At 64.3% G+C, this 113,383-nt stretch carries 103 protein-coding genes and 2 pseudogenes (2 of these 105 cut by a window edge); 57 read left to right on the forward strand and 48 right to left on the reverse strand.

Annotated features, from left to right (window positions below; all coding sequences use genetic code 11):
* The 3 genes from lepB to C7G41_RS05745 all read right to left on the reverse strand — a co-directional run.
* Window positions 1-100, reverse strand: the start of a protein-coding gene (gene lepB, locus C7G41_RS05735; RefSeq protein ID WP_106941663.1) for a signal peptidase I. Its footprint begins 677 nt before the window's first position; 100 of the gene's 777 nt are visible here — the first part of the coding sequence; its start codon is at window positions 98-100; its stop codon lies off the left edge, out of view.
* Window positions 97-1,524 (reverse strand): metalloprotease TldD, encoded by a 1,428-nt coding sequence (gene tldD, locus C7G41_RS05740; protein ID WP_026233924.1) that lies wholly within the window; start codon window positions 1,522-1,524, stop codon window positions 97-99. The genes lepB and tldD overlap by 4 nt, the downstream gene beginning before the upstream one ends.
* Before the next feature lie 118 nt (window positions 1,525-1,642).
* Entirely contained in the window at window positions 1,643-2,188 is a 546-nt protein-coding gene (locus C7G41_RS05745; protein WP_026233923.1) for an invasion associated locus B family protein, read from the reverse strand.
* 448 nt (window positions 2,189-2,636) lie between these two features.
* Here C7G41_RS05745 and coxB point away from each other — a divergent pair, with 448 nt between their 5' ends.
* The 9 genes from coxB (at window position 2,637) to C7G41_RS05790 (ending at window position 9,722) form a co-directional block, all read left to right on the forward strand.
* Window positions 2,637-3,476: a cytochrome c oxidase subunit II gene (gene coxB / locus C7G41_RS05750; protein ID WP_106941665.1), complete on the forward strand. Its 840-nt coding sequence runs from the start codon at window positions 2,637-2,639 to the stop codon at window positions 3,474-3,476.
* An 87-nt stretch (window positions 3,477-3,563) separates the two neighbouring features.
* On the forward strand, window positions 3,564-5,189 hold the full coding sequence (gene ctaD / locus C7G41_RS05755) for a cytochrome c oxidase subunit I (RefSeq protein WP_106941666.1): 1,626 nt from the start codon (window positions 3,564-3,566) through the stop codon (window positions 5,187-5,189).
* A 60-nt stretch (window positions 5,190-5,249) separates the two neighbouring features.
* Window positions 5,250-6,194: a heme o synthase gene (locus C7G41_RS05760; protein WP_106941667.1), complete on the forward strand. Its 945-nt coding sequence runs from the start codon at window positions 5,250-5,252 to the stop codon at window positions 6,192-6,194.
* Window positions 6,191-6,367: a hypothetical protein gene (locus tag C7G41_RS05765; RefSeq protein WP_026233922.1), complete on the forward strand. Its 177-nt coding sequence runs from the start codon at window positions 6,191-6,193 to the stop codon at window positions 6,365-6,367. The genes C7G41_RS05760 and C7G41_RS05765 overlap by 4 nt, the downstream gene beginning before the upstream one ends.
* Window positions 6,368-6,372: 5 nt before the next feature.
* Window positions 6,373-7,023 (forward strand): cytochrome c oxidase assembly protein, encoded by a 651-nt coding sequence (locus tag C7G41_RS05770; protein ID WP_106941668.1) that lies wholly within the window; start codon window positions 6,373-6,375, stop codon window positions 7,021-7,023.
* Between the two features lie 78 nt (window positions 7,024-7,101).
* Complete coding sequence (locus tag C7G41_RS05775) at window positions 7,102-7,998, forward strand: cytochrome c oxidase subunit 3 (RefSeq protein WP_007599437.1); 897 nt, start codon at window positions 7,102-7,104, stop codon at window positions 7,996-7,998.
* Window positions 7,999-8,091: 93 nt separating this feature from the next.
* Window positions 8,092-8,493: a DUF983 domain-containing protein gene (locus C7G41_RS05780; protein WP_106941669.1), complete on the forward strand. Its 402-nt coding sequence runs from the start codon at window positions 8,092-8,094 to the stop codon at window positions 8,491-8,493.
* On the forward strand, window positions 8,490-9,251 hold the full coding sequence (locus C7G41_RS05785) for an SURF1 family protein (protein WP_106941670.1): 762 nt from the start codon (window positions 8,490-8,492) through the stop codon (window positions 9,249-9,251). The genes C7G41_RS05780 and C7G41_RS05785 overlap by 4 nt, the downstream gene beginning before the upstream one ends.
* Window positions 9,252-9,356: 105 nt before the next feature.
* On the forward strand, window positions 9,357-9,722 hold the full coding sequence (locus C7G41_RS05790; RefSeq protein WP_106941671.1) for a nuclear transport factor 2 family protein: 366 nt from the start codon (window positions 9,357-9,359) through the stop codon (window positions 9,720-9,722).
* Here the strand turns inward: C7G41_RS05790 and C7G41_RS05795 are convergent.
* Window positions 9,719-11,059 (reverse strand): histidine kinase, encoded by a 1,341-nt coding sequence (locus C7G41_RS05795; protein WP_106941672.1) that lies wholly within the window; start codon window positions 11,057-11,059, stop codon window positions 9,719-9,721. The genes C7G41_RS05790 and C7G41_RS05795 overlap by 4 nt on opposite strands.
* An 85-nt stretch (window positions 11,060-11,144) precedes the next feature.
* Here C7G41_RS05795 and C7G41_RS05800 point away from each other — a divergent pair, with 85 nt between their 5' ends.
* The 5 genes from C7G41_RS05800 to C7G41_RS05820 all read left to right on the forward strand — a co-directional run bounded on the left by C7G41_RS05800 (window position 11,145) and on the right by C7G41_RS05820 (window position 16,456).
* Window positions 11,145-11,789: a response regulator transcription factor gene (locus C7G41_RS05800; protein ID WP_008541266.1), complete on the forward strand. Its 645-nt coding sequence runs from the start codon at window positions 11,145-11,147 to the stop codon at window positions 11,787-11,789.
* A 555-nt stretch (window positions 11,790-12,344) separates the two neighbouring features.
* A complete protein-coding gene (gene thrC / locus C7G41_RS05805) occupies window positions 12,345-13,763 on the forward strand; it encodes a threonine synthase (protein ID WP_199198205.1) in 1,419 nt (472 codons plus the stop codon).
* Window positions 13,760-15,049, forward strand: coding sequence for a pitrilysin family protein (locus C7G41_RS05810; RefSeq protein ID WP_106941673.1), 1,290 nt, complete (start codon window positions 13,760-13,762; stop codon window positions 15,047-15,049). The genes thrC and C7G41_RS05810 overlap by 4 nt, the downstream gene beginning before the upstream one ends.
* Window positions 15,050-15,088: 39 nt before the next feature.
* Window positions 15,089-15,676: a GNAT family N-acetyltransferase gene (locus C7G41_RS05815; RefSeq protein WP_007599447.1), complete on the forward strand. Its 588-nt coding sequence runs from the start codon at window positions 15,089-15,091 to the stop codon at window positions 15,674-15,676.
* A 123-nt stretch (window positions 15,677-15,799) separates the two neighbouring features.
* Complete coding sequence (locus tag C7G41_RS05820; protein WP_106941674.1) at window positions 15,800-16,456, forward strand: hypothetical protein; 657 nt, start codon at window positions 15,800-15,802, stop codon at window positions 16,454-16,456.
* Window positions 16,457-16,651: 195 nt separating this feature from the next.
* On the opposite strand, the gene C7G41_RS05825 is transcribed toward C7G41_RS05820, so the two are convergent.
* The 5 genes from C7G41_RS05825 to C7G41_RS05845 all read right to left on the reverse strand — a co-directional run bounded on the left by C7G41_RS05825 (window position 16,652) and on the right by C7G41_RS05845 (window position 19,289).
* Complete coding sequence (locus C7G41_RS05825) at window positions 16,652-17,137, reverse strand: ATP F0F1 synthase subunit B (RefSeq protein WP_106941675.1); 486 nt, start codon at window positions 17,135-17,137, stop codon at window positions 16,652-16,654.
* A gap of 5 nt (window positions 17,138-17,142) precedes the next feature.
* Window positions 17,143-17,706 (reverse strand): F0F1 ATP synthase subunit B', encoded by a 564-nt coding sequence (locus C7G41_RS05830; RefSeq protein WP_106941676.1) that lies wholly within the window; start codon window positions 17,704-17,706, stop codon window positions 17,143-17,145.
* Between the two features lie 60 nt (window positions 17,707-17,766).
* On the reverse strand, window positions 17,767-17,997 hold the full coding sequence (locus tag C7G41_RS05835) for a F0F1 ATP synthase subunit C (RefSeq protein ID WP_007599451.1): 231 nt from the start codon (window positions 17,995-17,997) through the stop codon (window positions 17,767-17,769).
* Between the two features lie 53 nt (window positions 17,998-18,050).
* Complete coding sequence (locus C7G41_RS05840; protein WP_007599455.1) at window positions 18,051-18,800, reverse strand: F0F1 ATP synthase subunit A; 750 nt, start codon at window positions 18,798-18,800, stop codon at window positions 18,051-18,053.
* Window positions 18,801-18,914: 114 nt separating this feature from the next.
* Window positions 18,915-19,289, reverse strand: a complete 375-nt coding sequence (locus C7G41_RS05845) for an AtpZ/AtpI family protein (protein WP_007599457.1) — start codon at window positions 19,287-19,289, stop codon at window positions 18,915-18,917.
* A gap of 391 nt (window positions 19,290-19,680) precedes the next feature.
* Here C7G41_RS05845 and C7G41_RS05850 point away from each other — a divergent pair, with 391 nt between their 5' ends.
* Both C7G41_RS05850 and C7G41_RS05855 read left to right on the forward strand, forming a co-directional pair.
* Window positions 19,681-20,217 (forward strand): hypothetical protein, encoded by a 537-nt coding sequence (locus C7G41_RS05850; protein ID WP_106941677.1) that lies wholly within the window; start codon window positions 19,681-19,683, stop codon window positions 20,215-20,217.
* A 39-nt stretch (window positions 20,218-20,256) separates the two neighbouring features.
* On the forward strand, window positions 20,257-20,736 hold the full coding sequence (locus C7G41_RS05855) for a secondary thiamine-phosphate synthase enzyme YjbQ (protein WP_199198206.1): 480 nt from the start codon (window positions 20,257-20,259) through the stop codon (window positions 20,734-20,736).
* A gap of 126 nt (window positions 20,737-20,862) precedes the next feature.
* On the opposite strand, the gene C7G41_RS05860 is transcribed toward C7G41_RS05855, so the two are convergent.
* The gene (locus tag C7G41_RS05860; protein WP_199198207.1) at window positions 20,863-22,488 is read right to left on the reverse strand and encodes an MFS transporter; all 1,626 of its coding nucleotides are present in this window, start codon (window positions 22,486-22,488) and stop codon (window positions 20,863-20,865) included.
* A gap of 336 nt (window positions 22,489-22,824) precedes the next feature.
* Between C7G41_RS05860 and C7G41_RS05865 the strand changes: the two genes are divergently transcribed.
* A complete protein-coding gene (locus tag C7G41_RS05865) occupies window positions 22,825-23,496 on the forward strand; it encodes a response regulator transcription factor (RefSeq protein WP_106941680.1) in 672 nt (223 codons plus the stop codon).
* 1,037 nt (window positions 23,497-24,533) lie between these two features.
* On the opposite strand, the gene C7G41_RS05875 is transcribed toward C7G41_RS05865, so the two are convergent.
* Window positions 24,534-27,374 carry a winged helix-turn-helix domain-containing protein gene (locus C7G41_RS05875; RefSeq protein ID WP_106941682.1) on the reverse strand — a complete coding sequence of 947 codons (2,841 nt, stop codon included), beginning with the start codon at window positions 27,372-27,374 and terminating at the stop codon, window positions 24,534-24,536.
* A 199-nt stretch (window positions 27,375-27,573) separates the two neighbouring features.
* Here C7G41_RS05875 and C7G41_RS05880 point away from each other — a divergent pair, with 199 nt between their 5' ends.
* The 3 genes from C7G41_RS05880 (at window position 27,574) to C7G41_RS05890 (ending at window position 29,687) form a co-directional block, all read left to right on the forward strand.
* Window positions 27,574-27,993, forward strand: coding sequence for an organic hydroperoxide resistance protein (locus C7G41_RS05880; protein WP_106942170.1), 420 nt, complete (start codon window positions 27,574-27,576; stop codon window positions 27,991-27,993).
* A gap of 37 nt (window positions 27,994-28,030) precedes the next feature.
* On the forward strand, window positions 28,031-29,062 hold the full coding sequence (locus C7G41_RS05885; RefSeq protein ID WP_106941683.1) for an alpha/beta fold hydrolase: 1,032 nt from the start codon (window positions 28,031-28,033) through the stop codon (window positions 29,060-29,062).
* Window positions 29,063-29,183: 121 nt separating this feature from the next.
* Window positions 29,184-29,687 carry a cytochrome P460 family protein gene (locus C7G41_RS05890; protein ID WP_106941684.1) on the forward strand — a complete coding sequence of 168 codons (504 nt, stop codon included), beginning with the start codon at window positions 29,184-29,186 and terminating at the stop codon, window positions 29,685-29,687.
* Between the two features lie 10 nt (window positions 29,688-29,697).
* On the opposite strand, the gene C7G41_RS05895 is transcribed toward C7G41_RS05890, so the two are convergent.
* The 6 genes from C7G41_RS05895 to C7G41_RS05920 all read right to left on the reverse strand — a co-directional run bounded on the left by C7G41_RS05895 (window position 29,698) and on the right by C7G41_RS05920 (window position 39,675).
* Window positions 29,698-33,207 (reverse strand): PAS domain-containing hybrid sensor histidine kinase/response regulator, encoded by a 3,510-nt coding sequence (locus C7G41_RS05895; RefSeq protein ID WP_106941685.1) that lies wholly within the window; start codon window positions 33,205-33,207, stop codon window positions 29,698-29,700.
* A 291-nt stretch (window positions 33,208-33,498) separates the two neighbouring features.
* Window positions 33,499-34,728: a 5-aminolevulinate synthase gene (gene hemA / locus C7G41_RS05900; RefSeq protein WP_106941686.1), complete on the reverse strand. Its 1,230-nt coding sequence runs from the start codon at window positions 34,726-34,728 to the stop codon at window positions 33,499-33,501.
* A 201-nt stretch (window positions 34,729-34,929) separates the two neighbouring features.
* Complete coding sequence (locus C7G41_RS05905; protein ID WP_106941687.1) at window positions 34,930-35,991, reverse strand: MBL fold metallo-hydrolase; 1,062 nt, start codon at window positions 35,989-35,991, stop codon at window positions 34,930-34,932.
* 95 nt (window positions 35,992-36,086) lie between these two features.
* A complete protein-coding gene (locus tag C7G41_RS05910; protein ID WP_106941688.1) occupies window positions 36,087-38,240 on the reverse strand; it encodes a methyl-accepting chemotaxis protein in 2,154 nt (717 codons plus the stop codon).
* A 165-nt stretch (window positions 38,241-38,405) separates the two neighbouring features.
* Window positions 38,406-39,131: an outer membrane protein gene (locus tag C7G41_RS05915; protein ID WP_106941689.1), complete on the reverse strand. Its 726-nt coding sequence runs from the start codon at window positions 39,129-39,131 to the stop codon at window positions 38,406-38,408.
* Window positions 39,132-39,354: 223 nt separating this feature from the next.
* A complete protein-coding gene (locus C7G41_RS05920; protein ID WP_106941690.1) occupies window positions 39,355-39,675 on the reverse strand; it encodes a hypothetical protein in 321 nt (106 codons plus the stop codon).
* A gap of 133 nt (window positions 39,676-39,808) precedes the next feature.
* Here C7G41_RS05920 and C7G41_RS05925 point away from each other — a divergent pair, with 133 nt between their 5' ends.
* Window positions 39,809-40,156: a hypothetical protein gene (locus C7G41_RS05925; RefSeq protein WP_106941691.1), complete on the forward strand. Its 348-nt coding sequence runs from the start codon at window positions 39,809-39,811 to the stop codon at window positions 40,154-40,156.
* 120 nt (window positions 40,157-40,276) lie between these two features.
* Window positions 40,277-40,567: a hypothetical protein gene (locus C7G41_RS05930; RefSeq protein ID WP_199198209.1), complete on the forward strand. Its 291-nt coding sequence runs from the start codon at window positions 40,277-40,279 to the stop codon at window positions 40,565-40,567.
* 103 nt (window positions 40,568-40,670) lie between these two features.
* Here the strand turns inward: C7G41_RS05930 and C7G41_RS05935 are convergent, their stop codons facing one another.
* Both C7G41_RS05935 and C7G41_RS37670 read right to left on the reverse strand, forming a co-directional pair.
* Window positions 40,671-40,880: a hypothetical protein gene (locus tag C7G41_RS05935; protein WP_106941692.1), complete on the reverse strand. Its 210-nt coding sequence runs from the start codon at window positions 40,878-40,880 to the stop codon at window positions 40,671-40,673.
* Entirely contained in the window at window positions 40,877-41,041 is a 165-nt protein-coding gene (locus C7G41_RS37670; protein ID WP_199198210.1) for a hypothetical protein, read from the reverse strand. The genes C7G41_RS05935 and C7G41_RS37670 overlap by 4 nt, the downstream gene beginning before the upstream one ends.
* A 343-nt stretch (window positions 41,042-41,384) precedes the next feature.
* On the opposite strand from C7G41_RS37670, the gene C7G41_RS38985 reads away from it, so the two are divergent.
* Window positions 41,385-41,654: a hypothetical protein gene (locus C7G41_RS38985; protein WP_106941693.1), complete on the forward strand. Its 270-nt coding sequence runs from the start codon at window positions 41,385-41,387 to the stop codon at window positions 41,652-41,654.
* A 15-nt stretch (window positions 41,655-41,669) separates the two neighbouring features.
* Here C7G41_RS38985 and C7G41_RS05945 read toward each other — a convergent pair whose 3' ends face one another.
* The 5 genes from C7G41_RS05945 to C7G41_RS05970 all read right to left on the reverse strand — a co-directional run bounded on the left by C7G41_RS05945 (window position 41,670) and on the right by C7G41_RS05970 (window position 47,379).
* A complete protein-coding gene (locus C7G41_RS05945; protein ID WP_199198211.1) occupies window positions 41,670-43,289 on the reverse strand; it encodes an ABC transporter ATP-binding protein in 1,620 nt (539 codons plus the stop codon).
* A gap of 2 nt (window positions 43,290-43,291) precedes the next feature.
* Window positions 43,292-44,131 (reverse strand): ABC transporter permease, encoded by an 840-nt coding sequence (locus C7G41_RS05950; protein ID WP_146159751.1) that lies wholly within the window; start codon window positions 44,129-44,131, stop codon window positions 43,292-43,294.
* Window positions 44,128-45,099 (reverse strand): ABC transporter permease, encoded by a 972-nt coding sequence (locus C7G41_RS05955; protein WP_106941695.1) that lies wholly within the window; start codon window positions 45,097-45,099, stop codon window positions 44,128-44,130. The genes C7G41_RS05950 and C7G41_RS05955 overlap by 4 nt, the downstream gene beginning before the upstream one ends.
* Window positions 45,100-45,298: 199 nt before the next feature.
* Entirely contained in the window at window positions 45,299-46,849 is a 1,551-nt protein-coding gene (locus C7G41_RS05965) for an ABC transporter substrate-binding protein (protein ID WP_106941696.1), read from the reverse strand.
* Between the two features lie 218 nt (window positions 46,850-47,067).
* Window positions 47,068-47,379, reverse strand: a complete 312-nt coding sequence (locus tag C7G41_RS05970) for a hypothetical protein (protein ID WP_106941697.1) — start codon at window positions 47,377-47,379, stop codon at window positions 47,068-47,070.
* 174 nt (window positions 47,380-47,553) lie between these two features.
* On the opposite strand from C7G41_RS05970, the gene irr reads away from it, so the two are divergent.
* The gene (gene irr / locus C7G41_RS05975; protein ID WP_106941698.1) at window positions 47,554-48,036 is read left to right on the forward strand and encodes a Fur family transcriptional regulator Irr; all 483 of its coding nucleotides are present in this window, start codon (window positions 47,554-47,556) and stop codon (window positions 48,034-48,036) included.
* Window positions 48,037-48,043: 7 nt separating this feature from the next.
* On the opposite strand, the gene C7G41_RS05980 is transcribed toward irr, so the two are convergent.
* Window positions 48,044-49,594 (reverse strand): winged helix-turn-helix domain-containing tetratricopeptide repeat protein, encoded by a 1,551-nt coding sequence (locus C7G41_RS05980; RefSeq protein WP_106941699.1) that lies wholly within the window; start codon window positions 49,592-49,594, stop codon window positions 48,044-48,046.
* 134 nt (window positions 49,595-49,728) lie between these two features.
* On the opposite strand from C7G41_RS05980, the gene mddA reads away from it, so the two are divergent.
* The gene (gene mddA, locus C7G41_RS05985) at window positions 49,729-50,514 is read left to right on the forward strand and encodes a methanethiol S-methyltransferase (RefSeq protein WP_106942172.1); all 786 of its coding nucleotides are present in this window, start codon (window positions 49,729-49,731) and stop codon (window positions 50,512-50,514) included.
* 206 nt (window positions 50,515-50,720) lie between these two features.
* Window positions 50,721-51,143: a GFA family protein gene (locus C7G41_RS05990; RefSeq protein WP_106941700.1), complete on the forward strand. Its 423-nt coding sequence runs from the start codon at window positions 50,721-50,723 to the stop codon at window positions 51,141-51,143.
* A 44-nt stretch (window positions 51,144-51,187) separates the two neighbouring features.
* Here C7G41_RS05990 and C7G41_RS05995 read toward each other — a convergent pair whose 3' ends face one another.
* The gene (locus C7G41_RS05995; RefSeq protein WP_106941701.1) at window positions 51,188-52,747 is read right to left on the reverse strand and encodes a winged helix-turn-helix domain-containing protein; all 1,560 of its coding nucleotides are present in this window, start codon (window positions 52,745-52,747) and stop codon (window positions 51,188-51,190) included.
* A gap of 461 nt (window positions 52,748-53,208) precedes the next feature.
* Between C7G41_RS05995 and pcaB the strand changes: the two genes are divergently transcribed.
* Window positions 53,209-54,570, forward strand: coding sequence for a 3-carboxy-cis,cis-muconate cycloisomerase (gene pcaB, locus C7G41_RS06000; protein WP_106941702.1), 1,362 nt, complete (start codon window positions 53,209-53,211; stop codon window positions 54,568-54,570).
* Between the two features lie 112 nt (window positions 54,571-54,682).
* Window positions 54,683-55,939 carry an aminopeptidase gene (locus tag C7G41_RS06005; RefSeq protein ID WP_106941703.1) on the forward strand — a complete coding sequence of 419 codons (1,257 nt, stop codon included), beginning with the start codon at window positions 54,683-54,685 and terminating at the stop codon, window positions 55,937-55,939.
* Here the strand turns inward: C7G41_RS06005 and C7G41_RS37675 are convergent, their stop codons facing one another.
* Window positions 55,940-56,233, reverse strand: a complete 294-nt coding sequence (locus C7G41_RS37675; RefSeq protein ID WP_199198212.1) for a hypothetical protein — start codon at window positions 56,231-56,233, stop codon at window positions 55,940-55,942.
* Between the two features lie 233 nt (window positions 56,234-56,466).
* Between C7G41_RS37675 and C7G41_RS06015 the strand changes: the two genes are divergently transcribed.
* On the forward strand, window positions 56,467-56,922 hold the full coding sequence (locus C7G41_RS06015; RefSeq protein WP_199198213.1) for a cupin domain-containing protein: 456 nt from the start codon (window positions 56,467-56,469) through the stop codon (window positions 56,920-56,922).
* A gap of 96 nt (window positions 56,923-57,018) precedes the next feature.
* On the opposite strand, the gene C7G41_RS06020 is transcribed toward C7G41_RS06015, so the two are convergent.
* The 5 genes from C7G41_RS06020 to C7G41_RS06040 all read right to left on the reverse strand — a co-directional run bounded on the left by C7G41_RS06020 (window position 57,019) and on the right by C7G41_RS06040 (window position 61,966).
* Window positions 57,019-58,068 carry an amidohydrolase gene (locus C7G41_RS06020; protein ID WP_106941705.1) on the reverse strand — a complete coding sequence of 350 codons (1,050 nt, stop codon included), beginning with the start codon at window positions 58,066-58,068 and terminating at the stop codon, window positions 57,019-57,021.
* A 117-nt stretch (window positions 58,069-58,185) separates the two neighbouring features.
* Entirely contained in the window at window positions 58,186-58,707 is a 522-nt protein-coding gene (locus C7G41_RS06025) for a hypothetical protein (RefSeq protein ID WP_199198214.1), read from the reverse strand.
* 65 nt (window positions 58,708-58,772) lie between these two features.
* Window positions 58,773-59,585, reverse strand: a complete 813-nt coding sequence (locus C7G41_RS06030; RefSeq protein ID WP_106941707.1) for an MBL fold metallo-hydrolase — start codon at window positions 59,583-59,585, stop codon at window positions 58,773-58,775.
* Window positions 59,586-59,690: 105 nt separating this feature from the next.
* The gene (locus C7G41_RS06035; RefSeq protein ID WP_106941708.1) at window positions 59,691-61,220 is read right to left on the reverse strand and encodes a permease; all 1,530 of its coding nucleotides are present in this window, start codon (window positions 61,218-61,220) and stop codon (window positions 59,691-59,693) included.
* Window positions 61,217-61,966, reverse strand: a complete 750-nt coding sequence (locus C7G41_RS06040) for an ABC transporter ATP-binding protein (RefSeq protein WP_199198260.1) — start codon at window positions 61,964-61,966, stop codon at window positions 61,217-61,219. The genes C7G41_RS06035 and C7G41_RS06040 overlap by 4 nt, the downstream gene beginning before the upstream one ends.
* Window positions 61,967-62,229: 263 nt before the next feature.
* On the opposite strand from C7G41_RS06040, the gene C7G41_RS06045 reads away from it, so the two are divergent.
* From C7G41_RS06045 to C7G41_RS06070, 6 genes are all read left to right on the forward strand, one after another.
* Window positions 62,230-63,105: a branched-chain amino acid ABC transporter permease gene (locus tag C7G41_RS06045; RefSeq protein WP_106941710.1), complete on the forward strand. Its 876-nt coding sequence runs from the start codon at window positions 62,230-62,232 to the stop codon at window positions 63,103-63,105.
* 4 nt (window positions 63,106-63,109) lie between these two features.
* On the forward strand, window positions 63,110-64,261 hold the full coding sequence (locus tag C7G41_RS06050) for a branched-chain amino acid ABC transporter permease (protein ID WP_106941711.1): 1,152 nt from the start codon (window positions 63,110-63,112) through the stop codon (window positions 64,259-64,261).
* The gene (locus C7G41_RS06055; protein WP_106941712.1) at window positions 64,258-65,016 is read left to right on the forward strand and encodes an ABC transporter ATP-binding protein; all 759 of its coding nucleotides are present in this window, start codon (window positions 64,258-64,260) and stop codon (window positions 65,014-65,016) included. Before C7G41_RS06050 ends, C7G41_RS06055 begins: the two co-directional genes overlap by 4 nt.
* A gap of 4 nt (window positions 65,017-65,020) precedes the next feature.
* On the forward strand, window positions 65,021-65,809 hold the full coding sequence (locus tag C7G41_RS06060) for an ABC transporter ATP-binding protein (RefSeq protein ID WP_106941713.1): 789 nt from the start codon (window positions 65,021-65,023) through the stop codon (window positions 65,807-65,809).
* Between the two features lie 167 nt (window positions 65,810-65,976).
* Window positions 65,977-67,815: a long-chain fatty acid--CoA ligase gene (locus tag C7G41_RS06065; protein WP_106941714.1), complete on the forward strand. Its 1,839-nt coding sequence runs from the start codon at window positions 65,977-65,979 to the stop codon at window positions 67,813-67,815.
* An 81-nt stretch (window positions 67,816-67,896) separates the two neighbouring features.
* Window positions 67,897-69,096: an ABC transporter substrate-binding protein gene (locus tag C7G41_RS06070; RefSeq protein ID WP_106941715.1), complete on the forward strand. Its 1,200-nt coding sequence runs from the start codon at window positions 67,897-67,899 to the stop codon at window positions 69,094-69,096.
* A 197-nt stretch (window positions 69,097-69,293) separates the two neighbouring features.
* On the opposite strand, the pseudogene C7G41_RS38725 reads toward C7G41_RS06070, so the two are convergent.
* A pseudogene (locus C7G41_RS38725) lies at window positions 69,294-69,854 on the reverse strand (hypothetical protein); the annotation flags it as partial.
* Between C7G41_RS38725 and C7G41_RS38190 the strand changes: the two are divergent.
* The 3 genes and pseudogenes from C7G41_RS38190 to C7G41_RS06090 form a co-directional block, all read left to right on the forward strand.
* Window positions 69,855-70,139: pseudogene (locus tag C7G41_RS38190) on the forward strand (hypothetical protein); the annotation flags it as partial.
* Entirely contained in the window at window positions 70,060-74,472 is a 4,413-nt protein-coding gene (locus C7G41_RS06085) for a VCBS domain-containing protein (RefSeq protein ID WP_106941717.1), read from the forward strand. The pseudogene C7G41_RS38190 and the gene C7G41_RS06085, both read left to right, overlap by 80 nt.
* A gap of 151 nt (window positions 74,473-74,623) precedes the next feature.
* Entirely contained in the window at window positions 74,624-76,855 is a 2,232-nt protein-coding gene (locus C7G41_RS06090) for a CHASE2 domain-containing protein (RefSeq protein WP_106941718.1), read from the forward strand.
* Window positions 76,856-77,052: 197 nt separating this feature from the next.
* Here the strand turns inward: C7G41_RS06090 and C7G41_RS06095 are convergent, their stop codons facing one another.
* Entirely contained in the window at window positions 77,053-78,648 is a 1,596-nt protein-coding gene (locus tag C7G41_RS06095; protein ID WP_106941719.1) for an ABC transporter substrate-binding protein, read from the reverse strand.
* 210 nt (window positions 78,649-78,858) lie between these two features.
* On the opposite strand from C7G41_RS06095, the gene C7G41_RS06100 reads away from it, so the two are divergent.
* The 13 genes from C7G41_RS06100 to C7G41_RS06165 all read left to right on the forward strand — a co-directional run bounded on the left by C7G41_RS06100 (window position 78,859) and on the right by C7G41_RS06165 (window position 93,754).
* Entirely contained in the window at window positions 78,859-80,511 is a 1,653-nt protein-coding gene (locus C7G41_RS06100) for an ABC transporter substrate-binding protein (protein WP_106941720.1), read from the forward strand.
* 196 nt (window positions 80,512-80,707) lie between these two features.
* Complete coding sequence (locus C7G41_RS06105; protein WP_007599552.1) at window positions 80,708-81,661, forward strand: ABC transporter permease; 954 nt, start codon at window positions 80,708-80,710, stop codon at window positions 81,659-81,661.
* A gap of 208 nt (window positions 81,662-81,869) precedes the next feature.
* Window positions 81,870-82,772: an ABC transporter permease gene (locus C7G41_RS06115; RefSeq protein ID WP_106941721.1), complete on the forward strand. Its 903-nt coding sequence runs from the start codon at window positions 81,870-81,872 to the stop codon at window positions 82,770-82,772.
* A gap of 2 nt (window positions 82,773-82,774) precedes the next feature.
* Window positions 82,775-83,836: an ABC transporter ATP-binding protein gene (locus tag C7G41_RS06120; RefSeq protein ID WP_199198215.1), complete on the forward strand. Its 1,062-nt coding sequence runs from the start codon at window positions 82,775-82,777 to the stop codon at window positions 83,834-83,836.
* Entirely contained in the window at window positions 83,833-84,030 is a 198-nt protein-coding gene (locus C7G41_RS06125) for a hypothetical protein (RefSeq protein ID WP_106941722.1), read from the forward strand. Before C7G41_RS06120 ends, C7G41_RS06125 begins: the two co-directional genes overlap by 4 nt.
* The gene (locus tag C7G41_RS06130; RefSeq protein ID WP_106941723.1) at window positions 84,027-85,442 is read left to right on the forward strand and encodes an amidase; all 1,416 of its coding nucleotides are present in this window, start codon (window positions 84,027-84,029) and stop codon (window positions 85,440-85,442) included. The genes C7G41_RS06125 and C7G41_RS06130 overlap by 4 nt, the downstream gene beginning before the upstream one ends.
* A complete protein-coding gene (locus tag C7G41_RS06135; protein WP_106941724.1) occupies window positions 85,439-86,416 on the forward strand; it encodes an ABC transporter ATP-binding protein in 978 nt (325 codons plus the stop codon). The genes C7G41_RS06130 and C7G41_RS06135 overlap by 4 nt, the downstream gene beginning before the upstream one ends.
* Window positions 86,417-86,512: 96 nt before the next feature.
* Window positions 86,513-86,782 (forward strand): GlsB/YeaQ/YmgE family stress response membrane protein, encoded by a 270-nt coding sequence (locus C7G41_RS06140; protein ID WP_007605178.1) that lies wholly within the window; start codon window positions 86,513-86,515, stop codon window positions 86,780-86,782.
* A 260-nt stretch (window positions 86,783-87,042) separates the two neighbouring features.
* Window positions 87,043-88,788, forward strand: a complete 1,746-nt coding sequence (locus C7G41_RS06145; protein ID WP_106941725.1) for a type I secretion system permease/ATPase — start codon at window positions 87,043-87,045, stop codon at window positions 88,786-88,788.
* Entirely contained in the window at window positions 88,785-90,119 is a 1,335-nt protein-coding gene (locus C7G41_RS06150) for an HlyD family type I secretion periplasmic adaptor subunit (protein ID WP_106941726.1), read from the forward strand. Before C7G41_RS06145 ends, C7G41_RS06150 begins: the two co-directional genes overlap by 4 nt.
* A gap of 179 nt (window positions 90,120-90,298) precedes the next feature.
* Window positions 90,299-91,777, forward strand: coding sequence for an AMP nucleosidase (locus C7G41_RS06155; RefSeq protein WP_106941727.1), 1,479 nt, complete (start codon window positions 90,299-90,301; stop codon window positions 91,775-91,777).
* 78 nt (window positions 91,778-91,855) lie between these two features.
* Window positions 91,856-92,131: a DUF1488 family protein gene (locus C7G41_RS06160; protein ID WP_026233404.1), complete on the forward strand. Its 276-nt coding sequence runs from the start codon at window positions 91,856-91,858 to the stop codon at window positions 92,129-92,131.
* Between the two features lie 243 nt (window positions 92,132-92,374).
* Complete coding sequence (locus tag C7G41_RS06165; RefSeq protein ID WP_106941728.1) at window positions 92,375-93,754, forward strand: hypothetical protein; 1,380 nt, start codon at window positions 92,375-92,377, stop codon at window positions 93,752-93,754.
* 21 nt (window positions 93,755-93,775) lie between these two features.
* Here C7G41_RS06165 and C7G41_RS06170 read toward each other — a convergent pair whose 3' ends face one another.
* Together C7G41_RS06170 and C7G41_RS06175 are read right to left on the reverse strand one after the other, a co-directional pair.
* Entirely contained in the window at window positions 93,776-94,864 is a 1,089-nt protein-coding gene (locus tag C7G41_RS06170; protein WP_027515339.1) for a Zn-dependent alcohol dehydrogenase, read from the reverse strand.
* 43 nt (window positions 94,865-94,907) lie between these two features.
* Window positions 94,908-96,692, reverse strand: coding sequence for an acyl-CoA dehydrogenase family protein (locus tag C7G41_RS06175; RefSeq protein ID WP_106942174.1), 1,785 nt, complete (start codon window positions 96,690-96,692; stop codon window positions 94,908-94,910).
* 230 nt (window positions 96,693-96,922) lie between these two features.
* On the opposite strand from C7G41_RS06175, the gene C7G41_RS06180 reads away from it, so the two are divergent.
* Both C7G41_RS06180 and C7G41_RS06185 read left to right on the forward strand, forming a co-directional pair.
* Complete coding sequence (locus tag C7G41_RS06180) at window positions 96,923-97,624, forward strand: SDR family NAD(P)-dependent oxidoreductase (protein WP_106941729.1); 702 nt, start codon at window positions 96,923-96,925, stop codon at window positions 97,622-97,624.
* Between the two features lie 123 nt (window positions 97,625-97,747).
* Complete coding sequence (locus tag C7G41_RS06185; RefSeq protein ID WP_106941730.1) at window positions 97,748-98,578, forward strand: enoyl-CoA hydratase; 831 nt, start codon at window positions 97,748-97,750, stop codon at window positions 98,576-98,578.
* Window positions 98,579-98,720: 142 nt separating this feature from the next.
* Here C7G41_RS06185 and C7G41_RS06190 read toward each other — a convergent pair whose 3' ends face one another.
* Window positions 98,721-99,344, reverse strand: coding sequence for a GNAT family N-acetyltransferase (locus C7G41_RS06190; RefSeq protein ID WP_106941731.1), 624 nt, complete (start codon window positions 99,342-99,344; stop codon window positions 98,721-98,723).
* A gap of 79 nt (window positions 99,345-99,423) precedes the next feature.
* Window positions 99,424-99,627, reverse strand: a complete 204-nt coding sequence (locus C7G41_RS06195) for a DUF1127 domain-containing protein (RefSeq protein ID WP_106941732.1) — start codon at window positions 99,625-99,627, stop codon at window positions 99,424-99,426.
* A gap of 110 nt (window positions 99,628-99,737) precedes the next feature.
* Here C7G41_RS06195 and C7G41_RS06200 point away from each other — a divergent pair, with 110 nt between their 5' ends.
* The gene (locus tag C7G41_RS06200; RefSeq protein ID WP_106941733.1) at window positions 99,738-100,637 is read left to right on the forward strand and encodes a transcriptional regulator GcvA; all 900 of its coding nucleotides are present in this window, start codon (window positions 99,738-99,740) and stop codon (window positions 100,635-100,637) included.
* Between the two features lie 142 nt (window positions 100,638-100,779).
* Window positions 100,780-102,111, forward strand: a complete 1,332-nt coding sequence (locus C7G41_RS06205; RefSeq protein ID WP_106941734.1) for an MFS transporter — start codon at window positions 100,780-100,782, stop codon at window positions 102,109-102,111.
* A 74-nt stretch (window positions 102,112-102,185) separates the two neighbouring features.
* Here the strand turns inward: C7G41_RS06205 and C7G41_RS06210 are convergent, their stop codons facing one another.
* Genes C7G41_RS06210 through C7G41_RS06220 form a run of 3 tightly spaced genes read right to left on the reverse strand, consistent with a single transcriptional unit; the run spans window position 102,186 to window position 104,789 of the window.
* Entirely contained in the window at window positions 102,186-102,599 is a 414-nt protein-coding gene (locus tag C7G41_RS06210; RefSeq protein ID WP_106941735.1) for a Rieske (2Fe-2S) protein, read from the reverse strand.
* Window positions 102,599-103,708: an amidohydrolase family protein gene (locus C7G41_RS06215; RefSeq protein ID WP_106941736.1), complete on the reverse strand. Its 1,110-nt coding sequence runs from the start codon at window positions 103,706-103,708 to the stop codon at window positions 102,599-102,601. The genes C7G41_RS06210 and C7G41_RS06215 overlap by 1 nt, the downstream gene beginning before the upstream one ends.
* A 22-nt stretch (window positions 103,709-103,730) precedes the next feature.
* Complete coding sequence (locus tag C7G41_RS06220) at window positions 103,731-104,789, reverse strand: amidohydrolase family protein (RefSeq protein WP_106941737.1); 1,059 nt, start codon at window positions 104,787-104,789, stop codon at window positions 103,731-103,733.
* 168 nt (window positions 104,790-104,957) lie between these two features.
* Here C7G41_RS06220 and C7G41_RS06225 point away from each other — a divergent pair, with 168 nt between their 5' ends.
* Window positions 104,958-105,440: a CinA family protein gene (locus tag C7G41_RS06225; protein ID WP_106941738.1), complete on the forward strand. Its 483-nt coding sequence runs from the start codon at window positions 104,958-104,960 to the stop codon at window positions 105,438-105,440.
* A gap of 143 nt (window positions 105,441-105,583) precedes the next feature.
* Here the strand turns inward: C7G41_RS06225 and C7G41_RS06230 are convergent, their stop codons facing one another.
* The 7 genes from C7G41_RS06230 to C7G41_RS06260 all read right to left on the reverse strand — a co-directional run bounded on the left by C7G41_RS06230 (window position 105,584) and on the right by C7G41_RS06260 (window position 113,187).
* Entirely contained in the window at window positions 105,584-107,056 is a 1,473-nt protein-coding gene (locus C7G41_RS06230; protein ID WP_106941739.1) for an amidase, read from the reverse strand.
* A gap of 228 nt (window positions 107,057-107,284) precedes the next feature.
* On the reverse strand, window positions 107,285-108,256 hold the full coding sequence (gene mbfA, locus C7G41_RS06235; protein WP_106941740.1) for an iron exporter MbfA: 972 nt from the start codon (window positions 108,254-108,256) through the stop codon (window positions 107,285-107,287).
* Between the two features lie 60 nt (window positions 108,257-108,316).
* Entirely contained in the window at window positions 108,317-109,468 is a 1,152-nt protein-coding gene (locus C7G41_RS06240; protein ID WP_199198216.1) for an alpha/beta fold hydrolase, read from the reverse strand.
* Between the two features lie 131 nt (window positions 109,469-109,599).
* Window positions 109,600-110,469, reverse strand: coding sequence for an MBL fold metallo-hydrolase (locus C7G41_RS06245; RefSeq protein WP_106941742.1), 870 nt, complete (start codon window positions 110,467-110,469; stop codon window positions 109,600-109,602).
* Between the two features lie 14 nt (window positions 110,470-110,483).
* Window positions 110,484-111,095 (reverse strand): glutathione S-transferase family protein, encoded by a 612-nt coding sequence (locus tag C7G41_RS06250; protein ID WP_106941743.1) that lies wholly within the window; start codon window positions 111,093-111,095, stop codon window positions 110,484-110,486.
* Between the two features lie 143 nt (window positions 111,096-111,238).
* The gene (locus C7G41_RS06255; protein WP_106941744.1) at window positions 111,239-112,081 is read right to left on the reverse strand and encodes a fumarylacetoacetate hydrolase family protein; all 843 of its coding nucleotides are present in this window, start codon (window positions 112,079-112,081) and stop codon (window positions 111,239-111,241) included.
* A gap of 257 nt (window positions 112,082-112,338) precedes the next feature.
* Complete coding sequence (locus C7G41_RS06260) at window positions 112,339-113,187, reverse strand: MBL fold metallo-hydrolase (RefSeq protein ID WP_199198217.1); 849 nt, start codon at window positions 113,185-113,187, stop codon at window positions 112,339-112,341.
* Between the two features lie 136 nt (window positions 113,188-113,323).
* On the opposite strand from C7G41_RS06260, the gene C7G41_RS06265 reads away from it, so the two are divergent.
* On the forward strand, window positions 113,324-113,383 hold the start of the coding sequence (locus C7G41_RS06265) for a DUF3775 domain-containing protein (protein ID WP_106941746.1). The gene runs 417 nt beyond the window's last position; the window shows 60 of its 477 coding nt (coding positions 1-60); it begins with the start codon at window positions 113,324-113,326; its stop codon lies beyond the right edge, outside the window.

Here is a 113,383-nt window from a genome sequence, read left to right on the forward strand (position 1 = left end):
CGATGAACACCGCGGCCACGATGCCGGCGAGCTGTACGAGCTGGCCGGCCCAGCCGCTGCTCTTCCGCTTGGTGGTGACAGTTATCTTCTCGACGCTCATCCGCCTGTTCCACCCACGGTAATGCGTTCCATCAACAGCGACGGCTGGCCGACGCCGACCGGCACGCCCTGACCGTTCTTGCCGCAGGTGCCGATGCCGGTATCGAGCGCGAGGTCGTTGCCGATCATGCGGATGCGATGCAGGTCGGTCGGCCCGTTGCCGATCAGCATGGCGCCCTTCAGGGGCGCACCGATCTTGCCGTTCTCGATCTTGTAGGCTTCGGTGCACTGAAACACGTACTTGCCCGAGGTGATGTCGACCTGGCCGCCGCCGAAATTCGCGGCGAAGACGCCATTCTTCACCGAGGCGAGGATCTCGGCCGGATCGCGGTCGCCCGCGAGCATGTAGGTGTTGGTCATGCGCGGCATCGGCACATGGGCATAGCCCTGGCGGCGGCCGTTGCCGGTCGGCTTCATGTTCATCAGGCGCGCGTTCTGACGGTCCTGCATGTAGCCGACCAGGACGCCGTCCTCGATCAGCACGGTGCGGTTGGTCGGCGTGCCCTCGTCGTCGATCGACAGCGAGCCGCGGCGCGAGGCAATGGTGCCGTCGTCGACCACGGTGACGCCCTTGGCTGCGACCTGCTGCCCCATCAGGCCGGCAAACGCGGACGTCTTCTTGCGGTTGAAGTCGCCTTCGAGGCCATGGCCGACCGCCTCATGCAGCATCACGCCGGGCCAGCCGGCCCCGAGCACGACGTCCATCTCGCCGGCGGGGGCGGGAATCGATTCCAGATTGACCAGGGCCTCGCGCAGCGCGCCGTCGGCGGCGTCGCGCCAGTTCTTACTTTCGATGAATTCGGCGTAGCCGGCGCGGCCGCCATAACCCTTGCTGCCGCTCTCCTGGCGGTCGCCCTGACCGGCCACGACGGAGACGTTGACCCGCACGAGCGGGCGGATGTCGCGATAGCTCTCGCCGTCGGGCCGCAGGATCTCCACCACCTGCCAGGTCGCGCCCAGGCTGACGCTGACCTGCCGCACCCGCGGATCCTTGTCGCGCAGATAGGCGTCGATCTCGGCGAGCAGCTTGACCTTGGTCTCGAAGCCGGGGGCATCGAGCGGATTGTCGTCACTATAAAGCCGCACGTTGGTATGCGCCGGAGGCGCGGCGAAACTGCCGGAATAACCACCGCGGACGGCCGCGACCGCGTCGGCGGCGCGAATCAGCGCCGGCAGCGACACGTCGGAGGAATGCGCGTAGCCGACGGCGTCGTCCTTGACGGCGCGGAGGCCAAAACCCTGCGAGGTGTCGTAGGTCGCCTGCTTCAGCCGTCCATTGTCGAACATCAGCGCTTCGGTCTGGCTGTATTCGAGGAACAATTCGCCGTCGTCGGCACCGGCAAGCCCGCGCGCGAGCTCGTTGCGAACCTGGTCGCGGTCGAGATTGGCGCGGTCGAGCAGGGAGGTTGTGGCAGGGTTGGTCATGCGTCCGTCCATTATCGGGGGATGTGAGGCAAGATAATGGTTTCCCGGCAGTTCCGCGAGGGCGCCAAGTCTCACATTACGGAAACAATAGGATTCGCGGGTCTAACCGCCCTTCACCCTACGGCAGCTTGTCATATCCCTCGCCGAGCCCGTTCAGGCTGAGCGGGAAGCCGATGCCTTCTTCCGGGGTCTCGAAGATGATGAAGGTCGCGGTCTTGGCGGTGCGGAGCTGGCCGAGCAGCTTGTCGTCCATGACGACCTCGGCGACGCAGCCATTGGGCAGGCAGCGGACAAAGCCGGCACGGCCGACATCCTGGTTGTCGAGCTTGAGGCCGAGGCCGGAGGGCAGGAGAACGCCGAGGGGGGCGACCACCCGCATCAGGCGGCTCTTCTGGTCGGCGGTCTTGAGAACGATCACGGTCAGGCCGGCGTTGGAGCGGTCTTCGGCCACCACGCTCTGGATCAGGGCACATTGCTCGGACTGGGCGCCCGGCGGGGTGTCGCAGCGGATCTGCCAGTCGCCATGGACGGAGCGCACCGCACCCTGCGCATGGGCGAGGCCCGGAAGCGCCAGGACGACGACCGCCGCCAGCAGGGCAGCCAGCATCGTGAGGCTGCCAGCCTGGCTTTTAGCTCGCCTTGCCATGGATCTCGAAAACCCCATCGGGTCGGTCCCTCTGCTCGCCTGGGTCACTCGCGCCGGGCGGACTGATACGGGAATGACGGCGTCTTGAAGGCGATTCGCAACCAAATTCCACGCCGCCACGGCCGCCGTCGCCCGCACGAATCAGGTTCCTGTGCGGCTGTCTGCCAGTGCCTACCGCGGGCAATTCCGCTGTCAAGCCGCAGCATCCCGGGAAATGGTATTTTTGTCTGATGTTACTAGGAAATATCTTGCGGGTGATGGCAGACAGACGAGGCTCAAGACTGCATTGCGATAGATCAAGAATTATGGTTTGAGAGGCTTGATTTCGGCGTTCTAGCGATCTGGCCCCAATTCCTCTTAGAGGTATTCTTGCGCGGCGGTTTGTCAGACGGGGGGATCGAATAAAGCGTTTCCCGAAAATAGGGGAATGCACTTGGGGTGATTTCGTTAGGGGAGCGCGAACGGCATGAAGATGTCGATGGGCCCGGTGGGCCGGCACTTGCTGGGATTGGCCGTGGCGGGTCTGACGCTGGCGACGGGCGGTGCGGCATTTGCCGAGCTCGGGCAACCGGCTGCGTGGGAGTGGACGCTTCAGCAGTCCGCTTCCCCTGTGATGGATAACATCGTCTGGTTCCACAATTTCCTGTTCGTGCTGATCACGCTGATCACGCTGTTCGTTCTGGCGCTGCTCGTGATCGTGGTCGTGAAGTTCAACGCGAGTGCCAATCCGGTGCCGTCGCGGACCACGCACAACACGCTGATCGAGGTCGCGTGGACGCTCGTTCCGGTGCTGATTCTGGTTGGTATCTCGGTGCCGTCGTTTCGCCTGCTGTTCCTCGAGCTCGACGTGCCGAAGGCGGATCTGACCATCAAGGCGACCGGCAAGCAGTGGTACTGGTCCTACGCCTACCCGGATAACGGCAAGTTCGAGTTCGACTCGCTGATGGCCCAGGACAAGCAGCCCCGTCTGCTCGGCGTCGACAACGAGATGGTGGTGCCCGTCAACAAGGTGGTCCGGGTTCAGGTGACCGGGGCCGACGTGATTCATGCCTTTGCTCTGCCGGCCTTCGGCGTCAAGATCGACGCCATTCCGGGCCGGCTCAACGAGACCTGGTTCAAGGCCACCAAGACCGGCATGTTCTACGGCCAGTGCTCGGAATTGTGCGGCAAGGACCACGCCTTCATGCCGATCGCCATCCGCGTCGTGAGCGACCAGGAGTTCGCCTCGTGGGTCGAGACGGCGAAGAAGAAATATGCGAGCGGCGGCACCAACACCTACGCCTCCACGGCCGGCCAGACGCAGTGAGCGCCGGGCGAAGGGTTCGAGGAAGCTGAAAGCGACATAAGGCGGGACCTCCAGAGGTCCGATCGGGACGCAAGGCAGGATTAGAAAATGGCAACGAGCGCAGCGGCACACGGCGATCACGCGCAAGACCACGGACATGACGAGCACGCCCATCCGACCGGATGGCGGCGCTACGTCTATTCGACCAACCACAAGGACATCGGCACGATGTACCTGATCTTCGCGGTCATCGCCGGCGTCATCGGCGCCGCGATGTCGATCGCGATCCGTGCCGAGCTGATGTATCCGGGCGTGCAGATCTTCCACGAGACGCACACCTACAATGTGTTCGTGACCTCGCACGGCCTGATCATGATCTTCTTCATGGTCATGCCCGCGATGATCGGCGGCTTCGGCAACTGGTTCGTGCCGCTGATGATCGGCGCGCCCGACATGGCGTTCCCGCGCATGAACAACATCTCGTTCTGGCTGCTGCCGGCGTCCTTCGCGCTGCTGCTGATGTCGACCTTCGTCGAGGGCGAGCCGGGTGCCAACGGTGTCGGTGCCGGCTGGACCATGTACGTGCCGCTGTCGAGCTCGGGCCATCCGGGCCCGGCCGTCGACTTCGCGATCCTGTCGCTGCATCTGGCGGGCGCTTCGTCGATCCTCGGTGCCATCAACTTCATCACCACCATCTTCAACATGCGCGCGCCGGGCATGACCCTGCACAAGATGCCGCTGTTCGTGTGGTCGATCCTGGTGACGGTGTTCCTGCTGCTGTTGTCGCTGCCGGTGCTCGCCGGTGCGATCACGATGCTGCTCACCGACCGCAATTTCGGCACGACGTTCTTCAACCCCGAAGGCGGCGGCGATCCCGTGCTGTTCCAGCATCTGTTCTGGTTCTTCGGTCACCCCGAAGTGTACATCCTGATCCTGCCCGCCTTCGGCATGGTCAGCCAGATCGTCTCGACCTTCTCGCGCAAGCCCGTGTTCGGCTATCTCGGCATGGCCTACGCCATGGTCGCGATCGGCGGCATCGGCTTCGTGGTGTGGGCGCACCATATGTACACGGTGGGCATGTCCTCGGCGACACAGGCCTATTTCGTCGCCGCCACGATGGTCATCGCGGTCCCGACCGGCGTGAAGATCTTCTCGTGGATCGCCACGATGTGGGGCGGCTCGATCGAGTTCCGTGCGCCGATGATCTGGGCGGTGGGATTCATCTTCCTGTTCACCGTCGGCGGCGTCACCGGCGTGGTGCTGGCGAATGCCGGCGTCGACCGCGTGCTCCAGGAGACCTACTACGTCGTCGCGCACTTCCACTACGTGCTGTCGCTCGGTGCGGTGTTCGGGATCTTCGCCGGCTGGTACTACTGGTTCCCGAAGATGTCGGGCTACATGTACAATGAGACGCTGGCGAAGGCGCACTTCTGGGTCACCTTCATCGGCGTGAACCTGGTGTTCTTCCCACAGCACTTCCTCGGTCTCTCGGGCATGCCGCGCCGCTATGTCGATTATCCCGACGCGTTCGCGGGCTGGAACCTGGTCTCGTCGGTCGGCTCCTACATCTCCGGCTTCGGCGTGCTGATCTTCCTCTATTGCGTGATCGACGCCTTCGCCAAGAAGGTACCGGCTGGCGACAATCCGTGGGGTGCAGGTGCGACTACGCTGGAATGGACGCTGCCCTCGCCCCCGCCCTTCCACCAGTTCGAAGTGCTGCCCCGCGTGCAGTAAGCCAATGCTCGCGGCGCCCGTGACGGGCGCCGCAGCTCGACAACGAAGCGAGTCAGTCTAGTGTCCGTCCTCGACCACAACGCCATCGACATCAATCCCCGCATCTCCGAAGCGGAGGTTGGCGATTACATCGCGCTCCTGAAGCCGCGGGTGATGTCGCTGGTGATCTTCACCGCGCTCGTCGGAATGGCGATGGCGCCCGGGCATTTCCACCCGGTGCTGGCCTTCACCTCGCTGCTCTGCATCGCCGTCGGCGCCGGCGCGTCCGGGGCGCTCAACATGGCGCTCGAAGCCGACATCGACGCCAAGATGTCGCGCACCGCGAACCGGCCGATTCCGCGCGGCCGCATCACCCGCCCCGAGGCGATGACCTTCGGCATGACGCTCGCCTTCTTCTCGGTGATGACGCTCGGCATTCTGGTCAACTGGATCGCGGGCGCGCTGCTCGCCTTCACCATCTTCTTCTACGTCGTGATCTACACGATCGGCCTGAAGCGCTGGACCGCGCAGAACATCGTGATCGGCGGTGCCGCCGGCGCGCTGCCGCCGGTGGTGGCCTGGGCCGCGGTCACGGGCACGGTCGACGTCGAGCCGCTGCTGCTGTTCGCCATCATCTTCTTCTGGACGCCGCCGCACTTCTGGGCGCTGGCGCTGTTCCGCTCCGACGATTACGCGCGCGCCGGCATTCCGATGCTGCCCAACGTCGCTGGCCCCGACGCGACGCGGCTTCAGATCCTGCTCTACACCATCGTGCTGATCGCGGTCGCGGCTGCGCCCTGGGCGCTCGGCTATTTCGACGCCATCTACGGCATCGTCTCGCTGATCCTCGGCGCCGGCATGCTGGGGTTCGCCGTCAACGTCTATGTCCGCCGCGAGCGCAGCCAATCGCTGCGGGCGACCCGCAAGCTGTTTGCGTTCTCCATCCTTTATCTGTTCGCGCTGTTTGCGACCTTGCTGGCCGAGGTCGTGTTCCGGGCGCTTGCGCCGATGGTAGGGGGCGCATGATCACAGGGATGGCCGACAAACCCGAGATAGATGGAATCGTCCTCACCGAGGCGCAGAAGAAGAGCCGTCGTCAGCGCTCGATCGCAATCGCACTCGCGCTCGGCGTGCTCGTGGTGCTGTTCTTCGCCGTGACCATGGTCAAGGGACCGGCCGTACTCGTCCGGCCGATGTAGGAAACATGGATCAGAAGCCGACCATATCGCGGGACCAGAGCCGGACGGCACCCAAGGGGCGCAGACCTTCCAGGGGGCTTGGCCGCGACGTGGTGGTCGCCTCGATCTGTGGCGGCGTGGTCGCGTTTATGGTCGGCGCCTCCTACGCGGCGGTGCCGTTCTACAACTGGTTCTGCCGCGCCACCGGCTTCAACGGCACGACCCAGGTCGCGACCTCGGCGCCGGCGAGCGGCCCGATCGCACGGAAGATCGCGGTGCGCTTCGATTCCAACGTCGCGCCCGGCCTGCCCTGGAAGTTCGAGCCCGAGCAGAGCGAGATCGAGGTCAATATCGGCCAGGTCGTGACTGTCTTTTACACGGTGACCAACCAGGCCGCGCGGACCACCGCGGGCCAGGCCGCCTACAATGTCGCGCCGCTGACGGTCGGATCCTATTTCCAGAAGATCAACTGCTTCTGCTTCACCGAGCAGACCATGGCGCCCGGCGAGAAGCGCGAGATGCCGGTCGTGTTCTACGTCGATCCGTCGATCGCCGACGACCACGAGAACGACGGTCTCAACACAATCACGCTGTCCTACACGTTCTATCCGGTGAAGGATCCGGTAGTGAAGCCGCTCGCGGCCAGCGAAGACGACAAACGCAAGGGAAATCTCTGATCTCCGGGCTCACGCGCCGGGGTTGGAAATAAGGGGATAAGTGCCTGACAGGCACGGGATTGAGGAGCGAGACCGCAAATGGCAACGGCGCACACCAAGCATCACGACTACCATCTGGTCGATCCCTCGCCATGGCCCGTCGTCGGCTCCATCTCCGCCTTCATCATGGCGGTCGGCGCGATCACCTGGATGCACCACATGTTCTCGGCTGCGCCGATCATCTTCGGTGTCGGCACCGTCGGCGTGCTCTACACCATGGCGAGCTGGTGGGGCGACGTGATCAGGGAAGCCCAGTACAAGGGCGACCACACCCGCGTCGTGCAGCTGCATCACCGCTACGGCATGATCCTGTTCATCGCCTCGGAGGTGATGTTCTTCGTCGCCTGGTTCTGGGCCTATTTCAACGCGGCGCTCTTCCCGGCCGATGCCGTCCACGCCACCCGCGATGCGGTGTTCGGCTGTGGTCTCGGGACCGCGGCCGGCGCCTGCGCCGTGCCGGGCACCTGGCCGCCGCACGGCATCGAGACCTTCGATCCCTGGCATCTGCCGCTTCTGAACACGCTGATCCTGCTCACCTCCGGCACCACGGTGACCTGGGCCCACCATGCGCTGCTCGAGAACGATCGCCAGGGCCTGAAGTACGGCCTGATCCTCACCGTCGTGCTCGGCGCGCTCTTCACCTGCGTGCAGGCCTATGAGTACAGCCACGCGGCATTCTCCTTCGGCGGCAACGTCTACGGCGCGACCTTCTTCATGGCGACCGGCTTCCACGGCTTCCATGTGCTGGTCGGCACCATCTTCCTGCTGGTGTGCCTGTTCCGCGCCTATGCCGGCCACTTCACGCCGACCCAGCATCTCGGCTTCGAGTTCGCCGCCTGGTACTGGCACTTCGTCGACGTGGTCTGGCTGTTCCTGTTCCTCTGCATCTATGTCTGGGGACACGGCGCCGAGACCATGGCCCACGGCGCGCACTGAACAGCGTCGGATCGATCAGAAGGGCGGCCGCAAGGCCGCCCTTTCGCTTTTCTGCCGCTGGAGGTTGGCGGAACCGTGCTAGAGTCCGCCATCATGAACAACACCAGCGACGCCCCCGAGCCCGAGACGACCGTGCTGCAGAGCGCGTTGCGCGGCATCGCCTGCAAATGCCCACGCTGCGGCCAGGGCAAGCTCTATGCAGGATTCCTGACGCTTGCGCCGTCCTGCGACCGTTGCGGCCTCGACTACGCCTTCATCGATTCCGGTGACGGTCCGGCGATCTTCATCATCATGCTGGCCGGCGCGATCGTGGTCGGCTGCGCGCTCGTCGTCGAGGTCAAGTACCAGCCGCCGTACTGGCTGCACGCGGTGCTGTGGCTGCCGCTGATCCTCGCGACCACCCTGCTGCCCTTGCGCACGATGAAGTCGCTGCTGATCGCGCTGCAATTCCACCATAAGGCGGCGCCGGGCCGGCTGGTCGACCGCACGAAATGAACGAGACCGCGCGCAAGCCCCGCGTGGCCGGCTTCGCGCTGTTCACGCTCTTCCTGACCGCGGTCTGTGTCGTGCTCGGTGTCTGGCAATTGCAGCGCCGCCTCGCCAAGCACGAGCTGATCGCCGCACTCACCGAGCGTCTCGCGGAGGCACCGGTCGCCCTGCCGCCGCCGGCACGATGGGCCGCGCTAAGTCCCGCGCGCGACGAATTCCGCCGTGTCAGCTTTACCGCGACCTACGCGCAATTGCCCGACGCAATGGTCTATTCCCCCGGATCCGCCGTGCGCAAGGACGCTTCAAGCCCCGGCACCTGGGCATTCCTGCCGGCACGGCTGCCGAGCGGCGAGACGGTGGTGATCGATGCCGGCTTCGTCGAAAACACCATGCAGGATCGCAGCGTTGAGGATCGCGCGGTCAAGAAGCTCGTCACGGGGCAGGTGGTCTCCTTCACCGGCTATCTGCGCTTCCCCGAGGCACCTGGCTGGTTGACCCCGGCGGAGAACCGCGACAAGCGGCTGTGGTTCGTGCGCGATCACGCGGCGATCGCGAGCACGCTGGGCTGGGGCGCGGTTGCGCCGTTCTATGTCGACCTCGAGCAGCCCGTGCCCGAGAACGGCATCCCGCGGCCGGGGCCGCTCGACGTGCATCTCAAGGACGATCACCTGCAATACGCCATCACCTGGTTCACGCTTGCGGGCGCGGTGCTCATCGCCTTCGCCGTGTGGGCGAGAGGGCGGCGGCAGGGCCGAACTCCGTAGATTCCGCGAGGGAACCCGGTATCGCCCGGGGTTTACCATTCAGCGCACATTCACGAGTGTGATCCTAAGCCGCCAGTCATTTTCCGCGGCAGACAGGATTGCAGCGTGAGCGATTTCGACCAGATGGGAATTGTCGTCGACTGGGTGGATGCCTGCAGGAAGGGCGACCTCGCGACGCTCCTCGACCTCTATGCGGACGACGCTCAGGTCGAATGCACGTGTAACGGCACGCAGCGCTATCGCGGCCGGAGCGAGCTCGAAGCCTATTGGCAGCCCCGGCTCAGCGCTTTCGCGTCGGCCGGTTTCGGGCTGGAGGAAATCCATCCTGCGCCCCATGGCGTCGATCTCGAATATTCCGTCGCCGGCGCGCTGCGCATCCGCGCCTCGTTTTGTTTCAGCCCCGACGGCAAGATCCGCACCACGCTGTGCGAGCCGGCGCGACAGCACGCGCAGCTTGGCTGTGCTTGCTAATCGTTGATGAGCGCCTCGCGTGCCGGTGCGGCGGGAAGGCGGCAGCGCACGTAGGTCCTGTCGTCCACGCGCAGCAATGACAGCGATCCGCTGAGCGCGCGCACGCGCTCATGCATGCCGGTCAAGCCGCGGCCGAACACATTGCCTTCGGGAAAACCGCCGCCGTCGTCGGAAATCTCGATGACGACCGTCTCGCCGGCGAATGTCGCCTGCACATGGGCGTTGCTGGCGCCGGCATGACGCAGCACGTTGGTCAGCGCCTCCTGAATCACGCGATAGACCGTCTGAGCCAGCGGCCCGTCGATCGCGTTGAGATCCGGATCGATCGTGTCCGTCAGGCCGATGGACGGCGCCTGCTTGCGAAAATTCCGGAGCAGCGTCTGCACGCTGGTCTCCAGACCCAATTCCTCGATGTAGAGCGGTCGCAATCGGTCGAGGATGCGGCGGTTGGTCTGCTGGAGCGCCTCGACCGATTGCAACACATCCTGTGCCGAACTGCCGGGATTTCCTGCCGGGGGCGAGGCGTCGGCCAACGCGATCGTGCCGGCGCGGATGCTGAACAGCAGCGGACCGAGTTCGTCGTGCAGTTCGCGCGCGAGATCGCGCCGCTCGTCGTCCTGGAGCGACACTAGGCGGTGCAGCAGGTCGCGATTGTCCTGGCTCAATTGCACCAGCGTTTCGGCCAGCGCGTTGGCCTCCTCGCAGCTTTGCCGGATTTCCGGCGGTCCTCCGACCGGGATCGGCGTGGCGTAGTCGCCGCGCCGCATCCGCGTGAGCCCTTCGCCGAGATATTGCAGCGGGCGCAGGGCCGATCCCGCGAAAACATAGGCAATAGTGCCGGTGAGCACCATCAGCACGGCAACGAGGATGGTCAGCGCGAGAAAGCCGATCCACTTCTCGAACAGGTCGGCCGACAGGTCCGGCCGGAAGACGAGGTCGCCGACACGCTGGCCGTCGATCGTCACCGGAGCTGCCGCGTCCATGTCCGGAATGGTGAGCAGCTCGACAAACCATTGCGGTACGCCATGCGGTTTGCGCAGGTCGTCCCTCGCTGAGGACGCGGGACCCGTCTCCACGGCACGGAATTGGATATCAGAGGAAGTGTCCAAAGAATGGACAAAGGCGTCGAGCGTCTGCCGCGGATTGTTCGAGGTGCGCAGGGTGTTGTTGAGCGCGGCGGCAACGGTCTGGATCGAACGCCGCCCCGGCTCGTTCTCGTCCGCCAATTGGTCGGTCGCGAAGATGTGGAGCAGCACGCCGCTCATGATCAGCGCGGCGAGGAAGCTGATGCCCAGCGGCAGAAACAGTTGGGTCCTGAACGAGAAGTGTTGCCACATTAGGTCAATTCTAACGCGCGTCGGTCGGATTTGCTCTTTCCATTTGTTCCCGGCGGTTTATGAGTCGAAAAACTAGAGAGTTACAATGCAAGATACTGCCAAGCCGGCGACCCGTGTCCTGATTGTCGACGACCATCCCGTGGTACTGTCCGGTTGCCGCACCCTGTTCGCTTCCGACCATTCGATCCGGATCGACGAGGCGACCGACGCCAAATCCGGGCATCGCGCCTATGTCAGCAAGCGGCCCGACGTCACTGTAATCGACATCAGCCTGCCTGACGTCTCCGGCTTTGAACTGATGCGACGCATTCGCAAGGACGATCCCGACGCCAAGATCATCATGTTCAGCATGAACGACGATCCGGCCTTCGTGGTGCGGGCGGTCGAGCTCGGGGCGCAGGGCTACGTCTCCAAGGGCGACGATCCCCGGATCCTGCTCAAGGCGGTGCGCAAAGTCGTTGCGGGCGACAATTTCATCTCACCGCAGCTCGCAGAAGCCGTGACGTTTTCCGGCGCGGCGATCAAGGCCAATCCCGCCTCGCAGATGACGCCGCGGGAGCTCGAGATTCTCCGCCTGCTGGGGCGAGGCGACAAGATCGTCGAGGTCGCCGAGGCGCTCGGTATCTCCTACAAGACCGTCGCCAACACCACGTCCCTGCTCAAGCAGAAGCTCGGTGCCAAGAACCATTCCGACCTGATCCGGATCGCGGTGGAAATCGGGATGAACTGACGCCCCGGGGCGCCGAACCGGCTGCTCCAGGATGCTGTCGGTTCGGCGGGCGGACCGGTCTCGGCGCACAGCCGGGCAATGCATGGATAGCGCCGACACCATCCGCCGACATAATGGGCCCAGCCGTCTATCGTTCCCGAACCTCCGGCCATTCGGGAAATAATGGCAATGCGTGACGAGAGATTGCGCGCCAACGTTTGCCGGCGCCGAAACGTGTCGGGAAAAACAGGAACATTTTCTCGCGCATCCCGTTTTGACCCTTGACGATTTCATGACAGGCGACGAAAGCTTGCGCGAATAGTTTTAGCGGGGTCGGCGACCCCAGAGGCAAACCGGTCTGCACACAACGACAGACCTTCCAAGAGAGGGCTGCGGCATTGCCGCAGCCCTTTTCGTTGGCAGCCTTTCTCAGTGGATCGCCTCAGTTGCGAAGCGGTTTCCTGATGCCGCAAAACACTTTATGGTGGCTCAAAGCCTCTGGCTGTTAACAAGTAATTTCGTAAAATCAAAGGCTTGCGGACCGAGCTCAGGCTTGGCCGGCCTTTGGAGGGCAGTTTGACTCGTTATATCTCGACCCGGGGCGAGGCCCCCGAACTCGGCTTCTGCGACGTGATGCTGACCGGGCTCGCCCGCGACGGCGGCCTGTATGTGCCGGCCACCTGGCCGCAACTCTCGACTGACGCCATCGCCGGCTTCTTTGGTCGTCCCTATTGGGAGGTCGCGGTCGAGGTGATCCGTCCCTTCGTCGGCGGCGAGATCTCGGACGCCGAGCTCGGCCGCATGGCGAACGAGGCCTATGCCACCTTCCGCCATCCGGCGGTGGTGCCGTTGCGCCAGATGGCGCCGCACCAGTTCGTGCTGGAGCTGTTCCACGGTCCGACGCTCGCCTTCAAGGACGTGGCGATGCAGCTGATCTCGCGGCTGATGGACCATGTGCTCGCCAAGCGCGGCCAGCGCACCACCATCGTGGTCGCGACCTCGGGTGACACCGGCGGTGCTGCGGTCGACGCGTTCGCAGGGCTCGAAAATGTCGATCTCATCGTGCTGTTCCCGCATGGCCGCATCTCCGAGGTGCAGCGGCGGATGATGACGACGACGGGGGCGGCCAACGTCCATGCGCTCGCCGTCGAGGGCAATTTCGACGATTGCCAGGCCCTCGTGAAGGCGATGTTCAACAACCATCGCTTCCGCGATGCAACGTCGCTGTCCGGCGTTAATTCCATCAATTGGGCGCGCATCGTCGCCCAAGTGGTCTACTACTTCACCTCCGCCGTTGCCGCCGGAGCACCCGCGCGCGCGGTGGACTTCGTCGTGCCGACCGGCAATTTCGGCGACATCTTTGCCGGCTATGTCGCCAAGCGCATGGGTCTTCCGGTGCGGACCCTCGGCATCGCCGCCAACGTCAACGACATCCTGGCGCGCACGCTGAAGACCGGGATCTACGAGGTGCGCGAGGTCCACGCGACGGCGTCGCCGTCGATGGACATCCAGATCTCCTCGAATTTCGAGCGGCTGCTGTTCGAGGCCGGCGGGCGCGATGCTGCCGGCGTGCGCCGTCTGATGGATTCGCTGAAGCAGTCGGGCCGCTTCGTGCTGCCCGATTCGACGCTGGCCGCGATCCGCGAGGAATTCGACGCAGGCCGGGCCGACGAGACCGAGACCGCGGCCGCGATCCGCGCCGCCTGGCGCGAGGCGGGCGAACTGGTCGACCCCCACACCGCGGTCGCGCTTGCGGTCGCCGACCGCGACACCACAGACACGACGGTTCCCAGCATCGTGCTGTCGACCGCCCATCCGGCCAAATTCCCCGATGCGGTCGAAGCTGCCTGCGGCCAGCGGCCGCAACTGCCGGCCTGGCTCGATGGTCTGATGACCAAATCCGAACACATGAAGGTGATGAAGAACGACCAGGCCGAGGTCGAGCGGTTCGTGCTGTCGGTCAGCCGCGCCGCGAAACAGGGAGTTGCCGGATGAGCGTCGAAATTTCCAAGCTTGCGTCCGGCCTGACTGTCGTCACCGACAAGATGCCCCATCTCGAGACCGCGGCGCTCGGCGTCTGGGCCGGCGTCGGCGGGCGCGACGAGAAGCCCAACGAGCACGGCATCTCGCATCTCCTGGAACATATGGCGTTCAAGGGTACGACGAAGCGCTCCTCGCGCGAGATCGTCGAGGAGATCGAGGCAGTCGGCGGCGACCTCAATGCCGGCACCTCGACCGAGACTACGTCCTATTATGCGCGGGTGCTGAAGGCCGACGTGCCGCTAGCGCTCGACGTGCTCGCTGACATCCTGGCCAACCCGGCCTTCGAGCCCGACGAGCTCGAGCGCGAGAAGAACGTCATCGTGCAGGAGATCGGCGCGGCGCAGGACACGCCTGACGACGTCGTGTTCGAGCATCTCAACGAGCTCTGCTATCCCGACCAGCCGATGGGCCGCTCGCTGCTCGGCACCGCGAAGACCTTGCGTGCCTTCAGCCGCGACTCGCTGCGCGACTATCTGTCGACGCATTACCGCGGGCCCGACATGGTGGTGGCGGCAGCCGGGGCGGTCGATCACAAGCAGGTGGTCGCCGAGGTCGAGCAGCGCTTCGCCAGTTTTGAGGGGACAGCGGGGCCCAAGCCGCAGTCCGCACAGTTCGGCAAGGGCGGCACCAAGGTGGTGCATCGCGAGCTCGAGCAGGCGCATCTGACGCTGGCGCTGGAGGGCGTGCCGCAGACCGATCTGTCGCTGTTCTCGCTCCAGGTCTTCACCAACATCCTCGGCGGCGGGATGTCGTCGCGGCTGTTCCAGGAGGTGCGCGAGAAGCGCGGCCTCTGTTACTCGATCTACTCGTTCCACGCCCCCTATACCGATACCGGCTTCTTCGGCCTCTACACCGGCACCGATCCGGCCGATGCGCCTGAGATGATGGAGGTCGTGGTCGACATCATGAATGATTCGGTCGAGACCCTGACCGAGGTCGAGATCGCGCGGGCCAAGGCGCAGATGAAGGCGGGGCTGCTGATGGCGCTGGAGAGCTGTTCGTCCCGCGCCGAGCAGCTCGCCCGCCACGTGCTGGCCTATGGCCGGCCCCAGACCGCCGAGGAGCTGGTGGCCCGGATCGACGCCGTCAGCGTCGAATCCACCCGTGATGCGGCGCGTGCGCTGCTTTCGCGCAGCCGCCCTGCGGTTGTCGCATTGGGCAGTGGCAGGGGTCTGGACACGGCGGTGTCTTTTGCGGAAGGATTGACCCGGGCACGCGCCAAGGCGCGGCTGCATTAGGAGCCGCGCACGGGTTGATCCGCCCCGGGAAGCATCACCATGGCCCTCTTTCGCCTGCCATCCAGTGGACCCGCCGCTCTCGCGCCGCGCGGCAACGGCCTGTTACTACGCGCGCCGCAGATGTCGGACTTCCTGCAGTGGGCCCATCTGCGCGAGTCCAGCCGCGATTACCTGACGCCCTGGGAGCCGATCTGGCCCTCGGACGATCTCACCCGCTCCGGTTTCCGCCGTCGCCTGCGCCGCTATTCCGAGGACATCGCCGCGGACCGGTCCTATCCCTTTCTGATCTTCCGGGAGCTCGACGGCGCCATGGTCGGCGGCATCACGCTCGCCAATGTCCGCCGCGGCATCGTCCAGGCCGGCACCATCGGCTATTGGGTCGGCAAGCCCCACGCCCAGCGGGGCTACATGACGGCCGCGCTGCGGGTGCTGCTGCCGACGCTGTTCGGCGAGCTCAATCTGCACCGGGTCGAGGCCGCCTGCATCCCGACCAATGCGCCCTCGATCCGGGTGCTGGAGAAGTGCGGTTTCTCCCGCGAGGGGCTGGCGCGCCGCTATCTCTGCATCAACGGGGTCTGGCAGGACCATTTGCTGTTCGGCCTGCTGCACGAGGATTTCCGCGGCTGAGTCCGTTCATTGATGCGGCCAAAGTCTCCTTGTTTGCTTGCCTTGGGTTCGCCGGTTTTGACGATATAACGGCGCAAGCCGGCCGGTGATCGGCCGGGATGTCGTCATGGAGTATGGGCGTTGATGGTGCAGGAGCTTCGGTCATCGCGGACTGCGTTGCGGCGGGGGGCAGCGGTCGCGCTGGCGTTGTCAGTTGCGCTCGTCTCCGTCTCGCCGGTCGCGGCGCAGTCGCTGACCGATCGATTCAAGGGCCTGTTCGGCGGCAAGTCGGACGAGCCGGCCCAACCCAAGTCGGCGCCTGCGCCCGGCCAGCCGGCGGCCGATGACGATCTCGATTGCCCGCAGGTCACGGTGCGTGCCGGAGCCTCCACCTATGCGGTCGGTGCCACCGGCAAGCCGGCCGTCGGCAACGAGATCCGCTTTCAGGCCACCATCACCAAGATGGCCCGCGAATGCACCCGCAACGGCGGCGATATCACGGCCCGGATCGGCATCCAGGGCCGCGTCATCGCCGGTCCCGCCGGCGCGCCTGCGACCGTCGAGGTGCCGCTGCGCGTCGCCGTGGTGCACGGCGGCATCGGCGAGAAGGTGATCGCTTCCAAGGCCTACCGGACCACGGTCGGAATGTCGGAGGGCGGCAGCGTGCCGTTCACCTTCGTGGCCGAGGATCTGGTCTATCCGATGCCTTCGGCCAAGGACGCCGATAGCTACATCTTCTATGTCGGCTTCGATCCTCAGGCGCTGTCGCCCGAGCCGAAGGCGCGGGCGAAGAAGAAGTAGCCACGATACTCGTCATGCCCCGCGAAGGCGGGGCATCCAGTACGCCGCGGCTTCTCGATTGATCAGGGCTGTCTCTGGAATACTGGATCGCCCGCCTTCGCGGGCGATGACATCAGATTTGCCGATGCAGTGACCGCCAAACAAAAAAGCCGGCGCTCATCGCGCCGGCTTTTTGATGAGTAAAGGCGAGGCCCCTCAGTTCAGCTTCTGCCTGACTTCGGTGATGCCCTTGGCGAGCAGATCGTCGGCGACCTGGCCTCTGACCGACTGCGACAGGATCGTGGAGGCGGCCTGGACGGCGGCTTCCGCGGCTGCGGCGCGAACATCGGCCACCGCCTGGGCCTCGGCGAGCGCGATCTTGCCCTCCGCGGTCTTGGTGCGGCGAGCGACGAAATCTTCCACCTTGGCCTTGGCCTCGATTGCGATGCGCTCGGCTTCGCTCCTCGCGTTGGCGATGATGTCGGCAGCCTCGCGTTCGGCCGAGGCGGTGCGCGCCTTGTAGTCGGCGAGCACCTTGGCGGCTTCCTGCTTGAGGCGCGTCGCGTCGTCGAGCTCGGCCTTGATGCGCTCGGCGCGATGGTCGAGCGCAATCATGGCCTTCTTGAAGACCCCGAGATAGCCGAACACGACCATCAGGATCACGAAGGCGATGGCGACCCAGGTTTCAGGATCGAAGAACATATCGATTAACCCTTCAAGGACGCATCAACGGCGGCATTGACCAGCGCCGCGTCCGGAACCACGCCGGTGAGCTGCTGCACGATCGTGCCTGCCGCATCGGCCGCGATGCCGCGGACGTTGCTCATGGCGGTCGCACGGGTCGAGGCGATGGTCTTCTCCGCCTCGGCGAGCTTGGCCGCCAGTTGCTCTTCCAGCGCCTTGCGCTCGGCGTCCGCCTGCGCATTCGCCTTGTCGCGGGATTCGTTGCCGATGGCCTGCGCGCGCGAGCGTGCCGAAGCAAGCTCGCTTTCATAGGCCTTCAGCGCCGCTTCGGACTGGTCCTTCAGCTTCTGCGCTTCGGCGAGGTCGCCCTCGATCTTGTTCTGACGCGCCTCGATCGCCCCGCCGACGCGCGGCAGAGCGAGCTTGGACACGATCACGTAAAGCGCGACGAAGAAGATCGCGAGCGACACCAGCTGTGAAGCGTAGGTGCTGCTCTCGAACGGCGGAAAACCGCCACCGTGACCGCCTTCGGCCCCGGTGTGGGCGCCCGCCGCCGGACCTTTTGCGCCGCCATGACTTTCAGCCATGGATTACTCCTGTTGCTGTCATGCGCGTCGCTTCGGTTGAAGCGGCGCGAAGAATCGTCCTCAGAGCGGAACGAACAGCAGCAGCAGCGCGATCAGCAGCGAGAAAATGCCGAGCGCTTCGGTCACGGCGAAGCCGAAGATCAGATTGCCGAACTGGCCCTGAGCGGCCGAGGGGTTGCGAACGGCTGCGGCGAGGTAGTTGCCGAAGATCACGCCGACGCCGACGCCCGCGCCGCCCATGCCGATGCATGCGATGCCCGCGCCGATAAGTTTTGCTGCTGCCGGATCCATTTTAGACTCCTTGGAAGAAAGATTGGGTTTTGGGTGGAAATTCCCCGGACCGCTCAGTGTCCCGGATGAATGGCGTCGTTGAGGTAGATGCAGGTCAGGATCGCAAACACATAGGCTTGCAGGAACGCGACCAGAATCTCGAGAGCGTACAGCGCGACCGTGAGCGCCAGCGGCAGCACGCCGCCGACCCAGCCAAGGGCGCCGAGCGAGAAGCCGAGCATGGCGACGAAGCCCGCGAACACCTTCAGCGCGATGTGGCCGGCCAGCATGTTGGCGAACAGACGGACGCTGTGGGAGACCGGCCGCAGGAAGAACGACAGGATCTCGATGAACATCACCAGCGGCAGGATGTAGCCGGGGACGCCGTGGGGCACGAAGATCGAGAAGAATTTCAGGCCGTTCTTGGCAATGCCGTAGATCAGGACCGTGAAGAAGACCAGCAGCGCGAGCGCCGCGGTGACGATCAGATGGCTCGAGATCGTGAAGGTGTAGGGGATGATGCCGACCAGGTTCGAAACGCAGATGAACATGAACAGCGAGAAGATCAGCGGGAAGAACTTCATGCCTTCCGAGCCGGCCGTCGAGCGGATGGTCGAGGCCACGAACTCGTAGGAGATCTCGGCGACCGACTGCAGGCGCCCGGGAACCAGCTGCGTGCCGCTGGCGAGCATCAGGATCGAGATGATCGCGACCGCCACCAGCATGTAGAGCGACGAATTGGTGAAGGCGATCGTGTGGTTGCCGATATGGCCCAGGGTGAAGAGAGGCTCGATGTTGAACTGGTGGATCGGATCGATTTTCATCAGCGCGGCATCTCTTGGTCTGCCGGGCGATGCCGGCGGGTCTCGGTGTGCCGGTCGGGCCCGGCCCGTACCGGCACGAGCCGGCACGATCATTCCTCTCCTGGTGTGGATCGCTTAGGAACCACCGCGCCTGTTTTGACCCGCGCCTGCCGTTCTCACCACGTTCACCACGCCGGCTACGAAGCCCAGCAGCAGGAACACGATAAATCCGAAAGGCGACGTCGACAGCAAGCGGTCGAAACCCCAGCCAATCCCCGCTCCGACAACGACCCCGGCGACCAACTCGGAGGATAACCGGAAACCAAGCGCCATCGCCGAGGCTCTGGCCGCTCTGTCTTCACCGTCACCTGCGGGTTGCTCGGTCTTGACGTGGCGGCCGCGAAATTCGGACAACCGCTGATCAAGATTTCCGAGCCGATCGGAAAGCGCAGCTTCCTCGGGCGATCTATCGCGATCTCCATTCTCGCCGTGTCCCGTGCCCTGTGTCATGCAACGAAGACCCGAAACGCCGCGGCTGAATGGAAATTGCGCCCGCCACCCTCAAAAGCCGCGCGGACCATACTGATGGCCCATAATCAAGTCAAGCCAAGTCACGATTGCGTCCATTCCCGTTATGTATCTGATTTATTTGGAAATATCGGCGCGAGCGGCGGCGCTGCGCACAGCGTGACGCCGCACCGCAGCAGGTCTCCGCTTGATCGGCGGACGCAGTCACCATTTCGCTCGGCTGCCGGGATCAAAGCGGGCGCCGCGATCGTTCATGTCAAAGGCGCGTTTTGGGCGGCGGATCGCCTCGCCCGGGTGTAGAATTTGCGAGAAGTGCCACCTTTATGAGCGCCAACCTTGGAAGTGCTGCCGGCGCGTCGTGGCGGAGAACGCGATGAGACCAACGAATTCATCCACAGCCTCATGGATTGCGGCGGCGGCGTTCGCCGCGGCGATGGCGGTCGGCGCCGGCTGCCTTGCCGCGCAATCCGCGCCCGACAGCGAAAACGGCCGCTACAGCATGACCCCCATCCCCGAGGGCGTGCTGCGGCTCGACAGCCGCACCGGCACGGTGTCGACCTGCACCCGCAGCGGCGCCGGCTGGGCCTGCTACGCGGTGCCCGATGAACGTACCGCGCTCGATGCCGAGATCGGCAGGCTCCAGGCCGAAGTCGAGACGCTGAAGGGACGGCTCGCGGCGGGACCGACCGTGTCGGGCAAGATCGACGAGGCGCTGCCGAAATCCGACCCGTTCAAGAAGGCGGAGCCGCAAGCACGAGAACCAAAGTCCGCCGAGGGTGACCGCAGGATCGAGATCCCGCTGCCGAGCGACCAGGACGTCGATCGGGTGATGTCGTTCCTGGAAAAGGCCTGGCGTCGGCTGATCGACATGGCCAACCGCGTACAGAAGGACGTGTCGGGGAAGATTTGAGCGCGCATCAGGCCAAGACGAGGTTACGAGAGACATTTGATGACATCAGGCAAATCCGTAAACCGCTCAGCACCATCGACGGTGCAGGCCACCACCGTCGCATCGTCGCTGCTCACCGTGCAGACCTCAGGCTGCGGCTTCATCGACCTCACGACCGAAGCTGCGAAGTTCATCGAGGACGTTCATGCGCGGGACGGCGCGCTGACGCTGTTTATCCGCCACACCTCTGCGTCGCTGACCATCCAGGAGAATGCCGATCCTTCCGTGCTCGTCGATCTCACGACGGTGCTGGCGCGGCTCGCGCCGGACGATGAAGATGCAGGCTGGACTCACGACACCGAAGGGCCGGACGATATGCCGGCGCACATCAAAACCATGCTGACAGGGACCTCGTTGCAGGTACCAGTCCTGGGTGGCGCGCTTGCGCTGGGCACCTGGCAGGCGATCTATCTGATCGAGCATCGCACCCGCCCGCACCGGCGCGAAATCGTGCTGCAATTCATGGGCGGCAATCGGTAGAGCCTTTTCGAGCGAAGCGGATACCGGTTCGCGCAAGGAAAACGCGCCAAGCCAAAGAATCTGGAAATCAAAACAAAACCGGCCGCGGAGACCGCGGCCGGTTGGTGTTGTCGATCGGTGCGTCGATCAGGTCGACTTGATGTCGACGTCCTTGGTCTCCGGCAGGAAGAACAAGCCGATCACGACGGTAATCGATGCGAAGATGACCGGATACCAGAGGCCCGCATAGATATCGCCCGTCGAGGCCACGATGGCGAAGGCGGTCGCCGGCAAGAGGCCACCGAACCAGCCGTTACCGATGTGGTAGGGCAGCGACATCGATGTGTAGCGGATGCGGGTCGGGAACAATTCGACCAGCATTGCGGCGATCGGGCCGTAGACCATGGTGACGAACAGCACCAGGACGAACAGCAGTCCGATGACCGCGGCCACCTGCGGACGGAAGATGTCGAACGGGTGCGCCATCTTCACGATGGTCGCATCGCCGGGCTTCGGATAGCCGGCTGCCTGCACGGCGGCGAGGACTGCAGGATTGCCATCCTTGGCGTTGGCGTAGGCAACTTCCTTGCCGCCGACCATCACCTTCACGCCGGAGCCGGCCGCGCCTGGCGTGGTCGAGTACTTGACCGACGACTGCGCCAGGTAGGCACGGGCGGTGTCGCAAGGCGAGGTGAAGACGCGGGTGCCGACCGGGTTGAACAGGTCGCCGCAACCTGCGGGATCCGCCACCACGTCGACCTTGACCGTCTCGATCGCCTTTTCCAGCGCCGGGTTGGCGTTGGTGGTGATCATCTTGAAGATCGGGAAGAAGGTCAGCGCCGCGATCAGACAGCCGCCGAGGATGATCGGCTTGCGGCCGATCTTGTCGGAGAGCATGCCGAACACGATGAAGAAGCCGGTCCCGAGCAGGAGCGACCAGGCGATCAGCAGGTTGGCAGTGTAGCCGTCGACCTTGAGGATCGATTGCAGGAAGAACAGCGCGTAGAACTGGCCGGTGTACCAGACCACGCCCTGGCCCATCACGCCGCCGAGCAGCGCCAGCAGCACGAGCTTGCCGTTCTGCCAGTTGCCGAAGGCTTCCGTCAGCGGGGCCTTCGAGCTCTTCCCCTCGTCCTTCATCTTCTGGAAGATGGGGGATTCGTTGAGGCGAAGCCGAATCCAGACCGAGACGCCGAGCAGCAGCACGGAGACCAGGAACGGAATGCGCCAGCCCCAGGCCGCGAAGTCGGGTTCGCCGAGCGCGGAGCGCGTGAACAGGATCACCAGCAGCGACAGGAACAGGCCGAGTGTCGCCGTGGTCTGGATGAAGGAGGTGTAGTAGCCGCGCTTGCCGTTCGGAGCATGCTCCGCGACATAGGTCGCTGCACCGCCATACTCACCGCCGAGCGCCAGGCCCTGGGCGAGACGCAAGGCGATCAGGATGATCGGGGCCGCGATGCCGATGGTCGCCGCATTGGGCAGCAGGCCGACGATGAAGGTCGACAGACCCATGATCAGGATGGTGACGAGGAAGGTGTATTTGCGGCCGACGATGTCGCCGACACGGCCGAACACGATCGCGCCGAACGGGCGCACCAGGAAGCCCGCCGCGAAGGCCAGCAGCGCGAAGATGTCGCGGGTTGCCGGCGGATAGGCCGAGAAGAACTGCGCGCCGATGATGCCGGCCAGCGAACCGTAGAGATAGAAGTCGTACCACTCGAAGACGGTACCGAGCGAGGAGGCGAGAATGACGAACCGTTCGTCCTTCGTCATCCCTCCCGCGCCTGCTTGAGACACAGCCATTGTCGACATGTTGAGTCGCTCCCCGAAAAATCGTTTCCTCGCGCCCTGGATGTCCGGTCATGCCGGATCAACCCTTGCCCCCAAGGTAACATTGGCGTGAAACCCGCCCCAATACGACTTTCGGCCTTTCGCACTGACGCTCACCTGACGCCGCGCGCCTTATCCGGCAACATAGTGCCGGCCTGTGGATTAACCCCGTTCCCGCAAAGGGATAATGTCCGCTTGCATGCCACGGCTGGTCGGGAAAGAATTGACCAAGGCCCCGCGCCGGCCTACTGGCCCGGTGCGATTGCCAGCAAGAGAACGATGAACCCTCTCTCCACCCATCTCGTCATTGCCGATGACCACCCATTGTTCCGCGCCGCGCTGCGGCAGGCGGTGGCGGGCGTCCTGAGCTCGGCCAGGATCGACGAGGCTGGATCGTTCGAGGATCTGACCAAGCTCTTGGAACAGACCTCCGACGTCGACCTGATCCTGCTCGACCTCTCGATGCCCGGGATCTCCGGCTTTTCAGGCCTGATCTATCTGCGCGCGCAATATCCGGCGATCCCGGTGGTGATCGTCTCCGCTTCCGACGACAGCGCCACGATCCGCCGCTCGCTCGATTTCGGCGCTTCCGGTTTCATTCCGAAGCGATTCGGCGTCGAGACGCTGCGCGACGCCATTCTCAAGGTGATGGAAGGCGAGGTCTGGGTTCCCGCCGACACCGATCTGTCGGCCGTCGCCGATCCCGACATGACGCGACTGCGCGATCGGCTGGTGACGCTGACGCCGCAGCAGGTCCGGGTCCTGATGATGCTGTCGGAGGGGTTGCTCAACAAGCAGATCGCCTATGAGCTCGGCGTCTCCGAGGCCACCATCAAGGCGCACGTCTCGGCGATCCTGCAAAAGCTCGGCGTCGAAAGCCGGACCCAAGCCGTGATCGCCGCCGCAAAGATCGCCGGTGGCCAGTGGAGGCAGGGCACCCCAACGGGGTGAGCCTGTAACGGGCACCGTAGCCCGTAGCCCGGATGGAGCGCAGCGCAATCCGGGATCGCTCGCGCGGCATTCGACACAGTCCCGGATTACGCTAACGCTCCATCCGGGCTACGGGACTGGCCCTGTGTCGCCCCTCTGTCAATCGGATCACGCAAAATATTCCACTTTACCGAAATTCGGTTTTCGCGTATGTGTCGCCCATCCCGGCTCATCCTTGAGGGGCGATCTTGTGGTCGTCACGTTCGCGAGCCGGGCTTGCGGTGGACGCGGCAGCGTTCGGGTACGAGAGGCCAAGGGCAGGGCGGATTGCTCTCCGTGAGCCCAAGGCTTCGTGCCGACGAGCGGCGCTGCTAGGCCTCGTCTCGCCTGTAAGTTTCCGGCTCCGTCGACAGGGCTGGAAAAACTGCGGCGAAATGGCGAGCCGTGCGTACGGCAAAACCGTGTGGTCCTGGCCGTCGTTGCTACGGTCAAGCTCTGGCAGATGCGGCATCTGCGTCAACCGGCGCGGTGCCGGTGAATTTCGCGAAGGCGAGGGAGGCCAGAACGAACTCGGCTCCCGGGAGAGCACGGCATAAGCCGTCCAACCATCGCGCAGGGAAGGCCGAGTGATCGGCGCCACCTGTATGCTGCTGTGCGGTTTCCTTGCGCTACATCTTCGCGCAGCGGACCGCGGGTGCGAGGTCAGCACCCGGCCTTCCCTGCGCCCTCTTGGACAAGAGGGTGAAGTAACGAAGCAAAGCTCGGGCGAAACGCGCCGCGAGGCTGCGATGGCATGTCTGCAACCATACAATCGGTGTCATCGCCCGGCTTGGCCGGGCGATCCAGTACTCCAGAGAAGGCCGTGATTGAGCCGAGAAGCCACAGCGTACTGGATTCCCCGCCTTCGCGGGGAATGACAGTGGTGCTTGGAGAACGATGCTGCCCCTTGCTCCGTCGCTGCGCTCGCAATGACGATGTGGAGAGAGTGTGCGCCACACTCCGCTTTCGTGCCCCGGACGCAAGAGCGTTGCAACGCGCCCGGGACACGAGACGCCGCATCATAATGTTTGCAACAACTTGTCGGCGGCCCTGATATCCGCCGTCTCCGAACCCTGGGCGAAGCCTTCATACGCCAATTGAAGCCACCGCTTCGCTTCTTCGCGCCGGCCGCGTTCGGCAAGGAGCCCCGCGAGGTCGGTCGCAGCCCGCAGCTCCCAGGCCTTCGCGCCTGTGCGCCGACTCAATTCCAGTGATTGGAGGAAGTAGGCTTCTGCCTGATCAGCGTCGGGCTGGGGCCTCGCCAGGAGAACCCTTCCCTTCATGCGCAGCAGCTCGGGCATGTACAGATGATCGCCGCCTTGCTCGACGAGGCGGATCGCGTCGTCGATCAGGCGCGCGCTCCGCTCGATCTGCCCAAGCGCCATCAAGCCCTGAACAAGCGCGATGTTGAACGTCGTGGTGAGCAGCTCGTAGCCGGCATCGTGGAGCTCACGCAGACACGCCTCGATCGTCTCGACGCCATCGGCGGCATCGCCGCGCCGGATCGCCAGTTCGCCTTTGACGCCGCGGCCGACCGCAAGATAGGGGCCCATGGAGCGCGATTCGGCATGGGCGATGAAGCGGTCGATGTTCTCTTCCGCGGCATCGAGGTCTCCGCTCCAGAGATCAATCGAGACCGCCCAGATCAGCGCAATGCAGAGCGTGATCGGATGGTCCATCTGCGCGGCCTCGACGACCGTCTGCCGGGCCAGTTGCAGCGCATCCGCGGGGCGGCCCTCCAACCAAAACTCGCGCGCGAGCGAGATGCCGGCCCGGTTGCGGTGATCGAAGCCATAGACGGTGCTGATTCGTTGCGTGCCCGGCCCATGCCAGGCGGCCTCCAGCATCGCCAACGCGTCGCGATGCTCGCCGGCAAGATGCAAGGAGACACCGAGGAGCGAATGGGCGAGGGCGAGGGAGGCGGCATCGCCGAGTGTCCCGGCGACCGTGAGGCTTTGCTGCGCATAGCCGAGCGCGGCGTCGAACTGTCCCATCCGCTCGTGGAAGATATGCATGCGCCCGAGCAGCTGGAGCTGGTTCGGCGCGTCGCCGCGCGCCTCGGCGATCGCAAGGCTTCGGCTCAAAGCGGCAAGCGCCGCTTTGCTGCCGCCGCGCGTGAACATCAAGGTCAGTCCGAGCGCGGCCTGGATGTGCATTTCCTCGGCGCCGCCGCGCGAGGAGGGATCGATCGCAAGCAGCGCCCGTTCAGACCAGCGTCGGCACTCGACCAGCAACGACATCGCGAGAAAAATTGGCGCTGCAGCTGCGGCCAGTGCAATGCCGATGCTGGCATCGCCGTCCGTCCCAAAACACCAGTCCAGCGCCGCGCGCACGTTGTGAAGCGCGGAGAAGTGGATCGCGCGCTCGTCGGCGCTCGGCACCGTGGCCCATGTCGTGCCGGCCTGCTCCAGCCATTGCCGGTAATAGGTCGCGTGGCGGGCGGCGAGCGCCGCGTCATCAGGCTCGATCTCGAGCAGATAGGCGCGCGTCGTGTCGAGCAGACGGTAACGCATCATGGCGCCGATCGGCCGCGCCGCGACCATCGACTTGGCCACCAGGCCGTCGATGGCGTCGAACAGGCGGGAGCGGTCGACACGTTCGTCCGGTACGATCTCGAGTGCGGCGTCGATGGTGAAGTGACCGGCGAAAACCGCGAGCCTGCGCAGCACGAGGCGTTCGATGTCGGACAAGAGCCCGTAGCTCCATGCCAGCGTCGCCTGCAACGTCTTCTGTCGCGGCGGCGCCGTGCGCTGGCCCTGCCAGAGCAGATTGAGGCGCTCGGCGAGCAGTGCCGCGGTCTGCTCCAGGCCGTAGGCTTCGACACGGCCGGCGGCGAGTTCGATCGCCAGCGCCATGCCGTCGAGCTTGCGGCAGATCCCGGCAACGATCGCGGCATTGGCATCGTCGAGCGCGATCTGCGCGCCGCCGGCCGTGGCACGTTCGAGGAAGAGTTGAAGTGCCGGATAAGTCTGCGCCGCGGCTGCCGTCAGCCCGGGATTGTCGGGCGGAACCGCGAGTGGCGCCAGCCGATAGACCTGCTCGCCTTCGACCCGCAGGGCTTCGCGGCTCATCGCCAGGATATGGACATGCGGTGCGGCGTGGAAGATCTCGGCGGCCAGCGGGGCTGCGGCTGCGATGACGTGCTCGCAATTGTCGAGGATCAGCAGCATCCGCTTGTCCCGGAGATGCGCGAGCAGCGCAGGCAGGGGATCGTCGGTCTGGGCCGGCATGCCCAGCATCAGCAGGATCGAGGTGATCACGAGATCGGGATCACTCAGCGCGGCAAGATCGACGAAATGTGCGGCGTCGGAAAATGTCGCGAGCAGATCGTGAGCAATCGCAACCGCAACGGCAGTTTTGCCGACGCCGCCCGGGCCGGCGATCGTGACGAAGCGCGAGCCGATGAGCCTGTCGGAGACAGCGGCGACCGCATCGTCGCGCCCGACCATCCGTTGCAGCCGGTTCGGCAGTTTGACGGGCGGCAATTCCGTTCGCGCGGCGGTGCGCCGCTCTGCCGGGATACTCACCTGCGAGATCGGCGCCACGAAGCAATAGCCGCGGCCGGAGAGCGTGGTGATGTAGCGGGCACCGTCCTTGCCGTCGCCAAGGACCTTACGGAGCGCCGCAACGTGAAAGCGCAGATTGGCGTCCTCGACCGTCATGCCGGGCCACACCAGCGCCATCAGATCATACTTGCTGACGACCTGGTTCGGCCGCGACATCAGCGCGAGCAACGTGTCGAAAGCCTTTGCACCGAGCGGCAGCGCGACGCCGTCGCGCATCACAAGTCTTTCATTTGGCGTTACGGTGAATGGCCCAAACGAGAGGGTTCCCGTTGCGGTGCCGGCCGGCTCGGTCATGGCGGAATCCTGATCCTTTCGAACGGACCGGATAGCCAGATGATCGCAATCCGGCAAGGCCGTCCGCCGCGTCGCGATCAGAACGCAAATGCAGGTCCTGTGAGGCCCGCGCGCCGAGACCTCACAACTTCTCACAACTCCCAACGGGTATGTCGCGGCAGCCGCTGCTAGTCAGTTGTGCGACGGCAAGGAGACCTTCATGACCCAAGCGGCAAAGTTGCTTTACACGGCCCGGACCCGCACCAGCGGCGGGCGACAGGACGGCATATCGCGCAGTTCCGACGGCCGCCTGGATGTCAAGCTATCGCCGCCGGGCGGCACCGGCATCGGCACCAATCCCGAGCAATTGTTTGCGGCCGGCTGGTCGGCCTGCTTCGAGGGCGCGATGGAGATCGCGGCCCGCAAGCGGAAGATCGAGCTCCCCAGGAAATGCTCGATCGATGCGGAGATCGACCTCGTGCTCGACGAGGGCGCCTATTCGCTCAGGGCACGCCTCGATGTCAGCCTGCCCGGCCTCGATCACGAGATCGCGCGCGGGATCGTCGATGAGGCTCATCAGACCTGTCCCTATTCCAAGGCCGTCCGCGGCAACATCGACGTCACGGTCGCGCTGATCTGACGGCACCACCTCCAACCATCAACAAGGTAGCAGCATCATGAAACAGCTCATTGACCAGCACCGGCGCCAGTTTTTCGGCGTCGCCGCGGGAACTGTCGCCGCCGGCCTCGGCGTGATCGGCCTCGCCCGCGCCGAATCGGAAGCGTCGCGCCCGGCCGCAACGAACGCGTCGTTCGGCGCGATCAAGCAGATCGATGCCGGCGTCCTCAACGTTGGCTACGCGGAGGCCGGTCCCGCGAACGGTCCCGTCGCGATCCTGCTGCACGGCTGGCCTTACGACATTCACGCCTTCGTCGACGTCACGCCGATCCTGGCAAAGGCCGGCTATCGCGTCATCATCCCTTATCTGCGCGGCTACGGTTCGACCCACTTTCTCTCCGCCGAGACGCCGCGCAACGGGGAGCCCGCGGCAATGGCCGTCGACATCATCGCGCTGATGGATAAACTCGAGATCAAGAAAGCGGTCGTCGCCGGCTTCGACTGGGGCGCGCGTACCGCCGACATCATCGCCGCGCTGTGGCCGGAGCGCTGTCGTGCGCTGGTGTCGGTCAGCGGCTATCTGATCTCCAGCCAGGCCGCAGGCAACGCGCCGCTGCCGCCGTCGGCCGAGCTGCTATGGTGGTACCAGTTCTATTTCTCGACCGAGCGCGGCCGCGCCGGATACGAGAAGTACACGCATGATTTTGCCAAGCTGATCTGGAAGTTGGCTTCGCCGCAGTGGAAGTTCGACGACGCCACCTTCGACCGCAGCGCGGCGGCGCTGGACAACAAGGACCACGTCGCGATCACGATCCACAATTACCGCTGGCGGCTCGGGCTCGCCCAGGGCGAAGCGAAATACGAGGACCTCGAAAAGAAGCTCGCGGCGGCTCCGGTCATCGACGTGCCGACGATCACGATGGAAGGCGACGCCAACGGCGCGCCGCATCCCGATCCAAGTGCCTATGCCAAGAAGTTCTCGGGCTGGTACGACTATCGCCTGATCACCGGCGGCATCGGCCACAATCTGCCGCAGGAAGCACCGCAAGCCTTTGCCAAGGCCGTCATCGACGCCGACGGCGGTGCCTGAGGATTTTGGCAGCACCTCGGTCCGGCAAGGCCGGGCCCAGGCCTAATATGCGATCGCAGCTCAGCGAGGCGTCATGACGACAATGAAATCTGAAAAGTCAAAATTTCCATCCTCAACGACGATGATCGTGCTGGCCGCGCTCCTGCTCGTCGCCGTCCTGACCTGCGTGCCGTATCTGGTCACGATCGCTTTCGCGCAAGGCCCGGCGGATGCCTCGCCGATCTTCGGCGTCACTGTCCCGGAGGGCTACAAGCAGTGGCAGCTGATCGCGCCGGCCGAGGAGGCGGCTCCCCTGGACGAGCTGCGTGCCGTCGTCGGCAACAGCACCGCGATCGATGCCTATCTAGGCGGCAAGCTTCCGTTCCCGGACGGGACAATTCTGGTCAAGCGCGCCTGGAAGCGGAAACAATCGCCCGAATTTGCGTCCGCGACGATTCCCGGTGAGGCCACCACCGTCCAGGTGATGGTCAAGGATTCCAAAAAATATGCCTCGACCGGCGGCTGGGGATTTGGTCGCTTCGTCAACGGTAAGCCGGTCGACGAGGCCCAGCATCGCACCTGCTTCGCCTGCCACGAAGCCCGTGTGAAAAGTCGCGATTACGTGTTTACGAGGCTCGCGCCCTGAGTGCGGAGGTTTACTCCGCCGCCACCATCTGCTGCGTGCGCCACTGGCCGAGCAGGGCACGGAGCGAAGCCGGCTTGACCGGCTTGTTGAGCACCGCGACCTTTTCGTCGCGGGCCGCCATTTGCACGGCGGGGCTGCGGTCGGCGGTGATCAGAATCGCGGGGATGCCGTCACCGAAGCGGCGGCGGATGTCGCGGATCGCGGCGATGCCGTTGCCGCGGTCGAGGTGATAATCGACCAGCAGGCCGGTCACGCGGCGGCCGGCAGTTTCGATCGCGGCGATCGCGCCCTCGGGATCGGCGACTGCGATCACCTCGGCGTCCCAGGCCTTCAGCAGCGTGCGCATGCCGTCGAGGATCGCGGCGTCGTTCTCGATGCAGACGATCAGGGTACCCGAGATCGAGGTGCGCGCGAGCGGGGTCGCGCTGGTCACAGCCGCGGTGTGGGTGATCGCCTTCGCCGTCGGCACCGTCACGGAAAACACCGAGCCGCCGCCGACATTGGAATCGATGGCGATGCCATGGTTGAGCACGCGTGCCAACCGCTCGACGATCGACAGGCCAAGGCCGAGGCCGCGGGCGATCCGCGCGCCCTGCTCGAGGCGGTGGAATTCCTTGAAGATCTCGCCGCGCTTGACCGTCGGGATGCCGACGCCGGTGTCGTAGACGCAGATCTTGAGCGAGGCGCCGCGGCGGCGGCAGCCGACCAGCACGCGCCCGCGCGGGGTATATTTGATCGCGTTGGAGATCAGGTTCTGGAGCAGCCGCCGCAGCAGGAGACGATCCGACTCGACGGGCAGCGAGCACGGCACGAAGACGAGCGCCAGATTCTTGGCGCGCGCGACCGGCGCGAACTCGATTTCCAGCGAGCGCATCAGATCGGCCATCTTGAAGCTCGAGATCGAGGTCGTCATCGCGCCGGCGTCGAGCCTGGAGATGTCGAGCAGCGCGCCGAGGATCTCCTCGATCGCCTGGAGCGATTCGTCGATGTTCTCGACCAGCCGCGTCTCCTCGCCGCTGTGCTGACGCTCGACCAGGCTCGTGACATAGAGCCGCGCCGCGTTCAGCGGCTGGAGAATGTCGTGGCTGGCGGCGGCGAGAAAGCGCGTCTTGGAGATGCTGGCGTCTTCGGCCGCGCTCTTGGCCAGCGCCAGCTCGGAATTCAGCCGGGTCAGCTCCTCGGTGCGGTCGCGCACCCGCTTCTCCAGCGTCGCATTGGCGCGCTCCAGCGCTTCGGCCGCCTCGAACGTCGGCGTGACGTCGGTGAAGGTGATGACGAAGCCGCCGCCCGGCATGCGGTTGGTCAAGATCTCGATCACCATGTGGCGGTCGGGCAGGCGCTCGAGATAAGGCTCGCCGTCGGTGGTGTAGGCCGCCAGTCGGCGCTCCAGCATGGCCTCGCGCTCGATCGGATCGGTCGGCTCGCTCACGCCCATGAATTCCAGGATTTCACGCAACGGCGTGCCGAACTGGATGAAATGCGGGGGAACGTTGAGGAGATCGCCGAACTGCCGGTTGGAGCAGATCAGTTGCAGATCGGCATCGAACACCGCGATGCCCTGGCGCACATGGTTGAGCGCGGTCTGCAGGATCTCGCGGTTGAAATGAAGCGCCGCATGGGAATCGTCGAGCAGCTTGAGCGCGGCCTTCGCCGACACCGTCCGCTTGCGCAGCAGCAGCGACATCACGAGACGCGAGGAGGCCGCCCCGATCGAGGAGGCGATCAGGTGCTCGGCGTGCTGCAGCAGCTCGAAATCGGCGGGCGCCCCGGACTCCAGCCGCACATTGCGCCGCGCGGAGAATGCCTCGAACGAATGCCGCGCGCGGTCAGGCCCGAGATATTGCGCCACGGTGGTCTGGATGTCCTGCACCGTGACGGTGGTGCGCCAGCGGCGGAAGTTCGGGGAGATCGGCGCGAGCGTGTTGGGAACGAACAGATCGGCCTGCACCAGCTCGATCGACGACGGTTGGCGCGCCAGCGACAGCAGCACGTAGGTGAGGATGTTGAGCGACAGCGACCAGACCACGCCGTGCATCAGCGGCGGCAAATCGGCGCCGAACAGCGCCTGCGGCCGCAGCGCCTCGATCCCGAACGGGCCGTGCTGGAGCAGCAGGATGCCCGCCGTCGAAGTATCCATGAAGCTCGGGATGAACAGCGTGTAGAGCCACACCGCGAAGCCGACCAGCATGCCGCCGATCGCGCCGCGCGCGGTCGCGCGCCGCCACAGCAGTCCGCCGAAGAAGCTGGGTGCAAGCTGGGCGATGGCGGCAAAGGAGAGCAGGCCGATCGCCGCGAGCTGGGTGTTGCCGAGCGCGCGGTAGTAGAAATACGCCATCACCATGATGGCGAAGATCGCGAGCCGGCGCGAGCGCAACAGGAAGTCGCTGAAATCGGCGCCGCCGGTGCGCCCCTCGGGCCGTCGTTGCAGAACCAGGGGCACCACGAGATCGTTCGAGACCATGATGGAGAGCGCGACACATTCGACGATCACCATCGCGGTCGCCGCCGACAGGCCGCCGACGAAGACGGCGACACTGAGCAGATCCGCGCCGCCCGCCATCGGCAGCGCCAGCACGTACATATCCGGATCGGCGGCGCCGAACGGGAAGCTGACGAGGCCGGCGAATGCGATCGGGATGACGAACAGATTGATGGCGACGAGATAGAGCGGGAACAGCCAGCGCGCGCGGCCGACCTCGGCGTCCGAGGAATTCTCCACCACGCTGACGTGGAACTGGCGTGGCAGCAGCATGATCGCGCACAGCGACAGCAGCGTCATGGTCAGGAAGTTGCCGATCGACGGCGAATAGTTGATGACGCGCACCGCCTCCGGTGTCTTCATCGCGCGCTCGATCAGTTCGTGCGGCGAGAACATCCAGAACGTGACGAAGATGCCCGCGGCGAGGAAGGCGACCAGCTTGATGATGGATTCGGTCGCGACCGCGAGCATCAGGCCGTGCTGATGCTCGGTGGCGTCCGTCTGCCGCGTGCCGAACAGAACCGCGAAGGCCGCCATCGCCAGCGTCACCATCAGCGCCACGTCGCCGACGATCGGGATGTGGGAGAAGGCCTGGTCTTCGCTCAGGATGGTTTCGAGCGAGGAGGCGACCGCCTTGAGCTGGAGCGCGATGTAGGGCACCGAGCCGATGATCGCGATCAGCGCGACGGTTGCCGCCACCGCCTGGCTCTTGCCGTAGCGCGCGCCGATGAAGTCGGCGATCGAGGTGATGTTATTGGCCTTCGCGAGCTGGATCACGCGGCGGAGGACGCCGGCTCCGAGCCCGATCATCAGGATCGGGCCGACATAGATCGCGAGGAAGTCGGTGGAGGTGCGGGTGGCGAAGCCGACCGAGCCGAAGAAAGTCCAGGAGGTGCAGTAGATCGCCAGCGACAGCGGGTAGATCAGCCCCGAGGCGCGGCCGCGCCCGGCCGGCGAACGGCGGTCGCCATGGCTCGCCACCAGGAACAGAAAACCGATATAGCCGAAGGCGGCGGCGATCACGCCCCAATCGTGCAGCATGGCGAGCGTGCTTCTCCCATGGCGCGGTAGCGCCCGATCTTCCTAAGGCGCGCCGGCCGCGCCCGATCTCATTTTCCCTGTAAATCTAGCGCGTTGCACGAGTGGAGGCGACAGCCAAATGCCGGGGCCGGGCGGGAACTGGGGTTGTCGTTAAGCGGAGAGACCTACGTCGTCCTGGCGAAAGCCAGGACCCATAACCACAGGACATGGTTATGAGCGCCCAAGTGGCCACAGCGAACTGTAACAATTCACAGTCGGGGTAATGGGTCCTGGCATTCGCCAGGACGACCGCTACTCCGCCGCCAGCGACTTCTCGCGCAGCGGCAGACCCAGGCGGTCCCACACCTGCAGCAGGGCTTCGGCGAGCTGATCGATCAGGCCGTCGTCGTGATAGGGCGAGGGCGTGATGCGCAGGCGTTCGGAGCCCTTGGCGACCGTCGGATAGTTGATCGGCTGGATGTAGATGCCGTGCTGTTCGAGCAAGAGGTCGGAAGCCTGCTTGCACTTTTCGGCATCGCCGATGAACAGCGGGACGATGTGGGTGTCGCTCGACATCACCGGCAGGCCGGCGGCGTTGAGGATCGCCTTGACCCGGGCGGCACGGTCCTGGTGACGCTCGCGCTCCCAGCTCGACGTCTTGAGATGCTTGATCGCGGCGGTCGCCGCCGAGCAGATCGCCGGCGGCAGCGCGGTGGTGAAGATGAAGCCCGGCGCATAAGAGCGCACGGCGTCGATGATCTGACCGTTGGCGGCGATGTAGCCACCGAGGCAGCCGAACGCCTTGGCGAGCGTGCCTTCGAGAATGTCGATGCGATGCATCACGCCGTCGCGCTCGGCGATGCCGCCGCCGCGCGGGCCGTACATGCCCACCGCATGGACCTCGTCGACATAGGTCATCGCGCCGTACTTCTCGGCGAGGTCGCAGATCTTGGCGAGCGGGGCGATGTCGCCGTCCATCGAATAAAGGCTCTCGCAGGCGATCAGCTTGGGCCGGCTCGGGCCCGCAGCCTGCAACAGCGCTTCGAGATCGGCGACGTCGTTGTGGCGGAACACGACCCGCTCGCAGCCGGACTGGCGGATGCCCTCGATCATCGAATTGTGGTTCAGCTCGTCCGACAGGATCAGGCAGTTCGGAATGAGCTTTGCGATGGTCGCGATGCCGGTCTGGTTCGAGACGTAGCCGGACGTGAAGAGCAGCGAGGCTTCCTTGCCGTGCAGATCGGCGAGCTCGGCCTCGAGCTGCACCAGCGGATGATGCGTGCCGGCGATGTTGCGGGTGCCGCCGGCGCCGGTACCGACGCGGGTCGCGGTCTCGACCATCGCGCCTACCACCTTCGGGTGCTGGCCCATGCCGAGATAATCGTTGGAGCACCAGATCACGACGTCGCGCTTGCCCTTGGGCGAGTGCCAGAGCGCATGCGGGAACCGGCCGGCGATGCGCTCGAGATCGGCGAACACGCGGTAGCGCCGCTCGGCGTGGAGACGATCAAGGGCGGAATTGAAGAACTGGGCGTAATCCATCGTCAAACCTGCAGCGGAACCGACCAAAGACCCGCATATCCTTAGAGCTTTTCCAGCTCCAATGTCTATGCGCTATCCCACATTTGGCCATGAGGGACATCTGGGCAAAATGCCCTATCGTGCGATTTGAAACTTGATCCGGATCAAGTTCGCGCGAGGCGTAATGTTGCTCTGCACCATCCGCTGAAGTGAAGGCCGCGCTCAGGTCGTCCTGAACTGCAACACGCCGTCTTTCATTTCCGCCGTCAGCCGGCCTTCCACGATCATGTAGTTGACGTGGGCGACAAGTTCGCCAGCGGCGAAACCCATCTGGTGTTCGTCCAGCACGTGCTTGTTGAACACCACGGGTACCAATGCGCGCGAGGTCTGCGGCACCTCGCGGCAGGCTTCCGCGATCAGGCTGCAGCGTTCCTCGTGGTGATCGGCGAGCTGCTTGATGCGGGTCTTCAGCCCGTAGAACGGCACGCCGTGGCCGGGTAGTACCAGCACGTCATAGGGGAGAGTCGTGGTGAGGCTGGCGAGCGAGGCCAGATATTCGCCGAGCGAATTCTGGTCGGGCTCGACCGCCCACACGCTGACGTTCGGCGAGATCTTGCTCAGCACCTGGTCGGCCGAGAGGAACAGCTTGTCGTCGGCGCAATACAGCATCACCTGGTCGAGCGCATGACCGCCGCCGGTGATCACCTTGAAGCGGCGCGTGCCGATCACGACGTCGTCGCCATGCGAGATGCGGCGGTAGGACGGCGGCAGCACCGAAACGCGCTTGAGATAGTCCTGGCCGCGGCCGAGCAGTTTTTCGGTGAGCGACTCGTCCATGCCGTGGCGGCGGAAGAACAGCCGCTGCGCCTCCTGCCGCTCCTCGGTGCCGCGGTTCTGGTGATAGACCGATTGCAGATATTCGACCTGCGACATCACCAGCGGGCACTTGAACCGCTCGACGATCCACCCGGCCAGACCGACATGATCGGGATGGGAATGGGTCACGATCAGGCGCGTGATGTTGACGCCCTTCAGCGGCCCGTCGAACAGCTTAGTCCAGGCTTCGATCGTCTCCTCATTGCCGAAGCCGGTGTCCACGATGGCATAGCCGTCGCCGTCGGCGAGCAGGTAGATGTTCACGTGGTTGAGGCGGAACGGCAGCTTCAGCCGCGCCCACAACACGCCCGGCTTCACCTCGACGACCTGTTCGGGGCCGGGATGCTGTTCCCAGGGATAGCGCAGCGCGTCGGCGGAGGACTGCACGGTGTCGGTTTTCGTGTTCATGCCACCGGATTAAACCCACTAGCTGCGGCGCGCCAGCCGAAAAAGAACGCTGGCGCGGCCCGCATAGCGGTCATTCCGGGCTACGGAACGGCGGCCTACGCCGCCCGCATGTTGTTGAGGAACGCGTCGATCTCTCCGCGCAGCATGTCGGCTTCGCGACGGAGCGCGTCGGAGGCGCCGAGCACTTCGTTCGCCGCTGCGCCGGCTTCCGCCGAAGCAGTGGAGACGCCGACGATGTTGCTGGAGACCTCGCTGGTGCCGCCGGCCGCATGCTGGATGTTGCGGGCGATCTCGCGTGTCGCCGCGCCCTGTTCCTCGACCGCGGCGGCGATCGTCGTGGTGACGTCGTTGATCTCGCCGATGATCCGGCCGATGCCCTGGATGGCGCAGACCGCCGAAGTCGTCACCGACTGCATGCTGGCGATCTGGCTGCGGATCTCCTCCGTCGCCTTGGCGGTCTGGCTCGCGAGGCTCTTCACCTCGGAGGCGACCACCGCGAAACCGCGGCCGGCTTCGCCCGCGCGCGCCGCCTCGATGGTGGCGTTGAGCGCCAGCAGATTGGTCTGCGAGGCGATGGTCTGGATCAGGTCGACCACGACGCTGATACGACTCGCGCTGTCGGCGAGGCTCTGCACCGTGGCGTCGGTTGCGCCGGCTTCGTCGACCGCCTTCCTGGCGATCGCGGCCGAGGTGACGACCTGCTTGCTGATCTCCTCGATTGAGGACGAGAGCTGCTCGGTGCCTGACGACACGGTCTGCACGTTGACCGAGGTCTCCTCGGCTGCGGAGGCAACCGCGTTCACCAGCGCATTGGACTGGTCTGCCGTGTTCGACATGCTCTGCGCGGTCGATTGCATCGAATTGGCCGACTGCGCGAGATTGTCGAGCGCGGAGCGGACCGCGCCTTCGAATTCCGCAATCTTCGCCTCCATCTGCGCCGCACGCTCGGCCTTGGCGACGCGATCCCTGTCCTGCTCGCTCGCAAGCGCCCGGGCTTCGATCATGCTGTCGCGGAACACCGTCAGCGTTTCCTTCATCGCGCCGATCTCGTCGTTCTGCCGGGAGCGGACGATCTCGGTGTCGAGGTCGCCGGCCGAGAGCAGCTGCATGGCGCGTTGAAGCTCGCGAATGCGGCGCAGGATGTTGCGGCCGACGTAGAGCCAGACGAACAGCGCCGAGCCGACCAGCATCAGTGCGCCCAGTGCCAGCATCGCGGTGGTCGCGAGCGAGATCTCCTGCCGCGCCTGGAAGGTCGACGCATTGGTCTCCTTCTGCACACCCTCGACCAGCTGCTGCACGCTGATGCCGAGGCCGACGTTGAGCTTGCGGGTCTCGTCCAGAATGGTCTGGCCGTAGTCGATGGCGTCGAGCTCCTTCTGGCGGATCTTGAACACGCCGGACTTGCCCTCACCGAAGGCGAACAGCTTTTGCACGGTGTCGCGCACCGCTTGCATCGAGGCCATGTTCGGCAGGTCCTCGAGATTCGACTTGACGCGGTCGCGCGTCGCCTTGAACTCCTTCTCGATCGCCTCCAGCGTATCGCTGTTGTTGGCCGACAGCGCCGCCATCATGTCGGCGGCCATCAGATTGCCGTTGGCGGAGATGGTCGCGACCTGGGAGACGGTGCGAGCGGCTTCGGTGGCATCGTCGGCGGAAACTTCCGCCGCGCCGAGGATCGCGTTCAGGCGTGTCTGCGCATCCAGCATGGCAGGACCGGCCGCGCCGACGAAGGTGAGCTGCGCCTTGCGGAGCGCTTCATACTGCTTGTCATGCAGCGCGCCGGCATCGAGCCGCTCGCGCGCCGCCGACACCAGGCTCTGGGTCGCCTCGTCGATGCTCTTGGCGGTGTCGCGCAACGCGGTTGCGATCTGCTTGTCGGCGCCGAGCTCGATGATCTCGCCGAGCTTGGCCATGGCGAGCTGCTGGATCTCCTGCACCTTCTTGGTGCGTTCGTTCAGCGCCTCGTCGGACGGCGACGCCAGGAGGCCCGGCCCCTGCGCCGCGAGCGTTGCGCTTTGCGATGCGAGTTGAAGGCTGGCGGAGAGGCGCGGGATGTCGCGACCGCTCAGGTCCATCATGGTGCTGCCGAGATGGTTGAAGACGAAGCCGGCGCCGGCTGCAATCACGAGGCCCATGCCCGCGATCACCGCGAAGGCCGTGAACAGGCTGCCGCGCACGCCCCATGCCGGCATTTTGAAACGAGGCCGGATACGACCAAGCAAACGGCCAAGGCCCAGACGGATCGCCATCGAAATTCCCCCACGCGTGATCTTTATGTTTTCGCCGAGGAGTATCCTTGGGGCAGGTTAAAAAATCGCAAGTTGCTCAATCGGTTGCGTGCATTCCGCAGAGCGAAAGAAGAAGGGCCGGCAATCATGCCGGCCCCCCGATAACGGTAAGGACTTGATAACCGTTCAGTAGCGCGCGACCGCCGAGTTGGCCCAGTTGAAGCGGTAGTTGACGCCCGCCTTGATGGTGTGGTCGTCGGTCGTGAAGTTGCCGGTTCCCGCCAGCGGGCCCGCGGTGAAGTGCGCGTCGCCGAAATTGTAGTACTGGTACTCGGCCTTGGCGGACCAGTTCGGCGCGAACATGTATTCGAGGCCGGCGCCGACGGTGTAGCCGTTGCGGTGGTCGCCGGTGATGATGAAGCCGGCCGGCACGCCGCCGACGGTCACCTTCTCGTTGTTGTCCGAATAAGCGTAGCCGCCCTTCACGTAGAGCAGGCCGGGACCCCAGGTGTAGCCGACGCGGCCGGTGATCGAGCCGAGACCGCGCTGGTCGTTGGTGTAGGCGACGCCGCCCGGGAACACCGCGCCGACGCTGCCGGAGAGCCAGGAATACTGGCCTTCGACGCCGACAACGAAGTTCGGGTTGAACTGCCAGTCTGCACCGGCCTGCAGGCCGCCGAGGAAACGGCCGTTGCCGTTATTGCCGGTGGAGAGGCCGTTGAAATTGTTGTCGCTGGAGAACGCGCCGCCGACATGGCCGCCGATATAGAAGCCGGTCCAGTTGTAGATCGGCGCGGCATAGGCGGGCGCGGGCGCCTTATAGTAGTTGCGGTTACCGAGATCGGCACCGACCGCCGGCGCAGCAGCGCCCACCACGAGCAGCGCAACGGTTGCAAACAGAATCTTCTTCATAGTCTAAACTCCAACACTTAGGTCCCCGGCAGGCGCGCTTTCCGCGCCGTCGTTGGTTCTGCAGATAGCTCGCTTTTGACGAAAATGCTGTCACATGCATGGCACAGCGGCAGCCAACCTAACTTATTGGGCCGTAAATGATTTTCGTACTTAATGTCGGCTTAAGAAGTGGTGAAGGAAGGCTTAACTCACAGCTGTCCGGGTAACTTGCGCGCGCATCGGATTAACCAAGACGACGCCGCGCCTCATCGCGCATCTGTTCACGGAATGCAGCGCGCTTTGCGGGCCGGTCTTCCTCGCGCACGTCATGACGATCGAAGACGTCGAACTTATCCAGGATCGGATAGCGCTCGCTCGCCATCGCGAGCACGCGCAGCACCTTGGTCGCCGACGGTGTCGGGCCGCTCACTTCCCAGCGCCGGATGGTGTCGGCGCCGCCCTTCTCCGGCAATCCGCAAAGCCGGGCCATGTCGGCCACGGTGAGCTTGCGCTCGAGGACGTCTGAGAGATCGTTGCGGAGTTGCTTCAGTTCGGGACCGGTCATGTCGCCTCAATACGCGAAGTCGATGAGGTGAATGCATTAGAGCTGATTCGGGTCCATCCGAAGGCGAGGCACACGTAGCGGGCGCGCGTGCTAGTCTCGCGCCCGCCGGGCTCAGCCAGGAAAGGAAAACCGCATGCCGGTGTTCAAACTCCCTCTGTCGGGGGACGTCGTTCAGTCCATCAACCCGATCACGTCGTTCTTCAGCCCGGCCGGCGGCCAGTTCGGTCTCGTGAACATCACGGTGGGCCAATCCTCGGCGCCCGATGTCGAGAAGGACCTGCTGTCGGATGTCGGCAGTTACGGCAAGCAGATCGGCCAGGTTGCGGATGCGCTGCTCGTGGTCATTGAGCATCTGGAAGCGCTCGGTGACAGCGCACTCGGCGACGACAAGGCGGTCGCGGCTTTCAAGGAGCTGATGCACTCGGTCGCGACGGTCAAGGAGCGCCACAACCGCAAGGCCTGTCGTCCGCGGCGGCGCTGATCATGCCGTGCGACCGCTCCCGGCACCTTCGCCCGCGCACGGAGTTATGAACGGATGCCTATAGGAATTCTCCACGGAATGAACAGATGGCAAGGGGCCCGCAGAATGAAGGGATCAGCCATGAGAAGCATCAAACCCGCCATTGCCGCACTCGTCACCATCGGTTTGCTTGCCGCGCCGTTCGCGGCTGAAGCAAGGAAGCACCGGTCAAGCCGATCGTACAGCACCGGCGTGATGGCTCCGAGCTATGGGAGCGCGGGATCGCTGGCAGCGCAGCCCAGAGCCTACGGGTCGAGCGGACAATCGGTCGGGACGGTCACGGCGCCATCGATCGGCACGTATAACTGGCCGTCGGTCGGCGTGACCAACGCAGTCCCGACCTGGAACAACACCAACCCTCCCGTCAGGTAGGCGCGCCCGTACGGTGAGCCAAGGCCGGTCACCCTGTGCCGGTCGCGAGGCCAGAGAGAAGATAGAGCATTTCGGATCGCTCAGGGACGACGCGCCCCCGATCCTAAATGCCCCGGCCGACCTGTTGGCCGATCACGCAGCGCCATCCGGCGAGGCGCTCGGCTGGATGCTGGTTCATCCATTCGGCGAGTTGCGGCGCACCCATCAGGCACGATTGCATCGAGACGTCGGCGAAGTCGGATGTGGTGACGATCTGCTCATGACAGTTCGCTGGAGAGGCGAGGTTGCAGAGCACGGCGATGATCTTGATCACGCGAGGTTGCCTCCGTCGCTGCGATGCGCGGAGGCTCCTCTCGATGGTTCGCTCGCCGGATCAGCCGGCGGGAAGATGCTGTCGTAGATTGCGCGCGCTTCCTGGATGAGGCGAATGCGCTCGCGCTCGGATTTCGAGACAAACTGAATAACCTGGCCCATGTCGGCTCCAATGGATCCTCAATCCATCATCACATGATGGAAATCATTCCATCCGCATGTGGGGTGCCTGCTTCGGCTTTGCAGCCGTGCGGGCGCTCACGAAGGATAAAAAGCCCGTGAGCACTCCGTTCCTGAAGTGGAGCGGGATACCTTCAGCGATGCGCCGGTCCCATGGCTATCTGTCGGCGGGGACTGCTTCGCAGCATCGTGATGAAGTGTTGAGCCCGGCGGTGGATGGCATGGCGGCACATTTTCTCGCGCGTGGAGTTGTAAGGTCACTCGGTGCACGAGCGCCTCGACGAACGGCATCGCGATTGAGAGACCGCCCCCGAAAGGATTAGCCATGACAACAACGAAACGCTCCATTGCTGCACTTGTTGCTCTCGGATTTGCCGCAGCGCCACTCGCTGTCAACGCACAGACATCGGCGACAGGTACACCGGGCAGCACGAGCGGACGCTCCGGAGCACCGGTACAGCAAGGGACGATTGGAAGTTCCGGGCAGACTGTCGGGACCGTGACAGCGCCGTCGATCGGAACGTCCAACCAGCCCTCCGTCGGCGTTACAAACTCAGTCCCCACCTGGAACAACACGAATCCTCGAACGAAGTAGCCGCGATCGGCTGACTCACGCCGCCGGCGCGCGCTCCTTGCGCCCTGGCACCGCCGCGAGCAGCTCGCGCGTATAGGCATGTTCGGGGGCTGCGAACAGCTGCGCGGTCGGCTTCAGCTCGACGATGACGCCGCGCTGCATCACGGCGATGCGGTCGCAGATTTGCGCTGCGACTCGGAGGTCGTGGGTGATGAACAGCATCGAGAGGCCGAGGCGGGCCTTGAGGTCTTCGAGCAGCCTCAGGACCTGCGCCTGCACGGAGACGTCGAGCGCCGAGACGGCCTCGTCCGCGACGATGATCTCGGGCTCGAGCGCGAGTGCGCGTGCAATGCCGATGCGCTGGCGCTGGCCGCCGGAGAATTCATGCGGATAGCGCTCGAGCGCGCCGGCATCGAGGCCGACCATCTTGAGGAGATCGCGGGCGCGGTCGAACGCCACTTTCGGATCGGTGCCGGCCGCGATCGGGCCGTCGGCGATGATATGACCGACCTTGCGGCGCGGATTGAGCGAAGCGAACGGATCCTGGAAGATCATCTGGATGCGGTGACGCTCGGCGCGTAGCGCCTTGCCCGCGAGCTTTGTGAGATCGGTCTCGCCGGTCCGCACGGTGCCGCGGTCGGCCTCGATCAGCCGCATCACAAGGCGGGCCACCGACGATTTGCCGGAACCGGATTCGCCGACCAGGCCGAGCGTCTCGCCCTTGAGAATCGTGAAGTTGACTTGGCGCGCGGCATCGACGCGGCGGTCCTCGCGAAACCAGCCGCCCGAGGTGACGTAGGTCTTGTCCAGTCCGATCACCTCGACCGCCTTGGCCTGGTCGTCGAGGGGGGTGCGGGCGGGCGGGTCCATTGACGGCACGGCGGCGAGCAGCGCCTTGGTGTAATCGTGCTGCGGCGCGTTGAAGACGGCCGCGGCGGGGCCTTCCTCAACCACCTTGCCATGGCGCAACACGACGACCTGGTCGGCGATGTCGGCGACCACGCCGAAATCATGGGTGATGAACATCACCGCCATGTTGCGATTGCGCTGGAGGTTGCGGATCAGCTTCAGGATCTGCGCCTGCGTGGTGACGTCGAGCGCGGTGGTCGGCTCGTCCGCCACCAGCACCGCCGGTTCGAGCGCGAGCGCCATCGCGATCATGGCGCGCTGGCGCTGGCCGCCGGAGAGCTGGTGGGGATAGGCGCGCACGATGCGCTCGGGGTCGGGGAGGCCGACCTCGCGCGCCAGCGCCAACGCCTTTGCGCGCCGCTCCCTCGGCGTGAGCAGCCCGTGCGCCTCGAACATCTCCGCCATCTGGTCGCCGATCCGCATCAACGGATTGAGCGCGGTCATCGGCTCCTGAAAAATCATCGCGAGCCGGCGGCCGCGCAGATCGCGCCAGCCGTCGTCGTCGAGCTTGAGCAGGTCGCGGCCTTCGAACTGGATTTCTCCTGATGTGACCGAGACCGTGTCGGGCAAGAGGCCCAGCAGCGCATGCGCACACATCGACTTGCCGGAGCCGGATTCGCCGACGACGCAGACGATCTTGCCGGCCCTCAGGTCCAGCGAGATGCCGTCGACGGCGAACGGCCGCTCGGCGCTCTTGGGCAGCGCGATCCGCAGGTTCCTGATGGAGACGGTGGCGGGGGCGGTCATGGTCAGCGCCCCTCGCGCGACAGGCGCGGATTGAGCGCGTCGTTGAGGCCTTCGCCGATCAAATTGAGCCCGAGCACCGAGATCAGGATGGCGACGCCGGGAAACACGGTGATCCACCAGGCTTGCCGGATCACGGTGCGGCCGGCACCGACCATGTAGCCCCAGGAGATCAGATTGGGATCTCCGAGGCCGAGGAACGCCAGCGAGGATTCCAGCAGGATCGCGGTCGCCACCATCAGCGAGGCCAGCACGATCACCGGCGACAGCGCGTTCGGCAGGATCTCGCGCATGATGATCCAGGTGTTGCTCTGGCCCGTGACCACGGCGGCCTGGACGTATTCCCGCGTGCGCAGCGACAGCACCTCGCCGCGGACGAGGCGCGCGACCGGCGGCCAGCTTACCACCGCGATCGAGGCCACGATCGAGTAGATCGAGGGCTGCAGGATCGCGACCAGCACGATCGCGAGCGCAAAGCTCGGAATGGTCTGGAAGAACTCGGTGAAGCGCATCAGGGCGTCGTCGACCCTGCCGCCGAAATAGCCGGCCATGGCGCCAATGGGAACGCCGACGACCAGCGCCACCAGGGTGGATACCATGCCGACGAGCAGCGAGACGCGTGCGCCAAAGATCATGCCGGCGAAGACGTCGCGGCCGAGCGCATCGGTGCCGAGCGGCACGGTCGCGAGCGTGAACGGCGGCAGGAACGGCCGCTGCACCATGCGCCAGGGCGAGTTCGGGAACAGCATCGGACCGAACAAGGCGACCGAGATGGCAAAGAGCAGGATGATGAGCCCGATGACGCCGCTCGGGCTCCTCAGCATCGATTTCCAGAACTGTTTCATGTGGTGAATTCGATGCGCGGGTCGACCAGGCGATAGACCAGGTCGGTGATGAGGTTGAAGGTCAGGACCATGGCGGAGCAGATCACGAAGACGCCGAGCAGCAGATTGTAGTCGCGCTGGAGCAGGGCGTCGTACATCAGGCGTCCGATGCCAGGCCAGGCGAACACCGTCTCGGTGATGACGGCGCCGCCGATCAGGGTGCCGGAGTGGGCGCCGGCGAGCGTCACGACGGGCAGCAACGCGTTGCGCAGGACATGGCGGCGCTGGATCACGGCATCGGACAGGCCTTTGGCGCGCGCGGTCTTGACGAAGTCGAGACGCTTCACCTCCAACATCGAGGCGCGCGTCATGCGGGTGTAGGTTGCCATGAAGAACAGGCCGAGCGTCATCGCCGGCATGATCAGATGCCTTGCGACGTCGACCACATGGGCAGGGCCGGAGAGGTTTGCGCCGACCGTCTCGTAGCCGAAGCTCGGCAGCCAATCGACGGTGACCGAGAACAACAGGATGCCCATCAGCGCCACCCAGAAAATCGGCATGGCGTAGAAGATCAGCGCGAAGATCGTGATGGCGGTGTCGAGCCAGGTCCCCGCGAAGCGCGCCGCGAAGGTGCCAAACAGGATGCCGAGCACCAGCGAAATCGCGAACGCCGTCAGCGTGAGCAGAAGCGTCGCCGGCAGCCGTTCCAGGATCAGCTTCGACACCGGCGCCTGCTGGCGGAAGGAGAAGCCGAGGTCGAGCGTCACGACGCCCTTGACGTAGACGAAGAGCTGCTCGGGCAGCGGCTTGTCGAGGCCGAACTTCTCCCTGAGCTGCTGGACGAAGATCTGGTCGCTGGCGCCGGCCTCGCCCGCCATCACGACCGCGGGATCGCCGGGCGCGAGCCGGATCAGGAAGAAGTTGAGGACGACGATCGCAAGCAGGACGATCACGCCCTTCACGACACGCTGAGCGACAAAGGAGAGCATTGTTAGATGGCGATCAGATCAGGTTGAACGCAGCGGCAATCGCGGTGCGCCCCCTCTCCCGCTTGCGGGAGAGGGTGGGGGAGAGGATATTTCCTCAGAGGGATTGCCAAGTGGAGAGAACCCTCACCCGCTGCGCTCTTCGAGCGTAGCGACCTCTCCCGCAAGCGGGAGAGGCAAGGGGAGTTCGGAGCGGCAGCCCTCACTTGTCGAGCCATGCGTCCTTGAAGCCGTCATTGACCCCGATCCCGGTGGTGATCAGGTTCTTGACCTTGCAGCGCATGATGGTCGGGAATTGCAGCTCGAGCATCCAGGCCACCGGCACGTCCTCGACCAGGATCTTCTGCGCTTTCTCATAGATCTCCTTGCGCTTGGAGTCGGGCGTCGCCACCGCGCCGTCGGCGAACAGCTTGTCGATTTCCGGGTTGGAGTAACCCTCGACGTTGTTGAACACCTGGCCCTTCGCGATGGCGCTGGAGACGTAGTTGCGGCCGACGCCGAGGGCGGGATCGCCGTACTGGTAGAGATAGGTGAAGGCGATGTCGTAGTCCCAGTCGCCGATCTTCTGGTTGCCGCCGGCGACGTCGGTGGCGATGGTCTCGATGTTCATGCCGACGTCCTGGAGGTTCTGCTTCACGGCTTCACCCCAGCGCTGCCAGGTCTCGCCATAGGCGAGCGGCAGAAGGCGGATCTTCTCGCCCTTGTAGCCGGCTTCCTTCAGCAGCGCCTTGGCCTTGGCGGGATTGTAAGGGTACTTCGGCACGTCGTCGGTGTAGTATTTGATGGTCGAGGCGGATGGGCCGGTTGCGACCTTGCCGAGCCCGTTCCAGATCACGTCCTTGGCGAAGTCGCGGTCGATCGCATACATGACCGCCTGCCGCACCCGCTTGTCGGCGAGCGGACCCTGGCGGTTGTTGAGCCACAGCCAGGCCAGCGGCGAGAAGAACTCCCAGCCGGCGCCGGTGACGCAGGTGTCCTTCAGCTTGGACAGCCGCGGCACGTCGAAATTCTCGACCGAGCCGCCGGGCAGCACGTCGACCTTGCCGGTCTCATACGCCACCGAGCGCGCCGCGGCATCGGGAATGATCTGCCAGTAGATCTCGTCGAGATATGGCTTGCCCTTCTCGTAATAGTTCGGGTTCTTGACCAGGCGGATGAAAGAACCCTTCTGCCACTCCTTGAACATGAAGGGGCCGGTGCCGACCGGGGCGTTGTTGTAAGGATTGGTCTTCCAGTCGGTCCCTTCATAGAGATGCTTCGGTACCATCGGCATCGAGCCGACCTCGAAGATGCCGAGGAACGGACCGAACGGCTGCTTCAGCGTGAACACCACCGTGTAGTCGTCGGGAGCCTCGACCTTGTCGACCTGCGCGAGATTGTTGCGGGCCCGCGCATGCGTCTGCTTCAGCATCTCGAGAGAGAACAGCACGTCGGCGGCGGTGAAGGGCTTGCCGTCATGCCACGTCACGCCCTTCCGGAGCTTGAATGTGTAGGTTTTTGCGTCCTCGCTGACGCTCCAGCTCTCGGCGAGCTCCGGTTGCGGTTCGAGCTTGGGGCTGTAGCGAAGCAGGCCTTCGAAAATGTTGCCCGACACCATCTGCACCGGGCCGTTCTGGACCATCGCCAGCATCAGGCCGGGCGGCTCGGGCTGAATCACGGCATTGATCGCTCCACCCGCTTTCGGCTCTTGCGCCAGCGCCGGGGCCGCGAGACCGCAAGCCAGGAGGACACCAAGCAACACTCGTTTTGACATGTCGTATCTTTCTCAAGCGAGACCAGCCGCAAACGCTTCGTACGTCGTGGCGCGCAAAGCTATGGCCGGCCCGTCCCAGTCCCCATCCGGTATCGAGGCTCACACAGTCTCATTCGGCGCCGCAAGATGAAAGTCTCGACAGTGTTCGCACAAAAAATGTACAGCGCGTCCTGTTTTGGCGTTTGGCGGCCAAGCCGGGGCCGCCGCGCCGCACGGCTTCAGCCGGGCCGCAGCACCTGTTGCAACTCGGCAAGCGCATCCGCGAGTTGCTCCCGGTGCGCGATGTCGTCCTTGGGGATGGCCGCGACACTGCCCGCAAGTTCGCGCAGGATCCCGGCGAGCAGACCGAAATTGAGGTGCAGGTGCACCGATTTGCGTTCGTCCGCCGTGCCCGGTTGCTCCAGCACCAGCGCGACGCCGCTGCCGTCGAGACGTGCCTCGAACCGCGATGAATGCCCGAAGGTGCCGACATAGAACTTGTCGGGATATTCGAGCGCGATCTCTGCCTTGTCGGGAACCGGCTTGGACATGTGAGCCTCATTGATGTCAGGCTATTCTGGCCGGAAATAAAGTCGGCCGCCTTGCGATAGGTCAGAGGCGGGCGCGTTCCGGATTTGATCGGGATCAAAGCCGGGCTGCCGCTTCTGCGATCTGATGGCAGGACGCGTGAAGCCCCGCGTGCCCGGTCAACTGGTGCATCGGCGATGAACGTCCATTCCACCCCACCCGAAGCGGATTCAGAGGATATCGCCATCGCCTTCGCGGACGAGGCGTCGGCACGTTGCGCGCAATTGCTCGGCGATGCCGGCCTCAGGCTGACGCGCCACCGCCTGGCGCTCGGCCAAATGCTGTTCCTCTGCCCCCATCGTCATGTGACAGCGGAGGGGCTTTATGAAGAAGCGATGGCCGCCAATCTGCGGCTGTCGCTTGCGACCGTCTACAACACGCTGAACCAGTTCACCGAAGCCGGCCTGTTGCGCCGGATCGCGGCCGACGGCATCAAGTCGTTCTTCGACACCGATACGTCCGTGCATCCGCATTTCTACCTCGAAGGCGAGGATGTGCTGGTCGACGTCACCGACGGCCTGACCTTCACAAGGATACCCGAGGCGCTCCCGGGCCACGAGATCGCGCGGCTCGACGTCGTCGTCCATCTGCGGCGGAAGCGCGACGCGAACCCGGCATGAGGATCGACTAGCGCAAGCCGGCCCGCCGGAATCCTTCCAGATAGTGCTCGCGATCGGCCCCATTGGCCCACGGCAATTGCGTCGCGATCCAGTGCAGCGAGATGTTGGGCTGGGTGCGGCGAAGCTCGCCCAGCGCCATCTCCGCAAGCACGCCGTCGCCAATCATGCCGGCAGAAACCGCCAGCACGCGGTAGGCGCCGGTGAGGTCGCCGCGGTGGCGGATCGCCTCGCGCGCGAGCGCGATGGCCTCGCCATAGCGCCGCTCGGTGAAGCGGGCATAGCCGGCGATGCCGTGATAGATCGCCAGGGATGGATCGCGCGGCGAGAGCCGCATTGCCCGCTGCGCTGCCTCGAATGAATCCTTCGGCCGGCCGGCATAGGACAGCGCCAGTGCGTAATAGCCCTGCGCCAGCGAGAAGTTCGGATTAAGCGCGAGCGCCTGCTCGAACTCGGACAGTGCGTCCGCAAGCCTTCGCGTCGAGAAATAGACGCTTCCCAGCGCGGCGTGCGCCCAGGCATCCTCGTGGTCGCAGCGCACCGCGGCGAGCGCGGCGGCTTCCGCCACCGGTGCCACCACGGCAAGCTCGGCCCAGCCGAGATGCACACCGAACATGTGATTCGCCGCGAGCACCGACAGCGCCTGGCCGTAATTCGGATCGATCCCCACCGCGCGTTCCAGTAGCGCCCGCGCGGTCTCGTGATCCCGCCGCGTTACGCGCCAGTAATGCGACAGCGCCCGCATCAGGAGATCCCAGGCATCCAGGCTCGCGGGGGGCTTGCGATGGGCGCGAAAATTTTCCGCCGCATGAATCTGCGGCTCGATCGCCGCCGCGATCGCGTTAGTGATGTCGTCCTGCACGGCGAACACGTCGATCAGTTCGCGGTCGTAGCGCTCGGCCCAGAGATGGCTGCCCGTCGTGGCGTCGTTGAGCTGCGCGGTGATGCGCACCCGGTTGTCCGACTTGCGCACGCTGCCTTCGACGACGTAGCGGACGCCGAGTTCCTCGGCGATCTGCCGGATGTGGACCGCGCGTCCCTTGTAGGTGAAGGACGAGTTGCGGGCGATCACCATGAACCAGCGCTGCTTCGACAGCGCGGTGAGGATGTCCTCGCTGATCCCGTCGCCGAAATAGTCCTGCGCGGGATCGCCGCTCATGTTCTCGAAAGCAAGCACCGCGACCGCCGGACGGTCCGCCAGCGCGCGCGGCAGGGCAGCGGCGGGTTCAGCGGGCGCCGTCGCGACTGCCACTTCTTCCCGGACTTCGCCGACGAAACGAAAGCCCTTGCGCGGAATGGTCTTGATCAGCCGCTGGCTCGCACCGTCGTCGCCGAGCGCCTTGCGGGCTGCGTTGATCCGGCTGTTCAGGGCGGAATCAGAGATGATCCGATCGCTCCAAATTTCGCTGATCAGGTCATCCTTGCTGACCACACGCGCGCGCTGCGCCACCAGGTAGAGCAGGAGATCGAACACCTGCGGCTGCAACGGCACGGCGGCTCCGCTGCAGGTGAGTTCCCGCAGGTCGCCATCGAGCACGTTGTTTTCAAAGCGAAATCGCACGTTTCTGTCGTCTCAAGCAAAAATCAAAGTCGTCTCAGGCGAAAATCAACCGTCCGCGAAAGTCTTGGGACCTCCGGTGCGGCATGGTGCAGCGACCCATGAAGTGCCGGCGTTTTGGCACAACGGAGCTGTTTATGACCCAAATTGATCATCAGGTTGATCCTATCGGCCCGGTTGCGGGCTCACGCATTTTCAGGTTCATCGCCTTTCTGTACGGAATTGCGGCGTATCTCGTGTTTTTCGTCACCATTCTCTACGCCATCGGCTTCGTCATGGGGCTGGTGGTGCCGAAGACCATCGACACCGGGACCGACACGCCCGTCGCCGAGGCCGTCATCATCAATCTGCTCCTGATGGCCCTGTTTGCGGTCCAGCACAGCGTGATGGCGCGCCGGCAATTCAAGGCATGGTGGACGCAGTACGTCCCCAGGCCGGTCGAGCGCAGCACCTATGTGCTGTTCGCCAGCCTGTCATTGCTCCTCCTGTTCTGGCAGTGGCGTCCGCTGCCCACGGTCATATGGGACGTCGCGAACCCGGATCTTGCTGTGACGATAGTCACGCTGTCTTTGGTGGGCTGGGTGCTGGTGTTCACCTCGACCTTCATTATCAATCACTTCGAGCTGTTCGGCTTGCATCAGGTGACCAATCATCTCGTCGGCAGGGAGGCGTCGCCGCCGCGCTTCAAGACGCCGCTGCTCTACAAATTCGTCCGTCATCCGATCTATCTCGGCTTCATCATCGCGTTCTGGGCGGCGCCGGTCATGACCGCGGGCCATCTGCTGTTCGCCGCCGTGACCACGCTCTACATCTTCGTCGGCATCGCGCTGGAGGAGCACGACCTCATCGATCTCTTCGGCGACGAGTACCGGCAGTACAAACAACGGGTGTCGATGCTTATTCCCTGGCGCAAGTCGGTATAGCCGGCGCGTCTTTCCGTCGCGTCCGCCGAAAGGAGGACGCGCGGCGGCGCCGAGGCGCGTAACGGATCTTGCCGGACCCAGCCTTCAACGTTTCTCGGGGTGAATCCCCCTCACCCCGACGCCTCTCCCCGCATCCGTCTTTGCCGAGTTATCGGCAAACAGGAGCGGGGAGAGGAATTCAAACAATCATCAACGGAGACGATCCAATGAAACATGTCGGAAACTGCTTCTGTGGCGCGGTCACGATCGAGGTCACAGGCGCGCCGGAGGCGATGGGCTATTGCCATTGCAGCTCGTGCCGCTCGTGGTCGGGCGGTCCGGTGAACGCCTTCAGCCTGTGGAAGCCCGAAGCCGTGCGCATCACCGAAGGCGCGCAAAACGTCGAGACCTTCACCAAAACGCCGCTCAGCCAGCGCAAATATTGCAAGAAGTGCGGCGGTCATCTCATGACGAACCATCCGCCGCTCGGCCTGGTCGACGTCTTCACCGCCACCATCCCCACGCTCGCGTTCGCGCCGGGCGTCCATGTCAATTATGCCCAGACGGTGCTGCCGATGCGCGACGGCCTGCCCAAGCTCAAGGATTTCCCGGCCGAATTCGGCGGCAGTGGCGAGATGATGCAGGAGTAGCGGCGGCCTTCTCCTCTCCCCGCAAGCGGGAGAGGAGAGATTCGCTAGCTCATCCCCGCGCGCCGTAATCCCTCAAGATAATGCGCGCGATCCTCTTCCCGCAGCATCGGCAGCTCGCGCGTGATCCAGGCGAGCGAGATGCCGGGTTGGGCGCGGCGCAAGCCTTCCAGGGCGGTAGCCGCGCGCGCGGAATCTCCTGACATCCCGGCGGCGGCCGTCAGCACGCGATGCGCGCCGACGAAATCGGCGCGCTGTCGCATCGACTCGCGCGCCATCTGTGCGGCTCCTTCGTAATCGCGGCCGATGAACCGTGCGTAGGCCGCGACGCCGCAATAGATCGCTGCGAGCGGGTCGCGTGGGCTCAGCCGCAGCGCGCGGCGCGCGGCGACATCGCCGTTCTGCCATCGGCCCGCGTAGCACAGCGTCACGCCGTAGAAGGCATGCGCCATCGCAAAGTTCGGATTGAGGTTCAGCGCCAGTTCGAATTCCGCGAGCGCGTCGTCGAAGCGGCGGCGGAATAGATAAGTATAGGCCAGGCCATGATGGGCCCAGGCATCCTCGCGATCGGCCTCCACCGCCGCGAGCGCGGCGCGCTCGGCGACCGGCACGGTCGCGGCCATGTCGGACCAGCCCATATGCGCGCCGAAGATGTGGCTGGTCGCGAGCAGGCCGAGCGCCTTGCCATAGGCGGGATCGAGCGCGACGGCCTTTTCGAGCAATCCCTGCGCGGCGGCATTGTCCTCGCGGGTGATGCGCCAGTAATGCGACAATGCGCGCATCACGAGGTCCCAGGCATCCAGGCTTCCTGGCGGCTTCTGCTGAGCGCGAAAACTTTCGGCGGTATAGAGCTGCGGCTCGATCGCGGCGACGATCGCCTCGGTGATCTCGTCCTGCACGGCGAAGATGTCCGCAAGCTCGCGGTCGTATCGTTCGGCCCAGAGATGGCTGCCGGTCGAGACGTCGTTGAGCTGCGCGGAGATCCGCACGCGATCGCCGCTCCGCCGCACGCTGCCTTCGAGCACGTAGCGCACGCCGAGCTCGCGCGCGACCTCGTTCATGTGCACCGCGCGGCCCTTGTAGACGAAGGAGGAGTTGCGCGCGATGACGAAGAACCAGCGCAGCTTCGACAGCGCGGTGATGATGTCCTCGCTGATCCCGTCCGAGAAATAATCCTGCTCGCGGTCGCCGCTCATGTTGGTGAAGGGCAGCACCGCGATCGCCGGCCGGTCCGGCAGCGGCAGCGGAGCCTGCAGAACCTTCGCGCCGAAGCGGGGGTCCAGTGCGGTCGCCCCATGCTTGGTTTCGACGTCGCCGACGAAACGAAAACCCTTGCGCGAGATGGTGCGGATCAGCGCCTGGCTCGCGCCGCTGTCTCCGACCGCCTTGCGTGCCGCATTGATCCGGCTGGTCAGGGTGGATTCTGAGACGCTGCGCCCGTGCCAGATCTTGTCGATGAGCTCGTCCTTGCTGACCACCCGGTCGCGGTTCTCCATGAGGTGGACGACGAGATCGAACACCTGCGGCTCCACGGCAACGGGAACCTGCTCGCGGCTCAGCTCGCGCAAGTCGGTATCTAGCAGGTGATCCCGGAACAGAAACTGCACGTCGAAAACTCAGACCTCACGGCGACATCGGGCAATGATCAAATCAAGACGGATTTCGGCTGATCTCCGTGAGTCCGCCGAGGGGGCCGTCCGGTTCACCACGATCGCGTGATGACAGCCATGCGGTTTACGGGGGGAATACAACCTGAACTAGAATCTGGCGGTTTCGGCTGGATTCTCGCGGTCCCCACGCTGAAGATATTGCTGAGCGCACACTTAATCGCCGTCATCCTGCGCCGTAGCGAAGCGGAGGCCTCGAAGGATAGACGGCCCGGCCGCATCCCGCCAGTTCATCCTTCGAGGCTCTGCGCGCGCCGCTTCGCGTCGCAGGCCTCGCACCGCAGGATGACGGAGGCGACATTTGGACCGGTGAATGTGCGACGAACGGTGAATGTCCATTGCCGAACAGCTCCGTGTGCGTAAGCTGCCATCACGCAAACACAAACCACGAAGAAACGCTCATGCCCGCTTTGCACCCCTCGACCACCGTGCTGGATTCCATGCTGTTCCGCGATGCCTTCGGCACGCCGCAGATGCGGGAGGTGTTTTCCGATATCGCGACGATCGCGCGCTATGCCGAGGTCGAGGTGGCACTGGCGAAGGCGGAAGCGAGATGCGGCGTGATCCCGCAGGATGCGGCCGATCAGATCGCGGCGCGGACCGATGTTGCCGCGCTCGATTTCGATCTGTTACGGCAGGAGACCGATGTCGTCGGCTATCCGATCCTGCCCCTGGTGCATCAGATGGTGAAGCAATGCGGCGATGCCGGCCGTTATGTGCATTGGGGTGCGACCACGCAGGACATCATGGACACCGCCGTGGTGCTGCAACTGCGCGCAGGCATCGAGATCGTCGAACAGGACATCGCGAGCTTGCGCAAAATCCTCGCCGACCTCTCGAAGCGCTACCGCGACACGCCGATGGCGGGCCGCACCCATCTCCAGCAGGCGCTGCCGGTCACCTTCGGCTACAAAACCGCGATCTGGCTCGCGATGTTCGACCGCCACGCCGAGCGCCTTAGTGAATTGAAGCCGCGCGTCCTGGTCGGCCAGTTCGCCGGCGCCGCCGGCACGCTGGCCTCGCTCGGCGACAAGGGGTTCGAGGTGCAGGAAGCGCTCTGCGCCGAACTGAAACTTGGCGTCCCCGCCTCGACCTGGCACGTCGCACGCGACGGTTTTGCCGAGGCGGTGAATTTCCTGGCGCTGGTCACCGGCTCGCTCGGCAAGATCGCGCTCGACATCATGATCATGGCCTCGACCGAATTCGCCGAGGTCTACGAGCCCTTCGTCAAGGGACGCGGCGCTTCCTCGACCATGCCTCAGAAGCGCAACCCGATCTCCTCCGAACTGATGCTCGCGGCGTCCAAGGCGGTGCGCCAGCACGCCGGGCTGATGCTGGATGCCATGGTGCAGGATTTCGAGCGCGCCACCGGGCCCTGGCACGCCGAATGGATGGCGATCCCTGAGAGCTTCGTGCTGACCGCCGGCGCCTTGCATCAGGCGAAGTTCGCGCTCGCCGGCCTCATCGTGGACGAAAGCAAGATGAACGAGAATCTCGCCGTCAGCCGCGGTCTGATCGTGGCCGAAGCCGTCATGATGGGGCTCGCGCCACAGATCGGGCGGCAGGAGGCGCATGATGTGGTGTATGACGCCTGCCGGCTCGCCAATGAGAAAGGTCTGACACTGGCGGACGCGCTGTCGTCCGACGCCCGCGTCTCTGTCAGAATCGACCGTGCCACGATCGAGGCGCTGACATCACCGAAAAATTACCTCGGCCTTGCTCCCGCCATGGTCGACCGGGTGCTGAAATCGGCAACGCGTTGAAAACCAAATGCGCGAAACTGCGTATCTTTGGGGTATCGCAAGGCACTCGCGCACTTGTGTCTCGCGATGCTAGACTTAAATTGAGCGAGAGACGTTCGGCAGAGGATCCGGCATGACTGATCAACGCATCACCTCCACTCCCATCGATCCCGTGAAGCTCGACCGGCTGGCCGAGGTGGCGGTGAAGGTGGGCCTGGGCTTGCGGCCCGGCCAGGATCTGCTCTTGACGGCGCCTGCGATCGCGTTGCCGCTGGTGCGGCGGATCGCCGTGCATGCCTACAAGGCCGGCGCCGGCATCGTGACGCCTATCCTCTCCGACGAAGAGATGACGCTGGCGCGCTACCGTCACGGCCACGACGGCAGCTTCGATCGCGCCGCCAACTGGCTCTATGAGGGCATGGCCAAGGCATTCTCCGACAACACGGCGCGGCTGGCCATCGTCGGCGACAATCCGATGCTGCTGTCGGGCGAAGACGCTTCCAAGGTCGCGCGCGCCAGCAAGGCCAATTCCATCGCCTATCAGCCGGCGTTGGAAAAGATCGTCAATTTCGACACCAACTGGAACATCATCGCCTATCCGACCGCGGCCTGGGCCAAGCTGGTGTTTCCCAACGATCAGGAAGAGGTTGCGATCGGCAAGCTCGCGGATGCGATCTTCGCGGCGTCCCGCGTCGATCGCGAGGACGCACCGGCCAATTGGGCAAGTCATAATGCGGTGCTGCGCGAGCGCACCAATTGGCTCAATGGCCAGCGCTTCCGCGCGCTGCAATATTCAGGTCCCGGCACCGATCTCACCATTGGTCTCGCCGACGGCCATGAATGGGAAGGCGGCGCCTCGCTCGCCAAGAATGGCATTAGCTGCAACGCCAACATCCCCACGGAAGAAGTGTTCACCACGCCGCATTGCCGGCGGGTCTACGGCCATGTCGTGAGTTCGAAGCCGCTGTCCTACCAGGGCACGCTGATCGACAACATCGCAGTGCGTTTCGAGGACGGCAGGATCGTCGACGCCAAGGCCTCGCGCGGCGCGGAGGTGCTGAACAAGGTGCTGGACACCGACGAAGGCGCGCGGCGTCTCGGTGAAGTGGCGCTGGTGCCGCATTCCTCGCCGATCTCGCAGAGCGGGCTGTTGTTCTACAACACGCTGTTCGACGAGAACGCGGCCTCGCACATCGCGCTCGGCCAGTGCTATTCGAAGTGCTTCGTCAACGGCGCGCAGCTCACGCCGCAGCAGATCGCGGCGCAAGGCGGCAACCAGAGCCTGATCCATATCGACTGGATGATCGGCTCAGCCGAGACCGACATCGACGGCATTCTGGCCGACGGCAGCAAAGTGCCGGTGTTTCGCAAGGGCGAATGGGCGAAGTAACTACGCCGCCGCGTTGCGGAGCATCGGGCTGTTGTCGATGCTGGAGCGGTTGAACAGCGTCGTGAACGGGCGAGCCGTCGGTGGCCCGCACGATGGCCTCGGAGGCCGCCACCGCGTCTGAGACGGCAGCAGTATGAACACGCCGCCGGAGCCGTCGCTGCCGATCTGCCGGTGGTTCTCGATGCCGTCGACGGTGAACCATGGCTCCTCTTCGGTTGCGAAGGAGACATCGAGGCTGCCGAGCCAGGCGACGACCTCGCCTTGCGCTGCGAGAACCTCCGGGGTGAGGGGCATCGGCATGGCTCTTTTCAGATAGCTGCGCGCACTTTGTCGCACCCCGGAAAAGAAGGGTTCATGTGCGCGAAATTGCAGGGAAATCGCGACGTTAACCGTTTCGCGTCCGCAACTTGCGGCTGATTGTCGAGCCCTGCGTAAGAAAGAATTAAAAATCGGCTACTAGCGTTCCCGCCATCTTTGAACAATCCGGGCCGAGACCCGGGCAGGTCATATTTTATCCCGAGGAACAGATGTCGCGCACATTGATTGAAATCAATAATTGCAATGTTGAGCTCGAGCTGCGGCCGATCGAACCGTCCTGGATCATCGAAGGCAATCCGGTGTCGCGCTCGCACATCCTGTCCACCAGCGCCGACGGCACCGCTTCGACCATCATATGGGCCTGTACCGAAGGCCGCTTCAACTGGTACTACGACATCGACGAGACGATCATGATCATGGAAGGATCGATCGTGCTCGAAAGCGACGGCATGCCGCCGAAGCGTTACGGCCCAGGCGACGTCATCTTCTTCCGCGACGGCGCGCATGCCAAATGGCATGTCGAAGGCCACGTCAAGAAGATCGCGTTCTGCCGCAAGACCAATCCCGTGATGATCGGATTCCTGATCCGCGTCGTCAACAAGCTCAAGAAGATCCTCGTCTCCACCGGCGAGCGCCGGCCGGCCTCGCTGATGGGCGCCAATTAAGAGTTCGACAGTTTCAAGGACGCTTCCCAGCGGCAACGACGGAACAGGGCCGGGATCAACATCCCGGCCCTGTTCTCGTCATGACGGCAACCCTTTTCAGGGCAAATCGAGCCGGTAGAAATTGCTCGCGGTCTGCGAGAACAACGCCGTCTTCTCGGTCTCGCTCAAGGGCGCGGCGATACGCTTGAAGGCGTTGAAGATCACCTGGTAGCTGCACTGGCCCTTGTCCGGCGGAAAATTGCTCTCGAACATCGCACGCTTGGATCCAAACGCCTCGATGCAGGTTTCGACGTAAGGCCGCCACGCGGCGGCAAGCTCCTCGGATGACGGCGGCCTCTCGCGCAAATGGAAGTCGTAGCCGAGCAGGCACATCGCGAGCCCGCCGAGCTTCACCACGACGTTCTCGCATTTGGCGATCTCCCGGATCGAGGCACGCCATTGCGGAAACACCTCCTCGCGTCGCCCGGCAAAGCGGCCGATTCCGGCCGGGCCGCCGCAATGGTCGAGCACGATCCTGGTGTCGGGAAATGCGCGGGCGAGCTCGGTCAGCTCGCCGATCTGCGGATGGAACAGCCAGGCGTCGAAGCTGAGGTTCAGCGGCGCCAGACAGGCAAAGCCCTTGCGGAAGGTCAGGTCCTGCAGCAATCCCTGCGGCCGGCTCGCATACATGCCGGCGACAGCCGGATCCTGGTCCCAGGCCGAGGAATGCCGGATGCCGCGGAAGCGACCGTTGCCCGCCGCGATCTCGGCCTCCAGCACCGGTTTTGCGGCATCGCCGAGCAGCAGATTGACGTGGCTGACGATGCCGGCGCAGATCGCGGCCTTGCCGTAGCCGCCGCTGGCGCTCATCGCGGCGACGCCATTGGCGAACTCGACCTCGCCGACCGGCCGGAATGCCTCGGGTCCGTGCGCACGATACATCGAGCGGCAGTCGACATAGACGGTGGCGGTGATGTTGTGGCCGGAGGCGATATCGGCCGCCATCTCCTCGATCAAATAGCGGTGCCCGCGATTCCAGAGATGGTGATGGGGATCGACGATCGGCCGTAAGGGATCGATGATCTCCTCCTGATGCAGCGCGAGCCAGTCCTCGCGCGGCTCGACGAATAACCCGCTCGTGTTGGCGGGCAGACCGCTTGCAGCCATCGGCGTGCGCTCCCTTTACGTATGCTTCTTGTTCGGGGAGCCTAGCATCTCGTCCTCGCACGCAGCAGCGCGCGTTGCGCAACCGCACCCGTCATCGCGGACACAGCGGCGCCGTCATCATCCCTTGCGCCGCTTCGCCCTCACATCGACCATCAGCCGCCAATCGGTTGCGGTGGCCGGCTTGACCTCGCCGAGCCAATGGAAGAAATCCTCGGTTACCTCCGTAAAACTCCAGCGCGTCAGGTCGCCGGCTTCGGTCGTGCCTTCCTGCACGATGTCGGCATCGTGGGGACGGCCGATCTGCTGGCGGAATATGCAGCGGCCGGGATCGAACCAGGAAATCCGCCATGCATCGATGGTCGGATCGTAGACCCGCAGCGTCGTGCCGTACCAATTGCCGGCGATCGGCAAGGCCGGGCTGCCGGCCGGGCGCGGAATGATCCAGACGTCCTGCACGGCGCGGCCCTCCAGCACCCAGCCGAAATGGATTTCGCCGGGCGCGGTGTGTTTCGTTCCATCGGCTCCATGGGCGGTGATCTCGGCGTCCCAATCGCCGACGAAGCGGCCGTAAAGCTGGAGTGCCGCCGCGTGCTCGGGGTTCGGTCCGTCCGCGTGCAATAATCTCGCAAAGTCGGTCATGTCGATCTCCTGTTGCGAGGAGATCAGCACGACCGGCGGGCAGCCGACTTGGAGAAAATTGCGCGTCAGACGCCGTCGAGGATGATCACCGTCGGCTTCGACGGCAGCGCATCCCGGGACATCCGGAAACTTCGCTCCATGCGCCGGTCGATCTCGAACTGCTGGCCGATGCGTTCCATGAAATCGTCGAGCGGGGTGGCGAAGCGGTGCATCGGCAGCACCACCGAGGCGCGCAGCCGCTTGGTGATCTCGGAGACGCCGTCGAGCGACATGGTATAGGTGCCGTCGATCGGCACCATCACGATGTCGAGCCGCCCGATCTGGGCAAAGTGGCTGTCATCGAGCTTGTGGTGAAGATGGCCGAGATGGCCGATGCAGAGGCCCGCGACCTCGAAGATGAAGATCGAATTGCCGTCGCGGATCATGTCGGCGCCGGAATCGTCCCCGAAATAGCGGCGGATGTCGGTGGTGACGTTGCGGATGAAGGTGTCGCCGATGCGTTCCGACACGATGGCCGGCTTGCCGTCCTCGCCCCAGCCATGCAGCACACGAGGAATGCGCTTGTCGGGGTATAACGAGTAGTGCGTGCTGTGGGCCCGGTTCATGGTGACGACATCGGGCAGCCGTCCCACCTGGTAGGCTCCGCTATAGTCGGTGGCGATGCGCAAGCCGCCGGGCGTGTCGATGAAATAGGTGGAATGGCCGGCATAGGTGATCTGGACTTCAGCCGAGGCCGCGACCTGCCGGAACGCGACCGGCGTCACGCGGGGGGCCGCATTCGCCATCGCCAGGCACTCGCTGCGCTGAGGCTGCTGGGCGAGGGCAGGTGAGAGGAATGCGCCGAACAGCGCCAGAGCCGCCGAAACCAATCGCCGCATCAATCCACCCCCTATGACTTCAGGGAAAGTCTAGCGTGCAATGCAGCGCGTGGCCAACAGCGCGCGATCAACAGCGCGCCAGTGTCGCACCCCCACGCCCGCCTTTTATGATTCCCGCCTTGGGCTGAACTTCCAGGTGATGGCGACGAGGCTCGCAGTGATCAGGCCGCTGACGAGACCGACGATGGGCAGCGCGAGAACCAGCGCGGCGCTGGCAGCCCATCCGATCGAGGAGAACGCCTCGGCGAAGGTCGCAAGCCGCGACGAGGTCTGGCGGCGGCGGAATTGGCTGCGCCGGGCCTGCACCCGGAACCAGAGCTGGATCGCGGTCGCCGAGGCCGCGCTGACGATGACCGCACCTGCGGTGACCGCGGCCTGGAACGGCGAGGCGAAAGCCAATGCTGCGATCAGCGGGCAGAAGATGACGGTGATCGCGATCAGCACCACCTCGATCTTGGCGCGGGTGACGCTGGACGGCGTCAGCGGCGCGGTCGCAACCAGGTCGGGCGCGTCCTCGCCCGAGATCGTCAGCCAGGCAAGCCCGCCGGCGAGTTGTCCCGCCGCCATGACGATGACGGGCGTGATCAGCGTCAGCGCCGCGGAGCTGTCGGCAAAACTGCGCCAGAGCAGCAGCGCCGGCGGCACCAGATAGAGCAGCTGCATCAGCGTCTGCGAGATCAGCCAGGGATCGCGCCAGAGCAGCGAAAATTCCTTGCGCCGCAGCGCATGCTGCCGCGATCCGCCGCGGAACGGGCGCTCCTTCGCGCTGCGACGGCCAGACGCGCCATAGGCGGCGGCATCGATCGCGGTGTCTGCAAAACGGCCCGAGAAGATCGCCATGACGCTTCCGAGCAGCACGAGCCCGAGCGCCAGGAGCAGCAGCAGCGCTTCGGCGTCCCCCATCGCCGCCCGTGCCGGCCACCACCAGATGCTGTCGGCATCGGGCGCGTAAGCGGCCAGGCTACCCGAGGTCAGGATGGTGAAGCGCGACAGCGTGCCGTAGGACATGATCGCCGCGACCTGGAGCGCGATCACGAAGCCGGCGCCGATGATCGCGGCAAGGATCTGGGCGACGAACCGTGTCCGCGCCGGGCCGATCAGGCGGAACAGCAGAATGGTGACGGCGATCGCGATCGCTGCGGCCGACAGGCCCATGGCGACGACGACGCCGAACGCTGCAAGCCAGCGCGCGCCGCCCCCGAACACCAGCACGTCGATGAAGGGCGTCGAGAACAGCAGCGCTATCACCGTGACGGTGAGCGCAATCGCGGCGATGCGCACCGAGAACAGATTGGCCAGCGTCGCGGGTGAGGACATGATGAGGTCGAGATCGGCGCGTGCGTAAAACACCCGCGTCACCGATTCGATCGCCTGCGACAGCATCAGCGTCCAGGCGAGAAAAATCGTCGCCGAAATCACGATCAGCGAGGATTTGTCGAGCGGCAATTGCAGGTCGGCGAAGCGGCCGATCACCGCCCAGGCCGGCACATGCAGCAGCGCCGCGAACAACAGCAGGCCGATCACCGCGGCACGCGTTCGTTTGCGCCGCCCGCCGGTCATCATGCCGAGCCATTCGCGCCAGGCGAGCCGGAGCTCGTGGCGGGCGAACCAGGACAGCGCGGTGGCCGAGCTCATGCGGCTTCCTGGAGCGTCACCAGGGCGATGAACAGATCTTCCAGACTGGTATCGGCGTGCCCGTTTTGCTGCCGGAGCTCGGTCAGCGTGCCCTCGGCAACCAGGCGCCCGGCTGCGATCACCCCGATGCGGTCAGCCATGCGTTCGGCGACCTCGAGAATATGCGTGGTCATGATCACGGTGCAGCCGGCGCGGACGCGCTCGCTGAGGAGTCCTTTGACATGGCGGGCGGAGACGGCGTCCAGTCCCGTCAGCGGCTCGTCGAGGATGATGAGGCGGGGATCGTGCACCAGTGCGCCGGCGAGGGCGACTTTCTGGCGCATGCCCTTGGAAAATCCCTCGCACCGTTCGTGCCGGTGCGGCTCGAGCCCGAGCGAGTTCAGGAGCCCCGCGGCGACTGGTTCCGAGGCCGATGGTGCGATGCCCCACAGACCGGCCACGAATTCGAGATATTCGAGCGGCGTGAGCTTGTCATAGATCATGGGCTCGTCGGAGACCCACGCCATCACCTGCTTGGCGGCGACGGGGTTTTGGAGCGCATCGATGCCGAAGATGGAGACCGCGCCGGCATCGGGCCGCAAAAGGCCCGCAACCATGCGCAAAGTGGTGGTCTTGCCGGCGCCGTTGGGGCCGACCAGCGCATAGAATTCGCCGGCATGGATGGTGAGATCGAGGTTATCGACCGCCAGACGGTCAAAACGCTTCGTTAACCCCAGGACTTCGAGCGCCGAATCGTCCGGCTTCATGGTGGTCACACCTTGCGGTTTTGCATCGCTCGCGACCATGACCCGAAGATGTTTCGGCACCGTGAATCGCGCTGCCGCAAATTCCGTCATCCGGATTGGACTAATGGCAAGTCACCGTTTGTTGACAGCGCTTGGCGGTTCAGGCTGAATTGGCGAAGGGACGAATGGCGCGAACGCAGCGAAACGACTGCGTAGCGACTGAACACAAGATGCGGCAAGGCGGTCAGGAAGAACCGCCGGTTGTATCGGGAGGATGCGCGACGATGCTGGATTTCGTTCAGCAGCTGGTCAGCGGTGTTGCGCTCGGCTGCGTCTACGGCCTGATCGCGCTCGGCTTCGTGCTCGTCTACAAGGCCACCGAAGTCGTCAATTTCGCCCAGGGCGATTTGATGATGCTGGGCGGCTTCTTTGCCTTCACCTTCATCGGCATGATGGGCCTGAACTACTGGATCGGCTTTGCCGGTGCGGTGGCGGCGATGGCGCTGTTCGGCATGCTGGCCGAGCGCGTGGTGGTGCGGCCGATCCTCGGCTATCCGCAGTTCTCCATCATCATGGCGACCATCGGGCTCGGCTACTTCCTGCGCTCGATCGCAGGCATGATCTGGGGGACCGATGATCTGAAGATCGAGACGCCGTTTAGCCAGGGCGTGCTGCGCATCGGCTCGCTGGTGCTCGCCTACGACAAGCTCTCGGTGATCGCGGCGACCATGATCCTGTGCACGCTGCTCTATCTGTTCTTCAACAAGACCACGCTCGGCACTGCGATGCGCGCCAGCTCCGAGAACATGCTCGCGGCCTATTACATGGGCATTCCGGTCAAGCGCGTGGTCTCGATCGTGTGGGCGATCAGCGCGGCGGTTGCGACCTGCGCCGGCGTGCTGCTGGCGCCCATCACCTTCATCCACTCCAATGTCGGTCTGGTGCTCGGCCTGAAGGCGTTTCCGGCCGCCGTGCTCGGCGGCTTCGGCTCGATCCCCGGCGCCGTCGTCGGCGGCGTCCTGATCGGCGTCATCGAGAGCATGGCCGGCTTCTATCTGGCCGAGGGCTGGAAGGACGTCGCGCCCTACATCGTGCTGCTCGCCGTGCTCTTGCTCAAGCCCGAAGGCCTGTTCGGCCTTCACGTCCGCAAGAAGGTCTGAACGCATGCGCTTCCTGTTCAAGACCGACTACGAGGACGACATCAGGCTGTTTCCGCATTCGGGCTATTACGTCTCATACGGTCTCCTGCTGGCCGTGCTGCTGATCGCGCCCTATGTGCTCTCCAGCTATCTGATGAGCCAGCTCGTCTTCGTCTGCATCTATGCGACCGTCGGCGTGGCGCTGCTGATCCTGACCGGTTTCACCGGGCAGGCCTCGCTCGGGCACGCGGCGTTCCTCGCGATCGGCGCCTACACGGCGGCGTACTTGCAGACGTACAACGTGCCGTTCCCGGTCTACTTCCTCGCCGCAGGCCTTCTGTCCGGGTGCATCGGCGCGTTGGTCGGCTTTCCCGCGCTGCGGCTCCAGGGCATCTACCTCGTCATCGCCACCATCTCCTTCGCCTTGATCGTCGAGGAGATCCTGGCGCGTTGGGAGAGCGTGACTCACGGCAACGAGGGCATGCGGGTGAAGACGCTGTCGCTGCTCGGCGTTGCGGTGCCGCGCGATAGCCCCACTTTCTATTTCCTCTGCCTCGCCGTGCTGGTGCTGACCATCGTCGGTACGCTCAATCTGCTGCGTTCGCCGACCGGGCGCGCCTTCGTTGCGATCCGCGACAGCGAGACCGCGGCGCGCAGCATGGGCGTCAATGTCGCGCTGTACAAGGTGAAGTCCTTTGCGATCTCCGCGGCGATCACCGGCTTCGCCGGCGTGTTGTTCGCGCACAAGCTCTCCTTCATCTCGCCGGAGATGTTCACGCTCCAGCTCTCGATCGAGTTCATCATCGTGATCCTGATCGGCGGCACCTTCAGCCTGCACGGCGCGGTGCTGGGGGCGATCTTCATTGTGATGATCGATCCGTTCCTGACCTACCTCAAGGACGACATGCCCGGCATCATAGCCGGCATTGCAGCGACCTTCGGAGCGGGCACGCAAACCGCAGCCAATGTCCAGTCAAAGGTCGCGGCCTTTGCCTCGCTCAACGGCCTGAAAGGCGCGATCTACGGCATCATCATCGTATTGTTCGTGCTGTTCGAGCCGCTCGGGCTTTACGGCCGCTGGCTCAAGATCAAACTCTTCTTCCAGCTGTTCCCGCTCTACAAGCGCGCCACCTTCAAGCGGCAGAAGATCTATGTGAAGTCGGAGCGCAACCGATGAGCTATTTTCGCGCCGAGAGTCTGTCGCTGCATTTCGGCGGGCTGAAGGCCGTCGACGCGGTGTCGTTCGCGGTCGAAAAGGGCGAGATCCTCTCGATCATCGGGCCCAACGGCGCCGGCAAGAGCTCGATTTTCAACCTGATTTCGCGGATCTACCGGCCGACCTCGGGCCGCATCTTTTTCGAGGATCAGGACATCACGGAGCAGCCGCCCCATGACATCGCAAGGCTCGGCATCGCCCGCACGTTCCAGAACATCGAGCTGTTCGAGAACGCGACGGTGTTGTCGAACCTGTTGGTCGGCCGCCACCGGCATTCGACCACGCAGCTTTGGCAGGAGCTGTTGTTCCTGCCAGGCGTACGGGCCGACGAGAAGCTGCATCGCCGCAGGGTCGAGCAGGTCATCGAATTCCTCGATCTCGAGCCTTACCGCGACAAGCTGATCTCGGGTCTGCCTTACGGCGTGCGCAAGGTGATCGAGCTGGCGCGCGCGCTGTGCTCGGAGCCGAAGCTGATCCTGCTCGACGAGCCGTCCTCCGGCCTCAACGTGGAGGAAACCGACGACATGTCGTTCTGGATCCGCGACCTCAAGAGCGAACTCGGCGTCACCGTGCTCATGGTCGAGCACGACATGTCGCTGGTCAATCGCGTCTCCGACCGCGTCATCGCGCTGAACTACGGCAGGGTGCTGGCGATGGGCTCGCCCGCCGAAGTGCAGCAGCACCCCGATGTCGTCGCCGCCTATCTGGGAGCCTGACGCGATGGATGCCGTGGCGACACCGGACATCATCCTGAAACTCTCCAACATCGAGAGCTATTACGGGCCGATCATGGCGATCCGCGGCATCTCGCTCGAAGTGCCGCGCGGCCGCATCGTCACGCTGCTGGGTGCCAACGGCGCCGGCAAGACCACGGTGCTGAAGACGATCTCGGGCATCCTCGATCCGCAGAAGGGCGCCATCGAGTTCATGGGCAAGTCCATCCAGCGCATGGAGGCGGACAGGATCGTGCGGCTGGGCCTCAGCCATGTGCCGGAGGGACGTGAGGTGTTCCCGTTCCTTTCCGTGCGCGAGAACCTGATGATGGGTGCCTATCCGCGCAGGGATCGCGACGGCGTTGCCGACGATCTGGAGCGCGTCTACGGCTATTTCCCGCGGCTGAAGGAGCGCATCAACCAGCCGGCCGGACAGCTCTCCGGCGGCGAGCAGCAGATGCTCGCGATTGGCCGTGCGCTGATGAACCGGCCGACGCTGTTGCTGCTCGACGAGCCCTCGCTCGGGCTGTCGCCGTTGCTGGTGAAGGAGATCTTCGCCATCATCCGTCGCGTCAACGAGGAGCAGGGCATGTCGATCCTGCTGGTCGAGCAGAACGCCAAGGTGGCGCTGGAGACGGCGCATTATGGCTATGTGCTGGAGATCGGCCGGATCGTGATGAACGACACCTGCGACCGCTTGATGCATTCCCAGGACATCCAGGAATTCTACCTTGGCGCCAAGGAAGCGGGCGCCCGTGGCGAGCGGCGCTGGAAAAAGAAGAAGACTTGGCGTTGAAGCAAGGCTTGGAATTGAAGCAAGACTTGGCGTTGAAGGAAGACTTGGCCCTGAAGCAAGACTTGGCGTTGAAGGAAGACTTGGCGTTAGATCGGGAGACTCGTTCGCAACAATAGACCGCCGGCAAGGCAGGCAGCGGAGGGGAACGCGACAAGGAGGAGACGTGCATGGCCCGACCGGCAGTGCTGACGGTCGCTGACACGATCGCGAAGAGCTTTTTGCGCGCCGCGGAGACGCGGGGCGACAGGCCGGCTATACGCGAGAAGAAATTCGGGATCTGGCAGCCGACCAGCTGGCGCGAATGGCTGGAGATCTCGAAGGAGGTCGCCTACGCGCTGCATGCCATCGACTTCAGGCCCGGCGACGTCGCTTCCATCATCGCCAACGCCGTGCCGGAATGGGTCCATGTCGACATGGGCATTCTGTGCGCCGGCGGCGTCTCTTCCGGGATCTATCCGACCGATGCCTCATCCCAGGTCGAATATCTCGTCAACGACTCCCGAACGAGTGTGATCTTCGCCGAGGACGAGGAGCAGCTCGACAAGATCCTGGCCTGCCGCGCACGCTGCCCGTCTCTGCGCAAGATCATCGTGTTCGACATGGAGGGCCTCAGCGGCTTCTCCGACGAGATGGTGATGTCGCTCGACGAGTTCCGTGCGCTCGGGCGCAACCACATGCTCGGCCGTGAGTCGCTATGGCAGCAGATGGTCGACAGTCGCGGCGCGAGCGATCTCGCGGTCCTCGTCTATACATCCGGCACCACGGGCCCGCCCAAGGGCGCCATGCACGCCAATCGCAGCGTCACGCACCAGATGCGGCACGCCAACGATTTCATTCCAGCGCGCGAGGATGAGGACCGGCTGATCTTCCTGCCGCTCTGCCACGTCGCCGAACGGATCGGCGGCTATTACATCTCGGTCGCGCTCGGCTCGGTGATGAACTTTGCCGAGAGCCCGGAGACGGTGCCGGATAATCTGCGCGAGGTGCAGCCGACCATCTTCCTCGCGGTGCCGCGCATCTGGGAAAAATTCTATTCCGCCATCACCATCGCGCTGAAGGACGCGACCCCGCTGCAGCGATGGGTCTACCGGCGCGCCATCGACGTCGGCTATCGCATGGTCGATTACAGGATCGAAGGGAAGTCGCCGCCGCTGTCGTTGCGTATCGCGAACGGTATCGCTTATCGGCTCGCCTTCCGCAATATCCGCCGCATGATCGGGCTCGACCGCTGCCTCATCGCCTTCACCGGCGCGGCGCCGATCGCACCGGAGCTGATCCGCTGGTTCCTCGCGCTCGGCATCGACATCCACGAGGTCTACGGCCAGACGGAGAATTGCGGCGTCGCCACCATGATGCCGGCGGAGCGGATCAAGCTCGGCTCGGTCGGCAAGGCGGTGTCGTGGGGTGAAGTGGCGCTGTCGCCCGACGGGGAGATCCTGATCAGGGGCGACTTCCTGTTCATGGGCTATCTGAACCAGCCGGAGAGGACAGCTGAGACCATCGATCATCGCGGCTGGCTGCATACCGGCGACGTCGGCACCATCGACAATGAGGGCTTCGTCCGTATCACCGACCGGATGAAGGACATCATCATCACCTCCGGCGGCAAGAACATCACGCCATCCGAGATCGAGAACCAGCTGAAATTCTCGCCCTATATCTCGGATTCCGTAGTGATCGGCGACAAGCGGCCATACCTCACCTGCCTCGTGATGATCGACCAGGAGAATGTCGAGAAATTCGCGCAGGACCACGACATCCCTTTCACCAATTATGCCAGCCTGTGCCGCGCGACGGAGATCCAGGACCTGATCTGGCGCGAGATCGAGGGGGTCAATGCGAATTTCGCCCGCGTCGAGACCATCAAGAGATTCTATCTGATCGAACGCCAGCTCACTCCGGAGGACGAGGAGCTGACGCCGACCATGAAGCTGAAGCGCGGCTTCGTGAACAAGCGCTATGCCGCCGAGATCGAAGCGATGTACCCGACGCGGGCGGTGGCTTGAACATTCTTGTTTGAATAACAGCGAAGGAGTGACGGCCCCTACCCTTCGCATCATAGAGGGCCCCAAGGAGAGGAGACGTCAATGTCGAGATCGTTGAGAACGTTCGGCTTTGCGGCGGGCGCGGTGGTGCTCACCTGTTTGCCTGCCGCGGCACAGACCAAGGTCACCAATGAGGGCATCTCGGCCTCCGAGATCGTCATCGGCACCCATCAGGACCTGTCGGGGCCGATCAAGGGCTGGGGCGTGCCGGTCTCAAACGGCATGAAGATGGCGGTCGAGGAGATCAACGCCGCCGGCGGCGTCCAGGGGCGAAAGATTCGGCTTGTGGTCGAGGACAGCGGCTACGATCCGAAGAAGGCTGTGCTCGCATCGCAGAAGCTGATCGAGCGCGATAAGATCTTCGCGATGGTGGGGCCAATGGGCTCGCCGACTGTCCTGGCGGCGCAGGATATTTTGCTCGACGCCGGTGTGCTTCAGCTCTTCCCGCTGACGGCGGCGGAGTTCACGTTCAAGTTCGATCCCGCCAAGCCGCAGGAGCGGCTGAAGTTCAACAATCTGCTGCCCTATGTGGAGAGCACGCGGGCGGCGTTGAAATACATGATGGAGTGGAAGAACTTCAAAAAGCCCTGCATCATGCATCAGGACGACGAGTACGGGAAGAACGTGCTCGACGGCTTCAACCAGCAGCTCACTGCCATGAAGGTCCAGCCGGCCTCGATCACGAGCTACAAGCGCGGTGCCTCCGACTTCAGCGCACAGATCGCCAAGATGAAGTCCGACAGCTGCGATCTCGTCGTGCTCGGCGCTGTGCTCCGTGAGCCCATCGGCGCAATGACGGAAGCCAAGAAGCTCGGCTGGGACGTCACCTTCCTCGGCGCGACGCCAACCAACGTGATGGAGGTGCCCATGCTCGGCAAGGAGGCCGTCGAAGGGCTCTATGCGGCGTCCGGATTCGAGATCCCCTACGAGGACACCGCAAAGGGCAAGGTGAAAGACTGGCTGGTCAATTACAAGAAGATGTTCAGCACCGACGCCAACACGCAGGCCATCATTGGCTACAACGCGGTGATGACGTTCGCGTTCTACGCCAACAAGGCGGGCAAGGATCTGACCGGCCAGAAGATGCTGGACTCGCTGGAATCGGGCGACAAGTTCCTCGACATCTTCAACTCGCCGCCGACCAAATTCTCCAAGACCGACCACCTCGCCAACACCATCACCCAGGTGCAGCAGGTCAAGGGCGGCCGCTGGGTTCTGGTGAAGGACAATCTGATGTTTTGATCGCTTGCCGCCCGCGCGCTGCACCCTCTCCCCTTGTGGGAGAGGGTGGCTTCGCGTGAGCGAAGCCGGGTGAGGGGTTCTCTCCGGGCGTGAATCTGTCTCGATAGAACTCGCGGAAACAACCCCTCATCCGGCGCTTCGCGCCACCTTCTCCCACAAGGGGAGAAGGAAAAAAGCGCGACACACCGAGATAGAATCTACGATCCCCCGCCTGCGGTGCCTGAATTCACCGGGGCCAGCTCGTCTTCCCGGCAGCGCCAGCCGTCGGCGGCTTTGACAAACGCAAACGTGCGCTGGATCCGCAGGCGGCGTGTGACGTTGAAGGCGTCTGCGGAGCGCTCCTTGTTGCCGACGCCGGGCTGGGGACGCCCCGTTCCGGCGTCCCAGCAGGTGCCCGTGCACGTCGTGGCGATCTTGCTGCAGGTGGCGAAGGGTGCCAGCACGGCCATCTCGATTTCGCCCGTGACCTGCGCCTCCTGCTCGCCCACCTGGCTGTCGAGCGCATAGACGCGGTTGATGCGGAGGAAGTTGCCGCAGGAATTGGCCGCGTGGATTCGCGCGGCGCAAAAATCGACGGCATCGGTGTCGGGCGCGCGGGCTGCGACCTGCCGGCCGAACACCTTTTTCGGATCGCCTTTCGCCGCGCCAATCTCGTCGGCCTTGTGCTTCAGATAGTCGGCGAGACAGTCCTCCGCGGACTCGAGCTCCCCGAGCGGCACGTTCTCCTTGCCCACTAGATTGCATTTGCGATCGCGCTGGCCGGCGAAGAGCATGCGGTTATCGCTGCACGGCTCGACGGCCACTGGCTGATGCTCGACAACCGCCGCATGGCAATGGTCGAGGACGACGCCGCACGGAGCTACCAGCCGCTGTTCGTGCTCTACCAGTCGGCTGTCGGTCACGGTCATCCCGATCAGCTTCAGTGTCCCGTGATTGATCGCCGCCAACGTGCCGGTGTTAGCGATGGCTTCGCCATTCGCCGACAGCGCCGGCGCATACGGTATCGATGCGGTCACGCTGGGCGGCGGCGACATCACCATTGACGCCGGCGGTACCATCACCGGCAGCTCGATCTATGGTATCCGCTCGCGCAGCTACGGCGCCGGTGACCAGACCGTCACGACCAAGGTCGGCAGCGTTGTCACCTCGGGCAGTTCCGGCATCGTCGCCGTCAACCGATCGATCGTGCTCGGCGCGACATCCGCCAGCACCATCACCGTCAATGCCTACGGCGCGATCAATTCCGGCAGCAGCCTGAATCTCGGCGGCAATACGCCGGGCGGCATCGAGGCCGGCTACACCGGTGCCACCAATGGCACTAACGCCAATACCGCGGTCAACGGCACGGTCATCGTCAACAACCATGCCAACATCACCGCCTCGGTCGGTTACGGCATCAACGCCTATAATTACGGGAACGGCGACGTCACGGTGAACAGCTTCGCCGGGACGACGATCTCTGTGTCGGGCTCAGAGAGCGTCGGCATCAACGCCGCGGCATTGAGCGGCGGCAGCGGCGACGTGGCGGTCACGCTCGGCCAGAATGTCACGATCTCGGGTGCGGCGAGCTACGGCATCAGGGCCTACAGCATCGACCAGGGCGACATCAGCGTCACCATGGCGAACGGCGACAGTATCACGTCTGGCAGCACCGGCATCGTGGCGGTCAACTACGCCACTGCGATCGCTGCCGGCATCAGCAGCACGATCTCCGTCGAGGCCCATGGCACGATCCACTCCGGCTCGACCTCGAACAACGACGGCACCATTCCCGGCGGGATCATCGCCGGCTACAAGCCCGGCGGGACCGGCACGTTCTCGAATGCGGTCAAGGGCGACGTCACCGTTACGAGCGATGCAACGATTATCGCCGATGCGGGCTACGGCATTGAGGCGTTCACCTGGGGTGCCGGCAACCTCACAGTCACGACCGGCGCGACCTCCTCGATTTCGGCCGCAGGTACCGCTATCGGCGCCTTCGATCACGGTGGCGGCGACGTCAGCGTCACCAATAATGGCTCTGCCGTCGGCGCGGTCGGCGTGTCTGCCATCGCCAACGGCAGCGGCGACGTCACCATCGTCAATCACGGTGGTATCACCAGCACGAGCCTCGCCGGCATCAGCGTGACGCAGAACGAAGTGGGCGCGACCGGCTCGACCCATATCACCAATACCGGATCGATCGTGGCCCCGAGCGCCCATGCGGCGATCTTCATCCAGGAGAACGCGACCGGCATCGCGCAGATCGACAATTCCGCCACCGGAACGATCGGACCAGCCGTCGCCTCGACCGTGACCGCTGCGACCTACGCCATCGTCGAGACCGGCGGCGCCATCACGATCAACAATGCCGGCCACATCAGCGGCAATATCTCGGTTGCTACCGCGACGTTCAACAACGAGCTGGGCGGCACCTGGACGGTCGCCGGCAGCGGCATCTTCGGCAACGCGTCGTCGATCGTGAACCACGGCGCCATCGATCTGCATGGCGCGTCGATCTCCGGGACCGGGCTGAGCGTCGAGAATTACGCGACCGTCGACAGCTGGGGCACGGCGTCGATCACGGGCACCGTCGCCAATACCGGCAGCATCGAGGTCCATGACGGGGCGCTGACGCTGTTCGGCTCGCTGTCCGGTACCGGCTCGGTCACCGTCGATGTCGGCGCGTGGCTGAAGCTCGAGGGCACGGTCACGGCCACGCAAACGATCACGCTCGACGGCGACGGCGCCCATCTTCAGATCGATGCGTCGACCTTCGGCGGCTCTATCGCGGCGCTGTCCACGAACGACACGATTGACCTGTCGACCATCAAGTATGGGCTCGGTACCAGCGCAGTCTATGTCGCCAACAGCAATCCCTCCACCGGCGGCGTGCTGACGGTGACCGATGCGGACGGCAATCACATCAGCCTGGACCTGGCCGGCGCCGACTACAGCAATGCCCATTTCGCCGGTAGTGACGACGGCACCGGCCACACGCTGATCACGATGACCGATGACCACGCGCCGGCCTTCACGGCCGGCGGCGTGCTGGCGGGAGGTGTCTCCGAGCAGGCGGACACCACCGGCGACTTCGCCACGTCCGTTACGTCAACGCCCGTGACTGGCGCGATCGACTTCACCGACATCGACTTGACCGACGTGCCGGCGGCACAGATCACCGGCCAGGTCGTGACCTCGCTTGGCGCCGATCACAGCACTAATCTCACCTCGTCGCTCACGCTTGACGAGATCGCGGCGCTCAAGAGCGGACTGACGCTTCTGCCGCAGGCCGGGCTGAACAATGGCACCGTCACCTGGAGCTATTCGATCGCCGACGGCGCGCTGGATTTCCTCGCCAAGGACCAGACCGCGAAAGTGGTTTCTACCGTCACGATCACGGACGATTACGGCAAGACCGGCACAACCGACGTCACGATCACGATCACGGGCAAGAACGACGCGCCGACCGTGGCCGCGGTCACCACGGATCCGCTCGTCGATACCTCCATCACCGACAGCTTCTCGGACGTCACAGGAACGCTGGTCGGAACCGACGCCGACCATGGCGAGACGGCGGGGCTGACCTATGCCGTTCTGAACGCGGATAGTCATGGGACGACGGCTGGCCTGTACGGCTCGCTGACGGTCAACGCGAACGGCACCTACACCTACGTTCCCGACGCGGCTTCGATCAACGCGCTTTCGCAAGGCAATCATATCGATACGTTCACGGTGCAGACCACGGACGCGCAAGGCGCCGTCGGCACGGCGACGTTCGAGGTGAACGTAACAGGCGCCAACGACGCGCCGGTGATCACGGCCGCAAGCGGCGACATCGCCGGCGCTACCGTGAGCGAGACCAATGCGGGGCTGGGCGAGACCGGCACGCTGACGCTATCCGACCTCGACACCACCGATCACGTGACGGTCGCCGTCGATCATCTCGATATCTATTTGGACGGCGTGCTCCAGACCGGCTATGTCGGCGAGCCCTCGAGCGCGACGCTGCTCAACTATCTGGCCGTGCAGCCCGGGGACATTCTCGATGGCTCCGCCACCCACGCCACGTTCACGTGGGACTTCAATTCAGGCAGCGAAGCCTTCGACTTCCTTGCCGCCGGCCACACGCTGTCGCTGCAGTACACGATCGTGCCAGACGATAGCCACACGCCGACCGGCACGGGCAACGGCGTCGTCACTTTCAACATCGCCGGCAGCAACGATGCACCGACCCTGGGTGACGCGACGCTGGCCTCGGTCAGTGGAGATAACAGCGATCCGGCTGGCTCCACAGTCAGCCATCTCTTTGCCGGCAAGTTCCACGACGCCGACGACGGCGCGAGCTTCCAGGCCGTCGCGGTTAGCGCGGATAGTGCCACCTCGGATCAGGGCGTCTGGCAGTACGAGCTCGCCGGAACCGATCAGTGGGTTGATGTCGGGGCGGTCAGCGACACGAGTGCGCTGGTGCTGGGTCTGGATACGCTGATCCGCTTCGTGCCGGCCATTGGCTTCACCGGGACGCCGGATGCGTTGGGCGTGCATGCCCTCGACGACACCTATACCGGTGCAATCACCGATTCTTCGTCGCCCGCGATTATCGATCTTACGGCGACGGGCACCGGCGGAACGACGCCTGTCTCGCACGACCTCACCACTATCGATACGGAAGTGACGGCGCCACCCGCCTACGGTCCTGTCATCAACACCGATCACTTCCAGGTCTCGCACAGCAACGAGCTGAACACCGACTCCATCACCCGTCTCTCAGTCGTCGACACCGATTCCGGTGCCGCGACGGACGACTTCAAGATGACCGCCATAACCGGGCATGATCCGGACAGCAGCGTCGATCCGGGGACGGCTTGCGGCAACCTCGACGATATCAACTCGGCCCTCGTCGATGGCATCACCTACAGTCCAGGAGCCACCCCGCCCGCGACCGACCAGATCACACTGACGGTAACGGACAAGACCACGGGCCTGTTCGACACCGTCCACTTCATCTTCAACGAGGCCGGCGACACCAGCGAGGGCGTCAGCCTGCAAGGCACCAGCGGCAAGGACGTCATCTTCGCGACGGATACCGGCGACACGTTGACCGGCGGCGGCGGCAAGGATCAGTTCGTGTTCTCGCCAAACGCATCGGGAAGCGATAGCGAGCACACCATCACCGATTTCGCGACGGGCCTCGACAAGATCGACCTGCGGCAGTTCTCGGATGTCGGCTCCATCGACGATCTCTCCTTCACCCTCCAATCCGGCGACACGCTGGTTTCCTGGAGCCACGAGATCGGCCAGCGTGAGGGAGAGCCTGTGCTGGAGCAGGAGTCGATCCTGCTGAAGAGTTTGACCGCCAACCTCAAGGGCAGCGATTTCATCTTCCACATCACCTGATCTTCGACCGGGTCTTGCCTGAGGCCGGCGCCCGGCTTGACCGCGGCAAAAAATCCATACTCCTCCGCATCCAGGGAATGGCCAATCGCGCACGGACGCTGCATGATCGGCGCGCACGGCGCGGTGCGGGTTTGCAGGAAGTCCTACTGAAATGAAACGTCTCAAGATCCTGCGGCGGTGGTTTGCGCGGAAGCTGGGGTTTGCGCGGCTGATGTGCCTTGCGCTGCTGGTGGTATTTGCCGGCGCTCGCCTCTGGGATCCGCCGCCGATCCAGGAACTGCGGCTGCGCACCTTCGACATGTTTCAGTTGATCGATCCGCGCCACAAGACGGCGCGGCCGGTCACCATCGTCGACATCGACGACAAGAGCCTCGCCAAGCTCGGCCAGTGGCCATGGCCGCGCACGCGAATCGCCGACCTGATCCAGAACCTCACCAATAACGGTGCGGTCGCAATCGGCTTCGACGTCGTGTTCTCGGAGGCCGACCGGCTCAATCCGGATCTGGTCGCGAGCCAGATGCGCTACCTGGACGACGCCACCCGCGCCAAGCTGCGCGAGCTGCCGAGCAACGACCAGATCCTCTCCGAAGCGATCAAGCGCTCGCGCGTGATCCTGGGCGAGACCGGGCAGCGGGCGATTTCGTCCGAGGTCGACAAGTCGCTGCCCTTCACCGGCGTCGCAACCGTCGGCGAGGAAGGGGCTGAGCGCTTCCTGTTCGAATTTCCTGGGCTGTTGCGCAACGTGCCCGAGATCGAGAAGGTCGCGGCCGGCCGCGGCCTGTTCTCGATCAAGACCGAGCGCGACGGCCTGATCCGGCGCGTGCCGATGATCATGCGCGCGCAGGGCATGGTCATGCCTTCGCTCAGCCTCGAGATTTTGCGCGTCGTCACGGGCACGCCGACGCTGCTGGTCCGGACCGACAAGACCGGCGTGCGGGCCGTGCGTCTCAAGGGCGTGGAGATCCCAACCGACAGGAACGGTCAGCTCTGGGTGCATTACGCCCGCCAGGATCCCTCGATCTACGTCTCGGCCGCCGACGTGCTCGACAATACCGTGTCGCCGAACAAGATCGCCGGCAAGCTGGTGCTGATCGGCACCTCCGCGGTTGGGCTCAACGACATCAAGACCACGCCGGTGTCCTCGACCATGCCCGGCGTCGAGATCCACGCCCAGGTGCTGGAGAGCGTGCTGAGCGGCGCGGTGATATCCCAGCCGAACTATGCGCTCGGCGTCGAGCTGCTCGCCGCGCTCGTCATCGGCTTGCTCGTCATCATCTTCACGCCGAACCTCGGACCGGTCCGCCTCGTGCTTGCCGGCGCGACCTTCGCCGCGATCCTGATCGGAGTGTCCTGGTTCTTCTATGCGCAGCACCGCTATCTCATCGACTTCACTTATCCGCTGCTCTCGACCACCGCGATCTATCTGACGCTGATCTTTGCCAGCTTCGTACGCGAGCAGCGGCAGCGCGTGCAGATCCGCGGCATGTTCGCGCAATACATGTCGCCGGTCCTGGTCGAGCAACTGGCGCAGTCGCCGGAAAAGCTGGTCCTGGGCGGCGAGGAGCGCGAAATGACGATCATGTTCTCCGACGTGCGCGGCTTCACCACCATATCGGAAACCTACAAGCACGATCCGCAGGGCCTGATCGCGCTGATGAACCGCTTCCTGACTCCGCTGACCGACGTGATCATCGATCAGAAGGGCTATATCGATAAATATATGGGCGACGCCATCATGGCGTTCTGGAACGCGCCGCTCGACGATGCCGAGCACGAGGTCAACGCCTGCGAGGCCGCGATCCAGATGCTGGAGAAGATCGACGCCGTGAACAAGGACCGCGAGCAGGAAGCCATTGATGGCGGCCACGTCTATATCCCGCTCAATGTCGGTATCGGTCTCAACACCGGCATCGGCGTCGTCGGCAACATGGGCTCCGACCTGAAGAAGAACTATTCGGTGCTCGGCGACAGCGTGAACCTGGCCTCGCGTCTCGAAGGCCAGTCGAAGGAATACGGCTTTCCCATCATCGTCGGCTCGAGGACCGCGCTCGCCGCCAAGGACAAGTTCGCGATTCTCGAACTCGACTTCATCATGGTCAAGGGCAAGACCGAGCCGGAAGTGATCTACGCCATCGCCGGCCGCGCGGACGTGATGCATTCCGGCGCCTTCCAGCGCCTGCGCAACGTCACCATCGAAATGCTCGGCTGCTATCGCAGCCGCGACTGGCAGGGCGCGCTGGACGCGATCGAACGCGGCCGCAGGAGCGAGGATGCCGACACGCTGGAAAAGCTGTTCAAGCTCTATGAAGTGCGCATCAAGGAATTCCAAGTCAATCCGCCGCCGGAAGGCTGGACCGGGGCCTATGCGCTGCTGACGAAGTAGGGGGCGGAGAGGCTCTCGCTTGCCGCCACACGCTCGCTGTCGTCCTGGCGAAAGCCAGGACCCATTACCCCAGGGAGCAGTTGTGGCCGCGAGCCATCAACCACCAGCCTTCGCAAAACAAAGGCCGGTGGTTATGGGTCTTGGCTTTCGCCAGGACGACGGTGGTGTTTGCGGAAGCTGAGTGCCGGCCTTGAGCCTCACTCCGCCCCGATCGTCGTCAGGTCCTGGAACCAGTGCTGCGCCTGCACGAACTGCTTGACCTTGGGCGACAGCGCGTGCGGGTTGGTGTCGTGCACCACCCACACCAGCGTGGCGTCGTCGACGATCAGCGCATGCGCTTGCGCCAGCAGCTCGTCCTGCTTGACGCTGTCGAAGGTCTGCTTGGCCTCGTCGATCAGCGCATCGACCTTCAGGTTCTTGTAGCCGCCCCAGTTGACGCCGACCGGCGCGATCTGGCTCGAATGGAAGAAGCGGACGATGGCGTAGAGCGGGTCGGAGGTGACGTAGGCGATGTTGTTGGCGGTGATGCCGGCGTTCATCTCGTCGGCTGCGCCCTTGCGCCAGTGCGTATAGAGTGTCTCGAGCTCGACGACCTTGAAATCGATGTCGATGCCGATCTCCTTGAAGCTCTGCTGCAAGAATTCGTTCATCGGCAGCGACAGCATCTGGCCGGTGCCGCCCTGTGCGATGATGAAGGTCGCCTTCAGCGGCTTCGCTTTGGAGTAGCCGGCCTCCTCGACCAGCTTCTTCGCGGCGGCGACATCGTATTTCAGCTCGAAGCTCGGTTTGCCGAACCAGGGGCTCGACGGATCGACCTGTCCCTTGGCGGGTTTCGCAAGGCCATTCATCAGGCCCACCACGGCTTCACGATCGATCGCGAGGTTCAGCGCCTTGCGCAGGCGGATGTCGGTCCACGGCGAACCCGGCAGCACGCTCAGATGGTAATTCCAGACATGCGGCGTGACGTTGTCGACGAGCCTCATGCCGGCGGCCTTGAGCTGCGGCACGGCATCCGGCGCCGGCGTCTCGATCAGATCGACTTGCCCGGCCAGCAGCGCATTGGTGCGCGTCAGCGCTTCCGGCATCGGCACCAGCACGAGCTTGTCGACCTTGGGAATGCGCTTCTTGTTCCAATAATCCGGATTCTTCGTGAGCTCGGCGAGCTCCCGCGGCACCAGCTTGGTCAATTTGAACGGGCCGGTGCCCGAGGGCTGGCTCGCGAACTTGTCCCAGTCCTTGCCGAGCTTTTCGTATTGCGTCGGGCTCGACACCAGGAACCACAACATCTGATAGGGAAAGAAGGAATCGACCGTCTTGGTGGTGATCTCCACCGTGGAGTCGTCGATCTTGGCATAGCTCGCGACCGAAGGAAGGCGGGTCTTGACCTGGACGCTCTGGCGCTTGTCGAATTGCGGCGCCTTGTCGTTGAGCACCTTGTCCAGATTCCAGATCACGGCATCGGCGTTGAACTCGCTGCCATCGTGAAACTTCACGCCCTTGCGCAAGGTGAAGCGCCATTTGGTCTTGTCGGTATCGTCGACCTTCCATTCGGTGGCGAGCCCTGGCACCAGTTTGCCGGGCCGGTCGGCGACGTCCATCTCCCAGGCCACGAGCGGATCGTAGATGGTGTAGGCCGTGAACTGGTAGGCGCCGGCGCCGCGGTCGGGCTGGCCGGTGGTCAGCGGGATGTCCGCCATCGAGATGCCGTAGCGCAGCACCGTTTCGGCGCCCGCCGGAATTGCGGACAACGCCAGTGCAAGCACGGCGAAACAGGTCGATAGTCGGATACGCATAGGCCAAAGCTCCAGGGAAGACTTCAAGGACAATCGGAGCCAAACCTGCAATCTTGATGCCAGAATAGGCAGCGAGGTGCTTTTGCCGAGGTGTCATCACAAGGACTTGTCGTCGCAGGGGCAATTTGCAGAAAAAGTTTCCCCATTGGCATAGCCATTGCATACGTTTGCATCAAAATTAGTCATCGAAGCCGGAAAAGGATTGAGGCAATGCTGATCAACAAGAACAAGACCCGCGCGGCGCTGATCGCGTTGCTGGCGCTCGGTAGCGCGGCTGCGTGGCCGCGCGCGGCCGGTGCCGAAACCGTGCTGCGCATCGCCATGACTGCTGCCGATATTCCGCGCACGCTGGGCCAGCCCGATCAGGGTTTTGAAGGCAATCGCTTCACCGGCCTCACCATGTACGACGCGCTCACCGGCTGGGACCTGTCCTCGGCCGACAAGGCGAGCGTGGTGATCCCCGGCCTTGCCACCGAGTGGAAGGTCGACGATGCCGACAAGACCAAATGGACTTTCAAGCTGCGGCCGGGCGTCACCTTCCATGACGGCTCGCCGTTCAATGCAGACGCCGTGGTGTGGAACGTCGAGAAGGTGCTGAAGCAGGATGCGCCGCAATTCGACGCCAGCCAGGTCGGCGTTACGGCCTCGCGCATGCCGACGCTGGCGTCCGCGAAGAAGATCGACGACATGACGGTCGAGCTCACCACCAAGGAGCCCGACAGCTTCCTGCCGATCAACCTCACCAATCTCTTCATGGCGAGCCCGGCGAAGTGGCAGGCCTTCTACGACAAGGCGGAGGGCGCCAAGGCCAAGTCGCAGGCCGCATGGACCGCGTTCGCCAAGGACGCCGCGGGTACCGGTCCGTGGAAGATGGCGGGCTTCACCCCGCGCGAGCGCCTCGAGCTGGTCAAGAATGCGAGCTACTGGAACAAGGACCGCGTGCCCAAGGTCGACAAGATGGTGCTCCTGCCGATGCCGGAGGCGAACGCACGCACCGCGGCGCTGCTCTCAGGGCAGGTCGATTGGGTCGAGGCCCCGGCGCCGGACGCGCTGCCCGAGCTCAAGCAGCGTGGCTTCAAGCTCTACGCCAACGAGCAGCCGCACGTCTGGCCGTGGCAGTTCTCGCGCGTCGAGGGCTCGCCCTGGAACGACATCCGCGTGCGCAAGGCTGCGAACCTCTGCGTCGATCGCGAAGGCCTCAAGGACGGCCTGCTCGCGGGGTTGATGGTGCCTGCGACCGGCACCTTCGAGCCTGGCCATCCCTGGCGCGGCAAGCCGACCTTCGAGATCAAGTACGATAAGGCGGCTGCGCAGAAGCTGATGCAGGAGGCCGGGTTCGGCCCTAACAAGAAGTTGACGGTGAAGACGCAGACTTCGGCGTCCGGCTCGGGCCAGATGCAGCCGCTGCCGATGAACGAATATCTGCAGCAGGCCCTCGCCGAATGCTATTTCGACGTGCAGCTCGACGTCATCGAGTGGAATACGCTGTTCACCAATTGGCGCCGCGGTGCCAAGGATCCCAGCGCCAACGGCTCGAACGCGACCAACGTCACCTATGCGGCGATGGACCCGTTCTTCGCACTGGTGCGCTTCCTGCAATCGGGCATGGCCCCGCCGGTCTCGAACAATTGGGGGTTCATCAACAATCCCAAGTTCGACGAACTCGTGAAGAAGGCACGGCAGACCTTCGATCCCGCCGCGCGTGACGCCGCGCTCGCCGAACTGCACGCGGCCTCCGTCGACGACGCAGCCTTCCTCTACGTCGCCCATGACGTCGGCCCCCGCGCCATCAGCCCGAAGGTGACTGGCGTCGTGCAGCCGAAGAGCTGGTTCATCGACTTCTCGCTGGTGTCGATGCAGTAGTTCTCTCGGCTTGTTCAGTGCACCCTCTCCCCTTGCGGGAGAGGGTGGCTTCGCTCAAGCGAAGCCGGGTGAGGGGTCTCTTTTCCGCGAGACACACTCTCTCAGTCACCGAGATTGTAATCGCGGATAGATACCCCTCATCCGGCGCTTCGCGCCACCTACTCCCGCAAGGGGAGAAGAGAAGAAAAGAAACAACGTGCTCGCCTATATCGCCAGACGCATCGTCTACGTCGTTCCGATCGTCATCAGCGTCGCGCTGGTGTGTTTTCTGCTCGTGCACATCACGCCGGGCGATCCGCTCGTCGCCGTGCTGCCGGCCGACGCCTCGCAGGAGCTCGCCGCGCAGCTCCGCACCGCCTACGGTTTCGACCGCCCGCTGCCGGTGCAGTTCGGGCTTTGGCTGCTCCGCGCGTTACATGGCGATCTCGGAAATTCCATCGCCACGGGCCGCCCGGTGCTCGCCGAAGTCATGCGCGCGGTCAGCAACACGGTTACGCTGGCGATTGCCGCCGCCATCATCGGCTTCACCATGGGCATCCTGCTCGGCCTGATCGCCGGCTATTTCCGGGAGACCTGGATCGACAAGCTGGCGACGTCCTTTGCCATCGCCGGCGTTTCGGTGCCGCATTACTGGCTTGGCATGGTGCTCGTCATCATCTTCTCGGTCCAGCTGAACTGGCTGCCCGCCGTCGGCGCCGGACCCGGCGGCTCGGCCGCCTGGGCCTGGGACTGGGCGCATCTGCAATATCTCGTGCTGCCGGCGATCACGACATCGGTGATCCCGATGGGCATCGTCACCCGCACGGTGCGCGCACTGACCGGCGACATCCTCAGCCAGGACTTCGTCGAGGCGCTGCGTGCAAAAGGCCTGCATGAGCGCGGCGTGTTCCGCCACGTCATCAAGAACGCGGCGCCCACCGCGCTCGCAGTGATGGGACTTCAGCTCGGCTACATGCTAGGCGGCTCGATCCTGATCGAGACGGTGTTCTCCTGGCCGGGCTCGGGCTTCCTGCTCAACTCGGCGATCTTCCAGCGCGACCTGCCGCTGCTCCAGGGCACGATTCTGATCCTGGCGTTGTTCTTCGTCTTCCTCAATCTGCTGGTCGACATCGCGCAAGCCGCGATCGACCCGCGCATCAAGCGGGGCTAGCGATGAGCGAGGCTGGAGCCGTGAAAAAGGTGCGCTCCCTCCCCCGCCTGCGGGGGAGGGTTGGGGAAAGGGTGTCTCCTCAATCGAGAACCCCCAAGAGGAAAGAACCCTCACCCGGCGCTGCGCGCCGACCTCTCCCGCACGCGGGAGAGGTGCACCGCCGCCTTGATGGGCATCGAATCCCGCGATGCTTAACGGAGGCTCGCCGATGAGCGAGCTTCCGCTCTCCGCCACCTCCGACGCCGCGCTTCAGTCCGCGCCCGCGACCAAGGCGCGCGGCTATTGGGCGACCGTCGGCCGCCGTATCCGGCGCGACAAGGTCAGCATGGTCTGCGCGCTGGTGCTGCTGTTGATCTTCCTGTCCGCGATCGTTGCGCCCTGGCTCGGTCTTGAAGATCCCTACAAGGGCTCGATGATCCGGCGCCTTCGGCACATTGGCACGTCGGGCTATCCGCTCGGCACCGACGAGCTCGGCCGCGACATGCTGGCGCGGCTAATCTATGGCGGCCGGCTGTCGCTTCTGATCGGCATTTTGCCTGTGATCCTCGCCTTCTGCATCGGCACGTCGCTCGGCCTCGTGGCCGGCTATGTCGGCGGCAAGCTCAACACCGCGATCATGCGCACGATCGACGTTTTCTATGCCTTTCCATCCGTGCTGCTGGCGATCGCGATCTCGGGCGCACTCGGAGCCGGCATCCTCAATTCCATCGTGTCGTTGACGGTCGTGTTCGTGCCGCAGATTACCCGCGTCGCCGAAAGCGTCACCACCGGCGTGCGCAACATGGACTTCGTCGACGCCGCGCGTGCCTCCGGCGCCGGCCCCTTCACCATCATGCGCGTGCATATCCTCGGCAATGTGCTCGGTTCGATCTTCGTCTATGCCACCAGCCTGATCTCGGTCTCGATGATCCTCGCGGCAGGCCTGTCCTTCCTTGGACTCGGTACCAAGCCGCCCGAGCCGGAATGGGGCCTGATGTTGAACACCTTGCGCACCGCGATCTATGTCAATCCCTGGGTCGCCGCACTCCCCGGTGCGATGATCTTCGCGGTCTCGATCTGCTTCAACCTGCTCTCGGACGGCCTGCGCAGCGCCATGGACATCAGGAACTAGCCATGAGCGAAACCAACCTCTCCGTCGCGATGCTGGAGCCGATCGAAGACCTCGGCGGCGTCGCGCAGCCGCTGCTTCAGGTTAACGGCCTGACCAAGCATTTTCCGGTACGAGGCGGCTTGTTCGCCGCAAAACGCACCGTGCGTGCCGTCGACAACGTCTCCTTCTCCATCGCCAAGGGCGAGACCGTCGGCATCGTCGGCGAGTCCGGTTGCGGCAAGTCGACCACCGCCCGGCTGCTCATGCATCTGATGCCGCGCGACACCGGCGACATCATCTATGACGGCATGAGCGTCGGCCAGTCGCTCTCCCTGCGCGAGCTGCGCCGCGGCATGCAGATGGTGTTCCAGGATTCCTATGCCTCGCTCAATCCGCGCCTGACGATCGAGGAATCGATCGCCTTCGGCCCGAAGGTGCACGGCATGGCCGACGGCGCCGCGCGCGCGCTGGCGCGCGAGCTGCTGGGCAAGGTGGGCCTGGTTCCTGCAAATTTCGCCAACCGCTACCCCCACGAGATCTCCGGCGGCCAGCGTCAGCGCGTCAACATCGCGCGTGCGCTGGCGCTGTCGCCCCGTCTGGTGATTTTGGACGAAGCGGTCTCCGCGCTCGACAAATCGGTCGAGGCGCAGGTGCTCAATTTGCTTGCCGACCTCAAGCGCGAGTTCGGCCTGACCTATCTTTTCATCAGCCACGATCTCAACGTCGTCCGCTACATCAGCGATCGTGTGCTGGTGATGTATCTCGGCGAGGTCGTCGAGCTCGGCCCGGTCGACCAGGTCTGGGACCAGCCGGCCCATCCCTATACGCGCGCACTTCTTGCCGCGATGCCGTCTTCGGATCCGGACCGTCGCACCGAGACGCCGCCGATCACGGGCGATCCGCCCAATCCGATCGATCCACCCTCGGGCTGCCGCTTCCATACCCGTTGCCCGTTTGCGGAGCCGCTCTGCGCAAATGCGACACCAAAACTCACTGCGCTGGATAATATGGGCCACGAGGCCGCGTGCTACATGGCGATCCCGGGTTCAGGCCATAGCCGCGCGCCCAAGGAGGAAACCGTATGACGAGACCGACGACAAAAGAGATTAAGGCGACGGCACAGGTCGCCGGCGTTCCCGTCGACGACGAGATTGCGACGCGCATCTCCAATTCCATCGGACCGGCCTTCGAGGGCTTTGCGGCCATTGCCGGTACGTTGCCGTTCGATCTCGAGCCCGCGCTCTATCCGATCGCGCAGACTGCGAAGCTCTCGAAATGAGCACCGAGCCCGCATTGATGACGCTCATCGAGGTCGCGCGCGCGATTGCGATGAAGCAGGTGTCCTCGCATGAGGTGACGCGCGCGCTGCTGCATCGCATCGCGCAGTGGCAGCCGCATCTCAACGCCTTCATGTCGATCGAAGCCGAGGCGGCGCTGAAGGCCGCCGATGCCGCCGACGCCGAACTCGCCAAGGGCGAAGTGCACGGTCCGTTGCACGGCGTGCCGCTCGCGCACAAGGACATGTACTACGACGCAGGCCACGTCGCGACCTGCGGCTCTTTGATCCGCCGCGATTTCGTTCCGACAGTGACCTCCACCGCCTTGCAGCGGCTGAAGGACGCCGGCCAGGTTCGCCTCGGCACGTTGCATCTGGCCGAATTCGCCTATGGCCCGACCGGCCATAACGCCCATTACGGTCCGGTTCGCAATCCCTGGAACGTCGCGCACATCACCGGCGGCTCGTCGTCGGGCTCGGGCTCGGCGGTCGCGGCGCGATTGACCTATGCCGCACTCGGCTCCGACACCGGCGGCTCGATCCGCATGCCCGCGCATTTCTGCGGCGTGACCGGATTGAAGACCACGGTCGGCCGGGTCAGCCGCGCCGGCGCGATGCCGCTGTCGCAGTCGCTCGACACGGTCGGCCCGCTTGCCCGCACCGCCGAGGATTGCGCGCTACTGCTGGCGCTGATGGCCGGCCCTGATCCCGAGGATTCGACCGCGAGCCACGAGCCGCTGTCTGACTATGTCGGCGCGACCAAGGGCTCGCTGAACGGCCTCAAGATCGGCGTGCCTTCGTCTTTCTATGTGGACGATCTCGACGGCGAGGTCGCGCGCGTGCTGGACGAGACCATCGCGGTGCTCAAGCGTGAGGGCGCCGACATCGTCACCGTTGAGCTGCCCGATCAGCGGCAATTGTCCTCGGCAAGCCAGCTCGTGCTTGCAGCCGAAGCCGCTGCCTTCCACAAGCGCTGGATGATCGAGCGGCCGCAGGATTACGGTCCGCAGGTGCTTATGCGGCTTCAGAACGGCCTCGCGGTCCCCGCCATTACCTATCTCGAGGCGATGCGCTGGCGCGGACCTGCGCTCGCCGCGCACAATGCAGCAACGGCTGGCGTCGACGCGATCATCGCACCGGCTTCGCCCGTGCCGGCGCCGACGATCGAGGAGAGCGACGTCGGCGGCGGGCCGAACGCGCCGGCGCTGTTGCAGCGGCTGACGCTGTTCACCCGTCCTGTAAATTACCTCGGCTTGCCGTCGCTCACGGTGCCCTCGGGCTTCACCAAAAGCGGTCTCCCGATCGGCATGCAGTTGATCGGCCGCTCGTTCGACGAGGCGACCTTGCTCACCATCGGCGCCGCGTTCCAGCGCGCCACCGACTACCACGCCAGGCTGCCGAAACTTCCGTCATGACAAAGCTCGTCGAGATCTCAGGCCTCAACATCCGCTTCACTGGCGAGCGCACAGTCTATGCCGTGAACGATCTCAGCCTCTCGCTCGGCGACGGCGAGGTGCTGGGCCTGCTCGGCGAGTCCGGTTCGGGCAAGAGCGTGACCTTGCGTGCACTGATGCGGCTGTTGCCGAAGAAGCGCACGGAGATCACGGGCAAGGTCAACGTGATGGGCCGCGACGTGCTGGCCATGAACGACGAGCAACTGTCGTCGTTCCGTGGCCAGACCGTGTCGATGATCTTTCAGGAGCCCGCGCTCGCGCTCGACCCGGTTTACACCATCGGCGCGCAGATCGCCGAAAGCGTGGTGCGTCACGAGGGCAAGTCTTATGCGGAGGGCAGGGCACGTGCACTCGAAATGCTCGATGTCGTGCGCATTCCTTCCGCAAAACGCCGGCTCGATGCCTATCCGCACGAGATGTCCGGCGGCATGCGTCAGCGCGCGATGATCGCGCTGGCGCTCGCGTGTCGTCCCAAGATATTGCTCGCGGACGAGCCGACCACCGCGCTCGATGCCACCGTGCAGATCCAGATCCTGCTGCTGTTGCGCGAGCTGCAGCGCGAGTTCGGCATGTCCGTCATCTTCGTCACCCACGACATCGGCGTCGCCATCGAGATCTGCGACCGGGTCGCGGTGATGTATGCCGGCCAGATCGTGGAGCAGGGCACCCTTCGCGACATCGTCCGCTCGCCCGTGCATCCCTACGCCAAGGGCCTGCTCGCCTCGACCGTCCACGGGGCCAAGCGGGGACAGCGGCTCGAGACCATCCCCGGCACCCCGCCGTCGCTTGGCCAGAGGCCCCACAACTGCTCCTTTGCGCCCCGCTGCGCCGTGGCCCAGCCGCGCTGTCTGGAGCAACTGCCAGGGAATGTGGAGGTCGGGCCGGGCCGGGTAGCGCGGTGCGTGCTGGCGGAGCCGGCCACCGCGCTGTCGTGATATCTGGACCGCGGCGGGGAGCGGGGAACAGCATTCAGACCTCGTTCATCCCGGTTCCGCTTCCATGGAACCGTTCACGGAGAGGGGACCTCACTTATGTACATTTCCAACGAAGGCTTGCTTGTCATCCTGTTCGTCGGCCTGGTGGCTGGTTGGCTGGCCGGCAAGGTGGTGCGCGGAACCGGGTTCGGCATCATCGGCGATATCGTGGTCGGCATCGCCGGCGCGCTGGTGGCAAGCTTCCTGTTTCCGAAGCTCGGCATCCACATCGGCACCGGGCTGATATCGGAGATCATCTATTCCGCAATCGGCGCGGTCATCCTGCTGCTGGTGGTGCGGCTGGTCCGCGGCGGCGGCCGGTTCTAATGGCGCCCGAGTTCAACTGATCGAACTTTTGACCTCTCCCCGCCCGGGGAGAGGTGACATGTCTGCAAGAAAAAGCCGCAAGATCGTGAGATTCCGGACTTGCGTGCAAGGCCGGTCGGGGGTGATGTGGGCCATAGGGGTCCCGGGTATTCGACAGCGTTGGGCGATGACCGCAAACGCGATGTTAATCCGGGTCAATTACTCCTGAATTTGCCTTTGAAATCAGGGACTTTGGCCCCTACCCGAAAGAGATCAGACTGATGGCAGCCGTTCCCGGCGTCCGCCGCTCAGAGCTCGGTGATGCGCTGCGCGCCTGTCGCACGGCGTTTGTCGGCGTCGGCTTGATGAGCTGCATGATCAACCTGCTCTATCTGACCGGGTCGATCTTCATGCTGGAGGTCTACGACCGGGTGCTGCCGAGCCGCAGCATTCCGACCCTGGTCGGCCTGATCGTCCTGGCCAGTTTCCTCTACATGGCGCAGGGCGTGCTGGACATGATCCGCAACCGGATCTTGGGCCGGGTCGGCACCGCGCTGGACGAAGCCTTGAACAAGCGGGTGTTCGACACCATCGTGCGCCTGCCGCTGCTGGTCGGCAGCCGCAACGAGGGGCTTCAGCCGCTGCGCGATCTCGACAATGTCCGCTCCTTCCTTGGCGGCATGGGCCCGAGCGCGTTCTTCGACCTGCCGTGGCTGCCGCTCTATCTCGCCATCTGCTTCGCCTTCCACGTCATGATCGGCGTCACCGCGCTGGTCGGCGCCGTCATCCTGGTCGGGTTGACGCTGGTCACCGAGTTCATGTCCCGCCAGCCGGCGCGCGAGGCGATGGGGCTTGCCGCCCAGCGCAACGATCTCGCCCAGGCCAGCCGCCGCAATGCCGAAGTCATGGTGTCGATGGGCATGGCCGGCCGGATGAACGCGCGCTGGAGCGAGGCCAACGAAAAATATCTCGACGGCAACCAGCGTGCGAGCGACGTCGCCGGCGGTCTCGGCGCGGTCGCAAAAGTGCTGCGCATGATGCTGCAATCGGCCGTGCTCGCGGTCGGCGCCTATCTCGTCATCCACCAGGAAGCGACCGCCGGCATCATCATTGCCGGCTCGATCCTGTCGGCACGTGCGCTCGCGCCGGTCGACCTCGCGATCGCGCACTGGAAATCCTTTGTCGCGGCACGCCAGAGCTGGCACCGCCTGACCCGCCTTCTGGAGCAGATGCCGGCGCAGACGATGCCGACGCAGCTGCAGGCGCCCACCAGCCGCCTCTCGGTCGAAGGCGTCGCCATGGTGCCGCCGGGCGACCAGCGCCTCATCGTGCAGGACATCACCTTCGCGCTCGAAGCCGGCAACGGCCTCGGCGTGATCGGACCGAGCGGTTCGGGCAAGTCGTCGCTGATCCGCGCGCTGGTCGGCGTCTGGCAACCGGTCCGCGGCAAGGTGCGGCTCGACGGCGCGGCGCTCGACCAGTGGTCGTCGGACCTGCTTGGCCGCCATATCGGCTACCTGCCGCAGGACGTCGAATTGTTCGGCGGCACCATTGCGCAGAACATCAGCCGCTTCGATCCCGAGGCCACCTCCGACGGCATCATCGCCGCCGCCAAGGAAGCCGGCGTGCACGAGATGATCATCAAGATGCGCGAGGGCTACAACACCCAGGTCGGCGAGCAGGGCACGGCGCTCTCCGCGGGCCAGGCGCAGCGCGTGGCGCTGGCGCGCGCTCTCTATGGCAACCCGTTCCTGATCGTGCTCGACGAGCCCAATTCCAATCTCGATACCGAAGGCGACGAAGCGCTGACCCGCGCCATCCGTGCGGCGCGCGAGCGCGGCGCCATCGTCGTCGTGGTGGCACATCGCCCGATCGGCGTGGAAGCGGTCGACCAGATCCTGGTGCTGCGCGACGGCCGCATGCAGGCCTTCGGGCCGAAGGAACAGGTACTCGCCCAGGTGCTCCAGCCGCGCGTGACGCCGCCGGCGCCGATCAAGATCGTCAGCGAAGGCGGAGCCAAGGCATGAGCACGATGGCGCTCGGCGGCGCGAAGCCTGCCGCGAAGCGGACCGTACGGCAGTCGATCCGGTTTCACCTGATGCTCGGGCTTGGGATCGTGCTGGTCCTCCTGGTCGGCCTCGGCGGCTGGGGGTCGACCGTGCAGATCTCGGGCGCGCTGATCGCGCCGGGGCAGATCGTGGTCGAATCCAACGTCAAGAAGGTGCAGCATCCGACCGGCGGCGTCGTCGGCGAGCTGCGCGCTCACGACGGTGACGTGGTCAAGGCCGGCGACATCGTGGTGCGGCTCGACGACACCGTCACCAAGGCCAACCTCGCCATCGTCACCAAGAATCTCGACGCGGCGCAGGCGCGTGCGGCGCGGCTCCAGGCCGAGCAGCGCGGGATCGACAGGATCGACTACCCCCGAGCACTGCTCGATCGCGGCAACGATCCCGACGTCAAGGCGTTGCTCTCCGCGGAAACCAAGCTGTTCGACGTTCGCGTCAACGGACGCGCTGGCCAGAAGGCGCAGCTGCGCGAGCGCATCCAGCAGCTCAACGAGGAGATCGAAGGTCTCTCCGCGCAGGAGCGGGCCAAGGACAAGGAAATCTCGCTGGTGCTGCAGGAGCTCGTCGGTGTCCGGGATCTCTATGACAAGCACCTGGTGCAGATCTCCCGCCTCACCACGCTCGAACGCGATTCTGCCCGGCTCAATGGCGAGCGCGCGCAATACATCGCCTCGCGGGCGCAAGCCAAGGGCAAGATCACCGAGACCGAGCTCCAGATCATCCAGGTCGACAAGGACATGGTCAGCGAAGTCTCGAAGGATCTGCGCGAGACCAATGACAAGATCGGCGAAATGATTGAGCGCAAGGTCGCCGCCGAGGACCAGCTTCGCCGCGTCGACATCCGCGCGCCGCAGGACGGCATGGTGCTGCAATCGACCGTGCATACCGTTGGTGGCGTCATCACCGCCGGCGACGCCCTCATGCTGATCGTGCCGCAGGCCGACGATCTCCAGGTCGAAGCCAAGGTCAATCCGGTCGATATCGACAAGCTCCAGATCGGCCAGAAGACGCTGCTGCGCCTGTCCGCCTTCAACCAGCGTACCACGCCGGAGCTCAACGGCGTCGTCAGCCGCGTCTCGCCCGACGTCACCACCGACCAGCGCACCGGCCAGAGCTACTACACCATCCGCGTCTCGCTGTCCGCGGAAGAGGTCGCCAAGCTCGGTGACTCCAGGCTGATCCCCGGCATGCCGGCGGAAGCCTTCGTCCAGACCGGCGACCGCACCATGCTGTCCTATCTGATGAAGCCGCTGCACGACCAGTTCATGCGGGCGTTCCGGGAGAAGTGACGCGCGAAGGCGCGTCATCGCCTCCTTTCGTCATTGCGAGCGTAGCGAAGCAATCCAGGTTGCCGCCGCGGCGAGATTTCTGGATTGCTTCGCTACGCTCGCAATGACGGGCGGCTTCTTTCTTGCTTTAGTTTTCTTGCTATAAGTTCGATTCAGCCCCAGCAACCCGGCGTCGAACAATGCAATCCATCCAATCCCCACCCTCCGTCGCCACAGAACCCTTCTCCGACGCCGGCCTCGCCGTCGCCCGCCTCGAAGAGATCTACGAGCGCAACACGAAGTTCCTGCGCGACCGGTTCGAGGCTTACGTCAACGGTGAGGCAATCACGACGCGGGTGCGGGCCTTCTATCCCTTCGTCCGTGTCACCACCGCGACGCATGCGCGGCTGGATTCGCGTCTCGCCTATGGCTTCGTCGCCCGGCCTGGTGTGCACGAGACCAGCGTCACGCGTCCGGATCTGTTCCGGACCTATCTCACCGAGCAGATCGGACTGTTGATCCAGAACCACGGCGTCCCGGTCGAAATCGGCGAGTCCAGCGAACCGATTCCCGTTCACTTCGCCTATCGCCGCGACATCAACATCGAGGCCGCCATCACCACCAGCGAGAACTCGCCCGTGACGCGATCGCTGCGCGATGCGTTCGACGTGCCCGATCTCGCCACCATGGACGATGCCATCGCCGACGGCACTTTCGAGCTCCAGCCCGGCGCGCCCGAGCCGCTGTCCCTGTTTCGCGCGGCGCGCGTCGACTATTCCCTGCGCCGGCTATACCATTACACGGGCACGGACCCCGAATATTTCCAGAATTTCGTGATCTTCACCAACTACCAGTTCTACGTCGACGCCTTCGCGCAGCTCTGCCAGCAGCGGCTTCAGGCTGGCGAGGCCGGCCTCGATGCCTTCGTTGCCCCAGGCAATGTAATCACGCGCAGCGGCGGCGCGACCACCGGCGTCGCGCCCGCGCGTGCGCCGCAGATGCCGGCCTTCCACCTCGTCGCGCCCGGCTATCGCGGCATCACCCTGATCAACATCGGCACCGGTCCGTCCAACGCGCGCAACGTCACCGACCATGTTGCCGTGCTGCGGCCCCATGCCTGGCTGATGCTCGGCCATTGCGCGGGCCTGCGCAACACGCAGCGGCTCGGCGACTACGTGCTCGCCCATGGCTATGTGCGCGAGGACCATGTGCTCGATCGCGAGTTGCCGCTGTGGGTGCCGATCCCGGCGCTCGCGGAGATGCAGGTGGCGCTCGAGGAGGCCGTCGAGGACGTCACCGGGCTCGAAGGTTTCGAGCTCAAGCGCCTGATGCGTACCGGCACCGTCGCCAGCGTCGACAACCGCAATTGGGAGATCAGCGGGCCCGATGTCATTCGCCGCTTGTCGCAATCGCGCGCGGTTGCGCTCGACATGGAATCGGCCGCGATTGCCGCCAACGGCTACCGCTTTCGCGTCCCCTACGGCACGCTGCTGTGCGTCTCCGACAAGCCGCTGCACGGCGAGATCAAGCTCGCGGGCATGGCCAGCGAATTCTACCGCCGCCGCGTCGGCCAGCATCTCGAGATCGGCCTGAAGGCGCTGGAACGGCTCAAGCAGCAGGAATCCGAGCGGCTGCATTCGCGAAAGCTCCGCAGTTTCGCCGAAGTTGCATTTCAGTAGGGCGAAGGGTTGCCTTTGCTGCTGACAAGCAGCCGGATTTTCGGCATTTTCGGCGCGGGGGTCGACCGGGACGACTTGATGCCACTCATGCGCGACAGGATCATTGGCCATGATCTGGAACGGCTCGCCTTTCGCTTCACCATGCTGAATGACGGCGAGGTCGTGCAGTGCCAGATCAGCGACGCAGCGATGGACGAGCTTGCGGGCATGCAGGGCACCGAAAGCAGCGCGCGGCAGGCCCAGTTCCTGTCGTTGCGCGAGACCATCGAGCGGCTCGCCTCAGACCTCTACGACGAGGCGCCGCGGGTCAGGGGTCATGTGGTGCGGATCTTTACGCGACATTTGCAGCGGTAGCGCTGCTCCGGCCTCCGCCGTTATGCCCCGGAGCAGTTCATCGGTTGGTCAAGATCCGGTCTTGCCGGGCTTACCTTCCCGCTGGCAGCCATTTTCGATGAGCGTCAGTTCCTCTAAAGCATTCGCTAACCAAGCAACCTTTTCGCGGCAATCTTAAGACCTGCGAAACCAGCCGTTATACAGCTATGAATTGATGACCCGTACAGGTTAGGTCACGAAAATAAAAGCCTCACGAGTGATCGCGTGACAAAAGATAGTGTTGGAATCGACGCGATCCGCGGGTCCGGTCATGACGTCAACCCGGACAAGACGCCGCCAAAGAATTGGCGGCTTGCAATCCTCGTAGCGGTCGGATGCGGACTTGTGGGCCTTGCGCTCCGCTATGTCGCCCGGCAGCACGCGACCGACGACGCCATTCAGCATCTGATCCCCTGGTATGTCTTTGCTCGCGATCACGGAGTCGCCGGGCTGGCCGAAGCCTTTACCAACTACACGCCGTTCTACAGTTACCTCCTGCTGATTGTCGCCCGATTTGATTGGCTAGGCCAGCCACTTTCCCTCGTGAAAGCGATCTCGGCAGTATTCGAGTTGGGCTGCGCGATCGTTGTGGCCCAGATCGTCTGGCGAGCTACAGAGCTGCCATTGCGCGCCTCCCTGGCCTTCTGCGCTATTTGGCTTGCACCGACGGTGATCTTCAACGGCGCAGTGTGGGCGGAGAGTGATTCGATCTGGACCTTCTTCACGCTGGTTTCCGTAGCGCTGTTCATGCGGGACCGAAACGGCGTTGCGTCATTTGCGATGGCCTTTTCGGTGAAGGCTCAGGGCGTGTTCCTGGGCCCCTTCGTGCTCGGCATGATTCTGCGCCGCAGGATCCACCCGGCATGGCTCGCCACCGTTCTCGGGATCTACGTGGTTCTCGCCATTCCGGTTCTCGTCGCCGGCAGATCCTTGGCCTCCGTGTTCGCGGTCTATTTGGACCAAGCTCACACATTCAATCGCCTCACCATGAACGCGGCGAACATCTGGGTGTTGGCCGGGGGAACGCCGTACGCGATCGGAGTTGCCGTCGGCATGGTGCTCGCGGCGGCGAGCGGGCTCGCCTTGTCGATCTTCATCGCGCGCTCTCAACGGGCGGGGCCTGAGTTTATTCTGCTCGCCGCGTGTGTATCGCTCATGCTCATGCCGTATCTGCTCCCGAAGATGCACGAGCGGTACTTCTACGCGTTCGAACTTGCGTCGATCGCGCTAGCCTGCCTCAATCCGCGCTATTTGCCTTTCGCGGTGATTGCTCAAGTCGACGGCGTGTTATCCTATCTCGCGTTCGAAAACGGAATCGTCCTGGGCGTGCTGCCGGCGGCGCTCTGCAACAGCCTTCTCGTGTACTACCTCGTGCTTGATCTTTGGCGCGGCGAACGTGGATTTCGCTTTCCGAAGCTTGCTTGGCTCGGCTTCATCGCGTCGACCGCGGGATTGTTCTCCTACCTGGTCTTTGAAGGGCCCGGTTTGAACATATCGCCCCTGTACCTGCTGACCACGGGTCTCGTCACAGTTGCGGCGCTGCTGCTCCTGAAAGAGTCGCGGAGCGACCTGGCCGATGGCCCGGACCAGTTGCTTCAATCCTGAGCGTCCGGGCTCATCCAGCCTTCAACTGTCAAACATGATCACGCTGCGCAGCGTCTTGCCGGCCTTCATGTTGGCAAAACCTTCGTTGATCTCGGAGAGCTTCAGCTTGGCCGAGATCCAGTCTTCCAGGTGCAGCCGGCCGCGCAGGTAGAAATCCACCAGCCGCGGCATGTCGACACGAAAATGGTTCGAGCCCATCGAGGAGCCCTGGATCCTGCGCTCGCGCAGGAAGTCGAATCCATGCAGCTCGATCTTCTGGCCGAACGGAATCATGCCGACGATGGTCGCCGTGCCGCCCGAGGCGAGCATGCCGAAGGCCTGCTCGGCGGTCTCCTTGCGGCCGAGCACCTCGAAGGAATGATGCACGCCGCCATTGGTGAGATCGCGCACCTGCTTCACGACGTCGCCGTCCGCCGGGTTGATGATGTCGGTGGCGCCCAGCTTGGTCGCGAGCTGGAGCTTGGCCGGATTGGTGTCGATGGCAATGATACGGCCGGCGCCCGCGATCTGCGCGCCGTTGATCGCAGCCATGCCGACACCGCCGCAACCGATCACGGCCACTGTCTCGCCGGCCGTCACCTTCGCCGTGTTCACGACCGCGCCGTAACCGGTAATGACGCCGCAGCCGATCAGCGCGGCAAGATCGAGCGGCATCTCCTTGCGGATTTTGACGATCGCGTTCTCGTGCACCAGCATCTGCTCGGCGAAGGACGAGAGGTTGAGGAACTGGTGCAGCTTCTCGGAGCGGGCCCATTGCATCCGATTGGACACGCCCGGCAGCAATTTCACCGTGGTGTCGGTGCAGAGCACCGTGCGGCCCGTGGTGCAATTGTCGCAGGTGCCGCAGAACACGGACAGGCAAGTGACGACATGGTCGCCCGGTTTCACATAGGTGACGTCGGAGCCGACCTGTTCGACGACTCCGGCGGACTCGTGCCCAAGCACCGCGGGCAGCGGATGCGGATAAAGGCCTTCCATGAAGTGCAAATCGGAGTGGCAGAGACCCGCGACCGACGTCCGGATCAGGACCTCGCGCGGGCCCGGCTTCGGCAGGCTGACATCCTCGATGACCAGAGGCTTGTTGACTTCATGGAGGACGGCGGCTTTCATCGAGCACTCCCTATCGCTTTTTTTCTTTGAACGCGGATGCAGCCTACGCTGCCAAAACCAGTTCGCCAACCTCGCTCATGCTGCCTGCGCGATCGCCGAGCAGTAGTGCGGCGATCTTCTGCTGCACGGCATTTTCCGTCAGCCGGAACGGATCGCTCGGCGACACCCGTTGATCGATCACCAGGCGCGACAACAACAGCCTTCGCGCATCGCCACGCATGTCGTGAATACGATGCGCCTCCCAGGCGAGCGCGACGGCACTGGCGACATGATAGAGCAGGCTGGTGGCGCGGCGCGCATCGGCCTCGTTCTCGGCCTTTCCCGCGACCTCGCGTGCGAAGCCGACGGCGCGATCGGTGAGCGTGTGCAGCCGGTCGCGCCAGGACTGCGGCACCGAGGGGCTGTCATCGAGGCGGGCGTGCAGGTCGGCTGCGAGCGCGGATTCGGCGCCGTGGCGGCCGACCGCGCGCCTCAACGCATCAATCGCGACGATGTTGCCGGTGCCTTCCCAGACCGAACCGAGATGCGCGTCGCGCAGCAGGCGGGCGGTCGCGAATTCCTCGATATAGCCGATGCCGCCCCGCATCTCGAGCGCATCGCCACAGACCTTTCGCGCATCGCGGGTGGCGCGGAATTTCAGGGTCGGCGTCAGGATACGCAGCAGTGCGGCCGCATCCTGACTGCCGGCCTCGGCGCGGTCGAGCGCGTCCGCAGTGAGGAAGCTCATCGACAGTGCCTGCTCGACCGGCAGCATGATCTTTAGCATCTGGCGCCGGCCCAGCGGCAGGTCGATGATGCGGTTGCCGAACACGACGCGGTTTTTCGCCACCGTCATCGCGTCATGGTAGGCGCGGCGCATCAGCGCGGTCGATTTGACGCCATTTGAAAGCCGCGACGAGTTCACCATTTCGGCCATCTGCACGAAGCCGCGGTCGAGCTTGCCGACCGCGTAAGCGATCGCGCCTTCGAGCTTGATTTCACCCGAGGCCATCGAGCGCGTGCCGAGCTTGTCCTTCAGGCGCACGATCCGATAGTGGTTCTGCGAACCGTCGTCGAGGAAACGCGGCATCAGGAACAGGCCGACACCGCGCGTGCCGGGGCCGGCACCTTCGGGACGCGCCAGCAGCATCACGATCTTTGCGTCGGCGTTCGAGCAGAACCATTTTTCCCCGGTGAGGCGCCAATGGTCGCCCTCCTGCACGGCCGTCGTGGTCAGCGTGCCGACGTCGGAGCCGCCTTCCTTCTCAGTCATGAACTGGCCGCCTTGCGTCAGCTTGCTCATGTCGGTCTGGGTCAGGCCGTCGAGATATTTCGCCTTCAGCGCGTCGCTGCCGAAACTCGCCAGCAGCTTGGCGCAGCCGTCAGTGACGTTGATCGGGCAGCCCATGCCGAATTCGGTCTGGTTGAACAGGAAGGTGAAGGCGTGCTTGGCGACGACTGGATATTTGTCCGGCCAGCCCATGATGCCCTTGCGGATCGAGAGCGCGTGGATGCCGAACTCGCCGAACGCTGTCTTCTCCAGCTCGTGATAGGCCGGGTGGTATTCGATCCACTGCACGTCGCGGCCGAACTTGTCGCGCTGGTGCAGCACCGGCGTGTGCCGGTCGGCAAGTCGCGCGCAATCGTCGAGATGGCCACCGGCGAGCTCGCCCAGGCGATCGAGATGCGGTTCGATGTGACGGAAGAGCGTCTCCGGCAGATGGATGCGCAGGAGATCGGTGAGCGCCTGATCGGCGCGGTAGAAATTCATGCCGCTGGTATCGGGCGCCAGCAGCCCGGATGGTGCGGCTGCGACCTGTTTTGCCTGCGCGGGGGCCGGCTTCTGCATGATCGTCCTCTTCGTTTCCGCCTTGCAGTCATTTTGCGCTGATTTGCGCTTGCCGCTTCGGATGATGTCGATCATGCTCCTGTCGCGAAAGCGGATAAAGCCGCAAATTGTCAGGGAGGCATGATCGCCGTGAGGGAGCAATTCGCTCTGCGGAATTGTGATCGTCCCGGCTGGTTGTCCGTGCGGACCGTGCATAGATCAGCGGCTTCCCGTCTTCGAGAGATCACGTCATGGAACACCCCAAATACAAGATCGCCCTCATCGTCGGCGCCGGCGAAGGCCTGAGCGCCTCGTTGGCGCGGCTGTTGTCCGCCCAGGGCATCCGCGTCGCACTGGCCGCGCGAAAAATCGAGAAGCTCGGCGCGCTCTGCAGCGAGACCGGCGCCAAGGCCTATGCCTGCAACGCCACCGAGCCTGAGGAGGTCGAGCGCCTGTTCGGCCTGGTCGAACGCGAGATCGGCACGCCCGACTTGGTCGTCTACAACGCCAGCGGCCGCTCGCGCGGGCCGTTCGTCGATCTCGTTCCGGCCGACGTGGCGAACGCCATTGCGGTCAGCGCCTATGGCGGCTTCCTGGTGGCGCAGCAAGCGGCCAGGCGCATGCTGCCGAACCAGCACGGCGCGATCCTGTTCACCGGCGCGTCGGCAAGCGTCAAGGGCTACGCGCAGTCCGCGCCGTTCGCGATGGGCAAGTTCGCGCTGCGCGGGCTCGCGCAGAGCATGGCGCGCGAATTGTCGCCGCAAGGCATCCATGTCGCGCATTTCGTGATCGATGGCGGCATCAGGAGCGCAGCGCGCACGGAAGCGCCGGACAAGCCAGATTCGATGCTCGATCCCGACGCCATCGCGGAGAGCTACTGGAACGTGTTGCAGCAGCCGCGCAGCGCCTGGAGTTGGGAGCTGGAGCTGCGGCCCTGGGTGGAGAAGTTCTGAGGCGATAATTTCACAACGACCGTCATTGCGAGCGAAGCGAAGCAATCCAGAAATGCCGCCGCGGCAAAAGACTGGATTGCTTAGTCGCTTCGCTCCTCGCAATGACGAAAGAGAGGGAGCGGCATGTCCACGGAAACCACCATCGATACCGGCACCAATGAACTCCTCTGCGTGATCCGCGATCGCGTCGCATTGATCACGCTGAACCGGCCGGAGGCGCGCAACTCGCTGTCGGACGCGCTGACCCCGGCGCTGCGCACGATGATCCGCTCCTGCGGCGAGAACCCCGATGTCGGCGCGCTGCTGATCACCGGTGCGGGCGAAGCGTTCTGCGCCGGCGGCAACGTCAAGGGCATGGGCGCGCATCGCGACCCGAAGAAGCTGGAGATGTCCTTTGACGACAAGGTCGCCGATCTCCAGGAGCGGCAGCGCCTGCTCACCGGCGCGCTGGTGTCGGTGCGCAAGCCGACCATCGCGGCGTTGCCGGGGCCGGCGGTCGGCGCGGGGCTCGCCATCGCCATGGCCTGCGACATCCGCATTGCCGCGCAATCGGCCTTCGTCGCCACCGGCTATGCGCGCATCGCGCTCAGCGGCGATTATGGCATCGCGTGGCTGTTGACGCGCCTCGTCGGCACCGCGCGGGCGCGCGAGCTGCTGTTCACCGGCGATCGGGTCGATGCCACCCGTGCCGAAGCCATCGGGCTCGTCAACCGCGTGGTGCCCGATGACAAATTGCAGACCGAGGCTTTTGCATTGGCGAAATCCCTTGCCGAGGGTCCGCGCCTCGCGTTGCGCTACATGAAGGACAATCTCGACGAGGCCCTGCTGTTCGATTTCGAGACCGCGCGCGACCACGAGGCCGCACGTCTGGTCCGCCTGACCACGACTGCCGATCATAAGGAAGCGGTGCAGGCCTTCATCGAGAAGCGCAAGGCGGTGTTCACGGGGAAATAGGCACCTGTTGCCCGGATGGAGCGAAGCGAAATCCGGGACGCTTCAACTGAGGCCTGAATCCCGGATTGCGCTTCGCTCCATCCGGGCTACGAGAAATAAAAAAGAACCCGGCACTGTTTGACCAGGCCGGGCTCGAGTGGTGTCAGGCCGAGGCTGAGGGGCTATCGGCCTGACGGGAAAGAGCGACGAGGCGCCAGCTCGCACAGGGAATGTCCTTCGGTGCGAGGGAGATCTCCTTGTCGAAGCGCACCAGCTTCCAGTCGTCAGGATGTTTGACGAAGGTGAAGTCCGATTTGCGTGCGAGCGAGATCATGGCTGCATTGGAGCGCAGCGTGTCGCCGAACATGTGGTCGGCGCCAAGCGCGGCCGCGCGGCATTCGAGATTCTTCATCAGCACGGTGGCGATGCCGTGGCCCTGCCAGCGGTCGGCAACCGACAGGCCGAACTCGAGCGTCGCGGTTTCGGCATGCAGCGCGTAACGCGCTTCGGCGACGATGGTCTCGAAGCCGTCGACCATCTTCGTTGCGACCACGGTAAAACGCTCGCGCTCGCCGATTTGAAGGAATTCATGCAGGAGGCCCTGCGGCAGTTCGCTGATCGCGCCGAAGAAACGGTTGTAGCGGGACCGCGTCGAGAGCGAGCGAAAATAGTGCTGGAGCTCCTCGGTGTCGCGCGGCTCCACGAAACGAGCGCGCAGCGCCTCGCCGTGCCGCGTACGCAGCGTGTCCGAATACTGCTTCAGATCTTCCGGACGAAGGATGCTCATGACACGCGCCCCAACGGGACCAAAGGGAAAGGGGACCGCCGGCGCCCCCACAGTCAGGCGGCGCCGGCCTGGCGGCCAATCAGGCCCGCCAGAAGGGTTTGTCGGCCTCATAGGCCACGTCGCTCCAGGACAGCCCGACGTCCTGAAGGTCACGTGCGGACCAGTTGGTGAGCTCCCGGCGGGTCCGGTAGCGCTCGTGCCAGACGTGGAGGGTCTCGCCGATCTGATTGATCAGGCCGGGCGCATGATGATTTGTCATCGAATTCTGGGTCAAAGTAGACATTTTCAGCTCCTGGAGCTAAGTTGACCCGTAATATCTGCCTCCTGGTGCGCTGCGACAAACGACAATTTGTACCCCTTCGCATGAAATAACGTCATGTATCCTGTTGCCAGATGACTGCCAGATTGCCCTCCCTGAACGGATTGCGGGCCTTTGAGGCCGCCGCGCGCCATCTCAGCTTCACGCTGGCGGCGTCCGAGCTGAACGTGACCCAGACCGCGATCAGCCATCAGATCCGCAGGCTTGAGGAGGAGCTCGGCATCCGCCTGTTCGTCCGGCAGAACCGCGCGCTGACGCTGACGCCGGAAGCGCGCGACTATTTGCCGGGTGTCCGCGCCGCCTTCAACGACCTTCGCCTCGCCACCGACCGGCTGCTGCGCAAGGACGACGACAAGGTGCTGACGGTCTCGACGCTGGCCTCGCTGGCCGCAAAATGGCTGCTGCCGCGGCTGACCGATTTCCAGGAGCACCATCCCGGCATCGACGTCCGCATCACCACCTCGACCAGTCTCGTCGATTTCCAGCGCGACAATGTCGATGCAGCGATCCGCTACGGGCGCGGCCAGTGGCCGGGTTTGCGCGCCGACTGGCTGATGGCGGACGAGCTGTTTCCGGTGTGCAGCCCGTCTCTGCTGCGTGGCGAAAAGCCGTTGCGCTGTCCCGAAGACCTCAAGAGCCACATGCTGCTGCACACGTCCAATGCCAACAGCGACGACTGGCGGCTGTGGTTGACGGCGGCGGGGCAGCCGGCCGACATCGCCAGGCAGCCCGGCATCACCTTCGACATGATCTTCATGACCATCCAGGCCGCGATCGACGGCATCGGCGTGGCGATGGGGCGGACCTCCTACGTCCGGGACGACATTGCCAAGGGACGACTGGTGGTCCCCTTCAAGATCGCGCTGCCGGCCGATGCCGGCTTCTACCTGGTCGCGCCGGAGGGCCGCCGCGAGGCGCCGAAGCTCGCCGCATTCCGCGAATGGATGATCGCTGCAACGCAGAATAAAGCCTGAAAAATCATCAGCTTCCGCGTCAAAATCGATTGACTCGCAACGTCCCGCGCGGGAAGGGGTATGACAGATTGTCGCAGCAACAATCCGTCGCCTGCCGTGAAAGTCAGTTCCCGGTCCGGCCGCGTCTTCAGGGAGTAACGCCATGGCTGGACCAGCAGCATCAACCAACCCGCCCGAGATCAAGTCGCGCATCGGCGCGATCCTGCGCGCAACGAGCGGCAATTTCCTCGAGCAGTTCGACTTCTTCCTGTTCGGCTTCTATGCCGCCGCCATCGGCAAGGCATTCTTCCCGTCCAGCAACGAGACCGCCTCGCTGCTCAACACTTTCGGCGTGTTCTGGCTCGGCGCATTGATGCGTCCCGTCGGCGCGATCGTGCTCGGCGCCTATATCGACCGCATCGGCCGCCGCAAGGGCCTGATCGTCACGCTCGGCATCATGGCCATCGGCACCGTCGTCATCGCGTTCTGCCCCAGCTATGCGACCATCGGCATCGCCGCGCCTGTTATCGTGCTGATCGGCCGCCTGCTGCAGGGCTTCTCCGCCGGCGTCGAGCTCGGCGGCGTGTCGGTCTATTTGTCGGAGATTTCGACACCCGGTAATCGCGGCTTCTACACCTCGTTCCAGTCCTCGAGCCAGCAGGTCGCGATCTTCGTGGCCTCGATCCTCGGCTACATCCTTTCCGAGGTAATGCCGGCCGACACGGTGGCTGCCTGGGGCTGGCGCATTCCGTTCTTCGTCGGCTGCCTGATCATTCCCCTGATCTTCTTCCTGCGGCGGACGCTCGAGGAGACGCCGGCCTTCCTCGCCATGAAGAAGCATCCGACGGCAAACGAGGTATTCGCCTCCGCGCTCGCCAACTGGCGCATCGTCCTTCTCGGCATGATGATCGCGGTCCTGACCACGACGACGTTCTACTTCGTCACGGTGTACACGCCGACCTTCGGCAAGACCGTGCTCAAGCTGTCGAGCCAGGATGCGCTGCTGGTGACGCTGCTGGTGGCCGTGACCAACTTCTTCTGGAATCCGGTCGGAGGCGCGTTGTCCGACCGCATCGGCCGCAAGCCGGTGCTGATCACGATCGCCTGCCTGTCGCTGGTCACGGCCTATCCGGCGCTGCACTGGCTGGTGGCGGCGCCGACCTTCGGCAAGCTGCTCGCGGTCGAGATGATGTTCTCGTTCTATTTCGGCGTCTACAGCGGCACCATGCTCGGCGCCTTGGTCGAGATCGTGCCGGCGCATGTCCGCACCACCTGCTTCTCGCTCGCCTTCGCGCTGGCGGCCGCCCTGTTCGGCACCTTCACGCCGTTTGCCTCGACCCTGCTGATCGAGCACACCGGCGACAAGGCTTCGCCCGGCTACTGGCTGATGCTGGCGGCGCTGCTCGGCATCATCGCGGCCTCGGTCGTGTATCGAGGCGGCGGCAAGGCGGTGCCGACATATGATACGGCGGTAGAGCCGGTGGCGGGACATTGACGGTCGTTCCGAGGCGCCTCTTCCTTAACCTCTCCCCGTAAGAACGGGGCGAGGGAGCGCACCGCCAGTGCAGCTTAAAGCTCCACCACGACGTAATCGCTCTCGACCTTCACCGTGACAGTCTCGGCAACGTACGGCCCCTTCACGACAGCCGTACCCGGCTCGACATGGGCCGGGTAGGCTTTCACGCGGAAGCGGCGGGGGTCGCAGTAGGACTGGCCGGTGCGGATGTCGAACTCCCAGCCGTGCCAGGGGCAGCGAATGATCTCGCCGAGCTTGGTGTATTCGATCTCACCCGGATCATTCGATTGCGCGAGCCCGATCAGCGGTCCCTCGCACAGCGCCGCGCCCTGATGCGGGCAGCGGTTCATCAGGCCGAAATATTCACCCTTGATGTTGAAGATTGCGATCGGCCGTCCGTCGATCTCCAGAAATTTTCGCGTGCCGGGCGGCAGTTCATCGACCGCGGCAATCACATGCCGCGCCATCAACTGATCCCGTACAGCTTCTTCGCATTGCCCAGATAGAAGGCCTCGCGGTCATCCTCGCTGACGCCCGCGGGCAGCACGCGCGAGGGCTCGTCGTAATCCCAATGCGGATAGTCGGTGGCGAACAGCAGCCGGTCCCAGCCGATCCACTTGATGACGTCGAACAGATCCTCGCGCCGCTCTGGGTCCTCCATCGGCTGCGTCGTCCACCACACCTGCTCGCGGATATATTCCGACGGCGGCCGTTTGACATGCGGCACCTCGCTCCGCAGCCGCTGCCAGACCTTGTCGAGCCGCCACGCCAGCGACGGCGCCCAGCCGAAGCCGGCCTCGATCATCACCATCTTCAATTTCGGGAAGCGCTCGAACACACCCTCCAGCACGAGGCTCGCGAGCGCCGATTGCTGGCACTGCGAATGGCCGACCATCTCCTCGATGTAATAGGAAGGCCAGCCCGACGGCGTGATCGGGTTGCCGCCGAAGCCGAAGGCGTGGACGCCGACGGGCAAGCCGGCCTCTTCCGCGGCCTGATAGATCGGCCAGTAGCGGCGCTGGCCGAGCGGCTCGACATTGCGGCTGAGCAACAGCACCTGCACGAAATTCTTGTCGCCGGCGCGCTCGCGGATTTCCGCGGCGGCCGACAGCCCGTCCTCATTGCCGACGACGATGGACGCCTTCAGCCGCTTGTCCTTGCTGGTCCATTTGTCGATCTGCCAGTCGTTGATCGCAGAGCACAGCGCCGCCGAGAGCTCGTGATTGCGGATGCCCTGCCCGGTGTTGAGCGGATTGAGCACGCCGAGCTGCACGTTGTTGGGGTTGAGCAGCTGCTTCTGCATGAAGGACAGCGATGAGCCCTGCGGCCCGCCTTCGGGCGGATAGGCGTCGCGGCGCGAGGCGTTGGGCTGGGCCTTCGGGTAGGGCGGACCTTCCATCATGCCCTGATAAGCATGGACGCCATAGACTTCGAGATGATGCTGCCAGCGTTTGGCCAGATAGGGATAGAGTTCGGCGCGGGTCGCGCGTGCTGGATGGATGTCGCAGTCCGCGATCGCGGTTTTGACGGCCAGTGGGGAAGCGGCTTCGGAGCTTTCGCGGAACTGAATATTCATCGCCTTGCCTCCTTTGGCAGCGCTAGGTCAGGCGGGGATAGGTCGCATGCGGATTATCGATCATGATCTTGCGCACGAGATCGGGGGTGAGACCTGCGGGCAGCGCCTCCTGGCCGTCGAACTGCCAGTGCGGATAGTCGGTGGAGAATAGGACTAATTCGTCCGACTGCATATGATCAAACAGGCGAATTAATGTCGCCTCATCCGGCGGCGCATCGAATGGCTGCAACGAGAAGCGGATGTTGCTGCGCACAATCTCCAGCGGCGCGCGGTCGACCCACGGCGTCTCCATCCGCACCCCGCGCCAGAACTTGTGAAGGCGCCAGAGAAAGGGCGAGATCCAGGACACCCCGGATTCCAGCATCACCATTTTCAGCTGCGGATATTTGGCGAACACGCCCTCGACGATCAGGCTGGTGAGCTGGGTCTGGAACGCCTGGGCCTGACCGGCATAATCCTCGATGTGATAGGAACCCCAGCCCACGGCGGTCGGCGGATTGTGATAGGCGGAACCGGCATGAATGCCGATCGGCAGTTCCAGCCGTTCTGCCGCCTCGTAGATCGGCCAGAGCGCGCGCTTGCCGAGCGGCGTGTCGCCCATCACCAGCATCAGCACCTGCACGAAGCGGCGATCGGTCGCGCAGCGCTCGATCTCGGCGACGGCTTTCTCGACGCTTTGGGTGGGGATCACGATCGAGCCGCGCAGCCGCGGATCGCGATCGAGCCATTCCTTCACGAGCCACTCGTTCAGTGCGCGGCAGAAGGCGGCCTGCAGATCCTCGGAAAACACCATCTGCACGCCATAGAGTGGATTGCAAATGGCATGCGAGAGCTGAAAGGGATCGAGCACATGGCGCTGCATGTCCGCCAGGCTTTCGCCCGGCTTGCCGCTTTCGGGGCGCCAGTCGGGCCGCGCCGTGATCGGCGAGTTCTGCGGGTAGGATTGCGAGATGAGATCGACCATGCCGCGCGTCGTCACCTGATCGCGCCAATAGTCGTTCAGGTACGGCAGCAGGCTGGTCAGATGCGGCACGGCCGGATGCACATCGCAATCCACCCCGCCGGCGATCAGGGACGCCATGACGTGTCCTTCACGTTTCCTCGTCGCGTCTTTCTCGCGGGCAGCGCTTGGCCGCTCCACGTTTGGCAGCCATTCAAGCAGGCCTGCCCGTTGGCTGCAACTCGGCCAACGGCGCTGTCATATGCTAGAAAGGCTGAGCTCGGTTGCGAAGGTATAAGGGGTCAAGGAATGAAAGAGCTCGTCGGCATTGCGGAACAGGTCGCAGCGAAACTGATCGCCCGCAAACAGACCATTGCCGTGGCGGAATCCTCGACCGGAGGCCTGATCTCGGCCAGCCTTCTCGCGGTGCCCGGCGCGTCCGCCTATTTCCTCGGCGGCGCTGTGGTCTACACCCGCGATGCCAGGCGTGTGCTGATGGATATTTCGGACGAGGGAATGAAGGGCATTCGTTCCTCGTCGGAGCCCTACGCGCAACTGCTGGCCGAGCAGATGCGCAGCCGCTTCAACTGCGACTGGGGCCTGTCCGAGACTGGCGCCGCTGGTCCCACCGGCAATCGCTACGGCGATGCGGCGGGCCATAGCTGTATGGCGGTCGCCGGGCCCGCAGTTGAGGTGATGACGCTGGAGACGGGCAGCAATGACCGCTTCGCCAATATGCAGATGTTTGCGGCGACAGCGCTGAAATTGCTGCTGAAGAATTTGGAGCGGTGAGTTCCGGGGCGCGCGAAGCATCGCGCCAGATCCAGTAGTTGTTTTGCCCGTCATTGCGACCGAAGCGAAGCAATCCGGACTGTTGCCGCGGGCGGATTTCTGGATTGCTTCGTCGCAAGTGCTCCTCGCAATGACGCGAAGGACTAGTCATTGAATAGGGGCGGCGGCACGAACCCGCCGAACTCGCGTTCGATCAGCTCGGCGAGCTTCAGCGGTGTGCGGTCCTCGAGGAAGGGCCCGATGATCTGCACGCCGACCGGCAGCCCGTCCTTCGACAGGCCGAGCGGAGCGGCCGTTGCCGGCAGGCCCGTCAGCGTGGCGATGCCGGGCCAGGCAAGCTGGTCCGGATAGGCGTGGTCCTTGCCATCGATATTGATCCGGCGCTTTTCCTGCTCCGGCGAATGATCATGCGGATAGGCCGGCGTGGGCATGATCGGGCAGATCACCGCATCGAATGTCTTGAACAAGTGCCGCCATTGCGCGCGCAGGCCGGCGCGAGCGCCTTCGTCGAACACCCAGACCTGATGTGTGCTGGTCATGCCGCGCAGCCGCTCGGCAGCAAGGCTCTTGTCCTCAGGCGAGAGCTGCGCCGCGCCGGCACGCGCGCCGGCGAGAATGTCCGGCGGAAAGAAGGCGCCCAGAAAACCCATCAGCATGCGCATGTAAAGGCGAGAGGCATCCGTGAAGTCGGGAAACAGCGGGCTTTCGCGCGATATGCTCGCACCTGCGCGCGACAATTGGTCCGCGAGCTTCTCGATCGCGCTGCGAATCTCGGCATTCGCGGGCAGCAACGGATGGCTGTCGATCACCAGCACGCGGAAATCCTTCAGCGCGCGGTGCCGCGCCTCCGGCAGCGTCAGCTTGTATCCGACACCGAGGTCCAGCGGATCGGGGCCTGCCATCACGTCCAGGAGCAGCGGCAGATCGGCCGCACTTCGCGCCATCGGGCCGATCACCGCCATATCGCGTTCCATCGGTATGGCCGGAAATGGCGGCGGCGTGTGGCCACGCGTTGGACAGAGATTGTAGGTCGGCTTGTGCGCATAGACGCCGCAATGGAAGGCGGGCACGCGCAGCGAGCCGCCGATGTCGGACCCGAGCGAGAGCGGTCCATAGCCTGCCGCGAGCGCCGCAGACGAGCCGCCCGACGAGCCCCCCGGCGTGCGGCCGAGATCGAATGGATTGTTCGTCGTGCCGTAGATCTCGTTGTAGCTCTGCCAATCCGCCAACCCGACGGGCACGTTGGTCTTGCCGAGGATGATGCCGCCGGCATCCTTCACCCGGGCGATCGACAGCGCGTCCTCCGCCGGCTTGAAACCCTTCTGCGGCGTCCAGCCCCAGGTCGTGGGCAGGCCGGCGACGTTGTAGGATTCCTTCACCGTGACGGGGAGGCCGAGCAGCGGCTTCCGCTCGCCGCGCGCCAATGCGGCGTCCGCCTCGCGCGCGGCGCCAAGCGCGCGATCAAAGTCCCGGACGCAGATCGCATTGACCTTGCCGTCGTGACGTTCGATGCGGTCGATCGCATCCTGGGTCAGCTCGACCGCGGAGACCTTCTTCGCGGTCAACGCGGCCGACAGCTCGCCCGCGCTCTTGAAGCTCCATTCGGATTTTGCCACGGCATGCTCCTGCGTTTCATGGACGAGATGATGCGCAGTTTGGCCGAGTGCTGCAACCGGCGTTTGATCGCGATTGATGTGTGAGCAAGGCGGAACGCGGTGAGCCAAGCAACCACTCGCAGTCATCGTCCGGCTTGACCGGGCGATCCAGTATTCCACCGGCGCCGATCGGACACGGAGAGGCCGCGGCGTACTGGATGCCCCGCCTTCGCGGAGCATGACAGCGTCTTACGCCGCGCCGATCAATATGCCCACCGCCAGCACGATCGCGCCGCCGAGCACGATCTGGAACACGGCCTGGAGGAACGGCGTGTCCATGTAGCGTGAGCGGATGAAGGCGATCGCCCACAGCTCGAAGAACACGACAATTCCGGCGATTCCGGTCGCGATCCAGAATGCGTTGGCCCAGCTGTCGGGCACGAGATAGGGCAGGGTGTGCCCAAGGCCGCCGAGCGTCGTCATCAAGCCGCAGGTGAGACCGCGCAGCCAGGGCGAACCACGACCGGTCAGCGAGCCGTCGTCGGACAGCGCTTCCGCAAAACCCATGCTGATGCCGGCACCGATCGAGGCGGCGAGGCCGACAAGAAATGTTTGCCAGTTCTGATGCGTGGCGAAGGCAGCCGCGAACAGCGGCGCCAGCGTCGAGACGGAGCCATCCATCAGGCCGGCGAGACCTGGCTGCACATATTGCAGCACGAACATGCGGCGGTTGGTGCGGTCTTCCTCGGCGCGCACGTCCGAACTCAGGATCTGGTCCGTCAGCTTCGCCGCCACCTCTTCGTGGCCTTTCTCGGCTTCGGCCAGATCGCCCAGCAGGCGGCGCACGCCGACATCCTGCGCCTGTTCGGCGGCCTTCACATAAAAGCGCTCGGCCTGCAATTCCATCGTTTCGACTTCCCTGCGGATGGTGTCGAGCGACAGGTTTTTGGTGAGCCAGACCGGACGGCGGCGCAGGAAGCCTTTGACGTCCTCGCGGCGGATCGGGGGCAAATGCGGACCGAAGCGCTGCTCGTACATTTCCAGCAGCATGTGGCGATGGCCGCGCTCTTCCTCGGCCATCTGCTCGAATATCTTGGCGGAGTCCGGATAGCGCTCCTTGAGGTCTTCGGCGAAGCTCATGTAGATGCGGCTGTCCTCCTCCTCGGAGGAGATCGCGACCGCAAGCACCTCGCGCTCGGTCAGATCGGCAAAATTCTTCACGGCGGCCCTGTCATCAGTTTAGAATAATTCTAAACTATATAGGGCGCCGGGGTTCCCGGGTCAAATCACGCCGCGGCTCTTCGCCAGGAAATCGAGCAGCAGGCGGCTCACCTCGGCCGGCTGCTCCTGTTGCACCCAGTGACCGGCGCCGTCGACGAGGTGGCAGCCGAGCAGCTTCGTGCAGGTCCGCGCCTGCATGGCGTCGAACACGCCGGGGCGCTGATAGGTCCCCCAATCCTGCTTGCCGGAGATGAAGCAGGATGGCACGTCGATGCTGCGGCCGGCCAGCAATTCGAGCTGGCTGTTGAATGCACCCGACGTGCCGCAGCGGTACCATTGCAAGCCGCCCTGGAATCCGGTGCGGCCATATTCGGCGCTGTAATAGGCGAGCTCGCGGTCGGGCAGCCATTGATTGGCGGCGATCGCGGCCGGCGAGGGCATCTCCTTCGCGACCGTCTCGGCCATGGTCTCGTTCAGGTCCATCACATAATAGGTCGGCAGCTTCGCCAGCTCGTTCGCCGACCAGGATTTCAGCGGATACGGCTTGTTGTCGGTCCAGTCCGCGCTCTTGTGATGATAGTAGGCGCGCAGGAAATCATGCACGCCCTGAGGCGCGCGGTGGATGTCGGCATTGGCCGGGCGCGTCGCATAGTACCGTTGATAATGCTTGCGCGGACGCGGCAAGGCGGCGAGCTCGCGATGCACGGGGTCTTCGGCCGGTGGCTTTGCCGGCGCGTCGACCGTGTTGAACGGCAGCGGGGGCGCACCGCCAAACGGCGCGCTCATCATCGCCACCGAACGAAACACGTCGGGCCGCATCAGCGCGCACCAGGCCGCGACCGGGCTGCCGAAATCATGTCCGACCACATCGACCTGCCTGTAGCCGAACGCAGACACCAGCCCGAGCGCATCCCGCACCAGGTTGAAGAGCGAAAACGGCGTGAGATCGCTGTCGTACTCAGCGCTCCATCCCGTCGTCCGGCCATAGCCGCGCTGGTCCGGGGCGATCACGTGATAGCCGGCCGAGCTGAGTGCCGGCATCACCTTGCGCCAGGAGAAGGCGAGCTCCGGAAAGCCGTGCAGCAGCAGGATGCAGGGCCGCCCCTTGGTCTCGAAGCCGGCCTCCAGCACATGCATGCGCAAGCCGTTGATGTCGTCGACATAGCGTGAGCGGATGCCGGCGGGCAGCGGAACGTCGGGGAGCGTCGTCATTGCTTTCTCCACATGGGTGGAATCGTAGGGTGGGCAAAGCGGAGCGTGCCCACCATGCCAAACGAGCTAAGGATGGTGGGCAGGGCGCGCGACGCGCGCGCCTTTGCCCACCCTACGGCATCTCGGCTAGATCACACCGCCGCGCAAACGAAGCCGCCGCCCTTGCGCCGGATCTTCCCCACCGACGGCGAGGGGAAATGCGCGGTGCAGCACAGCGTGTCGGTGTCGCAATAGCGTTCCAGGAAGCTGCGGCGCGTCGTTGCCGCCTTGGCCTGATCGAGGTCGAACTTGACCGACAGCTCCGGATAAAGCGTCTGCAACGGGGAGTGCATGAGGTCGCCGGAGAACACGGCGTCGTCCTTGCCGTGGCCCATTGTGATGGCGATATGGCCCGGCGTGTGGCCCGGCGTCGGCAGGATGCGGACGTGATCGCCGATCTGGTGGTCGTTGCCGACGAGCTCGTGGCGCTTGGCCTCGACCACCGGCAGCACGCTGTCCACGAAGGGCGGAATCTCCGTCTTCGCATTCTGCTCGGTCCAGTGATCGAACTCCTGCTTGGCGAAGACGTAGCGCGCCTTTGGGAAGGTCGGCACCCAGCGGCCGTTCTCCAGCCGCGTGTTCCAGCCGACATGATCGACATGCAGATGCGTGCACATCACGAAGTCGATGTCGTCGACGGAGAATCCGGCAGCGTCGAGCCCGCGCAGATAGGTGTCGTCGGTCTTCATGTTCCATTTCGGGCGCTGCGGCCGCGGCTTGTCGTTGCCGATGCAGCTGTCGACCAGAATGGTGTGGTGCGGCGTCTTGATCACATAGGACTGGAAGCACAGCATCAATGTGTCGCTGTCATCCAGGGCTTTCGCCTCCCTCATCCATGCGCGGTTCTCGGCCAGCAGCTCCGGTGTCAGCCCCGGCAACATCTCCAGTGCCGGCACGAACGAGGTTTCCTGCTCGATGATGCGATGGATGGTGAGATCGCCGACCGCGTATTTCAGGCTCATGAGAACTCCCAGAATTAAGCCGCCGGCGGCACCGAGATCTTCACGGAGGGCCGCTCGAGCATCTTCTGGTGGAACGCGTCGAGCTTCGGATAGGCCTTGCGCCAGCCGCAATCGGCGAAGCGGAAGTCGGCATAGCCGAGTACGCAAACGAGGCCGATCTGCGAGATGTCGAACGGGCCGTTCAGCACTTCAGGCATGTTCTCGAAGCGCGCCATGCCGGTCCAGGCCCGGTTCCAATGGTCGTCCGACCACGCCTGCCATTGCAGGCCCTGCGGCCGCACCATCTTCTCGTAGCGGCACAGCAGCATGGAATCGAGCATGCCGTTGATCAGGGCATGATTGGTCTTGGCCTTCCAGCGCCGCGGACCGTAGTCCGGGATCAGGCTGCCGCCGGCCATCTCGTTGAGATATTCGACGATGACGTAGGAGTCCAATATGACATCGCCGTCATTGGTGATCAGCACCGGCAGCTTCTTCAGCGGCGTGATGCGCGAATAGTCCTCGTTGGCCTGCCCCGGTGCCACCGCTGCCGGCGTGAACTCGATCTTGTCGATCAGCCCGAGTTCGATCGCGGCGATGCGCACCTTGCGGGCGAAGGGCGAGGCGGGGGAGAAGGTGAGCTTCATGGGAAATATCCAAAAATGAAAGTTTTGCTTCGTCATTGCGAGGAGCGAAGCGACGAAGCAATCCAGACTGTCTCCGCCGGACGATCTCTGGATTGCTTCGCTTCGCTCGCAATGACGATGTGGCAGTAAGTGATGATCGCGGCTTACGCCGCGACGATCTCCTGGCGCTGCTCGCCGAGGCCCTCGATGCCGAGCGTGATGACGTCGCCGACATTGAGGAAGGTCGGCGGCTTCATGCCGAGGCCGACGCCGGGCGGCGTGCCGGTCGTGATGATGTCGCCCGGCAGCAGCGTCATGAACTGCGAGACATAGGAGATGCACTTGGCCATCGAGAAGATCATGGTCTTGGTCGAGCCGGTCTGGCGGCGCTGACCGTTGACGTCGAGCCACATCGGCAGGTTCTGCACGTCCTTGATCTCGTCCTTGGTGGCGAGCCAGGGGCCGAGCGGGCCGAATGTGTCGTGCGACTTGCCCTTGGTCCACTGACCCAGGCGCTCGATCTGGAAGGCGCGCTCGGAGACGTCGTTGCAGACGCAGTAGCCGGCGACGTGGTTGAGCGCGTCGGCTTCCGAGACGTATTTTGCGCGGGTGCCGATGATCGCGGCGATCTCGACTTCCCAGTCCAGCTTGGTCGAGCCGCGCGGCTTCTCGACGGCGTCGTTCGGGCCGGACAGCGAGGTGTTGGCCTTCATGAAAATGATCGGCTCGCTCGGGATCTCCGCGCCGGTCTCCTTGGCGTGGTCGCTGTAATTGAGGCCGATCGCCACGAATTTCGACATGCCGGTGACGGGGGCGCCGAGCCGCGGCTTGCCGGAGACGGCGGGCAGCGAGGCGGGATCGAGCGCCGCCAGCTTCTTCAGGCTCTCGGGCGAATAGGCCTCGCCGGTCAGGTCCTTCACATGCGCCGACAGGTCGCGCAACTGGCCGGATTTGTCGATCAGGCCGGGCTTTTCAGCACCCTTCTCGCCGTAACGAACAAGCTTCATTCTCGTTTCTCCCTGGAATGGACCGATCGGTTAAACAGCTTCATGGAACAGGGCGGCGGGAAATTCAACCGCTCAAAGTGAGGCGCATTGCAGCCCTCTCAATTCGGTGGGCGAATGCGCCGGCTTGCGAGCCCCGTGCCCCGGACGCTGCGCAGCATGAAATGCTGCGCTGCTGAGCCGGGGCCCATGTTGCGGCATTCTGGGTCCCGGTTCAGCGGCGCAACGTTGCACGTTGCACCGCGTCCGGGACACGGAGCTCACCCCAGCGCCTCGAACCTGAACGCGTCCCCATCCCGCCTGATGTGCCCAGCCGAGTAATGCCCGCCGATCACGAGCGTCGGGGTGTCGGCAAAACGCGAAAACACCTTGTGCCGGGTTGCCGCCGATTGGGCCGGATCGGTGTCGACGACCGAGCACCAGTCGAGATGCGCCATCTGGCAAGGGTGATGGGCGACGTCGCCCGTGAGCAGACCTTGTTTACCGTCGGACTCGATCAGGACGCTCATATGCCCGGGGCTGTGGCCGGGGGTCGGGATCACGCTGATCTCCTCGCAGAGACGATGGTCGCTTGGGATCAGCTCGATCTGGTCCGCATCGACCACCGGCTTCACGGAATCGTTGAACACCGCGACCTTGTCCGGCTCGGCCGTATAATCGCGCCAATACTCATATTCGGTCTTGCCGAACACATAGCGCGCGTTGGGGAAGGTCGGCACCCATTTGCTATCGACCAGCTTCGTGTTCCAGCCGACATGGTCGACATGAAGATGCGTGCACAGCACGGTATCGATACTCTCGGGCGCAAAGCCCGCCGCTGTCATCGTCTCGAGGAACGGCGTGGTGCGATTGTTCCAGGTCGGGACGTTGCGGCCCTGCTTGTCGTTGCCAAGCCCGGTATCGACCACGATGCGGCGCGAAGGAGTCTCCAGCACCAGTGAATGGATCGACATCTTCAGCCGGCCTTCTTCAGTGGCGAAATGCGGGATCAGCCAGGGCAGCTTCCGGATTTCATCGTTGGTCGCTGCCGGCAGGATGAAGCGGGTTGAACCGACCGTCTCCATTTCGACGAGTTTCGTGATCTTGACCTTGCCGATTTTCCACTGCATCCGGCGCATCCCCATGTTCTTGTTTGATGTTCTTGCTTTGTGACGGAACATGCGCAGTTTCGCGGGCAGGCGCAATGGATCATCTGGCGCAGTGCGGCGTTATCGCGGGAACCCAGGGAAAGCAAAAGGCCCAGCCATGCCAGAGCTCGCAATCTCCGCGGAGAAGGTCGCCTTCATCATCGAAAAGGCGCGTGAA

This window comes from Bradyrhizobium sp. MOS002 (genome assembly GCF_003020115.1).
Classification (GTDB): Bacteria; Pseudomonadota; Alphaproteobacteria; order Rhizobiales; family Xanthobacteraceae; genus Bradyrhizobium.

Excerpts from the sequence above, each read along its gene's own strand:
- C7G41_RS05745 (WP_026233923.1), bottom strand. The coding sequence starts at position 2,188 with ATGGGGTTTTCGAGATCCATGGCAAGGCGAGCTAAAAGCCAGGCTGGC.
- C7G41_RS05830 (WP_106941676.1), bottom strand. The coding sequence starts at position 17,706 with ATGGCTGAAAGTCATGGCGGCGCAAAAGGTCCGGCGGCGGGCGCCCAC.
- C7G41_RS06145 (WP_106941725.1), top strand. The coding sequence starts at position 87,043 with ATGGCAGCCGTTCCCGGCGTCCGCCGCTCAGAGCTCGGTGATGCGCTG.
- C7G41_RS06130 (WP_106941723.1), top strand. The coding sequence starts at position 84,027 with ATGAGCACCGAGCCCGCATTGATGACGCTCATCGAGGTCGCGCGCGCG.
- C7G41_RS06035 (WP_106941708.1), bottom strand. The coding sequence starts at position 61,220 with ATGAGCTCGGCCACCGCGCTGTCCTGGTTCGCCCGCCACGAGCTCCGG.
- irr (WP_106941698.1), top strand. The coding sequence starts at position 47,554 with ATGAACGTCCATTCCACCCCACCCGAAGCGGATTCAGAGGATATCGCC.
- C7G41_RS06260 (WP_199198217.1), bottom strand. The coding sequence starts at position 113,187 with ATGCAGTGGAAAATCGGCAAGGTCAAGATCACGAAACTCGTCGAAATG.
- C7G41_RS05845 (WP_007599457.1), bottom strand. The coding sequence starts at position 19,289 with ATGACACAGGGCACGGGACACGGCGAGAATGGAGATCGCGATAGATCG.
- C7G41_RS05890 (WP_106941684.1), top strand. The coding sequence starts at position 29,184 with ATGATCGTGCTGGCCGCGCTCCTGCTCGTCGCCGTCCTGACCTGCGTG.
- C7G41_RS06120 (WP_199198215.1), top strand. The coding sequence starts at position 82,775 with ATGAGCGAAACCAACCTCTCCGTCGCGATGCTGGAGCCGATCGAAGAC.
- C7G41_RS05865 (WP_106941680.1), top strand. The coding sequence starts at position 22,825 with ATGAACCCTCTCTCCACCCATCTCGTCATTGCCGATGACCACCCATTG.
- C7G41_RS06055 (WP_106941712.1), top strand. The coding sequence starts at position 64,258 with ATGAGCTATTTTCGCGCCGAGAGTCTGTCGCTGCATTTCGGCGGGCTG.
- C7G41_RS06085 (WP_106941717.1), top strand. The coding sequence starts at position 70,060 with ATGGCTTCGCCATTCGCCGACAGCGCCGGCGCATACGGTATCGATGCG.
- C7G41_RS05840 (WP_007599455.1), bottom strand. The coding sequence starts at position 18,800 with ATGAAAATCGATCCGATCCACCAGTTCAACATCGAGCCTCTCTTCACC.
- C7G41_RS06025 (WP_199198214.1), bottom strand. The coding sequence starts at position 58,707 with ATGACCGACTTTGCGAGATTATTGCACGCGGACGGACCGAACCCCGAG.
- C7G41_RS06240 (WP_199198216.1), bottom strand. The coding sequence starts at position 109,468 with ATGACGACGCTCCCCGACGTTCCGCTGCCCGCCGGCATCCGCTCACGC.
- C7G41_RS06125 (WP_106941722.1), top strand. The coding sequence starts at position 83,833 with ATGACGAGACCGACGACAAAAGAGATTAAGGCGACGGCACAGGTCGCC.
- C7G41_RS06015 (WP_199198213.1), top strand. The coding sequence starts at position 56,467 with ATGTCGCGCACATTGATTGAAATCAATAATTGCAATGTTGAGCTCGAG.
- C7G41_RS06100 (WP_106941720.1), top strand. The coding sequence starts at position 78,859 with ATGCTGATCAACAAGAACAAGACCCGCGCGGCGCTGATCGCGTTGCTG.
- C7G41_RS05825 (WP_106941675.1), bottom strand. The coding sequence starts at position 17,137 with ATGTTCTTCGATCCTGAAACCTGGGTCGCCATCGCCTTCGTGATCCTG.
- C7G41_RS05930 (WP_199198209.1), top strand. The coding sequence starts at position 40,277 with ATGAGAAGCATCAAACCCGCCATTGCCGCACTCGTCACCATCGGTTTG.
- C7G41_RS06200 (WP_106941733.1), top strand. The coding sequence starts at position 99,738 with ATGACTGCCAGATTGCCCTCCCTGAACGGATTGCGGGCCTTTGAGGCC.
- C7G41_RS06250 (WP_106941743.1), bottom strand. The coding sequence starts at position 111,095 with ATGAAGCTCACCTTCTCCCCCGCCTCGCCCTTCGCCCGCAAGGTGCGC.
- coxB (WP_106941665.1), top strand. The coding sequence starts at position 2,637 with ATGAAGATGTCGATGGGCCCGGTGGGCCGGCACTTGCTGGGATTGGCC.
- C7G41_RS06095 (WP_106941719.1), bottom strand. The coding sequence starts at position 78,648 with ATGCGTATCCGACTATCGACCTGTTTCGCCGTGCTTGCACTGGCGTTG.
- C7G41_RS05780 (WP_106941669.1), top strand. The coding sequence starts at position 8,092 with ATGAACAACACCAGCGACGCCCCCGAGCCCGAGACGACCGTGCTGCAG.
- C7G41_RS37670 (WP_199198210.1), bottom strand. The coding sequence starts at position 41,041 with ATGGGCCAGGTTATTCAGTTTGTCTCGAAATCCGAGCGCGAGCGCATT.
- C7G41_RS05950 (WP_146159751.1), bottom strand. The coding sequence starts at position 44,131 with ATGAAACAGTTCTGGAAATCGATGCTGAGGAGCCCGAGCGGCGTCATC.
- C7G41_RS05875 (WP_106941682.1), bottom strand. The coding sequence starts at position 27,374 with ATGACCGAGCCGGCCGGCACCGCAACGGGAACCCTCTCGTTTGGGCCA.
- C7G41_RS06195 (WP_106941732.1), bottom strand. The coding sequence starts at position 99,627 with ATGTCTACTTTGACCCAGAATTCGATGACAAATCATCATGCGCCCGGC.
- C7G41_RS05990 (WP_106941700.1), top strand. The coding sequence starts at position 50,721 with ATGAAACATGTCGGAAACTGCTTCTGTGGCGCGGTCACGATCGAGGTC.
- C7G41_RS06190 (WP_106941731.1), bottom strand. The coding sequence starts at position 99,344 with ATGAGCATCCTTCGTCCGGAAGATCTGAAGCAGTATTCGGACACGCTG.
- C7G41_RS06160 (WP_026233404.1), top strand. The coding sequence starts at position 91,856 with ATGCCACTCATGCGCGACAGGATCATTGGCCATGATCTGGAACGGCTC.
- C7G41_RS05910 (WP_106941688.1), bottom strand. The coding sequence starts at position 38,240 with ATGGCGATCCGTCTGGGCCTTGGCCGTTTGCTTGGTCGTATCCGGCCT.
- C7G41_RS05965 (WP_106941696.1), bottom strand. The coding sequence starts at position 46,849 with ATGTCAAAACGAGTGTTGCTTGGTGTCCTCCTGGCTTGCGGTCTCGCG.
- C7G41_RS05855 (WP_199198206.1), top strand. The coding sequence starts at position 20,257 with ATGACATCAGGCAAATCCGTAAACCGCTCAGCACCATCGACGGTGCAG.
- C7G41_RS06040 (WP_199198260.1), bottom strand. The coding sequence starts at position 61,966 with ATGAAGCCGGACGATTCGGCGCTCGAAGTCCTGGGGTTAACGAAGCGT.
- C7G41_RS05810 (WP_106941673.1), top strand. The coding sequence starts at position 13,760 with ATGAGCGTCGAAATTTCCAAGCTTGCGTCCGGCCTGACTGTCGTCACC.
- C7G41_RS37675 (WP_199198212.1), bottom strand. The coding sequence starts at position 56,233 with ATGCCCCTCACCCCGGAGGTTCTCGCAGCGCAAGGCGAGGTCGTCGCC.
- C7G41_RS06050 (WP_106941711.1), top strand. The coding sequence starts at position 63,110 with ATGCGCTTCCTGTTCAAGACCGACTACGAGGACGACATCAGGCTGTTT.
- ctaD (WP_106941666.1), top strand. The coding sequence starts at position 3,564 with ATGGCAACGAGCGCAGCGGCACACGGCGATCACGCGCAAGACCACGGA.
- C7G41_RS05800 (WP_008541266.1), top strand. The coding sequence starts at position 11,145 with ATGCAAGATACTGCCAAGCCGGCGACCCGTGTCCTGATTGTCGACGAC.
- tldD (WP_026233924.1), bottom strand. The coding sequence starts at position 1,524 with ATGACCAACCCTGCCACAACCTCCCTGCTCGACCGCGCCAATCTCGAC.
- C7G41_RS06225 (WP_106941738.1), top strand. The coding sequence starts at position 104,958 with ATGAAAGAGCTCGTCGGCATTGCGGAACAGGTCGCAGCGAAACTGATC.
- C7G41_RS06170 (WP_027515339.1), bottom strand. The coding sequence starts at position 94,864 with ATGAAAGCCGCCGTCCTCCATGAAGTCAACAAGCCTCTGGTCATCGAG.
- C7G41_RS06090 (WP_106941718.1), top strand. The coding sequence starts at position 74,624 with ATGAAACGTCTCAAGATCCTGCGGCGGTGGTTTGCGCGGAAGCTGGGG.
- C7G41_RS05920 (WP_106941690.1), bottom strand. The coding sequence starts at position 39,675 with ATGACCGGTCCCGAACTGAAGCAACTCCGCAACGATCTCTCAGACGTC.
- C7G41_RS06185 (WP_106941730.1), top strand. The coding sequence starts at position 97,748 with ATGTCCACGGAAACCACCATCGATACCGGCACCAATGAACTCCTCTGC.
- C7G41_RS05885 (WP_106941683.1), top strand. The coding sequence starts at position 28,031 with ATGAAACAGCTCATTGACCAGCACCGGCGCCAGTTTTTCGGCGTCGCC.
- C7G41_RS06020 (WP_106941705.1), bottom strand. The coding sequence starts at position 58,068 with ATGGCTGCAAGCGGTCTGCCCGCCAACACGAGCGGGTTATTCGTCGAG.
- hemA (WP_106941686.1), bottom strand. The coding sequence starts at position 34,728 with ATGGATTACGCCCAGTTCTTCAATTCCGCCCTTGATCGTCTCCACGCC.
- C7G41_RS05925 (WP_106941691.1), top strand. The coding sequence starts at position 39,809 with ATGCCGGTGTTCAAACTCCCTCTGTCGGGGGACGTCGTTCAGTCCATC.
- C7G41_RS06245 (WP_106941742.1), bottom strand. The coding sequence starts at position 110,469 with ATGAGCCTGAAATACGCGGTCGGCGATCTCACCATCCATCGCATCATC.
- C7G41_RS05905 (WP_106941687.1), bottom strand. The coding sequence starts at position 35,991 with ATGAACACGAAAACCGACACCGTGCAGTCCTCCGCCGACGCGCTGCGC.
- C7G41_RS05915 (WP_106941689.1), bottom strand. The coding sequence starts at position 39,131 with ATGAAGAAGATTCTGTTTGCAACCGTTGCGCTGCTCGTGGTGGGCGCT.
- C7G41_RS06115 (WP_106941721.1), top strand. The coding sequence starts at position 81,870 with ATGAGCGAGCTTCCGCTCTCCGCCACCTCCGACGCCGCGCTTCAGTCC.
- C7G41_RS05770 (WP_106941668.1), top strand. The coding sequence starts at position 6,373 with ATGGATCAGAAGCCGACCATATCGCGGGACCAGAGCCGGACGGCACCC.
- C7G41_RS06155 (WP_106941727.1), top strand. The coding sequence starts at position 90,299 with ATGCAATCCATCCAATCCCCACCCTCCGTCGCCACAGAACCCTTCTCC.
- C7G41_RS05815 (WP_007599447.1), top strand. The coding sequence starts at position 15,089 with ATGGCCCTCTTTCGCCTGCCATCCAGTGGACCCGCCGCTCTCGCGCCG.
- C7G41_RS38985 (WP_106941693.1), top strand. The coding sequence starts at position 41,385 with ATGACAACAACGAAACGCTCCATTGCTGCACTTGTTGCTCTCGGATTT.
- C7G41_RS06180 (WP_106941729.1), top strand. The coding sequence starts at position 96,923 with ATGGAACACCCCAAATACAAGATCGCCCTCATCGTCGGCGCCGGCGAA.
- C7G41_RS05775 (WP_007599437.1), top strand. The coding sequence starts at position 7,102 with ATGGCAACGGCGCACACCAAGCATCACGACTACCATCTGGTCGATCCC.
- C7G41_RS05860 (WP_199198207.1), bottom strand. The coding sequence starts at position 22,488 with ATGACGAAGGACGAACGGTTCGTCATTCTCGCCTCCTCGCTCGGTACC.
- C7G41_RS05795 (WP_106941672.1), bottom strand. The coding sequence starts at position 11,059 with ATGTGGCAACACTTCTCGTTCAGGACCCAACTGTTTCTGCCGCTGGGC.
- C7G41_RS06070 (WP_106941715.1), top strand. The coding sequence starts at position 67,897 with ATGTCGAGATCGTTGAGAACGTTCGGCTTTGCGGCGGGCGCGGTGGTG.
- C7G41_RS06255 (WP_106941744.1), bottom strand. The coding sequence starts at position 112,081 with ATGAAGCTTGTTCGTTACGGCGAGAAGGGTGCTGAAAAGCCCGGCCTG.
- C7G41_RS05820 (WP_106941674.1), top strand. The coding sequence starts at position 15,800 with ATGGTGCAGGAGCTTCGGTCATCGCGGACTGCGTTGCGGCGGGGGGCA.
- C7G41_RS06135 (WP_106941724.1), top strand. The coding sequence starts at position 85,439 with ATGACAAAGCTCGTCGAGATCTCAGGCCTCAACATCCGCTTCACTGGC.
- C7G41_RS05785 (WP_106941670.1), top strand. The coding sequence starts at position 8,490 with ATGAACGAGACCGCGCGCAAGCCCCGCGTGGCCGGCTTCGCGCTGTTC.
- C7G41_RS06150 (WP_106941726.1), top strand. The coding sequence starts at position 88,785 with ATGAGCACGATGGCGCTCGGCGGCGCGAAGCCTGCCGCGAAGCGGACC.
- C7G41_RS05850 (WP_106941677.1), top strand. The coding sequence starts at position 19,681 with ATGAGACCAACGAATTCATCCACAGCCTCATGGATTGCGGCGGCGGCG.
- C7G41_RS06220 (WP_106941737.1), bottom strand. The coding sequence starts at position 104,789 with ATGGCGTCCCTGATCGCCGGCGGGGTGGATTGCGATGTGCATCCGGCC.
- C7G41_RS06140 (WP_007605178.1), top strand. The coding sequence starts at position 86,513 with ATGTACATTTCCAACGAAGGCTTGCTTGTCATCCTGTTCGTCGGCCTG.
- C7G41_RS06215 (WP_106941736.1), bottom strand. The coding sequence starts at position 103,708 with ATGAATATTCAGTTCCGCGAAAGCTCCGAAGCCGCTTCCCCACTGGCC.
- C7G41_RS06210 (WP_106941735.1), bottom strand. The coding sequence starts at position 102,599 with ATGGCGCGGCATGTGATTGCCGCGGTCGATGAACTGCCGCCCGGCACG.
- C7G41_RS06005 (WP_106941703.1), top strand. The coding sequence starts at position 54,683 with ATGACTGATCAACGCATCACCTCCACTCCCATCGATCCCGTGAAGCTC.
- C7G41_RS05765 (WP_026233922.1), top strand. The coding sequence starts at position 6,191 with ATGATCACAGGGATGGCCGACAAACCCGAGATAGATGGAATCGTCCTC.
- C7G41_RS06030 (WP_106941707.1), bottom strand. The coding sequence starts at position 59,585 with ATGCGGCGATTGGTTTCGGCGGCTCTGGCGCTGTTCGGCGCATTCCTC.
- C7G41_RS06175 (WP_106942174.1), bottom strand. The coding sequence starts at position 96,692 with ATGCAGAAGCCGGCCCCCGCGCAGGCAAAACAGGTCGCAGCCGCACCA.
- C7G41_RS05895 (WP_106941685.1), bottom strand. The coding sequence starts at position 33,207 with ATGCTGCACGATTGGGGCGTGATCGCCGCCGCCTTCGGCTATATCGGT.
- C7G41_RS05945 (WP_199198211.1), bottom strand. The coding sequence starts at position 43,289 with ATGACCGCCCCCGCCACCGTCTCCATCAGGAACCTGCGGATCGCGCTG.
- pcaB (WP_106941702.1), top strand. The coding sequence starts at position 53,209 with ATGCCCGCTTTGCACCCCTCGACCACCGTGCTGGATTCCATGCTGTTC.
- C7G41_RS06205 (WP_106941734.1), top strand. The coding sequence starts at position 100,780 with ATGGCTGGACCAGCAGCATCAACCAACCCGCCCGAGATCAAGTCGCGC.
- C7G41_RS05880 (WP_106942170.1), top strand. The coding sequence starts at position 27,574 with ATGACCCAAGCGGCAAAGTTGCTTTACACGGCCCGGACCCGCACCAGC.
- C7G41_RS05970 (WP_106941697.1), bottom strand. The coding sequence starts at position 47,379 with ATGTCCAAGCCGGTTCCCGACAAGGCAGAGATCGCGCTCGAATATCCC.
- C7G41_RS05955 (WP_106941695.1), bottom strand. The coding sequence starts at position 45,099 with ATGCTCTCCTTTGTCGCTCAGCGTGTCGTGAAGGGCGTGATCGTCCTG.
- C7G41_RS06060 (WP_106941713.1), top strand. The coding sequence starts at position 65,021 with ATGGATGCCGTGGCGACACCGGACATCATCCTGAAACTCTCCAACATC.
- mddA (WP_106942172.1), top strand. The coding sequence starts at position 49,729 with ATGACCCAAATTGATCATCAGGTTGATCCTATCGGCCCGGTTGCGGGC.
- C7G41_RS06065 (WP_106941714.1), top strand. The coding sequence starts at position 65,977 with ATGGCCCGACCGGCAGTGCTGACGGTCGCTGACACGATCGCGAAGAGC.
- C7G41_RS05835 (WP_007599451.1), bottom strand. The coding sequence starts at position 17,997 with ATGGATCCGGCAGCAGCAAAACTTATCGGCGCGGGCATCGCATGCATC.
- C7G41_RS06045 (WP_106941710.1), top strand. The coding sequence starts at position 62,230 with ATGCTGGATTTCGTTCAGCAGCTGGTCAGCGGTGTTGCGCTCGGCTGC.